This window comes from Streptococcus sp. 2020WUSS084, assembly GCF_044427445.1.
In the GTDB taxonomy this organism is placed as follows: Bacteria; Bacillota; Bacilli; order Lactobacillales; family Streptococcaceae; genus Streptococcus; species Streptococcus suis.
The window spans coordinates 57,672-162,205 of sequence record NZ_JAOTGC010000004.1 but is presented as its reverse complement, the minus strand read 5'-3'; the positions used below and the strand labels follow the sequence as shown (position 1 = coordinate 162,205).

Annotated in this window: 92 protein-coding genes, 1 tRNA gene and 1 pseudogene (1 of these 94 only partly in view); 79 read left to right on the top strand and 15 right to left on the bottom strand. The window is 41.9% G+C overall.

Annotated features, from left to right (window positions below; genetic code table 11):
* Positions 1-212: 212 nt before the first annotated feature.
* The 7 genes from ODU50_RS03990 (at position 213) to ODU50_RS03960 (ending at position 9,716) form a co-directional block, all read left to right on the top strand.
* Positions 213-285 (top strand) — tRNA-Thr (locus ODU50_RS03990).
* Positions 286-854: 569 nt separating this feature from the next.
* Positions 855-2,582, top strand: coding sequence for an ABC transporter ATP-binding protein (locus ODU50_RS03985; RefSeq protein WP_029186307.1), 1,728 nt, complete (start codon positions 855-857; stop codon positions 2,580-2,582).
* Positions 2,582-4,321 (top strand): ABC transporter ATP-binding protein, encoded by a 1,740-nt coding sequence (locus ODU50_RS03980; RefSeq protein ID WP_398581326.1) that lies wholly within the window; start codon positions 2,582-2,584, stop codon positions 4,319-4,321. The genes ODU50_RS03985 and ODU50_RS03980 overlap by 1 nt, the downstream gene beginning before the upstream one ends.
* 53 nt (positions 4,322-4,374) lie before the next feature.
* A complete protein-coding gene (locus ODU50_RS03975) occupies positions 4,375-5,085 on the top strand; it encodes an HAD family hydrolase (RefSeq protein ID WP_248020924.1) in 711 nt (236 codons plus the stop codon).
* Positions 5,086-5,674: 589 nt separating this feature from the next.
* Positions 5,675-7,168 carry a cholesterol-dependent cytolysin suilysin gene (sly, locus tag ODU50_RS03970; RefSeq protein ID WP_012027344.1) on the top strand — a complete coding sequence of 498 codons (1,494 nt, stop codon included), beginning with the start codon at positions 5,675-5,677 and terminating at the stop codon, positions 7,166-7,168.
* Positions 7,169-7,478: 310 nt separating this feature from the next.
* Positions 7,479-8,180: an N-acetylmannosamine-6-phosphate 2-epimerase gene (locus ODU50_RS03965; RefSeq protein ID WP_024382186.1), complete on the top strand. Its 702-nt coding sequence runs from the start codon at positions 7,479-7,481 to the stop codon at positions 8,178-8,180.
* A 27-nt stretch (positions 8,181-8,207) separates the two neighbouring features.
* Positions 8,208-9,716, top strand: a complete 1,509-nt coding sequence (locus tag ODU50_RS03960) for a PTS transporter subunit EIIC (protein WP_012027342.1) — start codon at positions 8,208-8,210, stop codon at positions 9,714-9,716.
* 103 nt (positions 9,717-9,819) lie between these two features.
* On the opposite strand, the gene ODU50_RS03955 is transcribed toward ODU50_RS03960, so the two are convergent.
* A complete protein-coding gene (locus ODU50_RS03955) occupies positions 9,820-10,632 on the bottom strand; it encodes a MurR/RpiR family transcriptional regulator (protein WP_105153332.1) in 813 nt (270 codons plus the stop codon).
* 99 nt (positions 10,633-10,731) lie between these two features.
* Between ODU50_RS03955 and ybeY the strand changes: the two genes are divergently transcribed.
* The 11 genes from ybeY (at position 10,732) to smpB (ending at position 19,735) form a co-directional block, all read left to right on the top strand.
* Positions 10,732-11,229, top strand: coding sequence for an rRNA maturation RNase YbeY (gene ybeY, locus ODU50_RS03950; protein ID WP_105153333.1), 498 nt, complete (start codon positions 10,732-10,734; stop codon positions 11,227-11,229).
* Positions 11,210-11,611, top strand: coding sequence for a diacylglycerol kinase family protein (locus ODU50_RS03945; RefSeq protein ID WP_012027339.1), 402 nt, complete (start codon positions 11,210-11,212; stop codon positions 11,609-11,611). Before ybeY ends, ODU50_RS03945 begins: the two co-directional genes overlap by 20 nt.
* Before the next feature lie 16 nt (positions 11,612-11,627).
* Positions 11,628-12,527 carry a GTPase Era gene (gene era, locus ODU50_RS03940; RefSeq protein ID WP_398581325.1) on the top strand — a complete coding sequence of 300 codons (900 nt, stop codon included), beginning with the start codon at positions 11,628-11,630 and terminating at the stop codon, positions 12,525-12,527.
* Positions 12,528-13,088: 561 nt separating this feature from the next.
* Positions 13,089-13,526: an N-acetyltransferase gene (locus ODU50_RS03935; protein WP_105121841.1), complete on the top strand. Its 438-nt coding sequence runs from the start codon at positions 13,089-13,091 to the stop codon at positions 13,524-13,526.
* Between the two features lie 278 nt (positions 13,527-13,804).
* Positions 13,805-14,632, top strand: a complete 828-nt coding sequence (mutM, locus tag ODU50_RS03930; protein ID WP_024399886.1) for a DNA-formamidopyrimidine glycosylase — start codon at positions 13,805-13,807, stop codon at positions 14,630-14,632.
* Positions 14,625-15,227 (top strand): dephospho-CoA kinase, encoded by a 603-nt coding sequence (gene coaE / locus ODU50_RS03925; protein WP_024399887.1) that lies wholly within the window; start codon positions 14,625-14,627, stop codon positions 15,225-15,227. Before mutM ends, coaE begins: the two co-directional genes overlap by 8 nt.
* Positions 15,214-16,419 (top strand): multidrug efflux MFS transporter, encoded by a 1,206-nt coding sequence (locus ODU50_RS03920; RefSeq protein ID WP_024411776.1) that lies wholly within the window; start codon positions 15,214-15,216, stop codon positions 16,417-16,419. Before coaE ends, ODU50_RS03920 begins: the two co-directional genes overlap by 14 nt.
* Positions 16,419-16,568 carry a 50S ribosomal protein L33 gene (rpmG, locus tag ODU50_RS03915; RefSeq protein WP_012775228.1) on the top strand — a complete coding sequence of 50 codons (150 nt, stop codon included), beginning with the start codon at positions 16,419-16,421 and terminating at the stop codon, positions 16,566-16,568. Before ODU50_RS03920 ends, rpmG begins: the two co-directional genes overlap by 1 nt.
* Before the next feature lie 46 nt (positions 16,569-16,614).
* On the top strand, positions 16,615-16,848 hold the full coding sequence (gene secG / locus ODU50_RS03910) for a preprotein translocase subunit SecG (RefSeq protein ID WP_002935768.1): 234 nt from the start codon (positions 16,615-16,617) through the stop codon (positions 16,846-16,848).
* A 50-nt stretch (positions 16,849-16,898) separates the two neighbouring features.
* Positions 16,899-19,265, top strand: coding sequence for a ribonuclease R (gene rnr, locus ODU50_RS03905; protein ID WP_105153334.1), 2,367 nt, complete (start codon positions 16,899-16,901; stop codon positions 19,263-19,265).
* Between the two features lie 2 nt (positions 19,266-19,267).
* The gene (smpB, locus tag ODU50_RS03900; RefSeq protein WP_029186288.1) at positions 19,268-19,735 is read left to right on the top strand and encodes an SsrA-binding protein SmpB; all 468 of its coding nucleotides are present in this window, start codon (positions 19,268-19,270) and stop codon (positions 19,733-19,735) included.
* A gap of 93 nt (positions 19,736-19,828) precedes the next feature.
* Here the strand turns inward: smpB and ODU50_RS03895 are convergent, their stop codons facing one another.
* On the bottom strand, positions 19,829-20,872 hold the full coding sequence (locus tag ODU50_RS03895) for a zinc-binding dehydrogenase (protein WP_105153349.1): 1,044 nt from the start codon (positions 20,870-20,872) through the stop codon (positions 19,829-19,831).
* A gap of 153 nt (positions 20,873-21,025) precedes the next feature.
* Here ODU50_RS03895 and tehB point away from each other — a divergent pair, with 153 nt between their 5' ends.
* From tehB to ODU50_RS03845, 10 genes are all read left to right on the top strand, one after another.
* Positions 21,026-21,886 carry an SAM-dependent methyltransferase TehB gene (tehB, locus tag ODU50_RS03890; protein ID WP_105153335.1) on the top strand — a complete coding sequence of 287 codons (861 nt, stop codon included), beginning with the start codon at positions 21,026-21,028 and terminating at the stop codon, positions 21,884-21,886.
* Positions 21,887-22,079: 193 nt separating this feature from the next.
* Positions 22,080-23,915 (top strand): C69 family dipeptidase, encoded by a 1,836-nt coding sequence (locus ODU50_RS03885; protein WP_105153336.1) that lies wholly within the window; start codon positions 22,080-22,082, stop codon positions 23,913-23,915.
* Positions 23,916-24,035: 120 nt separating this feature from the next.
* Positions 24,036-26,486, top strand: a complete 2,451-nt coding sequence (locus ODU50_RS03880) for a heavy metal translocating P-type ATPase (protein WP_105153337.1) — start codon at positions 24,036-24,038, stop codon at positions 26,484-26,486.
* Between the two features lie 78 nt (positions 26,487-26,564).
* Entirely contained in the window at positions 26,565-27,050 is a 486-nt protein-coding gene (gene tpx / locus ODU50_RS03875; protein WP_105121833.1) for a thiol peroxidase, read from the top strand.
* A 98-nt stretch (positions 27,051-27,148) separates the two neighbouring features.
* On the top strand, positions 27,149-27,484 hold the full coding sequence (locus ODU50_RS03870; RefSeq protein ID WP_024406736.1) for a hypothetical protein: 336 nt from the start codon (positions 27,149-27,151) through the stop codon (positions 27,482-27,484).
* A gap of 90 nt (positions 27,485-27,574) precedes the next feature.
* Complete coding sequence (locus tag ODU50_RS03865) at positions 27,575-28,276, top strand: ABC transporter ATP-binding protein (protein WP_024406738.1); 702 nt, start codon at positions 27,575-27,577, stop codon at positions 28,274-28,276.
* 11 nt (positions 28,277-28,287) lie between these two features.
* Positions 28,288-31,653 carry an FtsX-like permease family protein gene (locus ODU50_RS03860; RefSeq protein WP_105153338.1) on the top strand — a complete coding sequence of 1,122 codons (3,366 nt, stop codon included), beginning with the start codon at positions 28,288-28,290 and terminating at the stop codon, positions 31,651-31,653.
* Between the two features lie 99 nt (positions 31,654-31,752).
* Positions 31,753-34,389 carry a DNA polymerase I gene (gene polA / locus ODU50_RS03855; protein ID WP_203181182.1) on the top strand — a complete coding sequence of 879 codons (2,637 nt, stop codon included), beginning with the start codon at positions 31,753-31,755 and terminating at the stop codon, positions 34,387-34,389.
* On the top strand, positions 34,376-35,158 hold the full coding sequence (locus ODU50_RS03850) for a glucose-6-phosphate isomerase (protein ID WP_105153350.1): 783 nt from the start codon (positions 34,376-34,378) through the stop codon (positions 35,156-35,158). The genes polA and ODU50_RS03850 overlap by 14 nt, the downstream gene beginning before the upstream one ends.
* Before the next feature lie 119 nt (positions 35,159-35,277).
* A complete protein-coding gene (locus tag ODU50_RS03845) occupies positions 35,278-35,718 on the top strand; it encodes a CoA-binding protein (protein ID WP_105153340.1) in 441 nt (146 codons plus the stop codon).
* Between the two features lie 442 nt (positions 35,719-36,160).
* Here ODU50_RS03845 and ODU50_RS03840 read toward each other — a convergent pair whose 3' ends face one another.
* Positions 36,161-37,003 (bottom strand): DUF975 family protein, encoded by an 843-nt coding sequence (locus ODU50_RS03840; RefSeq protein ID WP_105153341.1) that lies wholly within the window; start codon positions 37,001-37,003, stop codon positions 36,161-36,163.
* Between the two features lie 602 nt (positions 37,004-37,605).
* Between ODU50_RS03840 and tgt the strand changes: the two genes are divergently transcribed.
* Positions 37,606-38,748 carry a tRNA guanosine(34) transglycosylase Tgt gene (gene tgt, locus ODU50_RS03835; protein WP_100881585.1) on the top strand — a complete coding sequence of 381 codons (1,143 nt, stop codon included), beginning with the start codon at positions 37,606-37,608 and terminating at the stop codon, positions 38,746-38,748.
* Between the two features lie 38 nt (positions 38,749-38,786).
* Here the strand turns inward: tgt and ODU50_RS03830 are convergent, their stop codons facing one another.
* A complete protein-coding gene (locus tag ODU50_RS03830; RefSeq protein ID WP_029752235.1) occupies positions 38,787-39,872 on the bottom strand; it encodes a Xaa-Pro peptidase family protein in 1,086 nt (361 codons plus the stop codon).
* Positions 39,873-40,081: 209 nt separating this feature from the next.
* On the opposite strand from ODU50_RS03830, the gene ccpA reads away from it, so the two are divergent.
* Positions 40,082-41,086 carry a catabolite control protein A gene (gene ccpA, locus ODU50_RS03825; RefSeq protein ID WP_004298830.1) on the top strand — a complete coding sequence of 335 codons (1,005 nt, stop codon included), beginning with the start codon at positions 40,082-40,084 and terminating at the stop codon, positions 41,084-41,086.
* 433 nt (positions 41,087-41,519) lie between these two features.
* Here the strand turns inward: ccpA and ODU50_RS03820 are convergent, their stop codons facing one another.
* Positions 41,520-43,535: a Spy0128 family protein gene (locus tag ODU50_RS03820; protein WP_105153342.1), complete on the bottom strand. Its 2,016-nt coding sequence runs from the start codon at positions 43,533-43,535 to the stop codon at positions 41,520-41,522.
* Positions 43,536-43,844: 309 nt separating this feature from the next.
* Between ODU50_RS03820 and ODU50_RS03815 the strand changes: the two genes are divergently transcribed.
* From ODU50_RS03815 to ODU50_RS03790, 6 genes and pseudogenes are all read left to right on the top strand, one after another.
* The gene (locus ODU50_RS03815; RefSeq protein WP_024384914.1) at positions 43,845-44,843 is read left to right on the top strand and encodes a glycosyltransferase family 4 protein; all 999 of its coding nucleotides are present in this window, start codon (positions 43,845-43,847) and stop codon (positions 44,841-44,843) included.
* Positions 44,844-46,157: a glycosyltransferase family 4 protein gene (locus tag ODU50_RS03810; protein WP_105153343.1), complete on the top strand. Its 1,314-nt coding sequence runs from the start codon at positions 44,844-44,846 to the stop codon at positions 46,155-46,157. It begins immediately after the preceding gene.
* Positions 46,158-46,171: 14 nt separating this feature from the next.
* Entirely contained in the window at positions 46,172-46,546 is a 375-nt protein-coding gene (locus ODU50_RS03805; protein WP_053866997.1) for a hypothetical protein, read from the top strand.
* Between the two features lie 262 nt (positions 46,547-46,808).
* Positions 46,809-47,180: pseudogene (locus tag ODU50_RS03800) on the top strand (MazG-like protein).
* 15 nt (positions 47,181-47,195) lie between these two features.
* A complete protein-coding gene (gene thrS, locus ODU50_RS03795; RefSeq protein WP_105153344.1) occupies positions 47,196-49,145 on the top strand; it encodes a threonine--tRNA ligase in 1,950 nt (649 codons plus the stop codon).
* 64 nt (positions 49,146-49,209) lie between these two features.
* Complete coding sequence (locus ODU50_RS03790; protein WP_105148285.1) at positions 49,210-50,073, top strand: hypothetical protein; 864 nt, start codon at positions 49,210-49,212, stop codon at positions 50,071-50,073.
* 46 nt (positions 50,074-50,119) lie between these two features.
* Here ODU50_RS03790 and ODU50_RS03785 read toward each other — a convergent pair whose 3' ends face one another.
* Genes ODU50_RS03785 through ODU50_RS03770 form a run of 4 tightly spaced genes read right to left on the bottom strand, consistent with a single transcriptional unit; the run spans position 50,120 to position 53,118 of the window.
* Positions 50,120-50,779, bottom strand: coding sequence for an amino acid ABC transporter permease (locus tag ODU50_RS03785; protein ID WP_105148284.1), 660 nt, complete (start codon positions 50,777-50,779; stop codon positions 50,120-50,122).
* A 14-nt stretch (positions 50,780-50,793) separates the two neighbouring features.
* Entirely contained in the window at positions 50,794-51,492 is a 699-nt protein-coding gene (locus tag ODU50_RS03780; protein WP_024410916.1) for an amino acid ABC transporter permease, read from the bottom strand.
* 14 nt (positions 51,493-51,506) lie between these two features.
* Entirely contained in the window at positions 51,507-52,346 is an 840-nt protein-coding gene (locus ODU50_RS03775) for a transporter substrate-binding domain-containing protein (protein ID WP_105148283.1), read from the bottom strand.
* A 10-nt stretch (positions 52,347-52,356) separates the two neighbouring features.
* Complete coding sequence (locus ODU50_RS03770) at positions 52,357-53,118, bottom strand: amino acid ABC transporter ATP-binding protein (protein WP_002935839.1); 762 nt, start codon at positions 53,116-53,118, stop codon at positions 52,357-52,359.
* A 193-nt stretch (positions 53,119-53,311) separates the two neighbouring features.
* Here ODU50_RS03770 and yycF point away from each other — a divergent pair, with 193 nt between their 5' ends.
* The 12 genes from yycF (at position 53,312) to ODU50_RS03710 (ending at position 66,484) form a co-directional block, all read left to right on the top strand.
* Positions 53,312-54,016 (top strand): response regulator YycF, encoded by a 705-nt coding sequence (gene yycF / locus ODU50_RS03765; RefSeq protein WP_002935840.1) that lies wholly within the window; start codon positions 53,312-53,314, stop codon positions 54,014-54,016.
* Positions 54,009-55,358, top strand: coding sequence for a cell wall metabolism sensor histidine kinase VicK (gene vicK, locus ODU50_RS03760; RefSeq protein ID WP_002935841.1), 1,350 nt, complete (start codon positions 54,009-54,011; stop codon positions 55,356-55,358). The genes yycF and vicK overlap by 8 nt, the downstream gene beginning before the upstream one ends.
* Positions 55,359-55,364: 6 nt before the next feature.
* Positions 55,365-56,168, top strand: a complete 804-nt coding sequence (locus tag ODU50_RS03755; protein WP_024410918.1) for an MBL fold metallo-hydrolase — start codon at positions 55,365-55,367, stop codon at positions 56,166-56,168.
* Positions 56,169-56,422: 254 nt separating this feature from the next.
* Complete coding sequence (gene vga(F) / locus ODU50_RS03750; RefSeq protein WP_032497667.1) at positions 56,423-57,808, top strand: ABC-F type ribosomal protection protein Vga(F); 1,386 nt, start codon at positions 56,423-56,425, stop codon at positions 57,806-57,808.
* 91 nt (positions 57,809-57,899) lie between these two features.
* Positions 57,900-59,969: a penicillin-binding protein PBP2B gene (pbp2b, locus tag ODU50_RS03745; protein ID WP_398581324.1), complete on the top strand. Its 2,070-nt coding sequence runs from the start codon at positions 57,900-57,902 to the stop codon at positions 59,967-59,969.
* Between the two features lie 8 nt (positions 59,970-59,977).
* Entirely contained in the window at positions 59,978-60,574 is a 597-nt protein-coding gene (gene recR / locus ODU50_RS03740) for a recombination mediator RecR (RefSeq protein ID WP_002935848.1), read from the top strand.
* Between the two features lie 104 nt (positions 60,575-60,678).
* The gene (locus tag ODU50_RS03735) at positions 60,679-61,725 is read left to right on the top strand and encodes a D-alanine--D-alanine ligase (protein WP_336375134.1); all 1,047 of its coding nucleotides are present in this window, start codon (positions 60,679-60,681) and stop codon (positions 61,723-61,725) included.
* Between the two features lie 109 nt (positions 61,726-61,834).
* Positions 61,835-62,215: an OsmC family protein gene (locus ODU50_RS03730; protein WP_044683164.1), complete on the top strand. Its 381-nt coding sequence runs from the start codon at positions 61,835-61,837 to the stop codon at positions 62,213-62,215.
* A complete protein-coding gene (locus ODU50_RS03725; RefSeq protein ID WP_167787070.1) occupies positions 62,216-63,292 on the top strand; it encodes an ABC transporter permease in 1,077 nt (358 codons plus the stop codon). It begins immediately after the preceding gene.
* A 9-nt stretch (positions 63,293-63,301) separates the two neighbouring features.
* Positions 63,302-63,970 carry an ABC transporter ATP-binding protein gene (locus ODU50_RS03720; RefSeq protein WP_024407021.1) on the top strand — a complete coding sequence of 223 codons (669 nt, stop codon included), beginning with the start codon at positions 63,302-63,304 and terminating at the stop codon, positions 63,968-63,970.
* Between the two features lie 363 nt (positions 63,971-64,333).
* Complete coding sequence (gene murF / locus ODU50_RS03715) at positions 64,334-65,695, top strand: UDP-N-acetylmuramoyl-tripeptide--D-alanyl-D-alanine ligase (protein ID WP_398581323.1); 1,362 nt, start codon at positions 64,334-64,336, stop codon at positions 65,693-65,695.
* Between the two features lie 90 nt (positions 65,696-65,785).
* Positions 65,786-66,484: a TIGR02206 family membrane protein gene (locus tag ODU50_RS03710; RefSeq protein WP_398581322.1), complete on the top strand. Its 699-nt coding sequence runs from the start codon at positions 65,786-65,788 to the stop codon at positions 66,482-66,484.
* A 29-nt stretch (positions 66,485-66,513) separates the two neighbouring features.
* Here the strand turns inward: ODU50_RS03710 and ODU50_RS03705 are convergent, their stop codons facing one another.
* Positions 66,514-68,850, bottom strand: a complete 2,337-nt coding sequence (locus tag ODU50_RS03705; protein WP_398581321.1) for a cation-translocating P-type ATPase — start codon at positions 68,848-68,850, stop codon at positions 66,514-66,516.
* A 236-nt stretch (positions 68,851-69,086) separates the two neighbouring features.
* Between ODU50_RS03705 and ODU50_RS03700 the strand changes: the two genes are divergently transcribed.
* Positions 69,087-70,631 carry a peptide chain release factor 3 gene (locus ODU50_RS03700; RefSeq protein WP_105153537.1) on the top strand — a complete coding sequence of 515 codons (1,545 nt, stop codon included), beginning with the start codon at positions 69,087-69,089 and terminating at the stop codon, positions 70,629-70,631.
* Between the two features lie 203 nt (positions 70,632-70,834).
* On the opposite strand, the gene ODU50_RS03695 is transcribed toward ODU50_RS03700, so the two are convergent.
* Positions 70,835-71,638, bottom strand: a complete 804-nt coding sequence (locus ODU50_RS03695; RefSeq protein ID WP_044758249.1) for a peptidylprolyl isomerase — start codon at positions 71,636-71,638, stop codon at positions 70,835-70,837.
* Between the two features lie 143 nt (positions 71,639-71,781).
* Here ODU50_RS03695 and ODU50_RS03690 point away from each other — a divergent pair, with 143 nt between their 5' ends.
* The 5 genes from ODU50_RS03690 to ODU50_RS03670 all read left to right on the top strand — a co-directional run bounded on the left by ODU50_RS03690 (position 71,782) and on the right by ODU50_RS03670 (position 75,978).
* Positions 71,782-72,135: a DUF2500 domain-containing protein gene (locus ODU50_RS03690; RefSeq protein WP_105153538.1), complete on the top strand. Its 354-nt coding sequence runs from the start codon at positions 71,782-71,784 to the stop codon at positions 72,133-72,135.
* Positions 72,136-72,219: 84 nt separating this feature from the next.
* Positions 72,220-72,597 (top strand): VOC family protein, encoded by a 378-nt coding sequence (locus tag ODU50_RS03685; RefSeq protein ID WP_053866827.1) that lies wholly within the window; start codon positions 72,220-72,222, stop codon positions 72,595-72,597.
* The gene (locus tag ODU50_RS03680) at positions 72,598-73,137 is read left to right on the top strand and encodes a hypothetical protein (protein ID WP_105106347.1); all 540 of its coding nucleotides are present in this window, start codon (positions 72,598-72,600) and stop codon (positions 73,135-73,137) included.
* Positions 73,138-73,222: 85 nt separating this feature from the next.
* Complete coding sequence (locus ODU50_RS03675) at positions 73,223-75,592, top strand: DNA translocase FtsK (RefSeq protein WP_105120815.1); 2,370 nt, start codon at positions 73,223-73,225, stop codon at positions 75,590-75,592.
* Entirely contained in the window at positions 75,592-75,978 is a 387-nt protein-coding gene (locus tag ODU50_RS03670) for a VOC family protein (protein ID WP_029171885.1), read from the top strand. The genes ODU50_RS03675 and ODU50_RS03670 overlap by 1 nt, the downstream gene beginning before the upstream one ends.
* A gap of 367 nt (positions 75,979-76,345) precedes the next feature.
* Here ODU50_RS03670 and ODU50_RS03665 read toward each other — a convergent pair whose 3' ends face one another.
* Positions 76,346-76,714 (bottom strand): DUF3397 domain-containing protein, encoded by a 369-nt coding sequence (locus ODU50_RS03665; protein WP_004194874.1) that lies wholly within the window; start codon positions 76,712-76,714, stop codon positions 76,346-76,348.
* A gap of 154 nt (positions 76,715-76,868) precedes the next feature.
* Between ODU50_RS03665 and rplK the strand changes: the two genes are divergently transcribed.
* The 12 genes from rplK (at position 76,869) to ODU50_RS03605 (ending at position 86,407) form a co-directional block, all read left to right on the top strand.
* Positions 76,869-77,294 carry a 50S ribosomal protein L11 gene (rplK, locus tag ODU50_RS03660; RefSeq protein ID WP_002935890.1) on the top strand — a complete coding sequence of 142 codons (426 nt, stop codon included), beginning with the start codon at positions 76,869-76,871 and terminating at the stop codon, positions 77,292-77,294.
* Between the two features lie 40 nt (positions 77,295-77,334).
* Positions 77,335-78,024 (top strand): 50S ribosomal protein L1, encoded by a 690-nt coding sequence (rplA, locus tag ODU50_RS03655; protein ID WP_004194879.1) that lies wholly within the window; start codon positions 77,335-77,337, stop codon positions 78,022-78,024.
* A gap of 104 nt (positions 78,025-78,128) precedes the next feature.
* Positions 78,129-78,419, top strand: coding sequence for a hypothetical protein (locus ODU50_RS03650; RefSeq protein WP_044683787.1), 291 nt, complete (start codon positions 78,129-78,131; stop codon positions 78,417-78,419).
* An 8-nt stretch (positions 78,420-78,427) separates the two neighbouring features.
* Positions 78,428-79,216, top strand: coding sequence for a glutathione-dependent disulfide-bond oxidoreductase (gene yghU / locus ODU50_RS03645; protein ID WP_105121807.1), 789 nt, complete (start codon positions 78,428-78,430; stop codon positions 79,214-79,216).
* 254 nt (positions 79,217-79,470) lie between these two features.
* A complete protein-coding gene (locus tag ODU50_RS03640; protein WP_105153539.1) occupies positions 79,471-81,111 on the top strand; it encodes a polysaccharide biosynthesis protein in 1,641 nt (546 codons plus the stop codon).
* Positions 81,112-81,277: 166 nt separating this feature from the next.
* The gene (gene pyrH / locus ODU50_RS03635) at positions 81,278-82,012 is read left to right on the top strand and encodes a UMP kinase (protein WP_015445263.1); all 735 of its coding nucleotides are present in this window, start codon (positions 81,278-81,280) and stop codon (positions 82,010-82,012) included.
* Positions 82,013-82,146: 134 nt separating this feature from the next.
* Positions 82,147-82,704, top strand: a complete 558-nt coding sequence (gene frr, locus ODU50_RS03630) for a ribosome recycling factor (protein WP_009910199.1) — start codon at positions 82,147-82,149, stop codon at positions 82,702-82,704.
* Positions 82,705-82,835: 131 nt separating this feature from the next.
* The gene (gene cvfB, locus ODU50_RS03625; protein WP_044687163.1) at positions 82,836-83,690 is read left to right on the top strand and encodes an RNA-binding virulence regulatory protein CvfB; all 855 of its coding nucleotides are present in this window, start codon (positions 82,836-82,838) and stop codon (positions 83,688-83,690) included.
* 9 nt (positions 83,691-83,699) lie between these two features.
* Positions 83,700-84,620, top strand: coding sequence for a 2-dehydropantoate 2-reductase (locus ODU50_RS03620; protein ID WP_105153540.1), 921 nt, complete (start codon positions 83,700-83,702; stop codon positions 84,618-84,620).
* A gap of 9 nt (positions 84,621-84,629) precedes the next feature.
* Positions 84,630-85,085, top strand: coding sequence for a DUF1801 domain-containing protein (locus ODU50_RS03615; protein ID WP_009910194.1), 456 nt, complete (start codon positions 84,630-84,632; stop codon positions 85,083-85,085).
* Between the two features lie 5 nt (positions 85,086-85,090).
* A complete protein-coding gene (locus ODU50_RS03610; RefSeq protein ID WP_009910192.1) occupies positions 85,091-85,306 on the top strand; it encodes a YozE family protein in 216 nt (71 codons plus the stop codon).
* 78 nt (positions 85,307-85,384) lie between these two features.
* Positions 85,385-86,407: a PhoH family protein gene (locus tag ODU50_RS03605; RefSeq protein ID WP_398581320.1), complete on the top strand. Its 1,023-nt coding sequence runs from the start codon at positions 85,385-85,387 to the stop codon at positions 86,405-86,407.
* A 669-nt stretch (positions 86,408-87,076) separates the two neighbouring features.
* On the opposite strand, the gene ODU50_RS03600 is transcribed toward ODU50_RS03605, so the two are convergent.
* Entirely contained in the window at positions 87,077-88,225 is a 1,149-nt protein-coding gene (locus ODU50_RS03600; RefSeq protein ID WP_105153542.1) for a cobalamin-independent methionine synthase II family protein, read from the bottom strand.
* 198 nt (positions 88,226-88,423) lie between these two features.
* On the opposite strand from ODU50_RS03600, the gene ODU50_RS03595 reads away from it, so the two are divergent.
* Positions 88,424-89,590, top strand: coding sequence for an MFS transporter (locus ODU50_RS03595; RefSeq protein WP_105153543.1), 1,167 nt, complete (start codon positions 88,424-88,426; stop codon positions 89,588-89,590).
* Between the two features lie 99 nt (positions 89,591-89,689).
* Here the strand turns inward: ODU50_RS03595 and ODU50_RS03590 are convergent, their stop codons facing one another.
* Entirely contained in the window at positions 89,690-89,860 is a 171-nt protein-coding gene (locus ODU50_RS03590; protein WP_012775205.1) for a DUF3042 family protein, read from the bottom strand.
* 68 nt (positions 89,861-89,928) lie between these two features.
* On the opposite strand from ODU50_RS03590, the gene miaA reads away from it, so the two are divergent.
* From miaA to ODU50_RS03565, 5 genes are read left to right on the top strand one after another with little or no spacing between them, the layout of a single operon-like run.
* Positions 89,929-90,813, top strand: coding sequence for a tRNA (adenosine(37)-N6)-dimethylallyltransferase MiaA (gene miaA, locus ODU50_RS03585; protein WP_105153544.1), 885 nt, complete (start codon positions 89,929-89,931; stop codon positions 90,811-90,813).
* Entirely contained in the window at positions 90,806-92,056 is a 1,251-nt protein-coding gene (gene hflX, locus ODU50_RS03580) for a GTPase HflX (protein ID WP_105153545.1), read from the top strand. The genes miaA and hflX overlap by 8 nt, the downstream gene beginning before the upstream one ends.
* Positions 92,040-92,675 carry a cystathionine beta-lyase gene (locus ODU50_RS03575; protein ID WP_105153546.1) on the top strand — a complete coding sequence of 212 codons (636 nt, stop codon included), beginning with the start codon at positions 92,040-92,042 and terminating at the stop codon, positions 92,673-92,675. Before hflX ends, ODU50_RS03575 begins: the two co-directional genes overlap by 17 nt.
* 3 nt (positions 92,676-92,678) lie before the next feature.
* On the top strand, positions 92,679-93,608 hold the full coding sequence (gene rnz, locus ODU50_RS03570; RefSeq protein ID WP_105153547.1) for a ribonuclease Z: 930 nt from the start codon (positions 92,679-92,681) through the stop codon (positions 93,606-93,608).
* Positions 93,605-94,360 (top strand): SDR family oxidoreductase, encoded by a 756-nt coding sequence (locus ODU50_RS03565; protein WP_105153548.1) that lies wholly within the window; start codon positions 93,605-93,607, stop codon positions 94,358-94,360. Before rnz ends, ODU50_RS03565 begins: the two co-directional genes overlap by 4 nt.
* A 37-nt stretch (positions 94,361-94,397) precedes the next feature.
* Here the strand turns inward: ODU50_RS03565 and ODU50_RS03560 are convergent, their stop codons facing one another.
* Complete coding sequence (locus ODU50_RS03560) at positions 94,398-97,583, bottom strand: M14 family zinc carboxypeptidase (protein ID WP_105153549.1); 3,186 nt, start codon at positions 97,581-97,583, stop codon at positions 94,398-94,400.
* A 215-nt stretch (positions 97,584-97,798) separates the two neighbouring features.
* Between ODU50_RS03560 and cls the strand changes: the two genes are divergently transcribed.
* From cls to ODU50_RS03525, 7 genes are all read left to right on the top strand, one after another.
* Positions 97,799-99,346, top strand: coding sequence for a cardiolipin synthase (gene cls, locus ODU50_RS03555; protein WP_398581319.1), 1,548 nt, complete (start codon positions 97,799-97,801; stop codon positions 99,344-99,346).
* 156 nt (positions 99,347-99,502) lie between these two features.
* Positions 99,503-101,716, top strand: a complete 2,214-nt coding sequence (gene recJ, locus ODU50_RS03550; protein ID WP_398581318.1) for a single-stranded-DNA-specific exonuclease RecJ — start codon at positions 99,503-99,505, stop codon at positions 101,714-101,716.
* On the top strand, positions 101,695-102,093 hold the full coding sequence (locus tag ODU50_RS03545; RefSeq protein WP_105153552.1) for a hypothetical protein: 399 nt from the start codon (positions 101,695-101,697) through the stop codon (positions 102,091-102,093). The genes recJ and ODU50_RS03545 overlap by 22 nt, the downstream gene beginning before the upstream one ends.
* 97 nt (positions 102,094-102,190) lie before the next feature.
* Entirely contained in the window at positions 102,191-102,703 is a 513-nt protein-coding gene (locus tag ODU50_RS03540) for an adenine phosphoribosyltransferase (RefSeq protein ID WP_002937136.1), read from the top strand.
* A gap of 103 nt (positions 102,704-102,806) precedes the next feature.
* Positions 102,807-103,748 (top strand): homoserine O-succinyltransferase, encoded by a 942-nt coding sequence (metA, locus tag ODU50_RS03535; RefSeq protein WP_105153553.1) that lies wholly within the window; start codon positions 102,807-102,809, stop codon positions 103,746-103,748.
* Between the two features lie 9 nt (positions 103,749-103,757).
* On the top strand, positions 103,758-104,432 hold the full coding sequence (locus ODU50_RS03530; protein ID WP_105153554.1) for a DnaD domain-containing protein: 675 nt from the start codon (positions 103,758-103,760) through the stop codon (positions 104,430-104,432).
* A gap of 1 nt (position 104,433) precedes the next feature.
* On the top strand, positions 104,434-104,534 hold the beginning of the coding sequence (locus ODU50_RS03525; RefSeq protein WP_105153555.1) for a tRNA (adenine(22)-N(1))-methyltransferase TrmK. 583 nt of this gene lie beyond the right edge of the window; only the first 101 of its 684 coding nucleotides appear in the window; it begins with the start codon at positions 104,434-104,436; its stop codon lies beyond the right edge, outside the window.

The following is a 104,534-nucleotide window of genomic DNA, read 5'->3' as shown; positions in this document are numbered from 1 at the left end:
TAGCCTTGGCCACCTAGCCTAACAGCTTCAAGCCTGTTATCAAATGAAATCATCAACTTACTCAAACATAGTGAAACATCTAATTCTTGACTAAGGTAAGGTGGCTAACTTCATTATAGAACTTTCAATGGTTTATTTTCTCTTTATTTTTCTCAATATTTCCAAAAAATCCCTTGACTTTTTTTAGATATATGATATACTAGTCAGGTACTGCTGGTTTAGCTCAGTCGGTAGAGCGCATCCATGGTAAGGATGAGGTCGCCGGTTCAATCCCGGCAACTAGCATCGAATACTATCGAAAGGCCTTGTTTGACAAGGTTTTTTCTTATTTTTGTCCTAAATTCGCTCTTATTGTCAAAAAATCCCTTGACATGAATGTTTATTATGGTAGAATAGGGCTTAGAAATATGAAAGGAGTAAAACAAATGAACAAGCAACTTGTCATTCAGCAAGCTATTTTTTATCATACACTCCTTTCTAAGCAGGAAAACAAAGCTCATTGATGAACTTTTGTCGTTTTTCGTGGGCTATATTTTGAAACATTGAGACAATCAAGCACTGTGGTCATGGTGTGATAAAAATTGTCGACTATGTTCAAGGGCCGGTCTATTTTTGTGGACTTACGCAAGCCTAGGTGGAGTGAGATGCTTCCCTAGGCTTTTTTGTGCGCTTAGAAAGGTAATACTCTTCGAAAATCAAAATTATCCGTTGTCAACTTGCCTTGATGAACTCCAGTTCTATCTTCGACATCGTTTTCTAGGCTACTTTTGATTTTCATTGAGTATAACGTCTATCAATTGTTGCTGATTGAATAAAGTGGCAAATGATAGGTTATAGATTTGTAAAGGAGATATATGTTTCGATTAATTTTTGACTATATCAAGCGTCATAAGTGGCTCTATCTATTGGTTGCTGTGACCTTGATTATTTATGACGCCACACTTTTGCTACCAACGCAAATCATTCAGCGGATGGTCGATATACTAACCAAGAATGAATTAACACAGGCCATATTGGTTCAGGAGATGACCTTATTGTTATTGGTAACAGTGCTGAACTATGCAACAGCCTTCATTTGGCATCTGAAATTATTTCAGGCCTCTGTTAATTTCAAGTTTGATATGCAGCAACGTGCCTTTAAAAAATTAGTGACCATGCGGACTCCATTTTATGAAAAATTCCGCTCAGGAGATGTCATGACTCGTTTTTCAACGGATGTGGATGGCCTGATGGAGATGGTGGGTTACGGTCTTATGATTGTCGTCTATGCAGGCGGTATGTTGGCTTTTATCATTCCCACGATGTTCTTTATTGATTGGAAAATTTCGCTAGTAGCTTTATTACCGATGCTGTTCATGACACTATGTATATTTTTTATCGGGAGAAAACAAGATAAGGCGATTGATGCCAATAGAGAAGCTGTAGCCCAGCTCAATAATGAAGTTTTGGAGGTCATCGAAGGCATTCGAGTGACTCGGGCTTATAGTAAAAAAGCAACTCAAAAGGCTCAATTTCAAGCTCGTACCAAGCAATTGGCTCAGGGTGGGGATCGCATCACTTCCTTGCAATCATTGTATAATCCATTAGCTACAGTCTGTTTGGGATTATCTACTATTTTCGTGCTTCTCATGGGGGCACAAGCCGTGAAAGCAGGGCAACTGACCTTGGGACAAGTAATTGCCCTTCAATTGTATGTTGGTTCGCTCTTAGAGCCCTTCTGGACACTGGCAGATTTTATCCTTGTTTATCAAACTGGCAAGACATCTTTTGAAAAACTACAAGAGCTGATTGAGACGGGTGATGATTTGGAGGCTGATGGTTCTAAGGAAATTGCAGAGCTGTCTAGTATTTCCTTCAAAAATTATAGCTTTAGTTATCCACAGGCGGAAAGAGCCAGCCTACAGGACATCAATTGGACACTGAAAGCAGGGCAAACTGTAGGTATCGTTGGGAAGACTGGTTCGGGAAAAACGACCTTGGTTCGCCAATTCTTACGCCAGTATCCGATTGGTCAGGGAAATTTTTTCATCAATCATCAATCTGTTTTAGACTTTAAACGTTCTAGTATAGAGGAAAAAATTGGCTATGTTCCACAAGAACACATTTTGTTTTCAAGGTCTGTTGGAGAAAATATTGCCCTTGGGAAAGTAGCTAGTAGCTCTGAGGAGATTGAACAAGCCATTGCCACAGCAGCTTTTAGTCAAGATTTAAAACGGATGAGTGATGGTCTTGATACCATGATTGGTGAGCGTGGTGTATCTATTTCTGGCGGTCAGAAACAACGGATTTCCATCGCCCGTGCTTTCCTGCGAGAACCAGATTTGTTAATTCTAGATGATTCTTTGTCGGCAGTGGATGCTCGGACAGAACGCCAGATTATCCAAAATATTCAAAAAGAACGTGCAGGCAAAACCAATGTCATCGTGACCCATCGTCTATCTGCTGTCAATCATGCAGACTGGGTACTAGTCTTGGATGAGGGGCGTATCGTTGAGGAAGGACGTCCAGCTGATTTGCTTGCCCAAAGAGGTTGGTACTATGAACAATACCAACGACAACAAAGCCAGGAAGGAGGAGAGTAATGACTATTTTAGGTTTTTTATTAAAACAAATCGGTCGTGTTAAGTGGCTATTTATAGTAGCTGTCGGCTTCTATCTATTGGCTTCGACCATGGTTCGATTGGCTCCTCTGCTGATTCAGCAGGCGATTGATGGACCGATTACGGATTTAAGCAAGGGATTGCCCTTTGATGAAGCTGTTTTCTTAAACCAGTCAGCTCAATACATGGGAATGATTATTCTAGGAGCTATTGGCTTCTACCTATCTATGCGTTTACTCATGCATTGCGCCAATCGTATTGCTGAAAATCTGCGTAATCAAGCCTACGATGTTATGCAACGGTTGCCTATTTCTTATTTTGATGATAAGCCCGCTGGAAAAATTGCAACTAGAATTGTCAATGATACAGAAACCCTGCGGACACAATTTTATGGGATCTTAGTTAATGCCTTTAACAATATTGTTCGTTTGCTCTTTACATACGGTGTCCTATTTTACATGAATAGGAGTCTCGGTTGGCTGATGTTACTCTTAATACCACTCTATATCGGCATTCAATTTGCTTACAAGAAAATGACAGACAAGCCAATGAAGGATTTTTATGATGCAAGGAGTGACGTCAATACGCAGGTGAATGAGACCATGAATGGTGCAAGTTTGATTCAACTTTTTGGACAAGAAGAGCGCATCATGAGAGAATTTGAAGTGACTGCTGACAAGATGCGTCGGGCAGATAATAAGATTATCTGGGCCCAGTCTCTTGCCACGTGGAATCTGAGTGGTTTTCTGCAAAATTTGGTCATTGCTGCGATTTTAACGGTAGTCGGCTATCAGTTTCTTGCGGGACAGGATGGAGTTACAGCTGGGAAACTCTTTGTTTATGTCAACTATATCGAAGGAGTCTTCATTGCTTTGGGAGCGCTGGTTCAACAGTTCCCAAATATGCTTCGCTCTTTTGAAACAGGTAAGCGTCTAATGGCCCTTCTAGAAGAAGAGGTGGAGGACGACTGTGATCGTATTTTGGAAGTTGAACAAGGGCAAGTCGTGTTTGAACATGTGAACTTTAGCTATGAAGAAAACAGACCAGTTTTGAAAGATATTACCATTCGGGCAGAAAAAGGAGAAACAGTTGCTCTGGTTGGGCATACTGGGTCTGGTAAGTCTTCTATTATGAACCTCCTCTATCGTTTCTATGATCCACAGGAGGGACGTGTACTGATTGATGGGAAAAACATCCGTGATTATTCTCGTGAAAGCCTACGCAGTCACATGGGGATTGTTTTGCAAGATCCCTATCTCTTTACAGGGACGATTGCCAGCAATGTTTCCATGAATGAAGAGGAAGCAGATAGAACAAGAATCCTGCAGGCGCTAGAAAAAGTTGGTGCAGGGCCTATGCTATCTCACTTAGAGAAAGGGATTGATGAACCGGTTGTTGAGAAGGGGGCGGCCTTTTCAAGTGGGGAACGTCAGTTGATTGCCTTTGCGCGGACACTCTACTCTGATCCTAAAATTCTGATATTGGATGAAGCAACTTCTCATATTGATACGGAGACGGAAGAATTTATCCAACATGCTATGGAAGTGGTGAAAGAAGGTCGGACAACCTTTATTATTGCCCATCGACTTTCTACCATTCAAAATGCAGACCAGATTCTTGTCTTAGATCAAGGTCGAATTATTGAACATGGGAAACATGAAGAATTGGTTGCACGTGGTGGAGTATATGCTCAAATGCATGAGATTCAAGCAAAGGTGTAATAAGCAGTTAAAAATTCCAAGCTTTGGCTGGAATTTTTTGCTATAATTGACTCATGAAAGCCTTAGTTTTTGATGTAGATGATACGCTTTATGATCAGATTCAACCGTTTGAACGTGCTTTGGAAAGACATATTGAAGTAGCAAGGGAGCAAATTGAACCACTCTACCTTTCCTTTCGCAGATATGCGGATGAAGTATTTGAAGCGACAGCAACTGGAAAGATGAGTCTGAAAGACAGTCATATTTATCGGATGAAACATGCTTTGGCAGATTTTGGGTATCAGGTGTCTGATGCAACAGCCTTAGCTATTCAAATAGATTATGATTATTTTCAAGGGCAGATAGAGCTCAGTCCAGTGTTTCCAGAAATATTTTCGTGGTGTCAGGCGCAAGGAATTACAATGGGGATTATTACGAATGGACCTTATAAACATCAGTTGAGAAAGATACGCACGATGGGGTTAGTTAATTGGTTTGAGCTAGAACATGTCCTTATTTCTGGACAAGTTGGTATCACAAAGCCAAATCCTGCTATTTTTCAACTAATGGAAGAACGTTTGGGGATGTCAGGCGAAGATATTTGTTATCTAGGGGATTCGTTTGAAAATGACATCATCGGGGCAAAAACAGCTGGTTGGCAAGCGGTCTGGTTTAATCACAGAAAACGGTCAGAGCCAGAAAGTTCCTTTCAGGCAGATTATATGATTGACGAATGGTTCAATCTGGATTCCCTTATCAAAAACATCATAAAGCCGATTGGATAAATAAAATGGAATAACTCTCCTAACAAGTTTTTAATAGGATTAGAAGCTAGTCGGGGGAGTTTTTGTGTTCAAAAAGAGGAGGTATAGTCATTTAGTTTATCTTTAATTACTTCGACGCAAGAGGAAACTCCGTTTTCTTATTTCCTACTTCAAACACTCCACTGGATTGTTTGAACTCGCTTTGCCGTACTCCGCGAAAGTGACTTGCTTCGCATGTCTTATTTCCAACCTAGAACAGCCTCTAGGCTGTTCTAGCAACCTGCAGCTCGTTGCCTTGTACTAAAAGCGAACTAAACGACTATAATATCTAGTTATCGTTACAAATATTTATAAGTGATAATGTGTATGAAAAACTGACAGAAATTCAGAAAAAACAGAAAATGGATAGATTTTTTACAGAAACGTTCCGGAAATTGTTGGAAAAACAACAAATAGAGGGGTATAATCTGTTTTTTATCTGTTTTCCATCTCAAGGAGTCTTGACAACTTATCTAAAAAGGTGCAGAATGAACTCGCAAACGTTTGTTTTTTTAATACCATTTTTTATGTCTATTCATTTCATTAGTGAAAACATGAAAGGATAAAACTTATGAGAAAAAGTTCGCACTTGATTTTAAGCTCAATAGTCAGTTTGGCGCTCGTAGGGGTCACACCATTGAGTGTTCTTGCAGATTCCAAACAAGATATTAATCAGTATTTTCAAAGCTTGACTTACGAGCCACAAGAGATTCTTACAAATGAGGGAGAATACATTGATAATCCGCCAGCAACAACTGGTATGTTAGAAAACGGACGTTTTGTGGTACTTCGCAGAGAAAAGAAAAATATTACGAACAATAGTGCAGATATTGCTGTTATTGATGCTAAGGCTGCAAATATTTATCCAGGTGCTTTATTGCGTGCTGACCAAAATCTTCTGGATAATAATCCAACGCTTATCAGTATTGCGCGGGGAGATCTGACGCTTAGTTTGAATTTACCTGGTTTGGCCAATGGGGATAGCCACACTGTTGTAAATTCTCCAACAAGAAGTACTGTTCGAACAGGGGTGAATAACCTTCTGTCTAAATGGAATAATACGTATGCTGGAGAGTATGGCAATACCCAAGCAGAGCTTCAATATGATGAAACAATGGCATACAGTATGTCACAATTGAAAACGAAGTTCGGAACCTCTTTTGAAAAAATTGCTGTACCATTAGATATCAATTTTGATGCCGTGAATTCGGGTGAAAAACAGGTTCAGATTGTTAACTTTAAACAAATTTATTATACAGTTAGTGTTGATGAACCAGAATCTCCAAGCAAGCTTTTTGCAGAAGGGACAACTGTAGAAGATTTGAAACGAAATGGGATAACAGATGAGGTACCTCCTGTTTATGTTTCCAGCGTTTCTTATGGACGCTCTATGTTCATCAAGTTAGAAACTAGCAGTAGGAGTACCCAAGTTCAAGCCGCATTTAAAGCAGCCATCAAAGGCGTTGATATTAGTGGCAATGCTGAGTATCAAGACATTCTGAAAAATACTTCATTCTCTGCTTATATTTTTGGTGGGGATGCAGGTAGCGCGGCTACTGTTGTGAGCGGAAATATTGAAACACTGAAGAAGATTATTGAAGAAGGTGCAAGATACGGAAAACTCAATCCAGGTGTTCCGATTTCGTATTCAACCAACTTTGTCAAAGACAATAGACCTGCTCAGATTTTGAGCAATTCAGAGTACATAGAAACAACTTCAACCGTCCATAATAGCAGTGCATTGACATTGGATCATTCAGGTGCTTATGTTGCGAAATACAACATTACTTGGGAAGAAGTATCTTACAATGAAGCTGGAGAAGAAGTTTGGGAACCAAAAGCTTGGGATAAGAATGGTGTAAATCTGACCTCACACTGGAGTGAAACCATTCAAATTCCAGGAAATGCTCGCAATCTTCATGTCAATATTCAAGAATGTACAGGATTAGCATGGGAGTGGTGGAGAACAGTTTATGACAAAGATTTACCACTTGTTGGTCAACGTAAAATAACCATCTGGGGAACAACGTTATACCCACAGTATGCGGATGAGGTGATAGAGTAATCTGGCAATGTATTATACTCTCTTAGCCACAGAGGCTAGGAGCTAAACACTATTCGTCAGAAACTTATCACAAGAAAATGGTATTAAAATAAGGATTCTATTCAAATTTTGGGTAGAATCTTTTATATTTTCCTAAAAACTACTTTTAGGTATGAGAACTCGTTCTGAAACTATTTTCAGGATTTTTTGTATTTCTACAAAAATCGAAATTACATTCTAAATAAAAAGAGGTTATTGAAAAAATAATAATATACTATATAATAAAAAATGTAAGCGCTACCTCTAGTATGGAGCAGAAAGGAATGACATAATGGGCACTATTAGTAAGACAGATTTAAAGCAACAAATTAAGGACGGTATTATCGTTTCTTGTCAGGCTTTACCAGGCGAACCTCTGTATAGGGAAGAAGGCGGTATTATGCCTTTACTAGTCAAGGCTGCCCAAGAAGCAGGGGCTGTCGGTATTCGGGCCAATAGTGTACGAGATATTAAGGAGATAAAAGAAGTAACTACTTTACCAATTATCGGAATTATCAAGCGAGACTATCCTCCACAAGAGCCCTTTATTACGGCTACGATGCGAGAAGTAGACGAGTTAGCAGCTCTAGATATTGAAGTCATTGCTCTTGATTGTACCAAGCGTGAGCGTTATGACGGACTCGATATTGTTGATTTCATTAATCAAATCAAGGAAAAATACCCCGAACAACTTTTTATGGCAGATATTTCAACCTTTGAGGAAGGATTAACTGCTTATGAAGCAGGCATCGATTTCATTGGGACAACACTTTCGGGGTATACATCCTATAGTAGGCAGGAGGAGGGACCAGATATTGAATTGGTTGACCGCTTGTGCCGAGCAGGTATCGATGTGATAGCGGAAGGAAAAATACACTATCCTGACCAAGTAAAAATTATTCATGATTTAGGTGTGGCAGGAATTGTTGTAGGCGGTGCAATTACACGTCCAAAGGAAATCGCAGAGCGGTTTATTAGTGCTTTACATAAATAATAAATAGGTTATAGAAAGGAATGGAGTATGAATTTTAAGAAGTTTTCTCAGCTAGGGCAGGCCTTTATGCTGCCAATCTCAATTTTGCCTGTTGCTGGTCTCTTACTGGGAATTGGAGGCGCTTTATCAAATAGTAATGCTGTAGCACAATTTCCTGTATTGGATCAAGCGTGGTTGCAAGCTGTATTCACTATCATGAGTACGGCAGGTAGTGCGGTATTTGCGAATTTAGCATTGATTTTTGCAATTGGTGTTGCTGTAGGTTTGGCAGATGCTGATAAGGGGACTGCTGGCCTATCTGCTGGGGTTGCATACTTGGTTTACACGGCTACTATTAGTGGATTTTTAACTCTTTTTGCAGATAAGGGAGCAAGCATTGATACTGGAGTTTTGGGCGCTTTAGCGATTGGTATCACTGTTGCAACTTTACACAATAAATATCGAAAAATTGAATTACCAGCCTTTCTTGGTTTCTTCGGGGGCTCTCGTTTTATTCCAATTATTTCATCATTTGCAGCAATTGCGATTGGCTCCATTTTTTATATAATTTGGCCACCGATTCAGAATTTGCTAGTTGATTTTGGTAAGGCAATAGCAGAGATGGGAAGTTTTGGAACCTTCTTATATGGTTTTGGATTACGTTTGACAGGTGCATTTGGCTTGCACCATACCATCTATCCAATGTTTTGGTATACTTCATTAGGTGGAAGTGAAGTGGTAGCAGGTGAGACAATCCAAGGTGCGCAAAATATTTTCTTTGCTCAATTAGCAGATGCGAACCATACAGGCTTATTTACTTATGGAACTCGATTTTTTGCTGGTCGATTTGCAACGATGATTTTTGGTCTACCAGCATCTTGTTTGGCTATGTATCACGCAATTCCTAAGGAAAATCGTAAGAAGGTTGGCAGTTTTTATTCAAGTAGTGCATTAACTTCCCTATTGACAGGAATTACTGAACCAATCGAGTTTTCTTTCTTGTTTGTTGCTCCATGGCTATATGTTGTTCACGCATTTTTAGATGGACTATCATTCTTAGTTGCGGATCTCCTGCAAATTCGTATTGGGAACTCATTTTCTGGAGGGCTTATTGATTACTTGATTTTTGGTGTTTTCCAAGGAAATGACAAAACCAATTGGATTTACGTGATTCCTGTTGGCTTGCTTTGGGCAGCAGTTTATTATCTAGTTTTCAAATTTTTAGTAACCAAATTTCACGTGCTAGTTCCTGGTATGGAAAGCAGTGATCAAGCATCGCATTCTGAAAAAGTTTTATCAAACGGTTCTAGTCTTCGTGATAATGCAATTGCTATCATCGATGCTCTTGGTGGAGCAGATAATATTGAGAATGTGACTGCCTGTGCGACTCGGTTAAGAGTATCGCTCAGAAATAGTGGTCTTGTGGATAAGGGAGTTATTCAGTCGATAGGTGCAACGGCTGTTTTGGATGTAAAAGGAGGAATACAGGCTATTTTCGGAGGTAAGGCTATTCTGTACAGCCAAGAAATCAATCAAATTCTTGGTCTTGAAGAATAGAGTTAGATTTAAGCGAATTAAAAGCATTCAAACTGTACCTATCGGGTATTTTTGAATGCTTTTTGTCTTTTTAAGAGTGTTGTGAAATAGAAAGATGGATGAATTATTCTCTAATAGTTTGCTTGAAAATATTCTCTTTTTTCTCCTTGTCAATAGCCAAAAAATAGGCGTAGATAATATCTAGCATGATGAGCAGGGGAATTTGGGGTGAGATACGATTGCCGTAATTGAGGTGGCGGACAGAGGCGACTGGAATGATTTGGTCAAAAGTCGGATGGGGAAAACTCTTAGTTGTTAACAGGGCGGTAGGAATCCCCTTTTGAGCAGCCAGGTGGAGATGCTCCATGACCTCTTCTGTCTGACCAGACAGAGAAAGGCCGATAACCAGGCAACTATGGTCTAAAATAGTAGTTGTCCAAATAAGATTGTTTTTATCAGTAATTGCATCACAGACGACACCCAGTCGCATAAAGCGGGATTTGATTTCCATTGCAACCAAACCAGAACTGCCGATTCCGTAAAAATAGACACGCTTGCTACTGTCAATCAGTCTGGCAATTTCTTCCAATTTTTCTTCATCAACGAGTTTATTGGTAGCAGTTAGGATTTCCTCATAGTCTATCAAGACTTTTTTTGTTAGGCTCCGCTGTAATTTTTCAAAATGTTTATCCAAGTATTGTTGGTTATTTTGAAAGGCAAAGACAAATTCTCGATAACCGGAAAATCCACATTTTTTGGCAAAACGGGTAAGAGCAGATGGAGAAATGTAGAGTTGCTGTATAGTGTTTTCTTGGCTAAGATCGGCGCTAGATGGATCTAACTGAGTAAAATAACTAGCAATCTGCTTTTCAAGTCTAGTCATCTGATCCAGATGAGACTCAATGATGGCAGTGATGTGTTTCGGTGTTTGTAACATTTTCCATTCCTCTGATAGCTTCTGAGGACATTATACCACTAAAACCCCCTCATTGATAGGTTTTATGATATAATGGAAACGTAAAAGGAATGTAAGATTATGTATATTGAAATGATTGATGAAACAGGGCAGGTTTCTGCTCGAATGCAGGAGCAGATTACGGAATTGCTCCAGTTTGCTGCCGAAAAAATTGGCAAGCAGAATAAGGAAATGGCTGTGACCTTTGTGGACAATAAGCGTGTCCATGAGGTTAACTTGGAGTACCGAGGAATTGACCGTCCGACAGACGTTGTCAGCCTAGAATATAAGCCAGAGTCGGAGATTGTTTTTGATGAGGAAGACTTACTGGACAATCCTGAATTAGCTGAAATGATGGAAGATTTCGATGCCTATATTGGTGAATTGTATATTTCTATCGATAAGGCGCGTGAGCAAGCTGAGGATTACGGACATAGCTACGAGCGCGAAATGGGCTTTTTAGCTGTACACGGTTTTCTGCATATCAATGGCTATGATCATTATACGCCAGAAGAAGAAGCAGAAATGTTTGGTTTACAAGAAGAAATTTTGACGGCCTATGGACTTACAAGAGAATAATTCAAAAAATCGCTGGAAAAACCGAGAATTGATTGCAAGTCTAGAATTTGCAGTAACGGGTTTGTTGACGGCTTTCAAGGAAGAACGCAATATGAAGAAGCACCTTGCTTCAGCTGTCCTTGTTGTGCTTGCGGGACTTATTTTCCAAGTATCTGTGACAGAATGGCTCTTCCTCTTGCTCAGTATTAGTCTGGTTATCGCTTTTGAAATTGTGAATTCGGCTATTGAGAATGTGGTGGATTTGGCGTCAGACTATCATTTTTCTATGTTGGCAAAGAATGCAAAAGATATGGCAGCAGGGGCAGTCTTGTTTGTGTCAGGATTTGCCTTGTTGACAGGATTGATTATCTTTGTGCCGAAAATTTGGGACTTTATTTTTTAGAATATAAGGAGAATACATGACATTTAAGTCAGGTTTTGTGGCGATTTTAGGTCGTCCAAACGTTGGGAAATCAACTTTTCTCAACTATGTAATGGGGCAAAAAATTGCCATCATGAGCGATAAGGCTCAAACAACCCGTAATAAGATTATGGGGATTTATACAACAGAAGAAGAGCAGATTGTCTTCATTGACACACCAGGAATCCACAAGCCTAAGACGGCCTTGGGTGACTTTATGGTGGAATCTGCTTACAGCACCCTGCGTGAAGTGGACACGGTCCTCTTTATGGTGCCAGCCGATGAAAAACGAGGCAAGGGTGACGACATGATTATGGAACGCCTTAAACAGGTCAAGGTTCCAGTCATTTTAGTGGTTAACAAGATTGACAAGGTTCATCCAGACCAGCTTTTGGAACAGATTGATGATTTCCGTCAACAGATGGACTTCAAGGAAATTGTGCCAATTTCTGCTACCCAAGGGAACAATGTTAATCGTCTCATGGAAATTCTCAAGGAAAATCTGGATGAAGGTTTCCAATATTTCCCTGCGGACCAAATCACTGACCACCCAGAACGTTTCTTGGTATCTGAGATGATTCGGGAGAAGGTTCTACACCTGACTCGTGAGGAAATTCCGTACTCTGTGGCCGTTGTCATTGAGTCCATGAAACGTGATGAATTTACCGACAAGGTCCATATCCGAGCGACGATTATGGTTGAGCGTGATAGTCAGAAAGGCATCATCATCGGCAAGCAAGGAGCCATGCTCAAGAAAATCGGCTCCATGGCCCGTCGTGATATTGAATTGATGTTGGGCGACAAAGTCTTCCTCGAAACCTGGGTCAAAGTCAAGAAAAACTGGCGTGACAAAAAACTCGACCTCGCCGACTTTGGCTATAATGAGAAAGAGTATTAAAAACGTCCGGGGGACGTTTTTAACCCGAGCTTGAAAACTGGAGAGCGAGGTAGTCCGGGGGACGTGTTCGACGTTTCTCACATCATTCTAGAATGATGTGAGAAACTAGTAAGTCGCCTAGGGAGTGAGAAAGAACTCAAATGGTCAAAAAAGAGTTCGTCTTCTCACCCCCGCACAGTTGATTAGGTCAGATTTGGAGTGTGAAATACGAACGAATTTGCCAATCAACCACTGCGCTGAGATGTTGACACGAACTCTGAGAAGTGGCATAGGGCTTGAGATGCCGTAAGTTGAGTAGCTTTTCAAAGCACTCAACTTTGGCGAGTTGAACCCGAGCTTGAAAACTAGAGAGCGAGGAAGGTTCGGGGGAGCGAAGCAGTCTGGGAATAGACTGTTTCAGCAGGTCACATAGGAATGTGAAAGTGACCATGTGAAAACCCAAGCTTGAAAACTAGAGAGCGAGGTAGCCTGGTGTGACTTGTCTCACCAGAATAGAAAAGAATCAATTTCAAGCGTGAAGCACCACTTTTGTGGTGTTTTCCGTCGTTACGGTGAGATATTATGACAATTAGAGCAGTTAATGAACAGACTCTTTCTATCTGGGCTACTTTTGCAAGTCAGGTTTGGCAGACAAAAGAGCAAGTTTTGATAGAAAAATTTTCAAATAATGAGTTTCCTTTTTGGTTTTTGTATTACTCTCAAAGTGAGGAGCCGATAGCGTGGATTAGTTTGTCGCTTCGCCGCGACTATGTAGAAGGATGTCAGGCGGGTCCAGTTGCCTATTTAGAAGGAATTTTTATTAGTCCGAATTATCGTAATCAAGGGATTGCGGAAGAACTGTTAAATTTTGCAGAGGGTTGGGCTAAAAGCCGAGATGTATGCCAACTAGGGTCTGATGCGGAACTAGACAATCTACTGAGCCAGAACTTTCATATCAAACATGGCTTCCGAGAAGTTAGTCGAACAGTTCACTATGTTCTAGATTTGACTAGTGATTAACAGGTTATCAATCAAAAATTTAGTTTAGAAAGGAAGGCCGGTTAGGTGTTGTAATTGAACTTGCCTAGGCCTCTTTGAAAAAAGACAACCGTGACCTAGGTGCCGAAGCATCGTCGGTCAGGTTTCTATTTGCTTTGTAATTTTGTTAGAAAGGACGAGTGTTAGCGTACTTGAACCCGAGCTAAAAGCTCGGAAAATAGATAGAGCTCCTTATGTGCAAGTCACACAGCGTCGCTCTCCTAATTTTCAGTCGCTTTTTACGCTCTTGGTATCGTACATTGCCCGAATTGCCTGAGGTTGAGACGGTTCGTCGTGGTTTGAATCGGTTGGTCAAGGGAAAGGTCATCGAAAAGGTCAAGGTGACCTATGCCCCTATGGTTAAGACTGGTGCCGATGCTTTCTGTCAGGACTTGATTGGTCAGGAGATTTTAGATGTGGACCGTCGTGGCAAGTATCTCTTGATTTACCTGACGGACCATGTCCTCATTTCTCATTTGCGGATGGAAGGTAAGTACAATTTCTTTCCTGACCAGGTGCCTGCCAACAAACATTTCCATGCCTTTTTTACTTTTTCAGATGGCTCGACCTTGGTTTATCAGGATGTCCGCAAGTTTGGCACAATGGAACTGCTGGGCAAGGCGGATGTGGGTGCCTATTTTATCAGTCGAAAAATTGGTCCTGAGCCGACGGAGGAAGATTTTGACTTAGAAGAATTTGCCAAAAAGTTAGCTAAGTCGAGAAAGCCCATTAAGTCGCATCTTTTGGACCAGTCTTTGGTGGCTGGTTTGGGCAATATCTATGTAGATGAGGTTCTGTTTAGAGCACAAGTTCATCCTGCTCAAGCAAGTAATCAGCTGTCGGCAGAGCAGGTGGCAGACCTCCGTCAAGCCACCATTGAAGTCCTGCAACTGGGTATCGAAAAAGGAGGCTCAACCATTCGGACCTATAAGAATGCCTTGGGCATGGACGGGACCATGCAGGATTATTTACAAGTTTACGGAAAGACAGGGCAGGCCTGTCCCCGTTGCCAGACAGAGATTGTCAAAATCCAGCTGGGCGGACGGGGGACACATTTCTGTCCCAAGTGTCAGGTGAAACATGGCTAAAATTATCGGTTTAACAGGCGGAATCGCCTCTGGAAAATCAACAGTTACAGCTTTTCTGAGAGAACAAGGTTATCCAATCATTGATGCGGATGCGGTTGTTCACGAATTACAGGCCAAAGGTGGCAAGCTCTATCAGATTTTGCTGAAAGAATTTGGTCAAGACATCTTATCAGATGATGGAAATTTGGATAGGGCTAAGCTGGGCCAGGCTGTTTTTGCGGATAGCAAGTTGCGGGCTCGTTTGTCTGTCTTGCAAGACCAGATTATCAGGCAAGAATTGTTGACTAGAAGGGATGTTCTCAAGCAGACTGAAGATGTAATTTTCATGGATATTCCTTTGCTTTATGAGGCAGATTATAGCGGGGAAGTAAATGAAGTCTGGCTAGTTTATGTCGATCGAGCGCAGCAGTTGGAACGGCTTATGAAACGCAATGGCTTAGCTGTTCAAGATGCGGAAAATCGTCTGGCTGCTCAGCTTTCTTTAGAGGAAAAACGGTCGCAAGCCCAGGTGGTGATTGACAATAGTGGAGCGGTTGAGGCGACCTTAGTGCAGGTTGCTCGGCTTTTGGAGGAATTAAAGGATGGACGACGGTAGTAGTTATTGGAAGCAGAATTTGAAGGTGGCTTGGTTGGGAAATTTCCTAACAGGGACGAGTTTTACCTTGGTTATGCCTTTTATCTCGGTTTTTGTGGAAGAGTTGGGGGTAGGTCCTGGACAGGTAGAATATTATGCGGGACTTGCGGTATCTGTTAATGCCCTTGCAGCAGCCTTGATGGCGCCTATTTGGGGGAGTTTGGCGGACCGTTACGGTCGCAAGCCTATGATGGTGCGGGCAGCTTTTGCGATGATTTTTACTATGGGTGGTATGGCCTTTGTACCAAATGTTTTTTGGTTGCTTGCCTTACGTGTCCTGAATGGGGTATTTACAGGATACATTCCCAATGCGACTGCCTTGATTGCCAGTCAGGTTCCAAAGGATAAGACGGGGTATGCTCTGGGTACATTGTCAACAGGTGCGGTAGCGGGTAATTTGATTGGTCCGACCCTAGGTGGTATCTTAGCAGAGATGTTTGGTGTACATACGGTATTTTTGCTGGTGGGACTTCTTTATGCTATCGTTGTGTTACTGACTGTTTTCTATATTCGAGAGGATTTTGTTCCAATCAAAAAAGGCGAAGAAATGTCGGTTAAAGAGGTATTTGAGCAGGTAAAAGATCGGCAGATGCTGGTTGGGCTTTTTGTGACTTCTATGATTATTATTGCAGCTGCTCAGGCTGTTGTTCCTATATTGACCCTCTACGTGCGGCATTTGGGACAGACAGATAATCTGTTATTTGTTGCTGGTTTTATCATTTCCTTGCCTGGTATGGCATCGCTAGTGACATCAGGTTATTTAGGGAAAATTGGTGATCGTATTGGCAACCATCGACTTCTATTAATTGCTTTGACTTACAGTCTGTTGATTAATGTTTTCTGTGTTTTTGCAGAAAATCCTTTCCAGCTTGGTTTGTTGCGATTCATGTATGGTTTTGGGACAGGAGCATTGTTGCCTTCGGTTAATTCTCTTTTGACCAAGTTGACTCCAAAAGAAGGGATTTCAAGGATATTTTCCTACAACCAACTCTTTAATAATCTAGGTTCTGTTGTTGGTCCCATGATGGGGTCTGCGGTGGCTGCTCACATGGGTTATGACTGGGTATTTTACCTGTCCAGCGGACTTGTCCTCTTTAACCTTATCTGGTCTTTGACCAATTTTAGAAACTATTTGAAAGTAAGGGATGTTTAGTGAGAGTTAAAATCAATTTACAATGTTCAGAATGCGGTAGTAAGAACTACTTGACTAGCAAAAACGCCAAGACTCATCCAGATAAGATTGAAGTCCTTAAATACTGCCCAAAAGAGAGAAAAGTAACCCTCCACCTTGAAACTAAGTAGGTTTTATGGTATAATGTCATAAGTTATTGTAGAAAGTGAAAAAAATATGTATCAAGCATTATTAGCAATTCTGTTGATTTTATCTGTTATTTTGATTGTAGTGATTTTTATTCAACCGGCTAAAAACCAGTCTAGCAACGTCTTTGACTCTTCTAGTGGAGCCTTATTTGAACGTACAAAGGCCCGTGGTTTTGAAGCGGTGATGCAACGCATTACAGCTATTCTTGTTTTTCTTTGGATGCTGGATGCGCTGGCACTTGTTATCATTTCAAGTAAGTAGATAAATCAGACTGGGACTTGTTCTTGGTCTATTTTTTTAGTAAAGGTAAGATGAAAAACGAAATTATTAACTATATTAAAGAAGTTGGTTCTGTGACCATGGACCAGCTGGCAGATCAGTTTGGAGCCAGTTCTGCTAAGAGCTTCACAGATTTGGTCAAGCTGGTTTCTAGCATGGAAGGCAGTCGTCAACTTGTCTTTGACAATGCTGGGCGGATTACTCTTCCTGCTCCCAAAATATCCAAAAACAAGGTGACCTTGCAGGGCATTTTCCGTGCCCACAAGTCAGGTTTTGGCTTTGTGACCATTGACGAGGCGGAAGATGATCTCTTTGTCAGTCGTGACGATGTCAACTTCGCTATTGAGGGCGACCGAGTGGAAGTGGCAATCAAGAAAGTAGCGGACAGGCTCAAGGGGACGGCTGCGGAAGCGGAAGTCATTGATATTTTAGAACATAGCCTGAAAACTGCGGTAGGCTTGATTGTTTTTGACGAAGATAAGCCAGAATATGCAGGCTACATCAAGTCTAAAAATCAGAAAATCGCTCAGAAGATTTACATCAAGAAGTCACCTCTGGTGTTGACCGGAACGGAAATCCTCAAAGTCGATATTGAAGCCTATCCCAACAAGAAACGGGACCACTTTGTTGCGACCATTCGGGATGTAGTGGGTCACAAGGATGACGTGGGCATCGATGTATTGGAGGTCTTGGAATCCATGGACATCGTGTCGGAATTCCCTGATGAAGTCTTGGCAGAGGCCAATCGAGTGCCAGAAAGTCCGTCAGAACAGGACTTTGAAGGTCGCTTGGACCTGCGAGATGAAATCATCTTCACCATTGACGGTGCAGATGCCAAGGACTTGGACGATGCGGTCCATATCAAGCAGCTCAAGAACGGCAATCTGGAGCTGGGTGTCCATATCGCTGATGTCAGCTACTATGTGACAGAAGGCTCTGCCTTGGACCAGGAAGCTGTCAAACGGGGGACTTCTGTCTATGTGACCGACCGTGTGGTGCCGATGCTACCAGAACGCCTGTCAAACGGTATCTGCTCCCTTAATCCAAACGTGTACCGCCTGACCCAGTCGGCTATTATGGAAATTGACCGCAAGGGCAAGGTAGTCAAGCACTGGATTGGCCAGACGGTCATCAAAACCACCTTCCGCATGACCTATTCCGATGTCAATGACATGATTACGGGCAATCAGGAAAAGTTGGACAAATACAAGGCAATCGTGCCAAGTGTGAACCTCATGATCAAACTCCACGAAACCCTGGAAACCATGCGGTACAAGCGTGGAGCTCTGAATTTTGATACGACAGAAGCCAAAATCATTGTCAACAAGGACGGTCTGCCAGTTGATATCCAACTGCGTCAGCGTGGGATTGCCGAGCGGATGATTGAGTCCTTCATGCTGGCGGCCAATGAGTGCGTGGCCGAGCATTTTGCCAAGCTGGACCTGCCTTTCATCTATCGGATCCACGAGGAGCCTAAGTCGGACAAGCTGCAGAAGTTTATCGACTATGCGACCAGCTTTGGTCTGACGGTCTATGGAACAGCCAGCTCTATCAGCCAGGATGCCCTTCAGGACCTCATGGAGCGGGTCAAAGATGAACCTTATGCCGATGTCCTCAACATGATGTTGCTTCGCTCCATGCAGCAGGCACGCTACTCGGAGTACAACCACGGCCACTACGGACTGGGTGCGGAGTTCTACACCCACTTCACCAGTCCTATCCGCCGCTATCCCGACCTGCTGGTGCACCGTATGGTGCGGGACTATGGTCACAATCCTGCGGAAAAAGCAGAGCATTTTGAGCAAGTTATTCCTGAGCTTGCCAAGTCTTCGTCCAGTTTAGAACGCCGTGCTATTGAGGCAGAGCGGGAAGTCGAAGCTATGAAGAAGGCAGAGTTCATGCAAGAATTTGTCGGGCAAGAGTTTGATGGTGTCGTGTCAAGCGTGGTCAAGTTTGGACTTTTTGTCGAGTTGCCAAACACGGTTGAAGGTCTGATCCATGTCACCAACCTCAACGAATACTACCAGTTCCACGAGCGGACTCTGACCTTGCAGGGTGAGAAATCTGGTCGTGTCTTCCGTGTCGGTCAGCCAATTCGTATCAAGCTAACGCGGGCGGACAAGATGACAGGGGAAATCGATTTTGCCCACGTGCCGTCCGAGCTGGATATCGTAGAAAAAGCTTTGAAAGCCAAGCGGAGAACAGCCAGTCACTCTAACCGTGACCGTGATGATCGGTCAGGGAGAGGACGGGGCAAGCACCACAAACAAGAAGCTGCTGGTCGCGACAGCGGACGTCACAAGTCTGGGAAAGACCACAAGTCTAAGGCTGGAAAGTCAGACAAGAAAAAGAAACCATTTTACAAGGAAGTAACCAAAAAGAATAAGAAAAGGAGATAGGCATGGCCAAGGGTGAGGGCAATGTGATTGCACAGAATAAAAAAGCCCGCCACGACTATACCATTGTCGATACGGTGGAGGCGGGGATAGTTCTGACGGGGACGGAGATTAAGTCTATTCGTGCGGGGCGGATCAACCTCAAGGACGGCTTTGCCCAGATCAAGCAGGGCGAGGCTTGGTTGGTTAATGTTCATATCGCTCCCTACGATGAGGGCAATATCTGGAATCAGGAGCCAACGCGGACCCGCAAGCTCCTCTTGCGGAAGAAGCAGATCGAGTCCTTGGGCAATGAGGTCAAGGGAACAGGGATGACCCTAGTGCCCCTCAAGGTCTATATCAAGGACGGCTTTGCCAAGGTCTTGATTGGGCTTGCCAAAGGGAAGCACGACTACGACAAGCGGGAGTCCATCAAACGCCGTGAACAAGACCGTGATATTAAGCGGACCATGAAGGCTATCAATAGTCGCTAAGACTGGGAGAAATCCTGGTCTTTTCTATTATCGGAAAACAAAAGCCCAGCAGTCTGAACTGTCTGGGGTTTATTATTTGATTTTCGAAGAATATTAATCCACCGTAATCATAGCTTTAATAGTTTTCCGGTTGGCCATGTCTTTGTAGGCTTGGTCGATATTGTCCAGGCTGTAAGTTTGGGTGAAAACTCGACCTGGGTTGATGTCGCCTTTAAGAACAGCATCGAGCAAAATTTCCTTATCATAGGTTGTGACAGAAGCAGAGCCACCACCGATAATGATATTTTGAGCAAAGGTTGAGCCAAGGGCGTGGTTGTTGTAGTGTGGTACACCGACAAAACCGATGCGACCACCATTGTGAAGAACACCGAGGGCTTGGTCAATAGAGGCTTCTGTACCAACACATTCGAGGGCGGCATCCGCTCCGCCACCTAGGATTTCACGAACTTTGGCAATGCCTTCCTCGCCACGTTCTGCTACGATGGCAGTGGCACCTGATTCCAAAGCCATTTGCTGACGATCTGCGTGGCGACTCATCATGATAATCTGAGAAGCTCCGCGCATTTTTGCAGCAATGACGGCACATTGACCCACTGCACCATCACCGATGACAACAACCTTGTCACCAGGTTTGACATCTGCAACACGCGCAGCATGGTAGCCAGTTGGCATAACATCTGCCAGAGTCAAGAGAGATTTGATCATGCCTTCCGAGTAGTCACTTGGCTGACCAGGAATTTTGACCAAGGCCCAGTTGCCGTAGTGGAAACGAATGTATTGAGACTGGTAGTTGTTGCCCCAGTTGGTGTAGCCTGGATGGTTGTCACAAGTACCGTCAAAACCAGCACGACAGGCATCACAATGGCCGCAACCGTGTGTAAATGGAACGATGACAAAGTCACCAGGAACAAGTGTTGTAATGTCTTCGCCTACCTCTTCAACGATACCGATAGCTTCATGACCAGAGTTTGTGTCACCGTGGTCATGGTGAATGTCTTCACCGTAGCCCCAAAGGTCTGACCCACAGACACAGGCCCGCACGACCTTGATAATGACGTCATCCTTGGCTTGAAGGCTTGGTTTTTCGATTTCTGCAACGGTCATCTTACCGGCTTTTTCATAAATAGCTGCTTTCATATTCATCACACATTTACTTGTCAGTAAATATCCTTTCTGATTGATATGGAATATTATACACCTTGGAGTTCACTCCAAGTCAAGGAAAAAATCAGTTTGAATTCATATTTCCTTTGTGATAGACTAAGTGTATTGGAAAGAAAAGGAGAGATAATGACGGTTTTAGTTCCTTACAAACGCATGCCCATTTGGAATCAGGATACGGTTCCCCAGCATTTTTTGACCAAGCACAATACCAAGGTGGGGACTTGGGCAAAAATCAAGGTCTTGAGGGGTCAACTCAAATTTGAGCCGATCTCAGATCATAATGAAATTTTAGGAGAATATGTCTATGGTCCGACAGATGATATTCCTTTTGTGGAGCCACAGGCTTGGCATCGGGTGACCTTATTGACAGAGGATACGGAGTTTTTCTTGGAATTTTTCTGTCAACCAGAAGACTATTTTGCCAAAAAGTATGACTATACGCGAACCCATTCAGAGGTCTTAGAGGCATTGAAAATCATCGAGCCTTGTAAGGTCTTGGATTTGGGCTGTGGTCATGGCAGGAACAGTCTTTATTTGGCTCAGCAGGGGTTTGAGGTAACTGCTGTAGATAAAGATGTACCAAGTATTCGGACACTCTTGCAGGTCAAGGAAGTAGAAGATTTGGACTTGCAGGCTGGGACTTACGATATTAACTCAGCTAGTCTGGAGCAGGATTACGACTGGATTATCTCAACCGTTGTCTTTATGTTCTTGGAGCGGGAGCGGGTGCCAGCTATTATCCGCAATATGCAGGAGCAGACACGGCCTAGTGGCTATAACTTGATTGTGGCGGCCATGGATACGGAGGATGCACCCTGTCCGATGAATTTCTCCTTTACCTTTCGAGCAGGTGAGTTGAAGGAATACTACCGTGACTGGGAATTGGTTAAGTACAATGAGGATTTTGGTCAGCTCCATAAGCGTGACGAACATGGTAATTTCCTCAAGATGCGGTTTGCGACCATATTGGCTAGGAAAAAAGGATAAATATTTTTTTGAAAGCACTTGCAAGGCAGGTGCTTTTGCGTTACAATGTAGGTGCAAATGGGTAAATCATATTATACTCCACGAAAATCCCCTTCTGGTTGGATAAGAGCCTTGTGTAAAATAGTCTCTGAGTTTGTATCTCTGGAGGGCGCCTACTTCTGATTTTCACAGAGTATCAGGAAAGGAGAAGTCTATGAAAAAGACTTTTGTTCGTATAGCCACATTTCTAATGTTGGTTTGCCTATTCCCTGTTCAACTTGTTCAAGCCTGTTCAGGCTTTATCATTGGGAAAGGGTTGACAACGGATGGTTCTATCCTTTATGGTAGAACGGAAGATTATCCATATCCACCAAATAATGGAGCGCACAATAAAAATTATATTGTGGTTCCAGCAGCAACCTATGCCAAAGGGGATATGTTGGTGGATGAATCATTCGGTTTCACAGCACCACACTTGGCAAATGAGTTCAAGTACACCTCTACGCCTGATGCGGCACGTGGGGATGGGTCAAACGGTAATTTTGGTGCGCATGGATTTAATGAAAAAGGTGTGTCCATGACTGCTACTGTTACAGCTATTCCAAATAAAAAAATTTTAGCTGTTGACCCATTGGTAACTGCGGGGGGACTAGGTGAGGCCATTTTGATTGACTATGTTCTTCCTAGAGTCACCAGTGCGCGTGAAGGTATTGAATTAATTGCGAAGACAATTGATGAAAAAGGTTCGGCAGAAGGGAATATCATTGTTATTGCTGATAAGAATGAAGTTTGGTACATGGAAATTTTGTCAGGTCACCAATACGTAGCCATCAAATTCCCTGAAGACAAGTATGCAATTTTTGCAAATACTTACTATCTAGGTCATGTTGATTTTACCGATACAGAAAATGTGATTGCTTCTGCAAAGGTTGAAGAAGTAGCCAAACAGGCTGAAAATTATATGATGGTTGATGGGAAGTTCCATATTGCCAAATCATATGGACCTGAGAATTATGCTGATGGTGATCGTTCTCGGACATACGCTGGTATAAAATTGTTAGATCCAGCATCGTCTGTAACCTATGAAGATGCTGTGTATGATTTGCTACGTCAGCCAACAGACCCAAGTCGTCGCTTTAGTTTACAAGATACCTTTGCCTTACAACGTAACCGTTTTGAACATCTTCCAGAATTTCGTCCAGACGATGAAGCAGGTAAGGTAAAACAAGGGGATAATGGTGCGAATGACCAAGCAGCAGATGCGACTTATAAATACGCTCTTGGTAATGAAAACGTCATCGATGCCCATGTTTATCAGATCAATAGTAGCTTACCATCAGCCTTCGGTGGCACAGTATGGTTAGGCTTAGCTCAGACAAGGAATACACCGTATGTTCCATTTTATGGTATTGTGACTGATACTTATGAAGCCTTTAAAAATCGCTCAGCTTCTTATGACACGAATTCATGGTACTGGACGGTGCAAAATATTGATAAGATGGCCATCTCACACCCAGAGTTATTTGGTACATCAATTCAAGAAAAATGGATTGCACTTGAAAAAGAATGGATTGCTGCACAGGCAGCTCTTGATGCTCAATATGCTGGACTTTCAGAAGATGCAGCCGTAGCTCTGGCTCCAACTGTAACAGAGGCAACCTTGGCTCGTTCAGCAGAAATTTTTGCGCAATTAAAAGCTGTTGAAGCTGAAATGATGGCTAAAATTGAAGCTGCAACAACTCCATCATCAAGTAGTACTGAACCATCGACCAGCACTGAGCCATCATCAAGTGGTACCGAAACTTCAACCAGTACTTCGAGCAGTACAAGTCAGTCTACAAGTGATTCTAACACAGGAGGAGCTACAGATACTTCCTCATCAAGCGGAACAGTAGTATCTTCTGATAAGAAAGTAACACCTACCAATAAAAAAGGTAAATCAAGTCTTCCTAGTACAGGTGAGCAAGTCAGCCTCTTGCTGGTGGCGCTAGGTGTTGCAGGAATTTTAACAGCAATTTTTCTTCATCGGAAAAAATCCAGTAAAGAATAAATGAATATGTAAAAGTAGGTTGGATTGATTTCAATCTACTTTTTTGAAACAATTTTGTTTACAAATGTAGTCATATGTTGTATAATTTGTTTACAGATGTAGTCGAAAGAGGAGTAACCTATGAAACAAGCAAGCTATCCCATTCAAGGTATGACCTGCGCTTCCTGTGCTATGACGGTTGAGAAAGCGGTTGGTAAATTAGCAGGAGTAGAAGAAGTCAGTGTAAACCTAGCGACTGAAAAATTGAGTGTTAGCTATGATGAAAAGCTTTTGGGACTAGAGGATATTCGTCAGGCAGTTGAAAAGGCGGGTTATCAGCTAGTCGATAACTTGGTGACTGAGTCTTATGACATTTCAGGTATGACCTGTGCTTCCTGTGCCATGACGGTTGAAAAAGCTCTGGGCAAACTAGAGGGCGTAGAAGAAGTCAGTGTTAATCTGGCAACAGAAAAGGCAACCATCCGTTATAGCCATGATAAGCAAAATCCAGCTAGTCTTGAAAAAGCAGTTGAGCAAGCAGGTTATCAACTGATCAGATTAGAAGAAGTGGAAGAGACGGCGGGTAAGGGACCAAGCAAGGAAGACAGTCTTTGGAAACGATTTGTCTGGTCAGCAGTCTTTACTCTTCCACTGCTCTATATTGCTATGGGTCCTATGTTGCCCTGGGGCGGGCTTCCATTACCAGCTTTGCTCCATCAACCGCTAGTCTATACGGTCAGCCAAGTCATCTTGCTCATCCCTGTCCTTTATATGGGACGCAGTTTTTTCCAAAAAGGCTTTAAAACTCTCTTGCAAGGCCATCCCAATATGGATTCCTTGATTGCTGTTGGGACTGGAGCAGCCTTGGTTCAAGGTCTGTTGATGATTGCTTTTCTTCTGATGGGAAAAGAAGTAGCCATGCACGGTCACCATCCAGAACTGTATTTTGAATCAGACGCCGTTATTTTGACCTTGATTACCCTAGGAAAATATTTTGAAGCTAGAGCCAAAGGTCAGACTTCTGAGGCCATTAAGAAATTGATGGATCTGACTCCCAAGACGGCCCTGGTCTTGCGAAATGGGCAGGAAATACAAGTGCCGATTGAAGAAGTGGTGGTCGGTGACCAGGTCATTGTTCGCCCAGGTCAACAGATTCCTATTGACGGTCAAGTTCTAGAAGGCCAGACACGTGTGGATGAGTCTATGCTGACGGGTGAGAGCCTGCCAGTGAAGAAGGCTCAAGGCGACAGTGTTTTTGGCGGTACCCTTAACCAGCAAGGCGCCATTACCATGCAGGCTACCAAGGTTGGTCGTGATACGACTCTGGCTCAGATCATTCGCTTGGTAGAAGAGGCTCAAGGGTCTAAGGCACCCATTGCCAAATTAGCTGACCAAGTATCTGCCGTCTTTGTGCCAGTTGTCATGGGCTTGGCTTTCTTGTCGGGTCTGGCCTGGTATTTCTTGGGGCAAGAATCATGGATTTTTTCACTTAGTATTATCATCGTCGTCTTGGTCATCGCCTGCCCTTGTGCTCTGGGTCTAGCAACTCCGACGGCTATCATGGTTGGGACTGGAAAAGGGGCAGAAAACGGTCTTCTGTTCAAGTCTGGTCAAGCTATTGAAACCCTACAAGGTGTGAATACCATTGTCTTCGACAAGACAGGGACCATTACTGAGGGCAAACCTCAGGTGACAGACATTCATCTGGTGTCTGCTAAAAATCGTGAGCAGGTCCTCCAGCTGGCAGCAAGTAGCGAGCAATTTTCCGAGCATCCCTTGGCTCAGGCTCTCCTGCAAGCAGCTCAGACAGAAAAGATTGCTCTCTTGCCTGCCACTGATTTTCAGGCTCTTTCAGGTCGTGGTCTTTCGGTGACAATAGCAGAGCAGACCATCTATCTGGGAAATGAACGGTTGATGCGGGAACAGGGAATTGATGTTTCCAAAGGACGTGCAGTTGCGGAGGCATTTGCCCATCAAGCCAAGACGCCTGTTTTCCTAGCCAGCCAGCAAGAATTACTAGCAGTCATTGCCATTGCTGATAAAGTAAAAGAGACCAGCCGTCAGGCTGTCCAGGCTCTGCAAGCCATGGGATTAGAAGTGGTCATGCTGACTGGGGATAATGAAAAAACTGCCCAGACCATTGCCAAGGAAGTCGGCATTGAGCAGGTGGTCAGTCAGGTCATGCCAGATGATAAGGCCAACCAAGTCAAGCTCTTACAAGAACAGGGCAAAACAGTCGCTATGGTGGGGGATGGCATCAACGATGCCCCAGCCCTAGCTCAAGCCCATGTGGGTCTAGCTATTGGTTCTGGGACTGATATTGCCATTGAGTCTGCCGACATTGTTCTCATGCATAGTGACATTTTGGATGTGGTCAAGGCTGTCAAACTCAGCCAGGCAACCATGCGGACTATTAAACAAAATCTCTTCTGGGCCTTTGCTTACAATGTGATTGGCATTCCAATTGCCATGGGGCTGTTACATGTATTTGGTGGACCTCTGCTCAATCCTATGTTTGCAGGTGCAGCCATGGCCCTCAGTTCAGTGTCAGTCGTCTTGAACGCTCTGCGATTAAAAACATATAAACTATAGCAAAAATACCAGTCAAAAAACTGGTATTTTTGCTTATAAACGCTTACAATAGATATATTAAGTGCAAGGGAGATATTTATGACAACCTTTATTGGAAAACCAGTGACCTTGGTAGGTCCACGATTGCAGGTGGGAGATACCGCCCCTGATTTTGTGCTCATGGCCAATGACTTGAGCCTGAAAAGCCTGAAAGACTTTGGCAAGCAGACCAAGGTCATCAGTGTGGTGCCTTCTATTGACACAGGGATTTGCGATACCCAGACCCGTCGCTTCAATCAGGAACTGGCTGACCGTGACAATACGGTTGTCGTGACTGTCTCAGCAGACCTACCTTTTGCCCAAAAACGCTGGTGTGGAGCTGCAGGATTGGAGGATGCCATCACCCTGTCTGATTACTATGACCATGCCTTTGGTAAATCCTACGGTCTACTCATGCGGGAGTGGAATTTGCTGGCGCGTGCGGTCTTTGTCCTCAATGCCGACAATGAAATCACCTATGTAGAATACCTGGACAATGTCAACGAACATCCCGACTATGAAGCAGCTTTGGAAGCTGTCAAGTAAAAGAATACATAACGGTGCCTGAAAGGGCATCGTTTTTTGATGGAATATTTTTGTCTAATTTGATATACTAAATTCAATAATTCAAAGGAGGGTCTTTTATGGAAAAGACACAGATTATTCAAGACGTTTTGGCCCTCATTCAAGACTTGAATCAGGCCTTTCAAGCAGATAAAGTAGGAACAGCTGATGAGCAACGGTTCCAGCATAATTTGACAGAGACGACACGCATATTGTCGGAGGCCAGGACGGTCACCAATACAGAACTGATTGCGATTGAGAAATTCTACCGTTCGACCAGTTTTTTGGTTGGACTGGGCGATCTGCGATTGAGTGAGACCAGCAGGCAGGCTTGGAAGGCTTTTGATCGCTACTACTACCAAACTATCAGAGAAGAATTGAAGCTCTATGGTGGCTCTGCTATTGCCCAAGTATAATAGATGATAAGAGAGGGTGAGAAACCCTCTTTTGTGCTATAATAAGTAGTAAGAATACAGTTGTTAGGAAGAGAAGAAGCGAGGTGTGCCATGTCCTACATACAAGTAAAGAATTCGTCAAAATACTACCAAATGGGGGATGCGACCATTGTGGCAAATGACGGTGTGTCCTTTGAGATTGAAAAGGGGGAGCTGGTCATCATTCTTGGCTCATCGGGTGCGGGCAAATCCACTCTGCTCAATATCTTAGGTGGCATGGATAGCAATGACGAGGGGGAGGTTTGGATTGACGGTGTGGATATTGCCAAGCTTTCAAGTCATGAATTGACCAATTATCGTAGAGATGATGTAGGTTTTGTCTTTCAATTTTATAATCTGGTCGCCAACCTGACCGCCAAGGAAAATGTGGAGCTGGCAGCAGAAATTGTCAAGGATGCCTTGGATGCCGAGGAGGTCTTGGAACAGGTCGGACTCGGTCACCGTATCAATAATTTCCCTGCTCAGCTTTCAGGTGGTGAGCAGCAACGGGTGGCCATTGCCCGTGCTGTTGCAAAAAAGCCTAAAATTCTCCTCTGTGATGAACCGACTGGTGCCCTGGACTACCAAACTGGTAAGCAGGTCTTGCAAATCCTACAAGATATGTCCCGCAAGCAGGGGGCGACGGTGATTATCGTTACCCACAATAGTTCCCTAGCCCCTATTGCAGACAGAGTGATTCGAATGCGAGATGCCCGTGTACACTCCGTTGAATTACACGCAGAACCACAGGATATTGCAAGCCTAGAATATTAGTGGGTGAAACTATGAAAAAGAAAATCTACTGGAAGGATATGAGACAATCTCTGCTTTCTTCCAAGGGGCGTTTTTTGTCCATATTTAGCCTGATGATGCTAGGAGCTCTAGCTTTGACAGGTCTGAAAGTAACAGCTCCCAATATGGAAAAGACAGCCCAAGCCTATATAGCCAGTCATCGAACGATGGATTTGGCAGTAATTTCAGGTCTGGGACTTAGTCAAGCTGACCTTGATGAATTAGAAACGATAGAAGGTGCTACTCTTGAAGCGGGCTACTTTAAAGATGTGGTTACTAATGAAGGCCAGACTGCAATTCGGCTGTTTTCAGCTCCCAAGACCCTATCGACCTATAAGCTAGTAGAAGGGGAAATGCCCAGTCAAAAGGGGCAAATAGCCCTATCAGCTTCTTTAAAAAATCGTTACAAATTGGACGATACTGTTCAAGTGACGGAGTCTGATAAGGATGGAAAAATCTTGACACAGACAAGTTTTACTCTTGTGGGCTTTGTCGCATCAGCAGAAATTTGGGACAATGAAACCATGGGCATGGCTGCAAGTGGTGATGGGCAGTTAGGTGGCTATGGCCTTGTGAGTCAGGATATCTTCAAATCAGAAGTTTACACTATTGCCCGTATTCGCTATGATGATTTGGTTGATTTACCATATTACAGTCAGGCCTATCAAGACAGGTTGGACCAGCACCAAGAAGACTTAGAAAAGTTATTGGCTAACAATGATGAACAACGATTGGCAGCTATTCAGTCAAATGGACAGACAGATATTTCAAAAGGGGAAGAGGAAATTGCTCAGGCTCAATCCCAGCTTGAACAGGCAGAGTCAGAACTGGAAACAGGGGAGGAGCAATTAGCGACAGGTCGTAGAGAGTTTGCGCGTGGTAGGGCTAAGGTTGTCCAAACGGAAGCTGAATTACGAGCCGCCCAAGCCCAACTATTAAAAAATAAGTTTGAATTGGAAGAAAGTAAAAAGGAATTGGATGGGCGTAAGGCTCAATTAGAACAGACTGCTTCGTTTCTAGACGGCTATCAGATGGAATTAGAAACGTCAGCCCAGCAGTTAGAAGAGGCCAAGCAAGAATTGGATTCCCAAAATGCCCAACTGAGTCAGACCGCATCTCAGATTTCCACAGGGCGAGCTAGTTGGTTTCAAGCTCAGCAAGAGTTAGACCTTGAAATTGCCAATCACTTGCAAGAAGGTCAAACCCTCTCAGACTATCCTGACTTGTTGGCTAGACAGGAAGGTTTGGATGTTGAGAAAAGCCGATTAGACCAAATGGAATCTGCACATGAGCAGGCCAACCAAGCCTATTTACAAGGTTATGATTACTATCAAACCAAACAAAATGAATACAATAGCAATCTAGCCCAGTACCAAACTTGGAATCAAGAATATCAGGCAGGTTTGGCCCGTTATCAAGCAGGTTTGAGTCAGTATGAACAAGGCATTGCAGCCTACAATAAAGGAGTAGAAGACTATGAATGGGGACTGAGTCAGTTAGAGTCTTCAAATCAACTGCTCCGTCAGGAAGAACTCCGTTTGGAGAAGGCTGATAAAGAGTTAAGTCAAGCTCAATCCCAATTTTCTGAGAAGAAAGCCACGGCCAATCAAGAAATTAGCCAAGCTCAAACTGAGATTGCTCAGGCTAAATCCGACTTAAGTAAGCTGAAAAAAGCGCCCTATCAGGTCTATACTCGATCAAGCCTACCAGGTGGGGATGGCTATACTACCTATAGCAATGCGACTAGGTCTATTGCTGCAGTGGGCAATGTCTTCCCAGTTGTTCTCTACCTTGTCGCAGCTCTAGTGACTTTTACCACCATGGCCCGTTTTGTCGATGAAGAGCGAACACAGTCAGGTCTCTTCAAGGCCCTTGGCTATACGAATAGACAGATTATGGCTAAGTTCATTCTCTATGGTTTGGCGGCAGGTCTGGTAGGAACAATAGTCGGTATAATAGCAGGCAATCTCCTCTTGTCTCCACTCATTTCCAACATTATTACGCAGACAACCGTGATTGGACCAGCTAAACTTCATTTTTATCCCCTTTGGACAGGTTTAGCCTTGCTCCTGTCTTTGGCTTCCTCGGTCCTGCCAGCTTACTTGGTGGCTCGTCGGGAGCTGACAGAAAAACCTGCTCAGCTACTTTTACCTAAGCCACCGGTTACAGGCTCTAGCATTTGGCTTGAAAAATGGCCGGCTATCTGGTCTCGTCTAAGCTTTACCCACAAGGTGACAGCCCGCAATATCTTCCGCTACAAGCTTCGTATGCTTATGACCATCTTTGGAGTAGCAGGGACCGTCGCCCTTCTTTTTGGAGGACTGGGTATCCGTTCCTCCATCTCAGGAGTTGTCCAACGACAGTTTGGGGAGCTAATCCATTATGATATGTTGGTGGTGGAAAATAGCAGAGCTACTGAGGAAGAGTTGGATAAGTTAACACATTTTCTTCAGTCAGATCAGGTTCGCCAATCCTTGCCAGTGGCATTTGAACAGCTCCATCAAACGGTGGAAGAAAACGGTCAGAGAAAGAATTTATCGATTAGTCTCTACATTTCAGACCGTCGGGATTTTGGAAATCAAGTCAGTCTGGAAAGTTCGACAGGTCAGCCTATTAAACTGAGTGACAGGGGGATTGTTCTCACAGAAAAATTGGCGCAAATCTACGGGGTCTCAGTTGGTGATAAGTTATCACTGATCTTGGAAGATAAGGAAGTTTCAGTCAGGGTAGAGGCTGTGGCTGATATGTACGCAGGGCATTTTATCTATATGACAGATAGCTACTACGAACAAGTGATCGGAAAGCAGAAGACTGCCAATGCCTATCTGGTTCAGTTGAAAGATAGTCAGTTGGGGCATATTCAGACTCTTGCAAGTCAACTCCTAGCGATGCCAGCAGTCAGAAGTTTGGTTCAAAATACTTCTCTTATAGACATGCTTACCACGATTGCGGGCTCGCTTCAGACCATCATGACCATTCTAGTCATCCTATCCATCTTGCTTGGCTTGGTTATTCTTTACAACCTTACAATTATCAATATGTCCGAACGGATTCGTGAATTATCCACCATCAAGGTACTGGGCTTCCACAATAAAGAGGTGACCATGTACATCTATCGTGAAACCATTGCCCTTTCGCTGATTGGCATGTTGGTTGGACTGGTTGGTGGTATTTATCTCCACAAGCTCCTTCTTGCCATGATTGGTTCGGACAGTATCCGCTTCAATCCATCTGTCGGACTAGAAGTCTATCTCATTCCTATCTTAGCCATTAGTGGAATTTTGGCTGCTCTTGGTTGGTACATCAATCATCATCTGAGAAAGGTGGATATGTTAGAAGCACTAAAATCTGTTGAGTAATGTTTATCACACGGAAAATCCTAGTCACTGACTGGGATTTTCTATTATTCCAGCCCTCCCTAGTCCACTAAAACATACGTTTCATGCTATAATAGAGACATGAAAAAAAATAAATTATTATTGATCGATGGCTCTTCGGTAGCCTTCCGTGCTTTCTTTGCACTTTATAATCAAATTGATCGTTTTAAGAGTCCGACAGGCCTTCACACTAATGCTATCTACGGCTTCAATCTCATGCTGGACCACATGATGAAGCGGATTGAGCCGACCCACATTCTTGTGGCTTTTGATGCTGGAAAGACCACTTTCCGTACGGAGATGTATGCAGACTATAAGGCCGGTCGTGCCAAGACTCCAGACGAATTCCGTGAGCAGTTTCCTTTTATCCGTCAGATGTTGGATGCCATGGGAGTCAAGCATTACGAACTGGATCGGTATGAGGCAGATGACATTATCGGTACCTTGGACAAAATGGCAGAGCGGACAGACATTCCTTTCGATGTGATAATTGTCAGCGGTGATAAGGATTTGATCCAGCTGACTGATGAGAATACCGTAGTCGAAATTTCCAAGAAAGGCGTAGCCGAATTCGAAGAATTTACCCCAGCCTACCTCATGGAAAAAATGGGGATTACCCCTACTCAGTTTATTGACCTCAAGGCTCTAATGGGAGATAAGTCCGATAACATCCCTGGGGTGACCAAAATCGGTGAAAAAACAGGTCTAAAACTCCTGACAGAATTTGGTTCTTTGGATGGTATCTACGAAAACATTGACAGCATGAAGGCTTCTAAGATGAAAGAAAACCTGATTGCTGATAAGGAGAAGGCCTTCCTATCTCGTACACTTGCTACCATTGATACTCAGGCACCAATCGAAATTGGTCTGGATGACATTGTTTATCAGGGTCCTAAGGTGGATGAACTGGGACAATTTTATGATGACATGGGCTTCAAGCAATTAAGGGCTCAGTTAGGTACGACCAGCTCACAAGAGGAAGCGGTACTCGATTTCCAAATCGTAACGGAAATCAGCCCCGCTATGCTCAAACAAGACCAGTTTTTCTATTTTGAAATCTTGGGTGAAAATTATCACCGAGAGGATTTGGTTGGTTTAGCTTGGGGGGATAAGGAGAAAATCTATGTCGGAGGGCCTGAGCTACTTGATAGTCCAGTCTTGCGTGACTTTTTAGAAAACCAAACCATAAAAACCTATGACTTTAAGCGTGGAAAAGTTCTTCTAGACCGAAAAGAGATTACGCTACCTCCAGCTACTTTCGATAGCCGTCTAGCCAAATACTTGCTTTCCACCGTTGAGGACAACTCCCTAACAACCATTGCCAACCTCTATGGTCAGACCAGTCTTGTTCCAGATGAGGCAGTTTATGGCAAGGGGGCTAAGTTAGACTTGCCTGAACGTGAGATCTTTTTCCCACACTTGGCACGTAAGGTTCAGGTTTTGATTGAGACAGAAGAGCCGATGCTGACCAAATTAGAAGAAAATCAGCAATTAGATCTTTTGTTTGACATGGAGTTGCCACTGGCAAATGTTTTAGCCAAGATGGAAATTGCTGGTATTAAAGTGGAAGCTGAGACTCTCAAAACTATGCAATCTGAAAACGAAGTTTTGATTGACCAGTTGACCAAGGAAATCTATGAACTAGCTGGTCAGGAATTTAATATCAATTCGCCTAAGCAGCTTGGGACCATTCTCTTTGAAGATATGGGCCTACCGTTGGAATATACCAAGAAGACCAAGACAGGCTATTCAACAGCAGTGGATGTCTTAGAACGCTTAGCACCAATTGCACCAGTTGTTTCAAAAATCTTGGAATACCGTCAGATTACCAAGCTTCAATCAACTTATGTAGTCGGCTTGCAGGATGCCATTTTAGAAGATGGTAAGATTCATACCCGCTATGTACAGGATTTGACCCAAACAGGTCGCCTATCTTCGACGGACCCTAACTTGCAAAATATTCCTGTTCGTCTAGAACAAGGGCGCTTGATTCGTAAGGCATTTGTGCCATCGCTTGAAAATAGTGTCCTTTTAGCATCGGACTATTCACAGATTGAATTGCGCGTCTTGGCTCATATTTCTCAGGACCAGCATTTGATTGAGGCCTTCCAGCAAGGTGCAGATATTCACACTTCGACAGCTATGCGGGTCTTCGGTATCGAAAAAGCTGAGGATGTGACACCAAATGACCGCCGGAATGCCAAGGCTGTAAACTTCGGTGTCGTCTATGGTATTTCAGATTTCGGTCTATCCAATAACTTGGGGATTACACGTAAGGAAGCTAAAGCCTATATCGATACCTATTTTGAACGCTTCCCAGGAATTAAGAATTACATGGAAACCATTGTTCGTGAGGCACGTGATAAGGGTTATGTAGAGACGATTTACAAACGCCGTCGTGAATTACCAGATATAAACTCTCGCAATTTCAATGTCCGTAATTTTGCGGAACGAACAGCCATCAACTCACCAATTCAAGGTTCGGCTGCAGATATTCTCAAAGTAGCCATGATTAATCTTGATAAGGCTTTGACTGAAGCAGGTCTTGCGACACGTATGTTATTGCAAGTACACGATGAGATTGTTTTGGAAGTCCCGGTGGCAGAGCTAGAAACGGTAAAAGCTATGGTAAAAGAGACCATGGAATCGGCGATTAGCCTGTCTGTACCATTGATTGCGGATGAAAATGAAGGTTCAACATGGTATGAAGCAAAGTAAGAAAGGAAAAAGTATGAAAAAATTAATTCTTTGTATTGGTCTATGTAGTCTTCTGCTTGCAGGTTGCGGAAAAGCATCGCAGAAGACTGAGAAAACACCAGCTTCTTCAGGGGAAGAGTTTTCAACCACCTTACCGATTTTGCAAGAAAAACAGGATACTACGAACGAACAGTTCAATGTTTTAGCAAATGCAGAGGTTGTAGCTGTTAATAGTACACCACCTGCCGACGAAACACAAAAAGGCCACAAGATTTATGCGGCCAATAATGGTGTTGCTGAAAAAGATGAAAATGGGAACATCAAGGAATTTTTCCGTTATTATGATGTGCCATCTACTTGGACAATTAATGCAGAAAATACTAAGGATGAGACAGTCGCTGCAGTCTATGATGTTAAAGAAGGTTCCAGCAATTACATGGTCCAACTCTATAATATCAATGCTTTTAATCAGTCTCCATTGGAAGAAGGTCGCAATATGACGCCGGAGGAATTAGAAGCACGGATGGTTGAAACAAATCATTCTTTCAATGAAAAGACGGTTGTCACAATCAATGGTCAGGAATGGCAGGTTGGGCGACAGTTATTAACAGATCAAAAATTAGCTCGTCTGACTTTTTATCGGATGGAATCGACAGCTGCTTATGATGACTCCGTGGTTGTTGGTTCAATCTATTATTCCTTAGATCCAGGAGATGATAAAAAGCGTACCAATCTTAAAAAGGTTATCGGCCAAGTTAAGGATGTTGTGTACCAAATTGCTAAAAAATAATCAAGGTAGACAAGCTATAATCAGTAACGAGTTAAAATTGACAAGATTGTGTTATAGCACACCTTATTCATTAAGTTTTTATTGATTCTAACATTTAATATACATTAAAGGAGGTCTCTATGTCTTATTCCTTCCAAAATCCTAGTCAAGACATTATCTTTGACTATTTGAAAAAGGCTAAGACCATTGCAGTGGTCGGTTTGTCTAGTCGAGAAGAGACAGCAGCCTACCGTGTTTCCAAGCTCATGCAGGAAGCGGGTTATAAAATTATTCCGGTTAATCCCAAGGCTGCTGGTGGGACTATTTTAGGCGAGTTGGTCTATAGTAGTCTAGCAGAGATTGACCAACCTATTGATATTGTAGATATTTTCCGCAGAAGTGAATTTTTACCAGAGGTAGCACAGGAATTTATCCAGTCGAATGCCAAAGTTTTCTGGGCTCAACTTGGATTAGAAAGTCAAGAAGCAGAAAAACTGTTGCGTCAGGCAGGTCGTAACGATATTGTCATGAATAAATGTATCAAGATTGAATATCTTGAAATGAAAGAACAATACGAATAGAGGCTGGGCAAAAAGCCCAGCCGCTACTACTCAGAGTTCGTGTCAACATCTCAGCGCAGTGGTTGATTGGCAGATTTGTTCGTGTATTACACTCCAAATCTGACCTAATCAACTGTGCGGGGGTGAGAAGACGAACTCTTTTTTAGACCAGTCGAGTTCTTTCTCACTCCCTTTTTCATCGAAAAAGCAGCTCAATGAACCATTGAACTGCTGGATGACTCTAAGTGAGGAGCGCTTAGAATTGGAACAAATTACTACACATGGCGTAAAAATAGAAAGGAAGAAATCTGCTCTAATGCTAAGCAAGTTAAAATAATCCTTTGACGCTCCTCAGTCATAGTATAACACAATCCAACTGTTTGCACCAATTATTGCTATATTTTTTTCTTAAATATCGACGCAAAAACTTATATAAAAACAAGAGCAAATATCGCTCTTATTTTTATACGTAACTCATTTTCTTAGCCTGATCATCTAAAATTTCTTCATGGAAGTGCATTTGTGCAGCATAGTGATACGGCCATACATATAAACCTGCCAACCCAAATGTAATAATGACAAGAAGGAACCAACCAATGAAAGATAAATCAAGTGTAAAGCGTTTGAATTTGTAACCTTTCATCAACTTTCGACTAGACCGAATGATTGAAAAAGCGCCTGTATATTCCTCGCGTTCCAATTGTTCAAACAAGATATATTCTACCTGTGAGTAAGCATAGATTTGTGGAATATAAAGAGCCAACCCTAAAAGCATAAGTAAGATGCCTCCCATGGCCATTAATCCCAGTATGGCAAGGATTTCCATAGGGAGTGCATTAGGGTCCAAGGTTTGACTGGATGCAGCTATAATCGTAATCATCGTTCCAGCACCAATAAGTAGACCGATACCAAGGTAAAACAGGATCCCCCAAAGGAAGAGCAAGAAACTTTTTAAAATGTAAGTTCGAAAGATTTTCCAGAAATCTTTATGATTGAAAATGCTCAAGGAATCTTTGAATGATGTGGTAGTTTTGCCCCCTTTGATGATATCGAAGATAGTCCATATGACTGATAATGACAACATTCCTAGTAGCAATCCGTAAAATATTGGAAACAAGGAGGTAGAAATAAAGTAGCTAGGACTAGCAAGTTCCTCAGCTGATACTCCAGCAAGGCTATTGCGAGAGAAAGAAATTAACTGAACGATAACAGAAATGGTGACGGGGATGACGGCCACTTGATAGATACCAGGTGTCTCGTTTAGCGTTTGGCGAGCCCGCTCACGTATATTAAAAATTGTAAACATCTACATAACCTCCTTATCTTAACATTGTAACATAATTCTAGATGACAAGCTAGGCTTTTTTTGATAGACTGGAAGGTGCTGTGGTATAGTCGTTTAGTTTGCTTTTATGAAGTACGGCAGAGCGAGTTCAAATACTCTAGTGGAGTGTTTGAAGTTGGAAATAGGGAGTGGGAAAGAACTAGACTGGTCAAAAAAAGTTCGTCAACAAGTCCTAGTTTTAAGTTGTTGAGCTGAAACAGTCTAACCCCAGATTGTTTCAGCCAATCAATCACTGCGCTGAGATGTTGACACGACCCCTAAGAAGCGAGGTTGGTCTTGAGCCCAACCTTTCGCTCGTCGAAGTAATCAAAGATAAACTAAATGACTATAATTTGTCAGTTTGTTGTGATGCGCCTATCTATTTACTGTTAAATAAGTAGAAGACAAGGTAAATATCGCTGAAATAAGCGAGAACATTTAAGACATTCTGATGGATTAGACCATGCAAGATTAAGAAACTGTATTCACAGTAAAGTGCTTTTATGTATGATATGAAAGAGCTGAACTGTGAATCCAGAACTAATATCCTAGGACTGTTTTTCCTAGCGGGAGGTAAATAAAATATGACAGATGTTCCAATCAAGTATCGCTTGATTAAGAAAGAAAAGCACACAGGTGCACGTTTGGGCGAAATTATTACCCCACACGGGACCTTTCCAACCCCCATGTTTATGCCAGTTGGAACTCAGGCAACGGTAAAAACCATGTCGCCTGAAGAATTGAAGACGATGGGTTCAGGAATTATCTTATCGAATACCTATCATTTGTGGCTTCGTCCAGGTGACGAATTGGTGGCGCGTGCAGGTGGTTTGCACAAGTTTATGAATTGGGATCAACCGATTCTGACTGACTCAGGTGGTTTCCAAGTTTATTCTTTGGCGGATAGTCGCAATATCTCAGAAGAAGGAGTGACCTTCAAAAACCATCTCAATGGTAGTAAGATGTTCCTGTCGCCTGAGAAGGCTATTTCCATTCAGAACAATCTGGGCTCGGATATTATGATGAGTTTTGATGAGTGTCCGCAGTTCTACCAGCCTTATGACTATGTGAAAAAATCCATCGAAAGAACAAGTCGTTGGGCAGAACGTGGTCTCAAGGCTCACCGCCGTCCGCATGACCAAGGCTTATTTGGTATTGTACAGGGTGCTGGTTTTGAAGATCTTCGTCGCCAATCAGCCCATGATTTGGTTAGCATGGATTTTCCAGGATACTCTATTGGAGGATTGGCTGTTGGTGAAACACACGCTGAAATGAATGCTGTCCTGGACTTCACGACCCCTCTTTTACCAGAGAATAAACCACGCTACCTCATGGGGGTTGGAGCACCAGATAGCTTGATTGATGGCGTAATTCGTGGGGTTGATATGTTTGACTGTGTATTACCAACACGTATTGCGCGTAATGGAACCTGTATGACCAGTCGTGGACGTCTTGTAGTGAAAAATGCTCAGTTCGCTGAGGACTTTACACCGTTAGATTCAGAGTGCGATTGCTACACATGTAAAAACTATACACGTGCGTATCTCCGCCATTTACTTAAGGCCGACGAGACGTTTGGTATTCGTTTGACAAGTTATCACAACCTATACTTCTTGATTAATTTGATGAAGAATGTCCGCCAAGCAATCATGGATGACAACCTTTTGGAATTCCGTCAAGACTTTATGGAAAAATACGGTTACGGTAAAAACGGCAGAAATTTCTAGAATAAACAACCTCCTACAGATTTGTAGGAGGCTATTTTTTATCCTTCAAAATACAGTAATTCTTTTGGTGTTTTTGTAAAGACTTCAAAGCCATTTTTGGTAACGTAACCACAATCCTCGATACGAACACCAACTTTTCCAGGGATGTAAATACCTGGTTCGACAGAGAAACACATACCTTCTTCGATGACCAAATCATTGCCTTCCATAATCGATGGGAATTCATGGACACTCATTCCCAAACCGTGACCGAGTCGGTGGTTGAAGTACTCGCCATAACCTGCTTTTTCAATCACAGAGCGAGCGGCATAGTCAATCTCACCAGCAGTCACACCAGGCTTAATCATATTGACAGCGGCCATGTGAGCCTCCAGAGTCAAGTTGTAAATATCTTTTTTAAACTGATTGGGTTTACCGACAGCGACAGTCCGTGTCATATCAGACGTATAGCCCAAAGCTTCCACGCCTAGGTCGAACAATAGCAGAGCGTTATTCTCGATTTTGTTTGTTGAGGGAATACCATGTGGATTTGCGGCATTGTCACCTGTTAAGACCATGGTCTCAAAGCTCATTTTTGAGATGCCTTGCTTTTTCATTTCAAATTCAATCTGAGCAATAATATCAGTTTCAGTTACATCGAGTGAGATGTTATTGAAACCAACCTGCATAGCCTTATCTGCAAACTCTCCAGCAACCAGCATTTTTTCAATTTCATCACGAGACTTGATCAATTTCATAGTATTAATCAGAGGTGTAATGTCTGAAAATGGTTGGCTAAAGATAGACTGAAGACCATGGTAGCGGGTTAAATTCAAATTATCAAATTCTGCACAGATTGCTGAGAAAGATTTTTGTGGCAATTTGCTCTTGATAATCTGCCATGGATTTTCTGAGTCCATATAGCCGGCTACAGGAAAATCAACAGTCGCAACCGCACGCTCTACATCCAAGGCAGGGAGAAAGAGTAGTGAGTCGTGGTCAGGCATAACAAAGAGCATCATGTGGCGCTCATGAGGATCGCTATGATAGCCAGTCAGATAATAGATGCTAACTGGATCAGAGAAGATGGCCAAGTCCATTTTGTTGGCTTCTAAGTAGGATTTAACATGATGTAATTTTGACATAGTGGAGCCCTTTCTAGCATGTAGTGGTAAAAAAAGTGAAATTTTCGTTTATTATATAGACTATTGTTCCAAAAAATGAAAAAAATTGCAAGTATTATCAAAAAAATGGCGTTTTTCTCTTGAAAGTGGTTTCAAAAAGTGATACACTATACTTGAGTGAAAGCGTAATTTTCATAGAATTAGAACTATTGAAAGGGAGTACATAACGTATGTTAAACACTGACGATACGGTAACGATTTATGACGTTGCCCGCGAAGCAGGTGTATCCATGGCGACAGTATCGCGCGTGGTAAATGGGAATAAAAACGTAAAGGAAAATACTCGTAAAAAAGTATTAGAAGTCATCGACCGTTTGGATTATCGTCCGAATGCTGTTGCACGTGGCTTGGCCAGCAAGAAGACTACCACTGTGGGGGTTGTGATTCCAAATATTGCTAATGCTTATTTTGCAACCTTGGCCAAAGGTATCGATGATATTGCCGATATGTACAAATACAATATCGTCTTAGCAAACAGTGATGAAAATGATGAGAAAGAAATCAATGTGGTGAATACCCTATTCTCAAAACAGGTGGACGGAATCATTTTCATGGGCTATCATTTGACAGACAAGATTCGTGCGGAGTTTTCACGCTCACGTACACCGATTGTTTTAGCTGGTACCGTGGACTTGGAGCACCAATTACCTAGCGTCAATATTGACTACGCTGCCGCTAGTGTTGATGCAGTCAATCTATTAGCTAAGAACAACAAGAAAATTGCCTTTGTATCAGGGCCGCTTGTAGATGACATCAACGGTAAAGTTCGTTTTGCAGGCTACAAACAAGGCTTGAAGGACAACGGAATCGAGTTTAACGAAGGATTGGTTTTTGAATCCAAGTATAAATACGAGGAAGGCTACGCTCTAGCAGAACGTATTTTGAATGCCGGAGCAACTGCAGCTTATGTTGCAGAAGATGAGATTGCTGCAGGTCTATTGAACGGTGTCAGTGATATGGGCATCAAGGTTCCGGAAGATTTTGAAATCATCACAAGTGATGATTCCCTAGTGACTAAGTTTACCCGTCCAAACCTGACCTCTATCAATCAGCCACTATATGATATTGGTGCAATTGCTATGCGCATGCTCACCAAAATCATGCATAAGGAAGAGTTGGAAAACCGTGAGGTAGTTCTTAACCACGGAATCAAAGTACGGAAATCAACTAAGTGATAAATATGAGAGTAGCCGGATAAGATATCTTATTACTCCGCACCCTCACTCTATCAAACATCATAATCATTTGGTTTATCTTTTATTACTTCGACGAGCGAGGAAATATTTCCAACCTAGAACAGCCTTTAGGCTGTTCTAGCAACCTGTAGCTATTGAGGCAAACTTGCTTCGACTTATCTCCAGCCTTCAAAGGTTCCCCGAACCTTTGAAGCGAGTACTGAAAGCAAACAAAATGGCTATATTAACCGAAAACTAAAAGATTATAAAAAATAAATATAAAGCCCTCGCTAGATGTATAAGCTTAGCGAGGGCTTTGTGGTTGATTTTAAGTCTGTCACACTCTGTAAGTTGTGCGAGATGTTGATGCGAATCTAGAGAAGCAGTACTGGGCTTGTTCTCATCCTTTAGAACTGTATCAGTTAGGTGATTATTATAATTTACGTTTACGTGTAAATAACTCAATTGCAAGACCGATAATACCACTTGTCAATAACCATAAACTTCCTTTCTCACCAGTTACTGGTAAGATTTGCTTAGCAGTTTCGGTTTTAAATGTTGAAGTCTCCTGCTTGTCTGTTTTTTCAGTTGTTGGTTTAGTGTTTGAATTTTCTTCGACTGTACCATTTTGGTTGTTCTCATTAACAGGTATCTGTTTTTTAGAGGTTTCGATATTTTCCTTCTCTTTATTAGCCATTTGCTTTTCAGGTGTTACGGCATTGTCCTTCTCATTAACAGGCATCTGTTTTTCAGAGATTACAACTTCATCGTTCTCTTTATTAGCCATTTGTTCTTGAGGTGTTACGACCATGTCGTTCACAATGCTTGGCATCTGTTTTTCAGAGATTACAATATTATCGTTCTCTTTATTAGTCATTTGCTTTTCAGGTGTTACGGCATTGTCCTTCTCATTAACAGGCATCTGTTTTTCAGAGATTACAACCTTATCGTTCTCTTTATTAGCCATTTGTTCTTGAGGTGTTACGACCATGTCGTTCACAATGCTTGGCATTTGTTTTTCAGAGGTTTCAATATTATCCTTCTCTTTATTAGTCATTTGCTTTTCAGGTGTTACGGCATTTTCGTTCACAACACTCGGCATCTGTTTTTCAGAGGTTTCAATATTATCCTTCTCTTTATTAGTCATTTGCTTTTCAGGTGTTACGGCATTTTCGTTCACAACACTCGGCATTTGTTTTTCAGAGGTTTCAATATTATCCTTCTCTTTATTAGTCATTTGCTTTTCAGGTGTTACGGCATTTTCGTTCATAACACTCGGCATTTGTTTTTCAGAGGTTTCAATATTATCCTTCTCTTTATTAGTCATTTGCTTTTCAGGTGTTACGGCATTTTCGTTCATAACACTCGGCATCTGTTTTTCAGAGGTTTCAATATTATCGTTCTCTTTATTAGTCATTTGCTTTTCAGGTGTTACGACCATGTCGTTCACAATGCTTGGCATCTGTTTTTCAGAGGCTTCAATATTATCCTTCTCTTCAGTAGCTATTTGCTCTTTAGGGGGTTCGATATTTCCCTTCTCTTTATCGGTCATTGCTTCCTTAGAGACTTCATTATCAGTAATAACGCTATCCGTGGTTGGCGCTATTAACTTCCCAGGATTCAAAATATTCTCGAAGATTTGATCGCTATTTTCATAAGTCACTGTTGAGACTAGTTGTCCGTGATTGTTATCTTTCACAGTGACAGTGGCCTTAATATCTGATTTGTCATAGATAATATCGCCAAGTCCACCATCAACTTCTGAAACAGTGTAGGTATAGGTTCCCTCTTTTGTAAATGTTAGGGCACTAAAGTTTACAGAACCATCTGCTTGATTGCTTACCTTTTCGATTTCATCGCCTTTTTCATTTTTTAAAACAAATTCGAATTCACCGGTGTTTAAGGTACGTCCCTCGAGGACTTTTTTTATCGAAAGACTAGCAGCAGCTGGAGCAGGTGTATAGAAATTGTTAAAGACATTGTCATTATCAATAAATTCAATCATTGCCTGTAATTGTCCGTTGTTTCGATCTTCTACAGTTATTTTTGCTACAATATATTTCGAATCATACTCAATACCACCAAGCTCATCTTTTACTTCTGAAATTGTATACCAATATTTGCCAGGCTTATCGAATGATAGATTTTTAAATCTAACTTGCCCGTCTTTTGTATTTTGAGCTGTATCAAGGACAGGGAGTTCCTCGCCATTCGCTTCTCTAAGCTCAAATTTAAATTCATTTTCTAGAAGCTCACGACCAAATAGTCGTACTACTGCTGGTATTTTGACATTAACCGCCTTTGAAGTAGCCTGTCCCCCATCAGGTTGTTTTGCGCTGATGATGGTATTTTTTACTTCTTGTGCCGATACATTATTCACTAGAGCAACAGTTCCAAATAATACTATTCCTGGTATTAGGAGCGATGTTCTCCATTTCTTAGTATTCATTATCCTTTTTTCCTTTCTCAAAGCATGATTTATGTAGCTAATCTGTGTCGTTATAACATGCAAATTTTACATCTAAAGTCCTCAATAAAATTTGAACACTTAGTGCCAGAATGTGCACCATTCGTAAATTATAACATCTTCTAAAAAACATTCAAGCTGTCCTTCTGCTTTTAAAATCTGTTTTATATGTTTTTTATGTAATCATATATTTGGGATTATATTCTTTAGTATTGGCTTTAATTGATACAAAATTCGTGTAGAATACAGTTTAAAATATGAAAAAATGTAAAAAAGGGCTATAATGGTATTATGAAAGTACTATTGTATTTAGAAGGTAAAACTGTTTTAGAGAAATCAGGAATTGGCCGGGCGCTTCAACACCAGATGGAAGCGCTAGATATGGCAGGCATTCCTTATACAACAGACCTGCTGGGAGATTATGATGTCATTCATATCAATACCTATGGTCCACGCTCCTGGTTATTGCTACATGCAGCCAAACGAAGTGGAAAAAAGGTAATCATGCATGGACATTCCACGAAGGAAGATTTTCAAAATTCCTTTATCGGTTCGAATACCCTAGCTCCTTTTGTAGGGAAATATCTAGCAAGCATGTACCAAAAGGCAGACTTTGTCATCACTCCTTCAGAGTATTCAAAAAAACTCATCCAGTCTTACGGTGTGACAACGCCAATTATAGCCGTTTCGAATGGTATTGATTTAGATAAATATAAGAAGGATGAACGCAAGGAAGCAATCTTTCGAGAGCATTTTAAAATTGAAGAAGGTCAGCCAGTTGTTGTCTGTGCAGGACTCTACTTCCGACGTAAAGGAATTGAAGACTTTGTCAAGGTAGCCGAAAAGATGCCGCATGTCCGCTTCATTTGGCTCGGTTCAATCAATAAGTGGCTGATTCCGTCATATATTAGAAAAATTGTTGAGGGAGATCATCCAGCGAATGTCGAGTTTCCAGGTTATTTTAAAGGTGCTGTTTTTCAAGGTGCAATGAGCGGAGCGGATGCCTTTTTCTTCCCATCGTATGAGGAAACAGAAGGGATTGTTGTTCTGGAAGCTCTTGCTAGTCATCAGCATGTTGTTCTAAGAGATATTCCAGTTTACGATGGTTGGATTGACGAAAACGTTGCCGAATTGGGACATACAGTGGATGATTTTGTTGATTCTATTCAGAAAATCTTAGACAAGCAGGTTGATAAACGTGAGGCGGGCTACCAGGTTGCGGTTAGTCGCTCGATTGACAATGTTTCCCACCAATTGGTGGATGCCTATCAACAAGTATTGGAGATGTAAATGCGGATTGGATTGTTTACGGATACCTATTTTCCACAGGTTTCAGGAGTCGCGACTTCGATTCGGACTCTTAAGACAGAGTTGGAGAAATTGGGACATACAGTATTTATTTTTACGACGACAGATGAGGATGTGAATCGCTACGAAGATTGGGACATTATCCGAATTCCTAGCGTACCTTTTTTTGCCTTTAAAGATCGTCGAGTGGCCTACGCAGGTTTTACAGATGCCTTAAAAATTGCAAGTCGCTATAAACTAGATATTATTCATACTCATACAGAATTTTCTTTGGGGATTTTGGGGAAAATGATTGCCAAGGAACTTGATATTCCGGTGGTACATACTTATCACACCCAGTATGAAGACTACGTACACTATATTGCCAAGGGGAGGATTATTCGTCCCGGGATGGTTAAATATTTAGTACGGGCATTTTTAAAAGATTTGGATGGGGTAATTTGCCCTAGTGAGATTGTTGAAGATCTTTTAATGAGTTACAACGTTCCGATTTCTAAACGAGTCATTCCAACAGGAATTGACTTGGCAAAGTTTGATAGACCAGAAATTGGCAAGGATGAAACAGATGAGTTGCGGGAACAACTAGGAATTGCTAGTGATGAAACGATGTTGTTAAGTCTGTCTAGGATTTCTCACGAGAAGAATATCCAAGCAATCGTTCAGGCAATGCCAAAAATTTTGCTGGAAAATCCCAAGGTGAAGTTGGTCATTGTCGGAGGTGGACCTTATACAGATGATCTTCAGGAAATGATAGCGGAGCTTAATCTAGATGAACACGTCCAGTTGACGGGTATGATTGCTCCAAGTGATACAGCGCTTTATTATAAAGCTGCGGATTTCTTTATTTCTGCTTCGACCAGTGAAACACAGGGACTAACTTTCTTAGAAAGCTTAGCTTCTGGAACTCCTATTTTGGCACATAGCAATTCCTACTTAAAAAACGTTATAACAGATAAGATGTTTGGGACACTCTTCATTCGAGAACAGGAGTTGGCAGATGCCGTCGTTGAGGCAATTATTGCTACACCACCAATGAATCCGTATGTGCTTGATAAGAAGCTCTATGAGATTTCTTCTACGAATTTTGGGCGCAAGGTTTTTGAATATTATCTAGATTTGAAGATTTCGTATGATTTTAGAAAAGAACATACTAATCAAGATAGCGCAGCAGAAGCTTTGATCAAAGAGGCTATTTACCTACCGCAAAAAGTAGTAGTTAAATCAACAGACACAACAGCAAAAATATTGAAAAAATCAGTCGAACAAGTAAAATCAATCCGGAATTTCTTTGAATAATTTGGAGGTTTCAAATGGAAAAGCTTCGGAAAGAGAGTTGGAAGAATCTGGTTTTGGCAACTCTCATTGTTCTATCCATGTATGCAGATATTTATCTGATTGCCTTTCATCTGATTAGTGACACCATGCTTTCTAAGGAGCTGGTGGTTGGGAATATATTGCTCTATACTCCCATTGTATTATTCCTAACGGGTCTTCTTTATGGATTTTTTAATGGCTTTTCTCCTAGCCTTCTTGCCTTGGTTTTACTGCTTTATCCTGTAACCATCTTTTTCTTTAAGGAATGGATTATTCTCTATCAGATTGTCTACACCTTATGTGCTCTGATTGGAAATGGGATAGGAGCTCTGCTATTTTCTCTAAGAAAGAAAATGAGGAAAAATCCTTGAAAAATCAGGAAATCCTGTTATAATAGCTTTTAGAGACTTATCAATTCTAGGAAATCTTTGAGAGAGTGGGCGGTGGGTGCAAGCACATAGAGGATAGGATTGACACTACTCGGTATGATTTTATGCAAACATAAAAGGGTGGTTCCCTTATCGCCAATCTGAGGTAGTCAGGCTTTTTAGCGTGACTGCGAATGAAGGTGGAACCACGTTACGACGTCCTTTTGCGAGGGCGTCGTATTTTCTTTTTTGACAAAACAAGGAGATGAAGTTGACCAGCATTCCACAAGAAACGATTGACCGTTGCCTAGCCATTCGTAAGGCTTACAGAGAGTTGGAAGTCAAGCACCACGACAAAGAGTGGTCCATTGAGGAGTGAAACAGTCTGGGGATAGACTGTTTCAGCTCAACAACTTAAAATAAAGACTTGTTGACCAATGATATTGGCAATATGAACCGCCTGATTATGACCAAGCAGGGTCGTTACTATGATGAAACACCCTATACCTTGGAGCATAAAATGGCTGAAAATATCTGGTGGTTGATTGAATTAGCCGACCGACTGGATATTGATATTCAAAAAGAAATGGAAACCTTTTTAACTCAGAAAGAAGAGTTATTGGGGATTAAAAAATAAAAAAAGGAGATAAATATGATTCGTATTACTTTCCCAGATGGTGCTGTTCGTGAGTACCAAGCTGGTGTGACTACTTTTAAAATTGCAGAGAGCATCAGCAAGTCTTTGGCGAAAAAGGCTCTCGCTGGTAAGTTCAATGGTAAATTGATTGACACCACTCGTGCCATCGAAGAGGACGGCACACTTGAAATCGTAACGCCTGACCATGAGGATGCCTTGGACATCTTGCGTCACTCAGCTGCCCACTTGTTTGCCCAAGCGGCTCGTCGTCTTTTCCCAGACATCAAGTTGGGGGTTGGTCCAGCTATTCAGGATGGTTTCTACTATGATACGGACAATGCGGCTGGTCAGATTTCAAATGAAGACCTGCCACGCATTCAGGAAGAAATGATGAAGATTGTCAAGGAAAACTTCCCTTCAGAACGCCGTGAGGTGACTAAGGAAGAAGCTCTTGAAATCTTCAAAAACGATCCTTACAAGTTGGAATTGATTCAAGAGCACTCTGATGACGAGGGCGGTTTGACCATTTATACCCAGGGAGAATACGTTGACCTCTGTCGTGGCCCACACGTTCCGTCAACAGGCCGTATCCAGATTTTTGAATTGCTCAATGTGGCTGGTGCATACTGGCGTGGTAAGAGCGAAAATCCAATGATGCAACGTGTTTATGGTACAGCTTGGTTTGACAAGAAAGACCTCAAGGCTTACCTGCAAATGCGTGAAGAGGCCAAAGAACGTGACCACCGTAAACTTGGTAAGGAATTGGATCTTTTCATGATCAGCCAAGAAGTTGGTCAAGGTTTGCCATTCTGGTTGCCAAACGGTGCAACTATCCGTCGTACCTTGGAGCGTTACATCACAGACAAGGAATTGGCTTCAGGTTATCAGCACGTATATACGCCACCATTGGCTTCTGTTGAACTCTATAAGACCTCAGGTCACTGGGAACATTATTCAGAAGACATGTTCCCAACTATGGACATGGGCGACGGTGAGGAGTTTGTTCTACGTCCGATGAACTGTCCGCACCACATTCAAGTTTATAAAAACCATGTGCGTTCTTACCGTGAATTGCCAGTACGTATCGCTGAGCTTGGTATGATGCACCGCTATGAGAAATCAGGTGCATTGACTGGTTTGCAGCGGGTTCGTGAGATGACTCTCAACGACGGTCATATCTTCGTGACACCTGAACAAATCCAAGAAGAGTTCAAAAAAGCTCTCCAGTTGATTATCGATGTGTACGCAGATTTCAACCTAAACGACTACCGTTTCCGCCTGTCTTATCGTGACCCAGAGGACAAAGAGAAGTACTATGACAACGATGAGATGTGGGAAAATGCCCAGCGTATGCTGAAGGGTGCCATGGATGAAATGGGCGTGGACTACTTTGAAGCAGAGGGTGAAGCAGCCTTCTACGGTCCGAAATTGGATATCCAGGTGAAAACTGCCCTTGGTAACGAGGAAACGTTGTCAACTATTCAGTTGGACTTCCTCTTGCCAGAACGTTTTGGTCTGACCTACATTGGTGCTGACGGTGAAGAACACCGCCCAGTTATGATTCACCGTGGTGTTATCTCGACTATGGAACGCTTCACTGCCATCTTGATCGAAACCTACAAAGGTGCCTTCCCAACTTGGTTGGCTCCAACCCAAGTGACCATGATTCCAATTTCTGTGGAGGCTCACCTGGATTACGCTTGGAAGGTTGCCAAAGAATTGCAAGACCGTGGCGTTCGTGTACACGTGGATGAACGTAACGAGAAGATGCAATACAAGATCCGTCAGAGCCAAACCAGCAAGATTCCATACCAACTCATCGTTGGTGACAAGGAGATGGAAGACAATGCTGTCAACGTTCGTCGTTACGGAAGCAAGGCAACACAAACTCAGTCTGTCGCAGAATTTGTGGACCATATCTTAGCAGATATTGCCCGCAAGTCACGTCCAGCTGACGCTGAATAAATAAAGTAAGAAGTCCGAAAGGGCTTCTTTTTTGGTATAATAGTCAAGGAAAGTGATGGTAATAATGAAAAGAGTAATAAAAGTTATTGTAGGTCTGATGTTAGGAATTGTTGGTTTCTTTATTGTCATGATAGTTGGTTTGTATCTCTTATTTAGTCCCAGGGTGGCTAGTCGAGAGGAATTGATATCGTATCAGATGATGCTTGAACAGAGTATGGAGTCATATGGTTTCACTGGTAAGGTGGAGTTGACAAAATTTCGTCCTATAGCCATTGGTAACCCATGGGATGTTTTAGAGTATGATTATACTGAGGTTATAGATGGTCAGTCAATTACACTTCAATCCTCTGATACTTTGGTCAATAACCGAATTGAAGGACAGGAGGCATTAAACGGACTACTAAATATGACGGTCTATTTTGATGATAGTCCAAGCGGAATGTTGTATCAATTTGATGGTATCGTTGACCAAGCTATGTGGCATCAGCCGAGAGGTAAATATTTACTGAATCAGGCACAGCAGATATTTAAATTGATGGAAGAAAAAGATTTCACTTTGTTTGAAGTGGATGGTAGGCTTGAAACTCAGGATGAAAAATTGATAAAGTTTTATGAAAAGGTAGAGGAAAATCGCGATAATGGTCGGGCTTTTGCAGGTTTTTATGATATTAATTTAGACTGGCTCATGGAGGAAGAAATGGCGGTAATTGAAGTTGAATTTTTTAATAAGAAGGACCTTGGTTTAGAAAACGACTTAGTAGAGGAAGATAAATTACTAGCTGATTTAAAACAGAAAGTCGAAACATTTGACTATTCTAATGTGGAAGACGGAACCTATAGAATTGGTTTTCGTAGACCTGGAGTGCAGTCAACCAGTTTTTTCGTAACAATCAAGGTAAAAGATCATCATTATTTATTCTTAAAATAGTTGTTACAAACACAAAAACTCCCAACCAATTGGCTGGGAGGAATGTTTATTCAATACTGCTCGCCCAAGACTTGGCCACATAACGTGACAGACTTGAAATGGCAAAGTTGATAATGAAATAGATGAGAGCAACCATGAGGTAAAGGGCAAAAACTTGCTCTGCCTCAAAGTAGCGTCCCATGAGGATTTGACTAGAACCAAAGAGTTCTTGCAAGGCGATAACGGAGTAGAGGAAACTAGTGTCCTTGATGACCGTTACAATCTGCGAGATAATGGCTGGCAACATCTTACGAATGGCCTGCGGCATGATGATATAGACCATGATTTGCACTGGGGTAAAACCCTGTGACAAACCAGCTTCGGTCTGGCCCGGTCCGATGGCGTTGAGACCACCACGGATAATCTCGGCCATGGCTGCCGTGGTAAAAATGGTAAAGGCTGTAATACCAGCGGGCGTTGACTTCATTTGGAAGACTAAGAATACTGTGAAAATCCAAAGCAAGTTTGGCACGTTACGCACAAATTCGATATAGATGGTTGCAATCCACTTGAAAATTGGATTTTTTCCATTGCGCATGATGGCGAGAATCATTCCGAAAATAATGGACAGGATTACCGAAATGCTTGAGATATAGAGTGTTAACTTCAAACCACTCCACAAGAGTTGGAAGGTTGAAGGTTTGAGTAATTCTAAAACATAATTCATCGTTCAACCTCCTTTTAGTGTGAAAAGGCTGACTTATTCTTTTCTTCAATGCGGCGGCCCCAGCTTGCAACAGGGAAGCACATGATGAAGTAAAGGAAAGCAGCACCAGCAAAGGCTGGGATGTAGTTGGCATTCATGGCAGACCAAGATTTTGTCATAAACATAATATCAGCTCCAGAGATAATGGCAACAGTAGCCGTATTCTTAATTAAGTTTACTACTTGGTTGGTCAAAGGTGGAAGAATGGTCGGAATGGCCTGTGGCAATATGATGATTCGCATGGTTTCAGCCTGGGTAAATCCCTGTGAAAGTGCGGCTTCAGTTTGCCCGGTAGGCACAGCCTCAATCCCTGCACGAATGACCTCTGCGATATAGGCACCGTGATAGAGGCCCACGCAGATAACAGCTGTCCAGTAGATGGACGGCATGAGAACATAATTTGAAATCAGTGGAAGTCCATAATAAACAATCATGAACTGAACCAAAAGCGGTGTATTCTGATAGTATTCAACATAGACACGTGCGATGATTTTTAAAACTTTATTTTTACTTGAAGAGAGACTACCAAAGACAATTCCTAAAAACATGGCCATGATAAAGGCCCCGACAGAAATGGCTAAGGTAAAGAGAAAACCTTGGAAAAAGGTTGGAAAATCCTTGAAATAACTGATCCAATTCTCCCAAGCGTAAGGACTAGTTGTTAAAACTGTCATATTGTTTCACCTTTCTATTCGTCAGTTTCTGTGACTGGTTTGAGGCCATTGGCATCATAGATGGCTTGAAGACTACCGTCAGCTGTCCATTCTTCAACCAGGCTGTTTAAGTAGTCGTTAAGGTCTTTGTTAGATAATTTAGTAACAATTCCATAGTCAGAAGCTGAGAAGCTAAAGTCCATGAGTTCAGATTTTGAGCCAATGTAACCGGATAGAATGGATTGGTCAACAGAGAAGGCATCGGTTCTATGTGCTCTAAGGGATACGGAAAGTTCAGGATAGGAACCAAGTTCAGCAAAGTTTACTGAAATGCCATACTTATCTGCTAGTTCAGAGATGAGGGTGCGTGTAATGGAACCCTGAGCTACACCGATTGTCTTTCCATCTAGGTCGGTAAAGGTCTTGATTCCACTATCCTTATTGACCAAGAAGCCAACGGCATCTGTGTAGTAAGGAGTTGTGAAATTGTAGAGCAACTTGCGCTCCTCGGTGATGGTAAAAGTTGCGATGACCATATCGACTTGACCGTTATCAAGCAGTGGTCCGCGAGTTTGTGCTGTAACAGGGGTAAATTCAATCTCCACCCCTAATTCGTCTGCAATTTTGCGAGCGATGTCAATCTCCATTCCCTCAAATTCACCAGTATCAGGGTTTTTGTAGCCAAAGTTAGGAACGTCCTGTTTCACTCCGACGCGGAGCACGCCCCTATCGATGATAGCTTGAACTTGATCACTATTGGTAATGGATGCGGGTGTTTCTGTTTGAGCTACTGGTTGTTTTGCGAAAACGAGAAGAATAAGTCCGAAGACCAATAATCTAATTGCAAAGAAAATGTTGATTTTTTTCTTATCCATAGACTTCCTCCTAGAGTTTTACTTTGTCAGATTCGTGGTTGATAATCTTGCTGAGGAATTGTTGGGCACGAGGCTCTGTCGGGTTGTCAAAGAAGCCATTCACATCTGTTGTATCAACTAAAACTTCTCCCTCAGCCATGAAGATGATGCGATCAGCTACTTCACGGGCAAAGCCCATTTCGTGTGTTACGACAATCATGTTCATTCCGTCACGTGCCAATTTTTGCATAACTGCAAGTACATCGCCGATAGTTTCTGGGTCCAAGGCAGATGTTGGTTCATCGAAGAGTAGAAGTTCAGGTTTCATAGCTAGGCCGCGAGCGATGGCGACACGTTGTTTTTGGCCTCCGGATAGCATAGCAGGGTAGGAATCCTTCCGATCCCAGAGGTTAACAAACTCAAGATACTTTTGAGCGGTTTTTTCAGCCGTAGCTTTATCGATTCCCAAAACCTTAATAGGTGCCAAAGTAACATTTTCTAACACGGTTTTGTGTGGGTAAAGGTTAAAATGCTGGAAAACCATACCAACTTCTTTGCGAAGTGATACGAGCTCTTTGATAGAAGTAGAGGAAATATCATGTCCGTTGACAATGAGCGTTCCTTCATCAATTGCCTCTAAACCGTTAATCGTGCGAATGAGAGTAGATTTTCCGGATCCGGAAGGTCCAAGGAGAACGACAACCTGTCCAGGTTCGAATTCCAAGTTGATATTGCGTAGGGCGTGGTAGTCGCCATAGTATTTGTTGACATCTTTAAATTCTACTAAAGCCATAAAATTCTCCTTGCATAGTGTTTTTTAGGTATTCCCATCTTAGCATTGCCTATATACAATGTCAAGTAAATTCTGACAATTTAATGCATTGTATGTTATAAAATATGACATAACTGTGTCAGATGGTTTTGAAATATGAATTTTTTAGGTAAGTTTGATATAATAGAAGAAATAAAACAAAGGTAAGATACTAATGAAAAAAATATTAATTGTAGATGATGAAAAACCAATCTCAGATATTATTAAGTTTAATATGACTCGTGAGGGATATGAAGTTGTGACAGCTTTCGATGGACGTGAAGCCTTGGAAGTGTTTGAGGCTGAGTTTCCTGACATTGTCATTTTGGACTTGATGCTGCCAGAATTGGACGGACTAGAGGTTGCTCGAACGATTCGTAAGACCAGCAATGTTCCAATCTTGATGTTATCTGCTAAAGATAGCGAATTTGATAAGGTTATCGGGCTTGAAATCGGGGCGGATGATTATGTGACCAAACCCTTCTCTAATCGCGAATTACAGGCGCGTGTTAAGGCTCTTCTTCGTCGTAGTGAATTGGCAGAGACGCAGACAAATATTGAGTCAACAGGAACTCCAGAGTTGGTGATTGGCGATTTGGTCATTCTGCCTGATGCGTTTGTCGCTAAGAAGCATGGTAAAGAGCTGGAGCTGACCCATCGTGAGTTTGAATTGCTCCACCATCTGGCCAAACACTTAGGTCAGGTTATGACTCGAGAACATCTATTGGAAACAGTTTGGGGTTATGATTACTTTGGTGATGTCCGCACGGTGGATGTAACGATTCGTCGTCTGCGTGAGAAAATTGAAGATGCACCAAGCAGACCAGAATACATTCTTACTCGTCGCGGAGTGGGATATTTTATAAAAGGAAATGATTAATCAATTACGTTATTTAATGACCACGGCAGAATTTTGGTTTGTTGTCATTTTGATTGGCTTTCTAATTGCTCTGACGGTCCTTTTGATTGAAAACTATCGGGATAATAAGCAAATTAAACAACTCAATCAAAAAGTCAATGCCTTAATTGAGGGGAATTATGCAGATGTGTTAGACATGAGGGGAAGTCCTGAAATCACAGATATGGCGAATTCTCTTAATGATCTGTCCGAGGTCATCCGCTTAACTCATGATAATTTAGAACAAGAAAAGACGCGTCTGACTTCCATCCTGTCCTATATGAGTGACGGTGTTATTGCTACAGACCGTATCGGACGGATCATCATGATTAACGATATGGCCCAGAAACAGTTGGGGCTTTCTAGCCAAAAGCAGGAGCAGTATCACCTGCTCGAGGTTTTAGATTTATCAGACCGTTATACATTGAGAGATTTGTTGGCTCAGACACCTGAGATTGTGATTGATCACACCAATGAAAACGAAGAATTTTTGACTTTACGTGCTAATTTTGCCACGATTCGTAGTGAGAGTGGTCTGATTTCTGGCTTGGTTGTCGTCTTGCATGATATGACTGAGCAGGCCAAGGAAGAACGGGAACGTAGGCTGTTTGTGTCAAATGTGAGTCATGAATTGCGTACGCCATTGACTTCCGTCAAATCCTATCTAGAGGCTCTGGATGAGGGAGCGCTGACGGAGTCTGTTGCACCGAGTTTTGTTAAGGTATCCTTAGATGAGACCAACCGCATGATGCGGATGATTACAGATCTCCTAAGCTTATCGCGTATTGATAATCAAGTTGGTCAGATAGATGTTGAACTGATAAACTTTACTGCTTTTGTGACCTTTATTCTTAACCGTTTTGACCAAATGAAAAATGCTGATTCTGATAAGGTCTATACGATTGTTCGTGACTATCAAATCAGTCCTATTTGGGTTGAGATTGATACAGATAAGATGACTCAGGTTTTGGATAATATCTTAAATAATGCCATTAAATATTCGCCAGATGGCGGGACAATTACCTTCAGCATGAAGACCACAGATAGTCAGTTGATTGTATCCGTCTCAGACGAAGGTCTGGGGATTCCGAAAGCAGATTTACCTAGAATTTTTGACCGATTTTATCGCGTGGACAAGGCACGATCTCGTGCTCAAGGCGGTACAGGTCTTGGTTTAGCTATTGCAAAAGAAATCGTGAAACAACATAAGGGCTTTATCTGGGCTAAAAGCGAATATGGTCATGGCTCAACGTTTACAATTGTCTTGCCGTACAGCAAGGACATCGCACTAGATGAGTGGGATGATTCAGATGAGGAAGAATAGGAGAATATGATCGGAAAAGGTTTTAATTATAGTATTTTAGCTTCGGGGTCCAGCGGGAATTGTTTTTTCCTAGAAACAGATAAAAAGAAAATCTTAGTGGATGCTGGCTTATCAGGGAAAAAGATTACCAGTCTTTTGGCGGAAATTGATCGAAAGCCTGAGGATATTGATGCTATCCTGGTAACGCATGAACATAGCGATCACATCCATGGTATCGGTGTTTTAGCACGTAAGTATGGGATGGATATTTATGCCAATGAATTGACCTGGCAGGCTATGGAGAGCAAATTGGGCAAGATTGATGTGGCTCAAAAACATATCTTCGAATTGGGTGCTATGAAGACTTTTGGCGACCTAGATATTGAGTCATTTGGTGTCAGTCATGATGCGGCCTGTCCGCAATTTTACCGTTTTATGAAGGATGACAAATCCTTTGTTATGTTGACGGATACAGGCTATGTCAGTGACCGCATGGTTGGAATTGTAGAAAATGCCGATGCTTATTTGATTGAATCGAACCATGATATTGAAATTTTGCGCTCAGGTTCATATTCATGGAATTTGAAGCAACGGATTTTGTCAGATAAGGGCCACCTTTGTAACGAAGACGGTGCTGACGCCATGATTCGCTCGTTGGGAAATCGGACAAAAAAGATTTACCTAGGGCATTTGTCAAAGGAAAACAATATCAAGGAATTGGCTCACATGACCATGGTTAATCAGTTGGCTCAGGCTGATTTTGGAGTTGGAGTGGATTTTCAAGTCTATGACACATCGCCAGATACAGCGACTCCCTTGACCAAGATTTGACAAATTCATTGAACTTGTTTAGAATAAATATATAAAATACGTGAGGTGAAGTTACATGAATAATTAAGCTGCTTATTAGTCGTTCTTAAAACTTGTAGTGAGGTTGTATTAACCGATAATACAAGAGATAATACTGCTCATAAGGGCTTACTATTCATGTGACTTTTTCCATAGGAAAAGGTCATGTTTTGCATGGCTTTTTTCTTGTTCATTGAGCAGAATAGGGGCCCTTTTTGTGAAGAAAAGAGGTCTATATGGAAATGATAAAATGTATTCAATTAGAGAAGGAATTTGCGGGACGTAGTTTGTTTTCAATCAAGCAGTTGAGCCTTCAAGCTGGTCAAAAGGTTGGTTTGGTTGGAAATAATGGTGTTGGCAAGTCTACTTTTTTGAAAATCTTACTGGGACTGGATAGGGATTTTGCTGGTCAGATTGAGGTAAAAGCAGACTGGGCCTATGTACCCCAGTTACAGGAAAGGAGCTCGCTTTCAGGTGGGGAACAGGTTTGGAAGTCTATTCAAGAGGCTTTTGCCCAAAGACCACAGTTGTTAATCATGGATGAACCGACTGCCAATCTGGATCAAGAACACCAGGAAAAGCTAATAAAACAAATTAAACGCTATCGCGGGAGTATACTGGTTGTAAGCCATGATCGGTATTTTCTCAATCAAATAGCCAGTCACATTTGGCATTTAGAAGAAGGAAGTATTCAGGTCTATACAGGGAATTATGAGGCGTTTGTAGAAAGTCGCCGGGCTAGGCGAGAAGGGCAGCAGGAGGCCTATGAAGCCTATCAGAAAAAAGTCGCTCAACTAAAAAAAGCCCAACAAGAGCGTCAGGTCAAGGCTCAGAAGATGGGGAAGAAAAAGAAAGGTATTTCTTCCTCAGAGTGGAAGGTTAGTGCTATGATGGGGTCCTATGATAGTCAAGCCAAGTCTATGGCGAAGTCTGCTAAACAGTTAGAGAAAAGGATTGAGAGGTTGGAAAAGGTTAGTCAGCCCAGAAGGGAGGTTCATATTAAAATGGAATCAAAAGGGGCCTTAGATACTGATTTACATAGACTATTTCTTTTGCAAGCAGGTCAAGTTTTGATGGATGAAGTGTATCTATTTGATTTTCCTCAGATAGGGATGACGTTTGGAGAGAAGTTAGCCTTAGTGGGGGCGAATGGTTCTGGAAAGACCAGTTTTGTCCGAAAATTATTAAGGAAAGAATTGGCAGGCTATTATAATCCTAAGTTAAAAATTGCTTATTTTGCACAGGATTTGATAAACCTTGATGAAGAAAAGACTGCTTTTGAAAATGTTAGTTGTACCTCTCTTCAAGATAAGATGACGATTCTCAATTTATTAGGTATGTTAGGACTTTCTTACGATAAGGCTCAGCAGAAGGTAGCAAATCTGTCTGGTGGTGAGCGTGTTCGTCTCTCCTTAGCTAAGGTATTGTTGGCGGATGCAAATCTTTTGATATTAGATGAACCGACAAATTTTCTAGATATGGCAGCTATTGAAGCTTTGGAAACATTCTTGAAGGAATATGAAGGAAGTGTCCTCTTGGTTTCCCATGATCAACAGTTTGTGGAAACATCTGTTCACAGTCAATGGGAGATAGTACAAGCTTGTCTCGTGAAGAAATCATAAGAAAATATTTTCTGAAAAGGAGGCTCTGTCTAAAAAATATTTTTTGCCTGTGGTATAATAAGAAGGATATTTCTAGAATGAGGTCTTTGAAGTGAAAAAAAGAAAGAACAAGCCTTTGGAACACGATGGAAATTTTATTTCCCTTCGTTTAAATATTTTATTTTCTATCGTGATTTTCCTTTTCCTAGTTTTGATATTGCGTCTGGCAGATATGCAGATCATCAATCATGATTTTTATAGTAATAAGCTGTCTACTGCCAGTCAGAAAATCATTAGCAATGGCTCTATCCGTGGGCAGATTTACGATGCGCAAGGAAAACCTTTGGTTGAAAACGAGATTCAGCAGGTTGTCTCCTTCACACGTTCCAACAAGATGTCTGCTCAAGAAATGAAAGAAGTAGCTAATAAACTCTTGCAGTGGGTCAATGTGTCGGACGTAACAATTACTCAACGTGACAAGGCTGACTATTATTTAGCGGATGAAGAAGTTTATCGTCAGGTAGTCGAGGCCTTGCCAGAAGATAAAAAATACGATTCTGATGGCAACTACCTGAGTGAATCGACAATTTATTCTAATGCGGTTGATAGTATCCCTGCTGAAGCATTGCAATATTCTGAGCAAGACAGCAAGGCGATTGAATTGTTTAAGCAGATGAATGGAGCTACTTACTTCTCTACTGTTAATTTGGTAACAGATACTCTAACTGCTGAACAAGTTGCTCATATCGTAGCCAATGAAAGTCAACTTCCAGGCATTTCAACAACTAACAACTGGCAACGGACGATTTTACCAACTTCTCTCAGCTCTATTATTGGTACAGTAACGAGTGAACAGGCTGGTTTGCCTGCTGAAGATGCGGAATACTATCTCTCCAAGGGCTACTCATCAAATGACCGTGTGGGAACTGCCTACCTCGAGAAACAATATGAAGAAGTATTGCAAGGTCAACGTGAGAAAAAACAAATCAACCTTGATAGAAATGGCAATGTCGAAAGTATTGAGACAATCCAAGAAGGACAGCAGGGAAATAATATTAAACTGACTATTGATTTAGCCTTTCAAGATGGTGTCAATGCGATTCTAAAAAAATATTTTGAGAGTGAGTTGTCAACAGGAAGTGCACTTTATTCAGAAGGTGTTTATGCAGTTGCATTAAATCCTTCTACAGGTGCAGTGCTTGCTATGTCAGGATATAGTCACGAAAAAGGCTCAAGTACCATTACCGAAGATGCTCTTGGCACCATCACAAGCGTCTTTACACCAGGTTCTATTGTCAAGGGTGCAACTATTTCATCTGGTTGGGAGAATGGCATTATCTCAGGAAATCAGGTATTATTAGATGAACCGATTTATTTTGCAGGTTCAGCACCAATTACATCTTGGTGGGCCTATGGTAGTTTTAATATTGATGCGACAGAGGCTCTGGAATATTCTTCTAACGTCTACATGGTTAAGATTGCTTTGGGACTACTTGGTCAGACCTACTCAGCTAACATGTATTTGAATGATGGCGATACATTGACAAATGCCATGACTAAGCTTCGTTCGACTTTTGCAGAGTATGGTTTAGGTGCGTCAACAGGAATTGACTTACCACTTGAATCAACAGGTTTCTTACCAGAAGAATATTCCACCGCAAACTTTATTATGAATGCATTTGGACAGTTTGATAACTATACACCGATGCAGATGGCTCAATATGTAGCGACAGTAGCAAATAATGGAAAAAGGATTTCTCCTCATCTTGTAGAAGGTATCTATGGAAATAATCCCCAAGGTGGATTGGGAGATTTGATTGAAACAGTTTCTGGTAAAGAGATGAATCAAGTCAATATTTCAGCTGATGAAATGGCTCTCCTTCGTCAAGGATTTTATCAACTTGTAAATGGTGGAGGACGATTTAATACAGGTAGTGCTATCGGTCGTGGTGCGGCCGTGACCATCAGTGCCAAGACTGGTACTGCCGAAACTTATACTACAACTCCTTCAGGTGAAGTAGTAACTGCAGTAAATACCAACGTTGTTGCCTATGCACCTAGTGATAATCCACAAATCGCAGTTGCAGTCGTACTTCCAAACTTGACTAACGAAAATTCTACAACAAAAGCAATTACAACAGAAATCATTAATTTATACAATTCACTTTATCCAATGAATTAAGGAGGCTTATGCTTTACCCTACACCTATTGCCAAGTTAATTGATAGCTATTCTAAATTGCCAGGTATCGGTATAAAAACGGCTACCCGTTTAGCTTTTTATACTATTGGCATGGAGGATGATGTCGTTAATGAGTTTGCAAAAAATTTATTGGCAGCCAAGCGAGACCTATCTTATTGCTCTATTTGTGGTAATTTGACAGATCAGGACCCCTGTGCCATTTGCCAGGACTCAACGCGAGACCAATCTACTATTTTGATTGTAGAGGATAGTCGAGATGTTACAGCCTTGGAAAATATTCAAGAATACCATGGTCTTTATCATGTCTTGCATGGCTTGATTTCTCCCATGAATGGTATCGGACCAGATGATATTAATTTGAAAACCCTCCTCACTCGCCTGATGGACAATGAGGTTACAGAAGTTATTGTGGCGACCAATGCAACAGCAGATGGAGAGGCTACATCTATGTATATCTCACGTGTCCTCAAACCTGCGGGAATCAAAGTAACCCGACTAGCTCGTGGCTTAGCGGTAGGCAGTGATATTGAATATGCAGATGAAGTGACCCTGTTGAGGGCTATTGAAAATCGTACAGAGCTATAGCTGTTCTGTAGTTAGATACGTTCCTAATTTTAAGATAGGATAGATATGATTTGTTAAATTATGCTATACTAAGAGTAATAGCGTTGATACAGGAAGGAAAATATATGTCAAAAGAAACCTTGATTTTACTTTATGGTGGGCGTTCTGCAGAGCGTGAGGTATCCGTTCTGTCTGCCGAAAGCGTCATGCGTGCCATCAATTATGATAAATTTTTTGTCAAAACCTATTTCATCACACAAACTGGGGACTTTATTAAGACGCAAGAGTTTTCTCAAACACCGTCTGCCGATGAAAAACTCATGACAAACGCGACAATTGTTGAAGAGCAAAAAATCCGTCCGAGCGATATTTATGAAGAAAAGGCAGTCGTTTTCCCTGTTCTTCATGGACCAATGGGAGAAGACGGGTCAATTCAAGGCTTCTTGGAAGTGCTTCGTATGCCGTATGTTGGTACCAATATCTTGTCTTCCAGCGTTGCTATGGACAAAATCACTACCAAGCGTGTTCTTGAATCAGCAGGAATCTCCCAAGTACCTTATGTGGCAGTTATCGAGGGTGAAACTATCGACGATAAGATTGCAGAGATTGAAGAAAAATTGACTTATCCGGTCTTTGTAAAACCAGCTAATATGGGGTCAAGTGTCGGTATCTCAAAAGCTGAGGATTTAGCTGGCTTGCGTAAGGCGCTTGATTTGGCTTTTAAGTATGACAGCCGTGTCCTCGTTGAGCAGGGTGTTAATGCGCGTGAGATTGAGGTTGGTCTTTTGGGAAATGCTGACGTGAAAACCACACTTCCTGGCGAAGTAGTCAAAGACGTTGCTTTTTATGACTACGATGCCAAATACATCGACAACAAGATTACCATGGAAATCCCAGCTAAGATTGATGAGTCTATCATGGATACCATGCGGGATAATGCTGCCAAGGCCTTCCGTGCTATCGGTGGTTGTGGCCTTTCTCGCTGTGATTTCTTCCTGACTGAAGACGGAGACATCTTCCTGAATGAGCTCAACACCATGCCAGGATTTACCCAGTGGTCCATGTATCCACTCCTTTGGGATAATATGGGACTTGTTTACCCAGATTTGATTGAAGAGCTTGTTCGTTTGGCCAAGGAAATGTTTGAAAAACGTGAAAGTCATTTGATTTAATGAGAATGAAAATGAAAAGGATTGGAAAATTTCCAATCTTTTTCTAGTTCACATTCTTGCAAAGGTTTGCAAAAAAGAATAGAATGGTTTCAAATATGTGGAGGTGTTTATGTATCAAACGACGGTAAAAGGGGAAGGTCTGTTTCAGGCAGTTTCTCAAGGTTATGGAGAACCAGTTCATACTTTTGGTGTAACAGAGCAGGGAGAAACTCCCGTAAGCCTTGTGAACATTGGCTTAGCTGCCTGTGTGACCATGTGTGTGCAGGGCTACTATGCCAGCCAAGAAGGCAATAAAACCATGCCTGTTCAGGTGGAGAGTCGCTTGGACAATCAGCATTTTGAGGTGTTGATTGGAATTGGAGAGTCGGTTTCAGCGCAAAAGCAGAAAGAGATTCTTGCCTATGTGGAAAAGAAATGTAAAGTCAAAGATCTTTTGAGGGAAGACTTGAAGTTTGAGACAAGTTTTTATGTCTTAGAAAGTGTGGAGTAGATGTTTTTAGCAATTGAAGAAATGCGACAAAATAAGTTGCGTTACGGCTTGATTTTAGGTTTGTTAATCCTGATTTCCTACTTGGTCTTTTTCCTGACAGGTTTGGCTTATGGCCTCATGCAGGAAAACAGGACAGCAGTTGATAAATGGCAAGCAGATTATGTCTTGCTCAATTCAGAAAGTAATCGTTTGATTACAGCTTCAAAAATTGATACAGCCTTGCTTGACCAGGTGGACGCTGGTAACAAGGCCTTGATTCGCCAACAAGCTGGAGTTGCCTATGTGGATGAAAATGCCACCTCAGATGAAAAAGAAAAAGTAAACATCTTTGCCGTTGAGTCTGATAGTTTTATCATCCCAAATATTGTAGAAGGTCGTTTGTATGAAAAAACGGGAGAAGTCGTTGTAGACAAAACCTTGTCAGAAGTAGAAGGATTTGGGCTAGGTGATGAAGTCTATCTGTCGGGAACTGATGAAAAAGTGACCATTGTAGGTTATACAGACAATGCTTATTTTGGAGTGGCGCCTGTTGTCTATATGGACATTACGGCGTTTGCAGAATTGATGCAGGCTGATAAACAACAAGCAGCAACGAGTAATCTTGCCAGTGCCATTGTCGTTCGTGGAGATGTCGCTTCTGTACCAGATGAGCTGGAAAAAGTTGCCGTTGCAGACTTTATTGAAAATCTGCCAGGATATAAGGCACAAAATATGACCTTTGGATTTATGATAGGATTCTTGATTGTCATCTCAGCCATTGTTATTGGTATTTTTATCTTTGTTTTGACAACACAGAAATCACCGATTTTTGGCTTGATGAAAATTCAAGGTCTTTCAAATGGCTATATTTCAGGTTCTGTACTGGCTCAAACCTTCCTACTTGCTGGTTTGGGAACCGTCCTTGGATTGGCTGGAACTTATTTGTCATCCCTTGTCTTGCCAAGTGCTGTTCCATTTGAGAATAACTGGACCTTCTATATTGCAATCGGCCTAGCACTAGTTGTATTTGCCCTATTGGGTGCTAGTTTCTCTGTACGTTCTATCTTTAAGGTAGATCCATTACGAAATCTATCTTAGGAGGTTGTTATGAAAACACTTATTTTTGAAAATATTAGTAAGACCTTCCAAGATGGCAGTCAAACCATTACAGCTCTTAAACCGACTAATTTTAGCATTGAAGAAGGCGAATTTGTTGCCATCATTGGACCATCTGGTTCTGGGAAGTCAACATTTTTGACCTTGGCAGGTGGTTTACAAACGCCGACAACAGGTCGTGTTTTAATCAATCAATCGGATTATTCTGATTTACCTGAGAAAAAACGTGCCAAATTGCGCTATAAGGACATTGGTTTTGTCTTGCAGGCTTCCAATTTGATCCCCTTTTTAACAGTCGAAAAACAATTAACCTTGGTTGATAAGGTCAATAAGAAAGCTGATCCGAGCAAGCGAAACGAACTTCTATCTGAATTGGGTGTGGACCATCTCAAAAACAAGTTCCCTAAGGATTTGTCAGGCGGAGAACGGCAGCGTGTAGCTATTGCCCGTGCACTCTACAATGATCCAGCCTTGATTCTAGCTGATGAACCGACAGCCAGTCTAGACAGTAATCGTGCTTTTGAAGTGGTTGAGTTATTAGCTAAGGAAGCCAAAGAACGAAACAAATCCATCATCATGGTAACGCATGACCAGCGCATGATTGAAAAATGCGACAAGGTATATGAGATGAAAGATGGTGTCCTCACTCAAGTTCGATAAAAAGTGGTATAATGGGAGCGGGAAAGAACTCAAACATTCAAAGAAGAGTTTCCCTCACTTTCAAACAGTAGGTTCGGGCTAAAATAGTCCGCTGGACTATTTTACTCCCACCCCCGTACAGCTCCAACTGTCTGGGAGACAGTTGGAGGTTGGAAATGGAGCGAACTCTGTTCGCATCAGCCGTAGAGGACAGATTTGGAGTGTAAATACGAACTGCTGTGATTTACTTCGCAAATCTTATCTCCAACCTTTAACAGTCCACTGGACTGTTAAAGCCAATCAACCACTGCGCTGAGATGTTGACACAAACTTTGAGAAACGGTGCTGGGCTTGAGCCCAGCCTCTAGTTTATTGGAGAAAACAATGAAATTAACCTTACACGAAGTCGCTCAGGTCTTGGGCGCAAAAAATGATATTAGTCTTTATCCCGATACAGCACTCAACAAGGTCGAGTTCGATAGTCGACTCGTTACAACTGGCGACCTCTTTGTTCCCCTCAAGGGTGCGCGTGATGGTCATGACTTTATTCCTGTAGCTTTTGAAAATGGCTGCGCAGTAACCCTTTCGGAAGTCAGCCTTGATGTTCCTCACATCCTAGTAGATGACTGCTTGGCTGCGCTTCAACAATTAGCGGCCTACTACCTAGAGAAAACAGGGGTAGAAGTCATTGCTGTGACAGGCTCAAACGGTAAAACGACCACCAAGGACATGATTCACGATATTCTAGCGACGACTTACAAGACTTACAAGACACAGGGCAACTATAACAACGAAATTGGTCTGCCTTACACCGTCCTCCATATGCCTGACGATACAGAAAAACTGGTCTTGGAAATGGGGCAGGACCACTTGGGCGACATTCATCTCCTGTCTGAAATTGCCAAACCAAGCCTATCAGTGATTACCCTTTTTGGAGAAGCCCATCTGGAATTTTTCGGTTCACGAGAAGAAATTGCCAAAGGAAAATTACAGATTGCAGATGGAATGGAGCCAGGTAGTAAACTCTTGATCCCAGCAGATCCGATTGCGGATAAGCTCTTGCCGAGCCAAGTGGATCTCGTTCGTTTTGGTGAACAGGGAGATTTGCAGGTGACCAGTCTGGTCGAGTCAAAAGATAGCCTGACCTTCACCGTCAACTTTATGGACGGCGACATTTTCCTCCCAGTAACAGGCAAGTACAATGCCACCAATGCCATGGTAGCAAGCTATGTGGGCAAAATCTTGGGTGTGTCCGATGAGGCAATCAAGTCAGCCCTAGCCAGTCTTAACTTGACCCGCAACCGCACCGAGTGGAAGAAGGCAGCCAACGGAGCAGACATTCTCAGCGATGTCTACAACGCCAACCCAACGGCCATGCGATTGATTTTGGAAACTTTCTCTAGCATTCCAGCCAATGAAGGCGGCAAGAAAATCGCGGTTTTAGCAGACATGAAAGAACTGGGTAGCCAGTCGGTTGACCTCCACAATCAGATGATTCTGAGCCTGTCGCCTGATGTGCTAGATACCGTCATTTTCTATGGTCAGGATATTGAAGGCCTGGCTCAGTTGGCTAGTCAGATGTTCCCAATTGGAAAAGTCTATTTCTTTAGGAAAAATGCTGAGCAGGACCAATTTGAAAATCTGGTGAAACAAGTCAAGGAAGTCCTAGGAACACAAGATCAAATCCTCTTTAAAGGCTCCAATTCCATGAAACTTGGAAAAGTGGTTGAAGAAATAGAAAAGTAGAGAGGCAAGACCTCTCTTTTTAGCAAGTCTTGTCAAAATATCGAAAAGTTGATATACTAACTTCTGAGAAAAGAGAGGAATTTAGTAAAGATGAGTGATTTTTTTAGCAATCAGATTTCTGAAGCACCGAACCTGAACGTATTGGAACATCTGTTTCTCATGATTATTTGGTTTTTCATGCTCTATCTTTGTTTTCGTTGTTATCAAAAAAGATGGTTTCATATTGTTTTTTGGTGGCTTCAATTTATACAGATTGTCTCCCTTTATACTTGGTATATCGTAGCTGATTTTCCTCTTTCAGAGAGTCTTCCTTTTTATCATTGTCGCTTGGCCATGCTCTTTATTCTTTGGGCGAAGCCTGGGCCCTTGAAACGTTATTTTGCCTATCTGGGTCTTTTTGGATCGCTTTCAGCCTTTATTCATCCGGTATTTGACCCGTTTGCTTTTCCACACCTTACCTTCTTTACTTTTGTTATTGGCCACTATGCCTTGACCGTTAATTGTATGTTGTACCTATTATCTGATTTAGAAGGGGAGATGTTGAAGGGGAAAGAGGTAGTGAAATATACGCTTATTATGAATATGCTGATTCTAGGAGTAGCTCTTTTAACTGGTGGAAATTATGGATTTTTAAGACAGGTACCCTTAGTGAATACTAATAATATTCCTTTGAATTTCTTCTTGGTAACTTGCCTACTCTGTTTCTCTATTTTGAGTATACAAGCTATGCTGATTGCCTATTTGAAAAAAGAAAGCAAACAAATGAATTCGCAGATATTGAAAAAATAAGACTTGAAATTAGTTTTTCAAGTCTTATTTTAGTTTTTAAATGCGCCTTGTTTGTAGCTAATCCAGAAAAAGACAGGGATAAAAATAAGCATTAATCCAGAATAGATTGGCAATGTGTGACTGTTTAGGGGGTGAATTTCAATCAGACCATGTAGGAAATGGGAGCTGATGAAGAAACCGAAAACGGAATAAATAATAAGAGCCAGTCGAGCTTTTGTCAGTGGCAAACAGGCACGAATGACAGCCAGTAGACCTGTTGAACCAAGAACATAATAAGAGAGTGTTTGCATGTCATACAAGTTTAAGTATCCAAATACTTGCATTAAATGGAAAATAAGGACACTGAGAACAACCATGAGAGCATTTGGTAGGGCTAAGAGAAGAGATTTTCTGAGAAAATGTTTTTCTACGGGGCGGATATTTCGTTCAAAAGTTAGGATAAAAGGAGGAAAACCTTCAACAAATTGACCAATGAGGGTCATTTGTATCTGAATAAATGGGAAAACTAACAAATATTCTGCTTTACCTAGGGCGATACTAGCGATACAGATAAGGCCAAGTAAGAAAGAGTAGATTGTTTTGATAAGAAAGATGGGCGCAATGTGAGAGATGTTATTAACAACGCGTCGTCCCTCAAAGAGAATCTCAGGAATATCTCGAAATTCAGAATCTAGGAGGACTAGATTAGCGATTTGTCTAGTAGCGGGATCACCTTCTGCCATAACAATGGAACAATCAGCTTCGCGTAGTGCGAGAATATCATTGACTCCATCACCGGTCATTGCAGTAGTATGTCCCTGTGCTTTGAGGGTTTGGATGAGCAATTTTTTCTGATGTGGGGATACGCGACCGAAAATGGCGGTTGTTTCAGCTCTGGCAATTAGTTCTTCGTCGTCAACTTTGGAACAATCGATATAGCTATCGTAGTCAGCAAATCCAGCTTCCTTAGCAATGTGTGAGACAGTCACAGGATTGTCACCAGAGATTATTTTTAGTGTCACTTCTTGCGAGCGAAGATAGGCTAGTGTTTCTGCGGCATCTTCTCGAATTGGGTCGGCAATTTCTAATAGAGCTAGAGGTTCAATATTCTCAGGTAGCTGATTTTGAGAAGAAGGAAGGGACTGTTGGCTAAGCGCAAGAATCAGGACACGGGAACCACGAGCCTGTGCCTCAGAAACAGAAGGAGGATTTTGTGTTAGTAACATTTCTGGTGCCCCTAGAAAAATGCGACCAATGTTTTCTATTGTCATTGCTCCCCACTTTCTATCACTAGAAAATGGAATGATGTGACTAGTTTTATAGTGGTGCTCTAAATCACCATATTCTTTTCGAATGGCCTGAGCTGTCGAATTAGTATCCTCACTTGTCTGGATATAAGTAGCGAGTAACTGTTGAATAGTGTCAAGTGAATAATGGTCGGTTAAGGGGAGTAGGTTTTCGACGGTCATTTTCCCCTGAGTAATCGTTCCGGTCTTATCCAAACAAAGAACATCAACTCGGGCAAGTGTTTCGACGGAATACATTTCTTGTACGAGGACATTTTTCATTCCCAGTTTGATAACGGCAGTTAAGAGAGAAGTGATGGTTAGCAGAGCAATTCCCTTTGGTAACATACCTAGTAGGGCAGTAGAGCTGGTAATAACTGAGTCTTTTAAGGGAAGAAGTTTGATGAAAAAGGCTTCTAGAAAAAGAGCTAGTCCGAATGGAATAATAATTTTTCCTGTAAATTTAGCAATTTTATCCATATTGTAAAGAATACGAGAGACGATAGGTTTGTGAGTTTTCGCCTCAAGCATGAGCTTATTGGCATAGTTTTCGGCGCCAACATGGATGACTTTTGCATAAATCTGTCCGCTAACTAGATAGCTACCAGACAATAATTCAGCCCCAGTATTTTTCACAATCAAGTCGCTTTCACCGGTTAACATGGCCTCGTTTGCCTCGGATATACCTTCTAAAACAATAGCATCACTAGGAACTTGTTCGCCAGCAGACAGCAAGAGAACATCATCTAAGACAATATCTTCTGGTGCAATAGAGATTGTCTCGCCGTCGCGAACAACTCGGATAAAATCCTTGTTCATCAGGTTGAGTTTGTCAATCATTCGTCGTGCCCGCCATTCTGTCAGCATTCCTGAAACAGCGTTGAGGACAATAACTCCGAAGAAGAAAAGGTTGGACCATGCCTGAACAGCTAGTAAGGCTAAGAAAATGGCAAAATTGAGTGCGTTAAAAGATGTAAACACATTTCGTCTGAAGATTTCCCAATTACTGGCACTGGTCTTTGTCTTAAAATGATTGGTTTGCTGGTTTTGAATACGTTCTTGTACTTCCTTGGTTGATAAACCTTTTATTTGTTTGTTCATTATTTTATCTTTCTTTTTCTAGTATATAGAATACATCTCATACTTATTGTAACATATTTATAATACAACAGTATAGGTCTGTAGACCTATTCTTCAATAGTTTGAAAAATTCCCTTATTTCCGATATAATAAGAGAGTTGTCTAGTAAAGAATAAGGATGAATCCAATGTAAATCGAATAAGATAAGAGCTCAGCCCTGCTATGAATCAAAATACAAAAAATGAAAAGGAAACATTATGTCACTACAAGAAGAAATCAAGAAACGCCGTACCTTTGCGATTATTTCTCACCCGGACGCGGGTAAAACAACCATTACCGAGCAGTTGCTCTACTTTGGGGGTGAGATTCGTGAAGCAGGTACGGTCAAGGGGAAAAAGACTGGTAATTTTGCCAAGTCTGACTGGATGGATATTGAGAAACAACGTGGTATCTCTGTTACCTCCTCTGTTATGCAGTTTGACTACGCAGGTAAGCGTGTCAATATCCTAGATACACCAGGGCACGAGGACTTCTCTGAGGATACCTATCGTACCTTGATGGCGGTGGATGCGGCTGTCATGGTGGTGGACTCTGCCAAAGGTATCGAGACCCAGACCAAAAAGCTCTTTGAGGTTGTGAAGCACCGCAACATTCCTGTTTTCACTTTTATCAACAAGTTGGACCGTGATGGCCGTGAGCCGCTTGATTTGCTACAAGAGTTGGAAGAAGTCTTGGGCATTGCCAGCTATCCAATGAATTGGCCGATTGGTATGGGGAAATCCTTCGAGGGACTTTATGACCTCCATAACAAACGCTTGGAACTCTATCGAGGTGATGAGCGTTTTGCAAGCTTGGACGAGGGTGATAAGCTCTTTGGTTCTAACCCCTTTTATGCACAAGTTCTGGATGATATTGAACTTTTGGCGGAAGCTGGTAATGAATTTTCAGAGCAGGCGATTTTAGACGGCGATTTGACACCTGTTTTCTTCGGCTCAGCCCTGACAAACTTTGGTGTGCAGACATTCCTTGATACCTTCTTGGAATTTGCTCCAGAGCCGCACGGTCACAAGACGATGACAGGGGACGTCATTGACCCGCTCAACAAAGACTTTTCAGGCTTTGTTTTCAAAATCCAAGCCAACATGGACCCTCGTCACCGTGACCGTATCGCCTTTGTCCGTGTGGTTTCAGGCGAATTTGAACGCGGTATGGCGGTTAACCTACCTCGTACAGGCAAGGGAGCCAAGTTGTCCAACGTGACGCAGTTCATGGCCGAGTCCCGTGAGAATGTGGAAAATGCAGTGGCGGGTGATATTATTGGGGTTTACGATACAGGGACCTATCAGGTAGGAGATACCTTGACCGTAGGCAAGAACAAGTTTGAGTTTGAACCGCTGCCAACCTTTACACCCGAAATTTTCATGAAAGTTTCTGCTAAAAACGTCATGAAACAAAAATCCTTCCACAAGGGAATCGAGCAACTGGTGCAAGAAGGTGCAATCCAGCTCTACAAGAACTACCAGACTGGTGAGTATATGCTAGGTGCCGTTGGTCAGCTCCAGTTTGAAGTTTTCAAACACCGCATGGAAGGCGAATACAATGCCGAGGTAGTCATGACCTCAATGGGTAAAAAGACAGTCCGTTGGATCAAGCCAGAAGACCTGGATGAACGCATGTCATCAAGCCGCAACATCCTAGCCAAAGACCGCTTTGACCAACCCGTCTTCCTCTTTGAAAACGACTTCGCACTCCGCTGGTTCGCGGACAAGTATCCTGACGTGGAGTTGGAAGAGAAGATGTAGAAAAGGTCCAGTGGACCTTTTCTAGTGGGAGATGAGAGCCGACGGGAGTCGGCTTACCAATGGCTAAGGTCCAGTGGACCTTTTCTAGTTGGGAATAGGAACTGACGGTAGTCAGTTTACCTTGATAAAGATAACTATAAAAGGATATGATAGAATACATGAAGCTGGGCAAGACATCATAGATGTCTTGCCCAGCTTCATTTTTAAAAGGTGTAATCTTTCAGAATCTCAATAGACTCAATTTTTACATCTGTTTTAGGTTTATCGCTACCATCTGTTTCGACGGAAGCGATTTTATCTACGATGTCCATCCCTTCGATGACTTGACCAAATACGGTATGCTTGCCATCTAAGTTTGGGTTGCCTCCGTTTTTATAAGCATCAATGATTTTACCAGGATAGCTAGAACTAGAAAGTTGGCTAGACATGTCTGTTGTATTTTGATTGATGAAAAACTGACTTCCATTTGTTCCTGCACCAGCATTTGCCATAGAAAGTGAGCCACGAATGTTATAAAGGAAAGCTGAAATCTCGTCTTTAAAACCATTTCCAGCATCGATAGTAGTATCTTTTCCGGCCCAGATAGACTCTCCACCAGTACCATTTCCAAGAGGATCGCCACCTTGAATCATGAAATCCTTAATGACACGATGGAAAATCGTTCCATTATAGTATCCTTCCTTGGCATGGGTCAGAAAGTTTTCTACAGTTAGTGGAGCTTGCTCGGGGAAGAGTTTTATAGTGATGTCGCCTTCGGTTGTTTTTATTTTAACAGCAGCCTCATTTTCACCAATTTCATTGGAAAGTTGGGGGAATGTAGCTTTAGGATTGTTAATGGCGTATGCCAAATCTTTGGCATATTGGCTAGAAGCAGTTGTATCAGCTGTCGTAGTCGAGCTTGAACTAGAGCTAGATGCTGTAGAAGATGAGCTATTAGCTGTCGAGTTGTTTGTGCAGGCAGTTAGCAAGATGCTCGAAGCTAGAGCAAGAGCTAGTATTTTTTTCATTGAAAATCCTTTCTTGTCTTGTTCAAAATTATGCTCATTCTACCATGAAATATGGATTTTTTCAATTTTTATCTAGTATAAAAAGTGTATACAACTCAACAATATGATATACTATATTTACAAATGCAAAAAGGAGAATAATGATGTTTGAGAACTTGTTTGACCCAGATGGAAGTCTAGTATGGCATACGGCTCTTTTCTACAGTTTTTCCGCGATCATATTAGCGACGGTTTGTTTCCATATTATTAAAAATTTTATGGAATGGCACCATAACAATCAGGCTCCAAAAGAATCCTACAGGGCCAAGCTTGTCTCAAAACGAACTCATGTTTTTGGTAATGAAGTAGCACGAACCAATTATTATGTAACGTTTGAATGGGAGGGAAGACGGCAGGAGTTCCGTGTACGCTCGGACGAGTATGCCCTCTTGGCAGAGGGAGATGTAGGCAACCTGCATTTTCAGGGGACTCGCTTCCTAGGTTTTGAACGGCTCTAAGAGTCGTTTTTCTTTTGAAAATATCCCTATCTAGTGTATAATGGTCTGAACAGATATTCGTACAACACAAAAGAGGTATTTAAAATGATTCAATCAATCGGACAGGTTATGCTGTATGTCAATAATCCTGAAGCAGCTGCAAAATTCTGGAATGAAAAAGTTGGCTTTGAGCGTGTAGAACGCCAAGAACAAGGTCCGCAAGTTTCTTATGTTATCGCGCCAAAAGTAGATAGCGATGTTCAATTTGTTCTTCATGATAAGGCAACAGTTGCTGAAATGCATCCAGAGATGTTTCTTGGTATTCCATCCATCTTGATGGCATCTGCAGATGTTGAAAAAACCTACCAAGAATTTATCGAACGCGGTGTCAATGCCAACCCAGTTATGGATCTTGGATTTATGAAAACTTTCAACTTTAGTGACGAAGAAGGCAACTATTACGCAGTACAAGAGGTAAAATAAATGTCAATTCAGAATCGGATTGAAGAAATGTACAAAGACCATGAGGTCAAGCCCTATATTTCCCCTGAACGTGACTTGGCGACCTGGCTTTTGGAGGCCAAGCCCGTTCCCAAACGCAATATGATTCGGCTAGAAGAAGGCTTGCTGGCAGGGGATATTATCCTCCTCTGGCGTGTCAATTTTGGTACCTTTACAACTACGACGCCCTATTCCAAGTATTTTGAGTACATATACGGCATCAACGGACCTGCCCACATGGAAAAGTTGTTGGCGGAAGGCTATGTTTATTTAGAGTCAGCCTTTGATTCGCTGGACCACATCACCTCCACTGCCAAGAAGACTATCCTCAAGGCAGAAGGCGTGACCGGTCTTTCCAAGATGAAGGCGGCCGACCTAGACACTGCCCTCAAGGACCACTTGACAGAAGAAAAACTAGCTCCCTACTTTGCTGTCCGTGGCTATGCCCTGACGGAAAAAGGCAGAGCTGCTCTGGATAATCACCCAGAAGTCATTGACAAACACCCAAAGAAGAAGATGTAGACTGGCAAGGCTGGTCTATTTTTTCTCCCATGAAAATTCTTCCCAATTATGATAAAATAAAGAGATTGAGAAAGTTGAGGTATCTATGAGAAAGACAAGTAAAAAAGGAAAGGCTACGAGGCGACCAACCAAGGCAGAATTAGCACAGCAAGAACGTGTTAAAAATATCACCCTTCGAGTATTGGGTCTTTTATTCATTGCCTTTGCAGCCAGTCGCCTAGGTGTGTTTGGAGTGACCAGCTACAATATTTTCCGGCTATTATTTGGTAGTCTGGCCTATCTATTATTGGCAGGTACATTTATCTACCTTCTTATTCCCAAAGTCTTACGCGAAAGAGAAGGGACCATATCGGGCTTCTGGCTGATTGTTATCGGGTTATTAATTGAATTTCAGGCTTATTTAGACTGGACCTATCAAGGGAGTGACCTATTCGGTCATACTCTAAAATTGGCCTTGTCAGACCTAGCTAAGTTTCAGGTAACAGCATTTCTAGGCGGAGGGATGATTGGAGGTATCTTCTATCTGCCAGTCTCCTTCCTCTTTGCAAATGTCGGTTCCTTCTTCATCGGTCTTCTAGTGATAGCATTTGGTATCTTTTTTGTAAGCCCATGGTCTGTTTATGATGTTGCCGATGGCTTGGCGGTTGCCAAAGATAAGTTGGCGGAGACGCAGGTAAAAAGAGCAGAGCTTCGAACACAGAAGAAAGCAGAACGAGAAGAAAAACGTCAGCAAGAATTAGCTCGTCTAGAAGAGGAACGCCTTCGTCTAGAGGAAGAGGAAGAGTCAGCTCGGACTTTGGCACTGGTAGATAGACATGTCGATTTAGAAACGGGTGAAATCTTAGAAGAAGAGCCTGTTCAAGTACCGATTATTTCAGAATATGACCCCTTAGACATAGAAGATGAATTTCCTATTATGTTGGCAGAAGATGACCAACCAGCACCATCAAACTCGGCAAGCCAGGATTCTGAAACAAATGAGTTTGAGAAGGACGAGACAGATGTACAGATTGATTTCAAGCCTAAGCAGAGACTAGCATATAAACTTCCGTCCATAGACTTATTTGCTCCTATAAAAGCTAAGAGTCAGTCCAATGAAAAACGGATTGTTCGCCAGAATATTAAAGTTTTAGAAGACACCTTTGCCAGTTTTGGAATCAAGGTGGTGGTTGAGCGTGCTGAGATTGGACCATCGGTAACCAAGTATGAAGTCAAACCAGCAGTCGGCGTCCGAGTCAATCGGATTTCTAATCTAGCTGATGATTTGGCTCTAGCTCTTGCGGCTAAAGATGTCCGTATTGAAGCTCCTATCCCAGGAAAATCTCTGGTCGGTATTGAAGTTCCAAACTCCGAAGTGGCTACAGTACCTTTCCGTGAGCTCTGGGAACAATCTAAAACAGACCCAGACAAGCTTCTGGAAATTCCTCTCGGTAAGGCTGTCAATGGCTCCGTCCGTTCCTTTAACCTAGCACGTATGCCCCATCTATTGGTGGCTGGTTCAACTGGTTCAGGGAAGTCTGTTGCTGTCAACGGTATCATCTCTTCAATTCTCATGAAAGCTGGTCCAGACCAAGTTAAGTTCATGATGATTGACCCCAAAATGGTCGAATTATCGGTCTATAATGATATTCCCCACCTATTGATTCCCGTTGTGACCAACCCACGCAAGGCTGCTCGAGCTCTTCAAAAAGTAGTGGATGAAATGGAGAAACGCTATGAGTTGTTTAGCCAAATTGGTGTCCGAAACTTAGAAGGTTATAATGCGAAGGTCGAAGAATTTAATAGCCGTTCAGAAGAAAAACAGATTCCACTTCCTCTCATTGTGGTCATCGTAGATGAGTTGGCAGACTTGATGATGGTAGCCAGCAAGGAAGTGGAAGATGCCATTATTCGCTTGGGACAGAAGGCTCGTGCGGCAGGTATCCACATGATTCTTGCTACCCAGCGACCATCTGTTGATGTTATTTCAGGTTTGATTAAAGCCAATGTACCATCTCGTATCGCCTTTGCCGTATCAAGCGGTACAGACAGTCGGACGATTCTAGATGAAAACGGTGCTGAAAAACTCTTGGGCCGCGGTGACATGCTCTTTAAACCGATTGATGAAAACCATCCAGTCCGCTTGCAAGGTTCCTTTATATCCGATGATGATGTAGAAGCAATAGTTGGCTTTATCAAGGATCAGGCAGATGCAGATTATGATGAATCCTTTGATCCTGGTGAAGTGGCAGAAGGTGATGGCGATGCAGGTTTTGGTGATGCTGGAGGAGATCCACTTTTCAACGAAGCACGTGCCTTGGTAGTTGAGACACAAAAAGCCAGCGCCTCTATGATTCAACGACGCTTGTCTGTTGGTTTTAACAGGGCAACACGCCTCATGGAAGAGCTAGAAGCAGCGGGTGTCATTGGTCCGGCTGAAGGAACAAAACCTAGAAAGGTATTGGAAACACAATAATGAAATTTGATGCAGTTCATCATATTGCAATTATCGGTAGTGACTATGACAAAACAAGAGAATTTTATGTTGAAAAACTAGGCTTTGAACAGGTGGATGAACATATTCGCCCAGAAAAAAATGATATTCTCTTCAATGTCAAAAAAGGCAATCTGATCTTGGAAATCTTCATCAAACCAGATGCACCAATGCGTCCGGCCATGCCCAATCCTGAACATACAGGTCTACGCCATCTAGCCTTCCAGGTTGCAGATGTGGAAGCTTGTCTGGAAGAGTTTGATCGTATAGGCATCCGACATGAAGTCCTGCGAACAGATGATTTTGATGGTAAAAAAATGGCCTTCTTCTTTGATCCAGATGGCCTCCCTCTAGAAATTCATGAATAAGTCCATCTTTTCATGTCCAGAGAGGACTTTCAATATGACAACTAATTAATATTCTTAGGAAATCAAAATCATACGCTGTTGACTTGATTTGATGAACGTCAGTTCTATCTATAGTCATTTGAATTAACTTTGATACATCGTCACTTTCGGCTTGCCGTACTCTGCAGAAGTGACTTGCTTTGCAAGTTATATCTCCAACCTAGCACAGCCACTAGGCTGTGCTAGCAACCTGCACCTCAGTTCCTTGTCTGAAAGCTAATTCATTCGACTATACATCTACGTCGCCTTGTATGATTTAGTATAAAAAGAATCCCCGCTGCGCCTGCAATGGGGATTTATTATGCCATCTATGAAAGGATGGATGATTTTAGGATTTTAAAGTGAAGACCGCAATAACTAAAGCTAGATACATCAAAAAGGTCAAGATAAAACTAGCTCGCCAGAAAACCTTGAAGAAACGGCGATATAAAAAATTCTTTTTCTTTAAAAGGAAGAAACCACAAAGACCAATCGCTAGTAGTGATAGGGCTAGGACAAGCTGAGGCAGTAGACTGTTATAGTAGGCCTTGTCCGAAATCAGATAAAATTCAATTGCATAGAGAGGAAAGGCAATGTCCGCAAAGTTCCATCCTCGGTTTTGCAACCTAAAGAACTTGACAGCAATTATCGAAATGGCCAAGGTTAGAAAGATAAATAGGAAGGCTACTATTTTTAAAAATATAATCGATTCAAACATACATTCATTCTATAAAAAATGTGAAAAAAAGTAAACCTAAAGCTTGCATTTCTTTGAAATTCGTGTATAATGAAAAGGTATGTGTAAAACACATATTTGTGGGAGGTAAAAATCTTTAATTACCGCCAAAACCACAATAGGAGGATTTTATATCATGGCTAAAAAAGTCGAAAAACTCGTAAAACTTCAAATTCCTGCAGGTAAAGCTACTCCAGCTCCACCAGTCGGACCAGCACTTGGTCAAGCAGGTATCAACATCATGGGATTCACAAAAGAGTTTAACGCTCGTACAGCTGACCAAGCTGGTATGATCATCCCAGTAGTTATCTCTGTGTATGAAGATAAATCATTCACTTTCATCACTAAAACACCACCAGCTGCTGTTCTTTTGAAAAAAGCTGCAGGTGTTGAAAAAGGTTCAGGTACACCAAACAAAACTAAAGTTGCAACAGTTACTCGTGCACAAGTACAAGAAATTGCTGAAACTAAAATGCCTGACTTGAACGCTGCATCTCTTGAAGCTGCAATGCGTATGATCGAAGGTACTGCTCGTTCTATGGGATTCACTGTTACTGACTAAGTAGCACCCAAGATTATCTGATTACAAGGAGACATATAACATGGCTAAAAAAAGCAAAAACTTGCGTGCTGCTCTTGAAAAAATCGACAGCACAAAACTTTACAGCGTAGAAGAAGCTGTTGCTCTTGCAAAAGAAACTAACTTCGCTAAATTTGATGCATCAGTTGAAGTTGCTTACAACTTGAACATCGACGTACGTAAAGCAGACCAACAAATCCGTGGTGCAATGGTATTGCCAAACGGTACTGGTAAAACTTCACGCGTTCTTGTTTTCGCACGTGGTGCTAAAGCAGAAGAAGCAAAAGCTGCTGGTGCAGACTTTGTTGGTGAAGATGACCTCGTTGCTAAAATCAACGGTGGTTGGTTGGACTTCGACGTTGTTATCGCAACTCCAGATATGATGGCTGTTGTTGGACGTCTTGGTCGTGTACTTGGTCCACGTAACTTGATGCCAAACCCTAAAACTGGTACAGTAACAATGGATGTTGCTAAAGCAGTTGAAGAGTCTAAAGGTGGTAAAATCACTTACCGTGCTGACAAAGCAGGTATCGTACAGGCTCTTATCGGTAAAGTATCATTTGACGCTGACAAACTCGTTGAAAACTTCAAAGCTTTCCACGATGTAATGGCTAAAGCTAAACCAGCTACAGCTAAAGGTACTTACATGACTTCAGTATCTATTACAACAACACAAGGTGTTGGTATCAAAGTTGATCCTAACTCACTTTAATCAATAGAAAGATTGTCTTAGGGCAATCTTTTTTTTGAGATTTTCTTGACAAGCACTTGATTTCGATTTATACTATATTCAATTTACATAAAAGGAGTTATCCGATGAAAGTAGCAGAGAAAGAAGAGCTTTATAAATACCTTTCTGCAGCCTACAACCTTCCGCAGGAAGCATTTTCAGAAGCCCTGCGTGAAAAAATATTGGAGGTGGCAGGTCAGCTGGACAAGGAGGAAAATCTCTATATACTGGCAGGACACTTAAGTCGCTTTATCAATGCAGAGTTAACAGCTCTGACTTGTCGAGCGCCTAAGGAATTGGTGCAACTAGCCCATTACCTTCAAGAGGTTCTAAACCATTATCGCTATGCTAGTCTCTTTCCAGGAAAGGTAAAATAGGAGAAAACATGACAGAATATACAAAACCACTCGTTTGGAAGTGGGAAGATGAAAATGACAACCGATCTGGCAACCGTCCAACAGCAGGCAGTCGCTTTGAGCAAGACCTACCAAGGGGAGAGAAGTCTTTCCAAGTCTATTCATTAGGGACGCCGAATGGCATTAAGGTTGCTATTATGTTGGAGGAGTTGAAAGAGTTAGGTATTTCGGAAGCTGATTATGACCTCTTTCTCATCAATATCGGTCAAGGAGACCAATTTGGCTCCGATTTTGTTGCTATCAACCCCAATTCCAAAATTCCAGCCATGGTAGATTATTCTGAAAAAGAACCCGTTCGCGTCTTTGAATCAGCAAATATTCTTCTCTATTTAGCAGAAAAATTTGATGTTCTCTTACCGAAAGAATGGGCTGAACGGACTGAAGTCCTTAACTGGCTCTTCTGGCAAACTGGCGCCGCTCCATTTGTTGGTGGAGGATTTGGACATTTCTTCCATTACGCTCCGACAGCGCAAGAATATCCGATTAATCGCTATACAATGGAAACTAAGCGTCAGCTAGATCTCTTGGATCAGCTATTGGCGACAAGAGAATATATAGCTGGAAATACCTATACCATCGCAGATATTGCTATTTGGTCTTGGTATGGTCGTTTGGTGCAAGGAGAACTATATCCAGGTTCGGCAGAATTTTTAGATGTTGATTCTTACAAGCATCTAAAGACCTGGGTAGAGAAAATAGCTCAGCGCCCAGCTGTACAACGAGGGTTGACAGTGAAATATCATTCAATTGATAATTAATTGACTTGCCCACCTTATGGGTGGGTTTTTCTTTTACTTTGGTATGATAAAAGTTTATAATGAAAGAGTTAGACTTTGTGAAAATCCAAAAATAGAAATTAATAATTGATACTCAATGAAAATCAGAATTAGACTAGGCGACGTAGATGCAGATAGAACTGAAGTTCATCAAATCAAGTCAACAACGTCTGATTTTGATTTTCGAAGAGTATGAGTTTTTCCTGTCTTATATTTACATAGAAAGTAATAGAAAAATGTCCGAAAAAGTTGAAATGCAGCAGTCCAAAGAACAGGCGACAATGGCTAGAGGCTTGGCTTGGTTGACTGCTGGAAATATTCTTAGTCGCCTGCTTGGTGTTGCCTATGTTATTCCCTGGTATATTTGGTTAGGGGAATATCGAGCTGAAGCCAATGCCCTCTTTAGTATGGGGTATCAAATCTATGCCAACTTCTTATTGATTTCAACAGCTGGTCTTCCGACAGCTATTGCCAAACAAGTAGCTAAATACAATGTCTTGGGTAAAGAAGAGGTGTCGCTTTACTTGGTCAGAGAATTCTTCAAGCTCATGTTGGTCTTTGGAGCTGTCTTTGCAGGGGGCATGTATCTAAGTGCTCCGTGGTTGGCAGACGCATCGGGGTCGAAAGAAAAGTTACTTCCAGTCATGTATAGTCTAGTCCCGCCTCTCTTTATCTTCCCAGCCATGAGTATCTTGCGTGGTTTTTTCCAAGGTCGGCACGATATGAAGCCCTATGCTATCAGCCAGCTTGCAGAGCAGCTGGTACGGGTTATCTGGATACTGGCAGCAACATTTATGATTATGAAGTTGGGTAGCGGTGACTATCTTGAAGCAGTTGTCCAATCTACCTTTGCAGCTTTTGTCGGGATGATTGCTAGTGTTGGGATTTTAGTTTATACTTTATGGAAGCAAGGTTACCTTGGTAAGTTGCTTCATGCTAAGAAACAAAAGATTTCTTTGGATACAGGTCAACTTATTAAGGAAACTGTTCGAGATGCGATTCCAATTATCATTTTAGGTCTAACGATTCAATTATTGCAGTTTATTGACCAAGTCACGTTTATTCGTGTTATGGAAAGAATTACGGATTACAGTAATTCGGAACTTTTGGAACTTTATTCATATATGGCTGCCAATCCAAGTAAGATTACCATGATGATTATCGGGATTTCACTGAGTTTGGGAAGTGTTGCTATTCCATTGATTACAGAGAAATTTGTCAAGAAAGATTTGAAGGCGGCGTCTCATTTAGTGGCGGATAATCTACAATTACTCTTTATATTCACTATACCGGCAATTGTTGGAACAGTCCTGTTAGCTGGGCCACTTTATACGATTTTTTACGGACCGTCAGAGCCAATCGCCATTACTCTATTTATTTGGAACTTATTTTTAATTTTACCTCTGGGACTATATTCTGTCATTAGTGTGGTCATTCAAGCGATATTTGAAAATAGAAGAGCCATTTATTATTTCTTGATTGGGATGCTAGTGAAAATCGTTTTACAAGTACCAATGATTTATGTCTTTAAGGTATATGGTAGCTTTATCTCAACGATATTTGGGTTGGGAATTATGCTGTACCTCTTCTATAGGCGAATTGACAAGGTTCTGCATATTGATGAAAGACTAGTGATAAAAGATATTGCGACCATTAGTTGGATTTCTATCGTAATGGGACTCATTGTATGGGGGATTGAATTTGTCTTGAATCTTATCCTTCCAGCAAATGGCTATGTATCTAGCTTTATCCACTTGGCTGTTGCAGGTGGAGCAGGTATGCTTGTCTTTGTCATCTTGACATTGAAGACTCGTCAGCTAGATCGTTTAATTGGAAGTCGGGCTCAGAGTTTACGGAGGAAATTACGCCTAGGCTAGTTTATTTTAAAAATCTCTATTTTCTACTATTGAAAAGCTGGGAAAAAGAGGCGTTTTAGAATGTGAGAAGGAAAGTTCGTTGAGGATTTTCCTTTTTTCTTGGAGATTTCAGTATAAAAAAAACGGTTTTTGTGGTAGAATAGTAGGGATAAAAAAGAGGAGAGAGATGATGAAACCTAAATACGAACGTATTCTAATCAAACTATCTGGTGAAGCCTTGGCTGGTGAACGTGGTGTCGGTATTGACCTTAAAACTGTTCAGGAAATGGCAAAGGAAATTCAGGAAGTCGCAGAATCAGGTATTCAGATTGCCCTTGTTATTGGTGGTGGTAACCTTTGGCGTGGAGAACCTGCTGCTGAAGCGGGTATGGATCGAGTTCAAGCAGACTATACAGGCATGTTGGGGACTGTTATGAATGCTCTTGTAATGGCTGATTCCCTTAAACAGCTTGGTGTGGATACACGTGTGCAGACAGCGATTGCGATGCAGTCAGTTGCAGAGCCTTATATTCGTGGTCGTGCTCTTCGTCATCTTGAAAAAGGTCGCATTGTTATTTTTGGAGCTGGCATTGGTTCTCCGTACTTCTCAACGGATACGACAGCGGCTCTTCGTGCTGCAGAAATTGAAGCTGATGCGATTTTGATGGCTAAAAATGGTGTGGATGGCGTCTACAATGCCGATCCGAAGAAAGATGCTAATGCAGTTAAATTCAATGAATTGACCCACCGTGAAGTGATTAGTCGTGGTTTGAAAATCATGGATGCGACGGCATCAACTCTCTCAATGGACAATGATATTGATTTGGTCGTGTTCAATATGAATGAACCAGGAAATATTAAACGTGTTGTCTTCGGTGAGCCAATCGGTACTACCGTTTCAAATTCTTCAGAAGAAAAATAAATCATATCGTCATTTAGTTTTTCTTTTATTACTTCGTTAATTTGCCTTGCCTAACTTCAGTTATACCTGTGGCTCGTTACCTAGTACTAAAAGTAAACTAAAAGACTGTAAAAAAATACAAAGAAGGAAGTCTTATGTCTAAAGAAATTATTGCTAAAGCGCAAGAGCGCATGAACCAATCTCATCAGAGTTTGGCACGTGAATTCAGCCACATTCGTGCTGGCCGTGCCAATGCTAGTTTGTTGGACCGTATTTCAGTTGAGTACTACGGTTCTCCAACGCCATTGAACCAGTTGGCTGGTATTACAGTGCCAGAAGCGCGTGTTCTATTGATTACTCCGTTTGATAAGTCAATCTTGAAGGATATTGAGCGTGCTTTGAACGCTTCAGATCTTGGTTTGACGCCACAATCTGACGGTACTGTTATCCGTTTGGTTATTCCTGCCCTTACAGAGGAAACTCGTAAGAACTTGGCGAAGGATGTGAAAAAAGTCGGTGAAAATTCAAAAGTTGCCATCCGTAATATCCGTCGTGATGCCATGGATGAAGCTAAAAAAGCTGAAAAAGCAAAAGAAATCACAGAAGACGAGTTGAAGACGCTTGAAAAAGATATTCAAAAAGTAACAGATGATGCTATCAAGACAATTGATAAAATGACTGCCGACAAAGAAAAAGAATTGTTGGAAGTTTAATCAACAAGTTTTTAGGCTACAAAAATAGATCATCACTGGGCTGTCTAACTTCCAGTGGTGAACCAATAAGAAATCTAATGGGGGGAGTTAGACAAGACTTCCCCCACTTTTTAATCAGAAAGAAGAAAATCATGAATGATTTATTAGCACAGTATATCGTTGGTTTAGTGACTGACGAAAACGATCAGTTTTACTTTGTCCAAAAAGAGGGTAGAACCTTTGCTCTTTCTAAGGATGAGGGCGAACATAGTCTAGGTCAATCTGTTAAAGGATTTGCCTATACCGATATGAAACAAAAACTCCGTTTGACAACTAAGGAAGTTGGAGTGAGTCGTACCAGCTTTGGTTGGGGAACTGTCACAGAGGTACGTAAGGATTTGGGTGTCTTTGTGGATACAGGTCTACCAGACAAGCAAGTGGTTGTTTCCTTGGACATTTTGCCTGAAATCAAGGAACTCTGGCCGAAAAAAGGGGATCAGTTGTACGTCAAATTAGACGTCGATAAGAAGGACCGCATTTGGGCTCTGCCAGCTTTTCAGGAAGATTTTCAGAAAATGGCTGGACCTGCTTATGATAATATGCAAAATCAAAATCTGCGAGCGATTGTCTATCGTTTGAAAATGAATGGTACTTTTGTTTATTTGCCAGACAACAACATGCTTGGTTTTATCCACCCAAGTGAACGATTTGCGGAACCACGTCTGGGTCAGGTTTTGGAGGCGCGTGTCATCGGCTACCGTGCAGTTGATCGGACCTTGAACTTGTCTCTCAAGCCACGTTCATTTGAGATGCTGGAAAATGATGCTCAGATGATATTGACTTATCTGGAAAGCAATGGAGGTTTCATGACCTTGAACGATAAGTCTGCTCCGGAAGACATCAAGGCCACCTTTGGTATTTCCAAAGGGCAATTCAAAAAAGCTCTTGGTGGTTTGATGAAGGCTGGGAAAATTAAACAGGATTCTTTGGGAACAGAGTTGGTATAGGAGGCATCTATGCTCGTATATATTGCTGGTAGTGGAGCAATGGGGTGTCGGTTTGGTTATCAATTGTCTAAGACAAATCATGAAGTGATTTTGCTGGATAATTGGGGAGAGCATATCGAGGCAATTCGAGAAAACGGCTTGAAAGTGACTGGAGATGTAGAGGAAACTGTATACTTACCCATCATGAAACCGACCGAAGCAACGAGAGAAGCAGATTTTATCATTCTATTGACTAAGGCTGATCAGTTGCCAAAGATGTTGCGGGATATTAAGCCAATTATCGGTCCAACTACCAAGGTTTTGAGTCTCTTGAATGGTTTGGGGCATGCGACGACCATGCGTCGGTACGTGCCAGATGAAAGTATTATGGTTGGGGTGACCATGTGGTTGGCGGGACTAAAGGGTCCTGGACATGCTCACTTAGAAGGTCCGGGTTCTATGTCCGTTCAGCATATTCTTGGTGATGAGCAATCAGTTGCGGATATTATTGAAATGCTGAATGAAGCTGGACTAAATGTGACCTATGACAATCATGTTGTCAGTGCCATTTGGCAGAAAGCCTGTGTCAATGGTGTGATGAATCCAACTTGTACCATTTTAGACTGTACAATTGGTGAATTATTTGGTACGGAGGCTGGACTGAATCTAGTACAGGGGATTTTCAAAGAATTTATTGCTGTTGCTAAGTCTGAGGCAGATGGAATTGACGAAGAAGCTATTTGGAAATATGTTATTGATGCTTCGAAGAAGGCTTCCAATCACTATCCATCTATGCACCAGGATTTGGTCCAACATGGTCGCAAGACAGAAATTGATTATCTGAATGGAGCAGTTGTTTTTAAGGGCAAACGTGCAGGTATCCCTACGCCATACTGTCAGATGATAACGGACATGATTCATGCCAAAGAGAGTATGCTGGGGTTGAGATAGGAGAAAGTCATGCTGATTGAAGCGGAAACGATTGAAGACTATCTGGCTGCCTTGCCTGAAAATCGGAAGGAAGCAGTTGAACGACTCCATCAAGTGATTGTGGAACAGTTACCAGCTGGTTTTGAAGTAGGAATCTTGGGAGCTATGATTAACTATTATGTGCCGCTTGCTGCCTACCCTGATGGTTATCATTGCACACCGGGAGAGCCCCTGCCTTTCCTTGCCTTGGCATCACAAAAGGCACACATCGCCCTCTACCACATGGGAATCTATATGGACCAAGAATTGAATGATTGGTTCGTTGCTGCTTATCAAGCACAGGTGCCTACCAAACTGGATATGGGCAAGTCCTGTGTTCGTATGAAAAATCCAAAGAATATTCCTTATGAATTGATTGGGGATTTAGTTAGTAAGATGTCTATGGAGCGCTATATAGAGCTCTACGAAAAAAATCATAGAAAGTAGATGTAGTGAGAAGAAGTTTTTATTCTTGGTTGATGACCCAGCGCAACCCGAAAAGTAATGAACCAGTAGCTATCTTGGCAGATTATGCCTTTGATGAATCTGATTTTCCTAAGCAATCAGATAATTTCGATGAAGTCAGTCGTTTTTTGGAGGAATCGGCCAGCTTTGCCTTTTCCATGTCTGATTTTGATGCGATTTGGGAAGATTATTTGGGACATTGATGGATAAAATAGTACAAAATAGCCCTGTTTGGGCTATTTTTGTTATAATAGAGAAAAGCACAGGAAAAGGAGCAACTCTTGCTAGAACATTCAATTGATATACAACTCAAGCATCCAGATGATTCGTTTAGTCTATTTGGTTCGAATGAACGCCATCTGAGATTGATGGAACAGGAACTAGGTGTGGTTATTCATGCCCGTACGGAAAAAGTGCAGGTGATTGGACAGGAAGAACATGTAGAACAAGCGCGTCTTGTTATCCAGTCTCTCCTTGTCTTGGTGAGTCGTGGTTTGGTTATCAATACGCCAGATGTGGTCACAGCTATTTCCATGGCAAAAAATGATGAGATAGAGAAATTCGTTGCCCTCTATGAAGAAGAGATTATCAAGGACAACTATGGCAAACCCATTCGCGTAAAGACTCTTGGACAAAAACTCTACGTGGACAGCGTAAAGCGTCATGACATCGTGTTTGGAATCGGTCCTGCTGGTACAGGTAAGACCTTCTTGGCGGTTACTCTAGCTGTAACAGCCCTCAAGCGGGGACAGGTCAAACGCATTGTCCTGACCCGTCCTGCGGTCGAGGCAGGTGAAAGTTTAGGCTTTTTACCAGGGGACTTAAAAGAAAAAGTAGACCCCTATTTGCGTCCTGTCTATGATGCCCTCTACCAGATTTTGGGTAAGGAGCAGACCACGCGCCTAATGGAGCGCGAGATTATCGAGATTGCACCGCTGGCCTATATGCGGGGGCGGACCTTGGAAGATGCCTTTGTCATCTTGGATGAGGCGCAAAATACGACCATTATGCAGATGAAGATGTTCCTGACCCGTCTGGGTTTTAATTCCAAGATGATTGTCAATGGGGATATTAGTCAGATTGACCTGCCACGCAAGGTTAGGTCAGGCCTGATTGATGCGACAGAGAAACTAAGCAAAATTCCACAGATTGATTTCGTACATTTTTCAGCCAAGGATGTGGTTCGCCATCCAGTTGTTGCCCAGATTATTAATGCCTATGAAGAGGAGGCTCTGGTAGCTGATAGTCGAGTAAGTTTTGAAACGATTGGGGAGCCTAGTCGGAAATACAATGGTGAAGAGTAGTTGTTTCATTGGCTGATATATAAAAGAATTGTTATGCTAGTTACATTTGATATATAATAAAAAGCCTGACTGGATGATACTGTAAGTGATGAAACAAACAGGAGCTTAGTCCAAATAAGCGACTTACACCATATAGTAAAATCACATCGTACAGCAAATATCAACTATTTGTCACAAGTTATACCAAGCTTATTGCCCGACTCCCTTAAAGCATTGTCACAACGTTGCTTTGTCACCGGTATCATATAAATCTATTAAAATATTGCTAGTACTTCAAGTTGGATTAGAGATTAAATCTTAACGACATTTTCGAACCAGCCCTCATTGTAGCGGATAGAGATCATAAAACCTATAACTTTATGGATTGTTACCAATAAAAAGGCTGGTTCTATCTGATTCGGATTCGAGATGGGAAAAGCAGCATGAAACCGAGTTTTACTCCCTTTCTTTTCGCATGTTCGGCACCGATAAGTATGAAACCCTCGTGGCCAATTGTAATAAACCTGTAGCCTATATAAAAAATCCTCCTTTTGTGTTGTCCGAACATAAAATCCCAAGTATTACATCGGAAAAATACTTGGGATTAGATATCATAGATTAACTGATCAGAGTTAACTTAGAGACACTGATTGATGACAGGGCTTTTATGCACGAATAACAAGAAGTGGCTTAAGACCAAAACTTCTCTGCAATTTCTTGGCCTTGTTTAATTTTTGCCCACTGTTGCGGGATGGCCAATTCATTACCTGAATCACATGAAGCGAATCCACATTGATGTGACAAGTAGAGACGCTCTTTTGGAATAATCTTGCTTGCTTCCTCGAGTAATTTGTAAACACGTTCTTCATCATCCAAATCAGAAGTTTTACTTGAAAGTAGACCAAGAACGACTTCGACATTCTTGTCACGCAAGCTTTCCAAAGCTTTTAAATCACCTGCACGTTCATCATCCCACTCAAGGAAGAATCGATCGTATTTTTGGTCACGCAGGAATTTTTCAGCAATAGCTTCGTAAGTTCCGCCAGCTGCAGAGCGGCTTTCATAGTTACCACGGCAGTTGTGCGTCCAGACGGTCAAGCCAATTTCATGCCCGTAATCAATAACAGCATTATTGATAGCAACAAACTCATCAGCCAAAGCAGCTAATGCTTCAGAATCGTCTTGTGGCAAGAAAGGTACAGGGTTAGCAGGGTCAAATAATTCCCAAAGGCAGTCATCAAATTGAACGATTTGTCCACCAGCTTCCTTGTACTGGTCTAAAAATTCCTTATAGGCAGCGATGAGCCCGGCTTTTAATTCATCATGAGTCTTGTAGACTTGATTTGGTCCAACTTGTCCATTGAAAATTGTCAATTCATTAAAGGCATGGGCTGGACCGAAAATCGTCTGTTTGGTTACAGTTTCTCCTGCTAATTCTTTCACTTGTTTGAAAATATCAATGAAATGGTGATTTTTTGCAGAAAGTGGAGCAGTAATACGCAATCCAATATCCTTACGTGTTTCAAAAATCTGTCCATCATGGTCTTTAAATGGATAACCATGCTCAGCAATGTAACGCTCAATACCATCGAAGCCCCAGAGAAAATCTAGGTGCCACATTGAACGACCAAATTCTCCATCTGTCACAATATCCAAACCGTTTTCTTTTTGTTCTGCAACAATTTTTTGGATGAGTGAAGCTTCAGTTTCTTTGTAACCATCGAAGTCATCATAGAATGGGTATTTGATGTCTTCACGAGCTTCGATTTGTCGTTTAAATTCTCCTAAGTTTGCTGGTCGAAGAAGTGAACCGACTAATTGGAATCTTGAAGTTGTCATATGTGTGTCTCTCTTTCGTTTTAGTGATGAACCTATTCTAACTCATAAGCTATCATTTGAAAAATAGTTATTTTCATGGCAAATCCATAGTTAAAAACTATAACTAGAAAAAATAGACGGAAATAACTTTCTATCATTTGTCAACTATGGTATAATCGAAAGTGCTGAAATCCGAACATTAGGAGACTTAGGAGAAAAATGAAAAAACAATCACCCTTTATAATTGCAGGAATCGTCATGCTAGGGGTCGTGATGCGTGCCCCCTTTACAGCTTTGCCTGCTATTTTGACAGATGTGGCAGCAGGACTGGGAGTAGAAGTGAGTTCATTAGGAATTTTAACCTCTATTCCGCTCATCATGTTTGCTCTCTGTTCATCCTTAGCACCGCGTCTTGCAGCTAAGTTTGGCATGGAAAAACTAATGGCCCTAGTCTTACTGGTTATGGTGCTGGGTTCAGGAATGCGAGTTCTCAACTTGCCAGCCCTTTACATTGGTACAATGCTTGTTGGTGCTACAATAGCGTTTATTAATGTTTTGCTACCAAGTTTGGTTGCGGCTAATTTTCCAAAGAAAATTGGTCTGTATACGACGATTTATATCACTCTCATGGGGGTGGCGGCGACAGTTGCATCCATGATTGCTGTGCCAATTGTATCCTCTAGTTCTTGGGAATTTTTTATTCTATTAATTACAGGATTGGTGTTTATGGCTTTCCTAATCTGGTTGCCTAATATAAAAAATAACCATCGATTTGCAAGTGAGAACCAAGGAAGCCAGAAATCATCTATCTGGAAAAATAAAGCAGCGATTGCCTTTTTGATATTTGGTGGGCTCCAATCAGTCCTCTACTATACAGAGATTACCTGGTTGCCAACTATTTCTCAATCAGTTGGCTTTAGTAAGGCAGAAGCAGGTCTAATGGCTGGCCTCTTCAATATGACAGCTATTCCCATGTCTATGATTATCCCAGCTGTTCTTTCCCGTCAGACAAAAGAAATGCGTCGAAATATCATGCTGGCTATTTCATCTGTTACCTTGCTTGGTTTGGTCATGATGGCATTGATTCCGACCAATCTCATTCTTTGGTCAGCACTTCACATTATTTTAAGTTTTTCAAATGCAGCCCTCTTCCCTTATATGATGTTGAGCTTTACTTTGAAAACAAGCAACAGCCAGGCTACTGCCCAGTTATCAGGAATGGTGCAGACAGGTGGCTATCTCATTGCAGCATTTGGACCAGGCCTTCTCGGTTATAGCTATCCAATCTTCGGAAACTGGCTGCCATTGATTCTTGCTCTGGCTATCGTCACACTTGCCATGATGTGGACTATTGTTCTCATTGAAAGAGAAGATATTATCTTATAAAGTATAATCCCTTAAGAAGGCTGGCATTTTTCTGTGAAAATGGCAGAGCTTCTAAGGGATTTTTTGTCAAACAAAAAAAGCTGGACATTTGCCAGCTTTTTAATGTGCCACACGTTTACGAGCAGCTTTTTTACGATTTTCCTCAATGAAGGCTTCTTTCTTTTCTTCTGGTTCAATGATTGTTTTGTGAACAGTGAAGACTGCGCCTGCTGCAAGAGCAACTGTAGAAAGAACACCTGTTAAGAAACCTTTACCAAAACCTTTAGCCATAGTTATTTCTCCTTTACTTGTGTTATAATAGATTTTAGCGAAAAAACAAAATATTTTCAAGGAAAAAGATGAAAACTAAAGTTATTGTGGTCATTGGACCAACTGCGGTAGGAAAAACCGCTTTAGGCATTGAATTGGCCCGGCGCTACAATGGAGAAATTATCAGCGGTGATAGCCAGCAAGTCTATCGCAAACTGGATATTGGTACGGCCAAGGCTAGTAAAGAGGAGCAGGCTGCTGCGGTTCATCACTTGATTGATGTCCGAGATGTGACCGAGGGCTATTCGGCTTATGAATTTGTAGCAGAAGCCAAGGCTTTGATTGCTGACCTTACTAGTCGTGGCAAGCTGCCTATTATCGTGGGTGGAACAGGCCTATATATCCAAAGTCTACTGGAAGGCTACCATCTGGGCGGGCAGGTTGACCAGGAGCAAGTTCTTGCTTATCGGGCGGAACTCGACTGCTTGTCTGACGAGGTTTTGGAAGCAATGGCAGAGCAGGCAGGTTTGACAGTCGAGGGAAACAGCCGACGGAGAATCATTCGTGGACTTGAGTTGAAAAAGTTTGGCAAAAACTTAGAAAATACAGAGTCAGAATATGAGCCTCTTTACATCTGCCTGACGGATGACAGACAGGCTCTTTACGATCGCATCAATCAGCGAATGGATATGATGATGGCGGCGGGCTTACTAGATGAAGTTAGCTGGCTCTACAGAGAGCAACCCCAAGCCCAAGCTGCTATGGGAATTGGCTACAAGGAGTTTTTCCCTTATTTTGCTGGTGAGCTTTCGCTAGAAGAAGCAGTTGATAAGGTCAAGCAAAATAGCCGCCGCTTTGCAAAACGCCAATTGACTTGGTTCAGAAATCGGATGCAGGTTCCTTTCTATTCAGTAGGCGAGCCAGATTACAAGTCGCAGATTTTCACCGCCGTGGAGGAATTTTTAAATGATTGAAACCCAGAAAGAACAAGAACGCGCTCTCCTGGTCGGAGTGGAATTACAGCAGACAGACAACTTTGACATGTCCATGGAGGAGTTGGCAAGTCTTGCTAAGACGGCTGGCGCTCTGGTCAAGGGAGTCTACACTCAAAAACGTGAAAAATACGACAGCAAGACCTTTGTCGGCTCAGGGAAACTAGAAGAAATTGCCCAGATGGTCGAAGCTGATGAGATTGATACCGTCATTGTCAATAACCGACTGACGCCCCGTCAAAATGTCAATTTGGAGGAGATTCTGGGGGTTAAGGTCATCGACCGCATGCAGTTGATTTTAGATATTTTTGCCATGCGAGCACGGAGCCACGAGGGAAAACTACAGGTCCACTTGGCCCAGCTCAAGTACATGTTGCCACGCTTGGTTGGACAAGGTATCATGCTCAGCCGTCAGGCGGGTGGTATCGGCTCTCGTGGACCAGGTGAAAGCCAGTTGGAGCTCAACCGTCGAAGCATTCGCAACCAGATTCACGATATCGAACGCCAACTCAAAACGGTGGAGAAAAATCGAGCGACTGTCCGTGAACGCCGCCTGCAATCAGGCGTGTTCAAAATCGGCTTGATTGGCTATACCAATGCTGGTAAGTCCACCATTATGAATGCTATGACCGATAAGCGACAGTACGAGGCGGACGAACTCTTTGCGACACTTGATGCCACGACCAAGCAGATTAACTTGGCTGACAAGTTCAACGTGACCTTGACCGATACAGTTGGTTTTATTCAGGACCTGCCGACTGAGTTGATTTCTGCCTTCAAATCCACCTTGGAGGAGTCCATGAACGTGGACCTCTTGCTCCATGTCATCGACGCCTCTGACCCCAATCACAGTGAGCAGGAGCAGGTGGTCTTGGATATTTTGAAAGACTTGGATATGCTGGACATTCCACGTCTAGCTCTCTACAACAAGTTGGACAAGACCGATGACAGCTTTACCCCAAGTCAGTTTCCTCATGTCATGCTGTCCGCTAAGGATGACAATGCCAAAGGCCATATACAGATGATGGTCTTGGCCAAGATTAAGACCATGTTTGAACGATTTGAGGTCAGGGTTCCACTTGTTGAAGCCTATAAATTGCATGATTTGGCAACTCTGGCACTGATTGAAAATCGGACCTATGAAGAGGATGTGGAAGTGGTATCAGGCTATATCGCTTCCAGCAATAAATGGAAGTTGGAAGAATTTTATGACGGATTATCTTGATTTGGCAATCAAATACGGTGGCTTTACCAGCCTGGACAAGGTCTATCTGGCGAAGAAATTCGCTGATTTGACTGACCAACAAAAACTAGATTTTATCACGCCACCGCCTTCGGTTATCAATGCCTATTTTGCGGAAATCTACCAGAAACAAGGAGTAGAAGAGGCGACCGACTATTATCTCACTCTATCTCAGCAGCTCTGCCTTTTTCCAAAAGAGCCCAGCTTTGAAGAAGACAAGCCCTTTGTCCGCCTGAATTTATCAGGTAAGTCTTTCGGATTTGCCTATGTGTTAGCGGATGGTCTGGCTCAGGTTTTTTCGGAGCAAGACGAGGAAGTGACGGAGAGTTTGCTCTTTGAAATCGCCCAAGTTTTCCCCCACTATGTTGTCTTTGTGGAGGAGGGCAAGATTTTCATGAAAGCCAATCCCTTTAAGGACGCCGAGTTAGAGGAAGTTGAAACAGACTATCTCTTGACCCAGGTGGAAAAGGCAGAAGGTTTGGTCAAGATTTCAGGCTTTAATCAGGAAGAAGTGCTGGAAGTGGCGGACGGATATGCTGGTCAGTATTACTATATCTGGTCGGGTCGCTCTGCGATAATATTTATAGAAAATAGAAAGTAAACAATGCAAATTCAATTTTTAGGTACGGGGGCTGGTCAGCCCTCCAAGGCTCGAAATGTATCCAGTTTGGCCTTGAAACTCTTGGATGAAATCAATGAAATTTGGCTTTTTGATTGTGGCGAAGGGACGCAAAATCAGATTTTGGAAACTTCTATTCGTCCGCGTAAGGTCGCAAAAATCTTTATCACTCACCTGCACGGAGACCATATTTTTGGACTGCCAGGTTTTTTGTCTAGCCGTTCTTTCCAGTCAAGTGAGGAGCAGACTGATATTGATATTTACGGTCCTGTTGGCATCCGTTCCTTTGTCTTGGCAAGTCTTAAAGTATCAGGGACACGCCTACCTTATCGCATTCATTTTCATGAGTTTGATGTGGATACGGTAGGTCAGGTCCTAGAAACGGACAAATTCACGGTATTCGCTGAAAAGCTGGACCATACCATTCCTTGTGTCGGCTATCGTGTCATCCAGAAAGATTTGGAAGGGACATTGGATGCAGAGGCTCTGCGCGCGGCAGGTGTACCATTTGGTCCCTTGTTTGGACAGATTAAAAATGGTCAAAATGTGATTCTTGAGGATGGCAGAGAGATTATTGCTAGTGACTATCTTTCTCCTCCACGACCTGGTAAGGTGGTGACCATATTAGGCGATACACGCAAGTGCTATGCTAGTGTGCGTTTGGCAGTTAATGCTGATGTGCTGGTACATGAGGCGACTTACGGAAAAGGCGATGAGAAGATTGCTCGCAAGCATGGGCATTCGACCAATATGGAAGCCGCTCAGGTTGCCAAGGATGCTGGTGTCAAGCAGCTCTTGCTTAATCATATCAGTCCACGATTTTTATCCAAGGATATTAGTCAATTACGGAAAGAGGCAAGTACGATTTTCGAGCAGGTTCATATTGTCAAGGATTTAGAGGAAATTGAGCTATGAGAACCATTCTAATCACAGGTGCCTCTGGTGGCTTGGTACAGGAAATGGTGCCATTGCTGAAGGATGATTTTTTGATTTTACTAGGTCGTGATGTCGAAAAAATTGAGCAGCTCTATGCTTACCATGAAAAAAAAGCTGTCTTTGATGTAGACATCCGAGATGAAATAGCTCTGACGGCATTTTTCGATGAACTGGATAGTCAGTTTGGTCAGATTGATATTTTAGTCAATAATGCTGGCTATGCCATTTACGATGATTTTGAGAATTTTTCCAGCCAGCAGGTGCAGGCTATGTTTGACATCAATACTTTTGCTCTGATAACCATGTGCCGTTTAGTAGGTAAACGAATGAAGGCCAGACGGAGCGGGCAGATGATCAATATCATTTCCATGTCAGGTTTAATAGCTTCAAGCAAGTCATCCGTTTATTCGGCGACCAAGTTTGCAGCTATGGGTTTTTCCAATACCATTCGCTTGGAATTAGCCCAGTATGGTGTGACGGTTACTACGGTCAATCCAGGTCCAATCGCAACCAGCTTTTTCGACCAAGCAGATCCAGACGGAAGCTATCAAGAGAGCGTCAAGGCTTTCTTGTTGCAACCAGATTATGTGGCTCGGAAAATCGTGGCAGCTATGGGGACGAAGAAACGAGACATCAATCTGCCTTGGTCACTAGCAGCTGCTCATAAACTCTATACTCTCTTTCCAAGAATAGCAGACTACTTGGCCAGTACAGTATTTAATTTGAAATAGAAAAACGCCGAAATAACACTCGGCGTTTTCGTGTATACTAGCTACGCTTTTTTCTACGTAAGGAGATACTGCCTAGAAGTAGGCTACCTAATGCGATAGCGATATAGTTTGTTTTTTCACCTGTTTGAGGTAGTTGTTTTGCATCGGTAGACTTGGTGGTATGTACTACTGTAGTAGTTTTTGGCGCCTCATCCAGAATATTTTTTGGCATTTCAGGTTGTGGTACAAGAATTTCTACAGCTGGTAAGTCTTCTAAGGTTGCTAATTGGCTACCAAAGAGGGCGTTGGACACCCAACGGAAGAAGTGAACAGGGTGGACCTTGTTTGTTGGATTACCTGCATAGATAAAGACAGGTTGGTCTTGATAATTTCCAGCGATGGCGACAATTTTATTGGCTAATTTGTCATGACCAGGCCACCACCCTGCGATATAATAATCTTTGTCAGCAATTTTAACAAGTGTTTTAAATCCTTCAGGAATGCCTTCAATCCAATTACCGGAGTTGGAATAGAAAAGTCCATTCATGGCGTAGCCACTTGTTAATGGATCTTTATCATCAATAATAGCCCGCATAAGACCTTCATAGTCACCACCATCTGTAAATTGTTCCGCATTGAAACCTGCTAAGATTCCTAATTCCTCCAGTTTTTGCATGGCGACACCACCTACGATGATAATTGGTTTCTTACCAAATACACTGGCATCGAATTGATCTGATTCGAGAATGATAGCATCAGCCTCATCTGGGCTATTGACAATTTCAAAGCCCATTCGTTCTACCGCAAGTGCAGCATTTGCAAGAATGGCAAAGTCACCTGCCCAACTATAAGAGTGAGAAGGAGCATACACCTTCATTGCCTTCAATTCTTGTCCAAGAGGCTTCTTATAGAGAGGTTCGCCGTATAGAGCATAGGTGTCCAGCAAGTGGCTAAATTGGTTAGTTTCCATGATGTAGCCATCGTCTGTAAGGTAGACCTTAGCGCCTGATTTGATGGCTTGATTAATGGCCTGAACGGCGCTTTCAGATGTGTTTGCAACGATATAGTAAGGCGCTTTGAAATCAATTTCCGTAGTACGTGGAGCTTTTGTCCACGTGATGCTACCTAATTTGCCGCTAAAGGCGTTTCCTTCAAATACAGCCTTGGCACTAAAGCCTTTCATATCTGGGAAGTTGACCACCAATTCAGCATACATGGCTCCCCAAGCAGATTCATCAGAACCAGCGTAGAGGACATGGTTAGCGAATCCTCGTTTGGCTTGAGCCATATCGACAACTAGGTCGCCCTTGCGGAAGTTTCCAACATCTTCAGTTAATTCCTTGACAACAACCCCATTACGATTGAAGTATTCAATCATCTTAAATGCTTCTTGCATATCGTTGTGTTTATCAAGCGTCATAGGAATCACATAGTAGTCTGGGAAGAATTTTGGCTGGTCTTTTTTGACACGTCCGACAACAGCTCCGTCTGGTCCGACTAATTCAGACTCTGCTTTTGGATCTTCTACCTTATTGACACCGCGAGAATAGTATTTGAGACGCATTTCCATGAGACTGTCTGGCTTGGTTGCCATATTGTGAACACCGCCTAAAACAGCAAAGAATCCCGCCTTGAATGATTCTTGATTTCCTTCTGGAATTTCGATCGTGTGTCCAAGAATACCGTGGTACATTGCATACACCGCTGTATAGCCTGAGAAGGAATCGTCCCAACCATTTCCCCAGTGGACTTTAGGGATGGTGTAGCGTTCATATTTAGAATTTGCAATACCTGCTCGGCCCATTTCATGAGCTTTTTCCAGCATAATATCGGCTAGTAAATCATATTCAAAGTTCGGGTCATGTGGCGGAGTGGCAGGCTCGATGAGAAATCCAGATACAAAACCATGAATATCTAAAACAGATATTGGATTCCATTTGTGGATTTGACGGACGATGGCTTGTGTTTCTGGATTCACTTGGAAACCAGTATCACGGTTAGGGTCCAAACCATTTACTAGTGAACGCAAGTTTTTAACATCGCCATCAGGATTTTCTGTGAAATTGAACAAGAAGATAAATTTATCTAACAAATCTGTCACTTTTAAATGAAGAGTAACAGGATTTCCATCGGCATCTGTAGATGGGAAAGTGATGGTGTCTTTTTGTGCAAATTCTTTGAATAGGCTAGTTACCACATCTATGCCGGGTTGTTCATCAGCATGAGTGTTGTTGATGAGAATGGGTAATTTATAGTCGAAGGTTCCAGCTTGCAACTGTTTCAGCATCTGGTCGGGGTGGGTCAGCATGAGTGGTGTTGTTTCAGTAAGATATTTATCAATACTTGCTTGATCTTTAGCCACAACAGCCATTTTAATGTCTCTACCTTCAGCTGATTGACCAATTGACTCAATCCTTACTAGGCGGTCGGTCGCAGCATTATTTTTCGTTTCCTCAATCTCTGTTAACATTTCCTCATGTGTACGGTAGGCTTCATAAGGACGGAAATGAAGAGTTTTTGAAATGGTCAGGTTTCCATCGGCACTAGTACCTTCCAACAGCATATCTTTTATAAAATGTCGATAGGTACGGCGAATATTACTCGGTGTCCGTTTACTCAAATCTTCTCCAAAGAGAGCTGCGAGCTGGATATTCAAATGAAGTTGGTTGTCCTGTCTGCTTTCTTCTACTGTGATAAATGTATCGCCTGTGAAATCTCCCTCTTTCAAATTCCAGGTTTTCCATTCGGAAATAGGCTTTCCATCCAATGTCCATTCTATTTTTTCAGTTGTATCTGGAAGAGTGACGGATTCTGTGATAGTGACTGCTTCCGATAGATAGACAGTTTTTGTTTCGAGTGTAATTGTATCAATAGTCGGTACGGCAGATTTTTCTTCTGTAGGATCCTGACTATCATTATTAGCTGATTTGAGCGTAGTTTCCTCGGCATTGGGCTCGGAAGATGTTGTATCTTCTTCTGTGGAAACAGGTGTAGGAGAAGTATCTGCTATTTCTTCAGTTTGTTTTTCTGTCTCCTTCCCTTCTACAAGATTATCTGTAGCTTCGCTTGTGCTAGTTTCCGTGATAGGAGTCTCTTCAGGCAGTGGAGTCACTGTTTCACTAGTAGTAGGTGGTATCTCCTCTGTATTTGCGAAGACCGTTCCCTGAGCGAGAGATGCAGCTAAAAGAACTGTTGAGGCAAGTAGGACTTGATTCAACAGCCTTTTCTTATATGAAAGTTTCATGCGAACTTCCTCCTTTTGATAATGTGTACGGGGTAATAAATTAAAACGGGTTATTTCATGCCTATCTTATCAAAAAATATATGTCTTTACAATATAAATTGAATATGTTTATATATTTAAAATATTCAGAAATATCGAATCATAGAGACTATTTATTTTGAGTAGGATAATGAACTAAAATCTGTTATAATGGTAAAAAACTAAGGGAGAGATGTATGGAAAAACTTTGGAAAATTATATATAGCCGGACATTTATTGTCATTAGTTTGATTATTCTAACCATTTTCCTTATTCTTTGGTTGGTAGGTTCGGCAGCTACCTATATGCCTGCTTTATTGATTGTTTTGCAAATTTTTTCGATTTTTGTAGCTATTTCAATCATCAATAGACCGATGAATACCAGTTTTAAGTTAACCTGGATTATTTTTGTCATTGGTATTCCGATTTTTGGTGCTCTATTCTATTTTATTTTGCAGTCCAACATTGAAACCAAACGTTATCGTAAAAATTTTCATAAGCAAGCACAAAGACTTCGGGAGTATAGTAAGACGTCTGAAAAGGTCATGAAGGCATTGGAGCAGGAAGATAAGGAGCAACTGAAATTAGCTCACTTCATGAGTGAGTACGTTGGCTACCCAATTCATACCAATACGGATGCCGTCTATTTTTCAACAGGTCAGGAAAAATTTGAAGCTCTACTAGAAGAATTGAAAAAGGCAGAGCAGTATATTTTCATGGAGTACTTTATTGTCGATATGGGATATATGTGGGATTCTATCCTTGACATTTTGAAGGAAAAGGCAGCGCAAGGGGTGGAAGTTCGTTTTATGTATGATGGGATGAATTCACTGACCAATCTTCCCTATAATTACTATAAAACCTTGCGAAAATATGGGATAAAAGCCAAAGTATTTTCTCAAATTATCCCAGCCTTATCTACGGTGCAAAATAACCGTGACCATAGAAAAATTGCGATTATTGATGGAAAGGTTGCCTTTACCGGTGGCATTAATATCGCAGATGAATACATCAACAAGAAAGTGCGTTTTGGTTACTGGAAAGACGCAGCGATTATGATTAGGGGAGAAGCTGTTGCAAACTTTACGTTGATGTTCCTTCAAATGTGGAATTACAATGAAAAGACAGAGACAGATGACCTAAAATACCTCAAAACGCATAAAGATTTAGAGACGGAAACCATTGATGCTGAAGGTTTCTTCCTTCCGTATGGCGAGAATCCATTTGATGGAGATGAGGTAGCCAAACGAGTCTGCCTAGACATGATTCAGTCGGCAACGGATTATATTTATATCATGACACCCTACTTAGTGTTGGATGATGAAATGATTGATAATTTGACTTATGCTGCGAAGCGTGGAGTCGAGGTTCGCATTCTGCTACCGCATATCTACGATAAAAAATCTGCCTATTTGGCTGCTCGTACTGATTTTCCGACTTACTTGGAAGCAGGAATTGAAATCTTTGAATTCCAGCCTGGGTTTGTCCATTCCAAAGTTGTTTTGGTCGATGATAAGAAAGCTACTGTTGGTACGGTGAATATGGATTTTCGCTCTTTTTATCTTAATTTTGAATGTGGTCTCTATATTTACAATCATTCGGCAGTTTTGGCAGCTATTAAGGATGACTTTACTCATTCCTTCAAAAAATCACAGCAAATTAACCTTCTAACCTTCCATAAAACGTACTCTTGGTATAAGCGTTTGGGAGGAGCCCTACTGCGAATTATTTCACCTTTATTATAAATTGCACTATTAGTTCTTCATGGAGCAAGGGATCGACATTCTGTTTCGGTCTTACCTTGCTCCATTTTTCCTGGAAAATGGTATAATAGAAAGATAGTTTATACTCGGAAAAGTTACAGGTTACTTGTGATTTTGAGTATTAAGGAGTAAAAAAACGTGATAAAACCCAATTATGACTGGCAATTATTGACCGGTTTTTCTGATGAACAATTTATCAAAATTGCTAAAAAAGAAGGAGTGGATCCGGTAGCGGCTAAGTTGCTGTATGAACGTGGCATCCATTCGGCGGAAGAATTGCATACTTTCTTACAACCAAGCTTAGAAGGCTTTCACGATCCCTATTTACTACATGATATGGACAAGGCGGTGGAGCGGATTCGCCGAGCAATCGAAGATTACGAACAAATTTTGATTTATGGAGATTATGACGCAGACGGTATGACCTCGGCATCTATTCTGAAAGAAACTCTGGAGGAAATGGGGGCAGAAGTCCAAGTTTATCTTCCTAACCGTTTCACAGATGGCTATGGGCCAAATCAATCAGTTTACAAGTATTTTATTGAGCAGCAGGGGATTTCTCTTATTGTGACGGTGGACAATGGCGTAGCGGGTCATGAAGCGATTGCCTATGCCCAGGAAATGGGTGTCGATGTTGTCGTGACAGACCACCATTCCATGCAGGAAACCCTTCCCAATGCCTATGCGATTGTACATCCAGAGCATCCAGAGGGAAATTATCCCTTCAAACATTTGGCGGGCTGCGGTGTGGCTTTCAAATTGGCCTGTGCCCTTCTTGAAACGGTTCATGCAGACTTGCTGGATTTGGTCGCAATTGGCACCATCGCTGATATGGTTAGCTTGACCGATGAGAATCGTGTCATGGTCAAATATGGTCTGTCCCTTCTCAAACAGACTGAGCGAGCAGGTTTGCAAGAGTTGATAAAGATAGCTGGTATTGACATAGACAGTATTGATGAAGAAACAGTTGGTTTCCAACTTGCTCCGAGGTTGAATGCCCTTGGTCGACTCGATGATCCTAATCCAGCCATCGAATTACTGACTGGTTTTGATGACGAAGAGGCCCATGAGATTGCTCTCATGATTGACAGTAAAAATGTAGAACGCAAAGACGTCGTCCAAGCAATTTACGATGAAGCAAAAACCATGCTCCGTCATGATAGACCTGTTCAAGTTCTGGCTAAAGAAGGTTGGAACCCAGGTGTTTTAGGGATTGTAGCAGGACGCCTACTAGAAGAATTGCACCAGCCTGTTATCGTCTTGTCTATTGAAGATGGTAAGGCAAAGGGTTCGGCTCGTTCTGTTGAAGCGGTTGACATTTTCAAGGCCCTTAAAGATCATCAGGACCTATTTATCGCCTTTGGTGGCCATGCTGGTGCAGCAGGTATGACCTTGGAAGTTGACAAACTCGAAGAGCTTGCTCTAACCTTGGCAGACTACATTATCGAAAATAAATTGGATTTATCCAGCAAGTCTTCGCTGGTCTTAGATGAAGAATTGGATTTAGAGGAATTAACCCTAGATACTCTAAAATCTTTCGAGAAGCTTGCGCCTTATGGCATGGATAATAAAAAGCCTGTATTCTACATCAGAGACTTTCAGGTGGAATCAGCAAGGACCATGGGGCAGAATAATGCCCATTTGAAACTACGCATTACTAAAGGTGCTGCTGGATTTGATGTCGTTGCTTTTGGTAAGGGCAATCTAGCCTTGGAATTTTCACAGGCCAAGGGCTTAGAACTAGCTGTCACCTTGTCTGTCAATCAATGGAATGGCAATACTAGTCTTCAGCTCATGTTGGTTGATGCTCGGGTCAACGGTGTTCAACTTTATAATATTCGTGGAAAACAACATCCTATTCCTGCAGGAGTCCCAATTTTGGACATTGAAAATCCAGTAGCAGATAACAAAGCAATTGTCTTGGCTAACTTGCCTGAGGACCTCAGTAGTCTGCGTAGCTATTTTCAGGAAAGAGAATTTGAAGCCATTTATTTTAAAAACGAAATTGCCAAACCGTACTATCTAGATGGTTATGGTAGCCGAGAACAATTCGCTAAATTGTATAAGACTATTTACCAATTTGATGAGTTTGATGTTCGCTACAAACTGAAAGATTTGGCTGTTTACTTAAAAATTAAGGACAGTCTATTGGTCAAAATGATTCAGATTTTCCAAGAATTAGAATTTGTTACCATTACGGATGGGGTCATGCGGGTCAACAAAGAGGCACAGAGACGGGAAATTTCAGAAAGTCAGATTTATCAAGACTTAAAACAAACCGTGATGGAGCAAGAGTTGATGGCGCTTGGTACTGTTCAGGAAATTTATGAATGGCTATGTGGTCGCGTTTGATGACAGTAGAAGCTCTGGTTGTTGTTGGAGTGATTGGAACGCTTCTCTACACTTATAGGTTTATCAGGCAAAAAAGCCTGTTGAAAAATCTTGAACAGATAACCGAAATAAAGCACGCACTGATTGAATTACGGCGAGTAGGATGGTCAGAAAGAGCCATCAAAAAGGTTTTCCTGAAACAACTGTTGCCTCTAAAACAAGAAGACATCCCAGCATTTGTTCAAAATTTCATAAAAGAAGCTACTATTTTTGCCTCAACTAGCTTTTATCAGTTGATAAAGGAAGAAATGAGGTTGGCTGGGAGCAGTCTTACTTTAATCAGCAAGGAAGCTTTTCCTATGGTGGACATAGCAGGGCAGCTTGTGTGGCGAATGTGAGGAGACGATTTGCTAAAGATATAGGTCTGAAATGTACCAAAAAACAATTTCATGGTATAATGAAGAGTAAAAATTATTTTTAAAAAGAGAGAGACAAATGAACTTAAAAGATTACATCGCAACAATTCCTAACTATCCAAAAGAAGGTATCGAATTCCGTGACATTAGCCCTTTGATGGCAGATGGAAATGCTTATAGCTATGCAGTACGTGAAATCGTTCAGTATGCGACAGATAAGCAAATCGATATGATTGTTGGGCCAGAGGCGCGTGGTTTCATCGTTGGATGTCCAGTTGCCTTTGAATTGGGAATCGGTTTTGCACCAGTTCGTAAGCCAGGTAAGTTACCACGTGAGGTTATCTCAGCTGACTATGAAAAAGAATATGGTGTAGATACATTGACGATGCATGCAGACGCAATCAAACCAGGACAACGTGTCTTGATTGTCGATGACTTGTTGGCAACTGGTGGTACTGTAAAAGCTACGATCGAAATGATTGAAAAGCTTGGCGGTATCGTTGCTGGCTGTGCCTTCTTGATTGAGCTAGATGATTTGAAAGGCCGCGAAGCAATCGGCGACTACGACTACAAGGTTTTGATGCACTATTAATCTAAGGTTATAGCCAAAACTTATAACTGGTCCTATTTTTATTCTAATTGAATTGTATAGCAACCTGTCTTATAATAAATATAAGAAAATTGGGAGGTTGCTTATGCCAATTAAAATTGAAAAATCATTACCAGCAGTTGAAATTTTGAGAAAAGAGAATATTTTTGTGATGGATAGTGACCGAGCCAGTCATCAGGACATTCGTCCTATCAAAATCCTTATTCTCAATCTCATGCCACAGAAGATAGTGACGGAGACTCAGTTGCTCCGTCTTTTGGCTAACACTCCTTTACAGCTAGAGGTTGAATTTCTCTACATGGCTAGTCACGAGTCCAAAAATACACACTCGGACCATTTGAAGCAGTTTTATAAGACTTTTGAGCAGGTCAGGGATAGCTATTTTGATGGGCTCATCGTGACAGGAGCACCAGTTGAAAACTTACCCTTTGAGGAAGTTGATTACTGGCAAGAACTTACTCAAGTTTTTGATTGGTCAAAAACACATGTTTATTCAACATTGCACATTTGTTGGGGTGCACAGGCTGGTTTGTATGCACGCTATGGTGTACCCAAACACAGTATGTCTCGAAAACTATCAGGCGTATATTGTCAAGAAGTGACTAATCCAACTAGCCCTCTTATGCGTGGGTTTGACGATGAATTTCGTTCACCACACTCCCGTTATACGGAAGTAAGAGAAGCAGATATTGCCCATCTGAGTGGGTTGACGATTTTATCACAAGGTCCAGAAGTTGGCCTATCCATTTTAGCCAGCAAGGATTTAAGAGAAATTTATAGTTTTGGACATTTAGAGTATGATAGGGATACCCTAGCTAAGGAATACCAACGTGATTGTATAGCTGGAAAAAATCCCCATTTACCGGAAAATTATTTCAAAGAAGATGACCCTACAAGCAAATCATCTCTCTCTTGGAATTTACCAGCAGCACAATTCTTTACCAACTGGGTGAATTATGCTGTCTATCAAGAAACTCCATACGACTGGCATATCTTTGAACAATCAGCCCAGTCAGCTAGTCTTTAAAGAGGAAGTATGAACTATTCACAGCAATTTCGTCAGGGACATTTGGTCCTGCCAGCAGCAATATTATTCCACTATCAAGAGCTTTTTCCGTCGGCAGATGATTTTTTGATTTGGCAGTTTTTCTTTTATCAAAATTCTTCAGCCATCGAATCATTAGCACCTAGTGAGATTGCTCAAGCTACTGGTAAAACAGTTGCCCAGGTCAATCAAGCTATTGAAAATCTCCAAGATGCTGGACTCTTAGAATTTAAGACAATCAGTATTGCTGGTGAAATTGAAATGATATTCGATGCGCTTCCTGCTTTTGAAAAATTGGATGCTCTGTTAACTCCAAAACAGGTAGTTGAGATTGTGCAACCAGAGAATGATTTGAAGACCTTGGTGGGTGATTTTGAACGTGAATTGGGTCGCTTTTTATCGCCGTTTGAAATCGAAGATTTGCAGAAGACTATTGAGGATGACAAAACTTCGATTGATTTGGTTCGTGCAGCCTTGAAAGAAGCTGTTTTTAACAACAAAACAAATTGGAAATACATCCAAGCTATTCTACGAAACTGGCGCCGTGAGGGAATTACTACAGTTGCGCAAGTAGAAGCGAAAAATGCAGAAAGAGAAATTCAGACTCCTAAGAATGTGACTGTTTCAAGTGACTTTCTTGATGCAATGTGGATGTGGAAAGATTGATATGGAAACAAAATTATCTAAAAGGCTGGAAACAGTCGCAAGTTTTGTCCCACAAGGGGTACGTCTAGTTGATGTAGGGAGTGACCATGCTTATCTCCCTCT

Coding starts and splice junctions, on each gene's coding strand:
- ODU50_RS03685 (WP_053866827.1), top strand. CDS start 72,220: ATGATTCAATCAATCGGACAGGTTATGCTGTATGTCAATAATCCTGAA.
- ODU50_RS03615 (WP_009910194.1), top strand. CDS start 84,630: ATGCTGATTGAAGCGGAAACGATTGAAGACTATCTGGCTGCCTTGCCT.
- ODU50_RS03565 (WP_105153548.1), top strand. CDS start 93,605: ATGAGAACCATTCTAATCACAGGTGCCTCTGGTGGCTTGGTACAGGAA.
- ODU50_RS03785 (WP_105148284.1), bottom strand. CDS start 50,779: ATGAATTATGTTTTAGAATTACTCAAACCTTCAACCTTCCAACTCTTG.
- ODU50_RS03700 (WP_105153537.1), top strand. CDS start 69,087: ATGTCACTACAAGAAGAAATCAAGAAACGCCGTACCTTTGCGATTATT.
- tehB (WP_105153335.1), top strand. CDS start 21,026: ATGACGGTTTTAGTTCCTTACAAACGCATGCCCATTTGGAATCAGGAT.
- smpB (WP_029186288.1), top strand. CDS start 19,268: ATGGCCAAGGGTGAGGGCAATGTGATTGCACAGAATAAAAAAGCCCGC.
- ODU50_RS03680 (WP_105106347.1), top strand. CDS start 72,598: ATGTCAATTCAGAATCGGATTGAAGAAATGTACAAAGACCATGAGGTC.
- murF (WP_398581323.1), top strand. CDS start 64,334: ATGAAATTAACCTTACACGAAGTCGCTCAGGTCTTGGGCGCAAAAAAT.
- ODU50_RS03985 (WP_029186307.1), top strand. CDS start 855: ATGTTTCGATTAATTTTTGACTATATCAAGCGTCATAAGTGGCTCTAT.
- recR (WP_002935848.1), top strand. CDS start 59,978: ATGCTTTACCCTACACCTATTGCCAAGTTAATTGATAGCTATTCTAAA.
- ccpA (WP_004298830.1), top strand. CDS start 40,082: ATGTTAAACACTGACGATACGGTAACGATTTATGACGTTGCCCGCGAA.
- ODU50_RS03735 (WP_336375134.1), top strand. CDS start 60,679: ATGTCAAAAGAAACCTTGATTTTACTTTATGGTGGGCGTTCTGCAGAG.
- ODU50_RS03665 (WP_004194874.1), bottom strand. CDS start 76,714: ATGTTTGAATCGATTATATTTTTAAAAATAGTAGCCTTCCTATTTATC.
- ODU50_RS03675 (WP_105120815.1), top strand. CDS start 73,223: ATGAGAAAGACAAGTAAAAAAGGAAAGGCTACGAGGCGACCAACCAAG.
- ODU50_RS03720 (WP_024407021.1), top strand. CDS start 63,302: ATGAAAACACTTATTTTTGAAAATATTAGTAAGACCTTCCAAGATGGC.
- tpx (WP_105121833.1), top strand. CDS start 26,565: ATGACAACCTTTATTGGAAAACCAGTGACCTTGGTAGGTCCACGATTG.
- ODU50_RS03960 (WP_012027342.1), top strand. CDS start 8,208: ATGAATTTTAAGAAGTTTTCTCAGCTAGGGCAGGCCTTTATGCTGCCA.
- ODU50_RS03670 (WP_029171885.1), top strand. CDS start 75,592: ATGAAATTTGATGCAGTTCATCATATTGCAATTATCGGTAGTGACTAT.
- miaA (WP_105153544.1), top strand. CDS start 89,929: ATGAAAACTAAAGTTATTGTGGTCATTGGACCAACTGCGGTAGGAAAA.
- ODU50_RS03775 (WP_105148283.1), bottom strand. CDS start 52,346: ATGGATAAGAAAAAAATCAACATTTTCTTTGCAATTAGATTATTGGTC.
- ODU50_RS03920 (WP_024411776.1), top strand. CDS start 15,214: ATGGACGACGGTAGTAGTTATTGGAAGCAGAATTTGAAGGTGGCTTGG.
- ODU50_RS03755 (WP_024410918.1), top strand. CDS start 55,365: ATGATCGGAAAAGGTTTTAATTATAGTATTTTAGCTTCGGGGTCCAGC.
- ODU50_RS03820 (WP_105153342.1), bottom strand. CDS start 43,535: ATGAATACTAAGAAATGGAGAACATCGCTCCTAATACCAGGAATAGTA.
- ODU50_RS03540 (WP_002937136.1), top strand. CDS start 102,191: ATGAACTTAAAAGATTACATCGCAACAATTCCTAACTATCCAAAAGAA.
- ODU50_RS03840 (WP_105153341.1), bottom strand. CDS start 37,003: ATGTTTACAATTTTTAATATACGTGAGCGGGCTCGCCAAACGCTAAAC.
- ODU50_RS03730 (WP_044683164.1), top strand. CDS start 61,835: ATGTATCAAACGACGGTAAAAGGGGAAGGTCTGTTTCAGGCAGTTTCT.
- ODU50_RS03650 (WP_044683787.1), top strand. CDS start 78,129: ATGAAAGTAGCAGAGAAAGAAGAGCTTTATAAATACCTTTCTGCAGCC.
- ODU50_RS03575 (WP_105153546.1), top strand. CDS start 92,040: ATGACGGATTATCTTGATTTGGCAATCAAATACGGTGGCTTTACCAGC.
- ODU50_RS03955 (WP_105153332.1), bottom strand. CDS start 10,632: ATGTTACAAACACCGAAACACATCACTGCCATCATTGAGTCTCATCTG.
- ODU50_RS03805 (WP_053866997.1), top strand. CDS start 46,172: ATGGAAAAGCTTCGGAAAGAGAGTTGGAAGAATCTGGTTTTGGCAACT.
- rplK (WP_002935890.1), top strand. CDS start 76,869: ATGGCTAAAAAAGTCGAAAAACTCGTAAAACTTCAAATTCCTGCAGGT.
- frr (WP_009910199.1), top strand. CDS start 82,147: ATGTCTAAAGAAATTATTGCTAAAGCGCAAGAGCGCATGAACCAATCT.
- ODU50_RS03725 (WP_167787070.1), top strand. CDS start 62,216: ATGTTTTTAGCAATTGAAGAAATGCGACAAAATAAGTTGCGTTACGGC.
- ODU50_RS03935 (WP_105121841.1), top strand. CDS start 13,089: ATGACAATTAGAGCAGTTAATGAACAGACTCTTTCTATCTGGGCTACT.
- ODU50_RS03690 (WP_105153538.1), top strand. CDS start 71,782: ATGTTTGAGAACTTGTTTGACCCAGATGGAAGTCTAGTATGGCATACG.
- metA (WP_105153553.1), top strand. CDS start 102,807: ATGCCAATTAAAATTGAAAAATCATTACCAGCAGTTGAAATTTTGAGA.
- ODU50_RS03830 (WP_029752235.1), bottom strand. CDS start 39,872: ATGTCAAAATTACATCATGTTAAATCCTACTTAGAAGCCAACAAAATG.
- ODU50_RS03945 (WP_012027339.1), top strand. CDS start 11,210: ATGGACTTACAAGAGAATAATTCAAAAAATCGCTGGAAAAACCGAGAA.
- ODU50_RS03620 (WP_105153540.1), top strand. CDS start 83,700: ATGCTCGTATATATTGCTGGTAGTGGAGCAATGGGGTGTCGGTTTGGT.
- ODU50_RS03975 (WP_248020924.1), top strand. CDS start 4,375: ATGAAAGCCTTAGTTTTTGATGTAGATGATACGCTTTATGATCAGATT.
- cls (WP_398581319.1), top strand. CDS start 97,799: ATGGAAAAACTTTGGAAAATTATATATAGCCGGACATTTATTGTCATT.
- ODU50_RS03590 (WP_012775205.1), bottom strand. CDS start 89,860: ATGGCTAAAGGTTTTGGTAAAGGTTTCTTAACAGGTGTTCTTTCTACA.
- ODU50_RS03980 (WP_398581326.1), top strand. CDS start 2,582: ATGACTATTTTAGGTTTTTTATTAAAACAAATCGGTCGTGTTAAGTGG.
- ODU50_RS03705 (WP_398581321.1), bottom strand. CDS start 68,850: ATGAACAAACAAATAAAAGGTTTATCAACCAAGGAAGTACAAGAACGT.
- ODU50_RS03600 (WP_105153542.1), bottom strand. CDS start 88,225: ATGACAACTTCAAGATTCCAATTAGTCGGTTCACTTCTTCGACCAGCA.
- ODU50_RS03895 (WP_105153349.1), bottom strand. CDS start 20,872: ATGAAAGCAGCTATTTATGAAAAAGCCGGTAAGATGACCGTTGCAGAA.
- ODU50_RS03860 (WP_105153338.1), top strand. CDS start 28,288: ATGAAAAAGAAAATCTACTGGAAGGATATGAGACAATCTCTGCTTTCT.
- ODU50_RS03885 (WP_105153336.1), top strand. CDS start 22,080: ATGAAAAAGACTTTTGTTCGTATAGCCACATTTCTAATGTTGGTTTGC.
- ODU50_RS03965 (WP_024382186.1), top strand. CDS start 7,479: ATGGGCACTATTAGTAAGACAGATTTAAAGCAACAAATTAAGGACGGT.
- ODU50_RS03845 (WP_105153340.1), top strand. CDS start 35,278: ATGTCTTATTCCTTCCAAAATCCTAGTCAAGACATTATCTTTGACTAT.
- rnr (WP_105153334.1), top strand. CDS start 16,899: ATGAAAAACGAAATTATTAACTATATTAAAGAAGTTGGTTCTGTGACC.
- ODU50_RS03595 (WP_105153543.1), top strand. CDS start 88,424: ATGAAAAAACAATCACCCTTTATAATTGCAGGAATCGTCATGCTAGGG.
- coaE (WP_024399887.1), top strand. CDS start 14,625: ATGGCTAAAATTATCGGTTTAACAGGCGGAATCGCCTCTGGAAAATCA.
- ODU50_RS03810 (WP_105153343.1), top strand. CDS start 44,844: ATGCGGATTGGATTGTTTACGGATACCTATTTTCCACAGGTTTCAGGA.
- ODU50_RS03815 (WP_024384914.1), top strand. CDS start 43,845: ATGAAAGTACTATTGTATTTAGAAGGTAAAACTGTTTTAGAGAAATCA.
- rplA (WP_004194879.1), top strand. CDS start 77,335: ATGGCTAAAAAAAGCAAAAACTTGCGTGCTGCTCTTGAAAAAATCGAC.
- yghU (WP_105121807.1), top strand. CDS start 78,428: ATGACAGAATATACAAAACCACTCGTTTGGAAGTGGGAAGATGAAAAT.
- ODU50_RS03865 (WP_024406738.1), top strand. CDS start 27,575: ATGTCCTACATACAAGTAAAGAATTCGTCAAAATACTACCAAATGGGG.
- ODU50_RS03530 (WP_105153554.1), top strand. CDS start 103,758: ATGAACTATTCACAGCAATTTCGTCAGGGACATTTGGTCCTGCCAGCA.
- tgt (WP_100881585.1), top strand. CDS start 37,606: ATGACAGATGTTCCAATCAAGTATCGCTTGATTAAGAAAGAAAAGCAC.
- vicK (WP_002935841.1), top strand. CDS start 54,009: ATGATTAATCAATTACGTTATTTAATGACCACGGCAGAATTTTGGTTT.
- ODU50_RS03870 (WP_024406736.1), top strand. CDS start 27,149: ATGGAAAAGACACAGATTATTCAAGACGTTTTGGCCCTCATTCAAGAC.
- ODU50_RS03545 (WP_105153552.1), top strand. CDS start 101,695: ATGGCTATGTGGTCGCGTTTGATGACAGTAGAAGCTCTGGTTGTTGTT.
- ODU50_RS03710 (WP_398581322.1), top strand. CDS start 65,786: ATGAGTGATTTTTTTAGCAATCAGATTTCTGAAGCACCGAACCTGAAC.
- secG (WP_002935768.1), top strand. CDS start 16,615: ATGTATCAAGCATTATTAGCAATTCTGTTGATTTTATCTGTTATTTTG.
- ODU50_RS03640 (WP_105153539.1), top strand. CDS start 79,471: ATGTCCGAAAAAGTTGAAATGCAGCAGTCCAAAGAACAGGCGACAATG.
- ODU50_RS03850 (WP_105153350.1), top strand. CDS start 34,376: ATGAAGCAAAGTAAGAAAGGAAAAAGTATGAAAAAATTAATTCTTTGT.
- pyrH (WP_015445263.1), top strand. CDS start 81,278: ATGATGAAACCTAAATACGAACGTATTCTAATCAAACTATCTGGTGAA.
- ODU50_RS03780 (WP_024410916.1), bottom strand. CDS start 51,492: ATGACAGTTTTAACAACTAGTCCTTACGCTTGGGAGAATTGGATCAGT.
- hflX (WP_105153545.1), top strand. CDS start 90,806: ATGATTGAAACCCAGAAAGAACAAGAACGCGCTCTCCTGGTCGGAGTG.
- thrS (WP_105153344.1), top strand. CDS start 47,196: ATGATTCGTATTACTTTCCCAGATGGTGCTGTTCGTGAGTACCAAGCT.
- cvfB (WP_044687163.1), top strand. CDS start 82,836: ATGAATGATTTATTAGCACAGTATATCGTTGGTTTAGTGACTGACGAA.
- ODU50_RS03695 (WP_044758249.1), bottom strand. CDS start 71,638: ATGAAAAAAATACTAGCTCTTGCTCTAGCTTCGAGCATCTTGCTAACT.
- ybeY (WP_105153333.1), top strand. CDS start 10,732: ATGTATATTGAAATGATTGATGAAACAGGGCAGGTTTCTGCTCGAATG.
- yycF (WP_002935840.1), top strand. CDS start 53,312: ATGAAAAAAATATTAATTGTAGATGATGAAAAACCAATCTCAGATATT.
- sly (WP_012027344.1), top strand. CDS start 5,675: ATGAGAAAAAGTTCGCACTTGATTTTAAGCTCAATAGTCAGTTTGGCG.
- polA (WP_203181182.1), top strand. CDS start 31,753: ATGAAAAAAAATAAATTATTATTGATCGATGGCTCTTCGGTAGCCTTC.
- rnz (WP_105153547.1), top strand. CDS start 92,679: ATGCAAATTCAATTTTTAGGTACGGGGGCTGGTCAGCCCTCCAAGGCT.
- era (WP_398581325.1), top strand. CDS start 11,628: ATGACATTTAAGTCAGGTTTTGTGGCGATTTTAGGTCGTCCAAACGTT.
- ODU50_RS03880 (WP_105153337.1), top strand. CDS start 24,036: ATGAAACAAGCAAGCTATCCCATTCAAGGTATGACCTGCGCTTCCTGT.
- ODU50_RS03790 (WP_105148285.1), top strand. CDS start 49,210: ATGAAAAGAGTAATAAAAGTTATTGTAGGTCTGATGTTAGGAATTGTT.
- ODU50_RS03770 (WP_002935839.1), bottom strand. CDS start 53,118: ATGGCTTTAGTAGAATTTAAAGATGTCAACAAATACTATGGCGACTAC.
- ODU50_RS03560 (WP_105153549.1), bottom strand. CDS start 97,583: ATGAAACTTTCATATAAGAAAAGGCTGTTGAATCAAGTCCTACTTGCC.